This is a genomic window from Ruegeria sp. R14_0 (assembly GCF_017743975.1).
Taxonomy (GTDB): domain Bacteria; phylum Pseudomonadota; class Alphaproteobacteria; order Rhodobacterales; family Rhodobacteraceae; genus Ruegeria.
On the sequence record NZ_JAGHRC010000003.1, the window covers coordinates 56,776 to 169,487 of the forward strand.

The 112,712-nt window shown below is 58.6% G+C and carries 117 protein-coding genes, 2 tRNA genes and 1 riboswitch (2 of these 120 only partly in view); of the genes, 57 read left to right on the forward strand and 62 right to left on the reverse strand.

The window, feature by feature from the left end; translation table 11 throughout:
* From J7416_RS10030 to J7416_RS10055, 6 genes are all read right to left on the reverse strand, one after another.
* Nucleotides 1–578, reverse strand: partial view of a potassium channel family protein gene (locus J7416_RS10030; RefSeq protein WP_209224603.1) — the 5' portion only. It extends 193 nt beyond the left edge of the window; 578 of the gene's 771 nt are visible here — the first part of the coding sequence; its start codon is at nt 576–578; its stop codon lies off the left edge, out of view.
* 113 nt (nt 579–691) lie between these two features.
* Nucleotides 692–1,207 (reverse strand): CarD family transcriptional regulator, encoded by a 516-nt coding sequence (locus J7416_RS10035; RefSeq protein ID WP_170348382.1) that lies wholly within the window; start codon nt 1,205–1,207, stop codon nt 692–694.
* 283 nt (nt 1,208–1,490) lie between these two features.
* Entirely contained in the window at nt 1,491–1,829 is a 339-nt protein-coding gene (gene fdxA, locus J7416_RS10040) for a ferredoxin FdxA (protein WP_170464235.1), read from the reverse strand.
* Between the two features lie 66 nt (nt 1,830–1,895).
* Nucleotides 1,896–2,261, reverse strand: a complete 366-nt coding sequence (locus J7416_RS10045) for an RNA-binding S4 domain-containing protein (RefSeq protein ID WP_209224605.1) — start codon at nt 2,259–2,261, stop codon at nt 1,896–1,898.
* Between the two features lie 6 nt (nt 2,262–2,267).
* Nucleotides 2,268–5,093, reverse strand: a complete 2,826-nt coding sequence (locus tag J7416_RS10050) for a DEAD/DEAH box helicase (protein ID WP_209224607.1) — start codon at nt 5,091–5,093, stop codon at nt 2,268–2,270.
* 22 nt (nt 5,094–5,115) lie between these two features.
* Nucleotides 5,116–5,685 (reverse strand): tetratricopeptide repeat protein, encoded by a 570-nt coding sequence (locus J7416_RS10055; RefSeq protein WP_247744232.1) that lies wholly within the window; start codon nt 5,683–5,685, stop codon nt 5,116–5,118.
* Nucleotides 5,686–5,755: 70 nt separating this feature from the next.
* On the opposite strand from J7416_RS10055, the gene J7416_RS10060 reads away from it, so the two are divergent.
* The 3 genes from J7416_RS10060 to J7416_RS10070 all read left to right on the forward strand — a co-directional run bounded on the left by J7416_RS10060 (nt 5,756) and on the right by J7416_RS10070 (nt 8,914).
* Nucleotides 5,756–6,046, forward strand: a complete 291-nt coding sequence (locus J7416_RS10060) for an SCP2 sterol-binding domain-containing protein (protein WP_170421691.1) — start codon at nt 5,756–5,758, stop codon at nt 6,044–6,046.
* Nucleotides 6,046–7,023: an alpha/beta hydrolase gene (locus J7416_RS10065; protein WP_209224609.1), complete on the forward strand. Its 978-nt coding sequence runs from the start codon at nt 6,046–6,048 to the stop codon at nt 7,021–7,023. Before J7416_RS10060 ends, J7416_RS10065 begins: the two co-directional genes overlap by 1 nt.
* A 70-nt stretch (nt 7,024–7,093) precedes the next feature.
* On the forward strand, nt 7,094–8,914 hold the full coding sequence (locus tag J7416_RS10070) for a M3 family oligoendopeptidase (RefSeq protein ID WP_209224610.1): 1,821 nt from the start codon (nt 7,094–7,096) through the stop codon (nt 8,912–8,914).
* On the opposite strand, the gene J7416_RS10075 is transcribed toward J7416_RS10070, so the two are convergent.
* Genes J7416_RS10075 through J7416_RS10085 form a run of 3 tightly spaced genes read right to left on the reverse strand, consistent with a single transcriptional unit; the run spans nt 8,911 to nt 11,117 of the window.
* Nucleotides 8,911–9,801 (reverse strand): DMT family transporter, encoded by an 891-nt coding sequence (locus tag J7416_RS10075; RefSeq protein WP_209224612.1) that lies wholly within the window; start codon nt 9,799–9,801, stop codon nt 8,911–8,913. The two genes, J7416_RS10070 and J7416_RS10075, sit on opposite strands and share 4 nt — an antisense overlap.
* 13 nt (nt 9,802–9,814) lie before the next feature.
* Nucleotides 9,815–10,084 carry a DksA/TraR family C4-type zinc finger protein gene (locus tag J7416_RS10080; RefSeq protein WP_209224614.1) on the reverse strand — a complete coding sequence of 90 codons (270 nt, stop codon included), beginning with the start codon at nt 10,082–10,084 and terminating at the stop codon, nt 9,815–9,817.
* Between the two features lie 58 nt (nt 10,085–10,142).
* On the reverse strand, nt 10,143–11,117 hold the full coding sequence (locus tag J7416_RS10085) for a Gfo/Idh/MocA family oxidoreductase (RefSeq protein ID WP_209224616.1): 975 nt from the start codon (nt 11,115–11,117) through the stop codon (nt 10,143–10,145).
* Between the two features lie 223 nt (nt 11,118–11,340).
* On the opposite strand from J7416_RS10085, the gene J7416_RS10090 reads away from it, so the two are divergent.
* Entirely contained in the window at nt 11,341–12,411 is a 1,071-nt protein-coding gene (locus tag J7416_RS10090; protein WP_209224617.1) for a fasciclin domain-containing protein, read from the forward strand.
* 41 nt (nt 12,412–12,452) lie between these two features.
* Here J7416_RS10090 and rpoH read toward each other — a convergent pair whose 3' ends face one another.
* On the reverse strand, nt 12,453–13,349 hold the full coding sequence (gene rpoH, locus J7416_RS10095) for an RNA polymerase sigma factor RpoH (RefSeq protein ID WP_209224619.1): 897 nt from the start codon (nt 13,347–13,349) through the stop codon (nt 12,453–12,455).
* 146 nt (nt 13,350–13,495) lie between these two features.
* Nucleotides 13,496–14,530: an RluA family pseudouridine synthase gene (locus tag J7416_RS10100; RefSeq protein ID WP_209224621.1), complete on the reverse strand. Its 1,035-nt coding sequence runs from the start codon at nt 14,528–14,530 to the stop codon at nt 13,496–13,498.
* Between J7416_RS10100 and J7416_RS10105 the strand changes: the two genes are divergently transcribed.
* Complete coding sequence (locus tag J7416_RS10105) at nt 14,529–14,834, forward strand: DUF6476 family protein (RefSeq protein WP_209224623.1); 306 nt, start codon at nt 14,529–14,531, stop codon at nt 14,832–14,834. The two genes, J7416_RS10100 and J7416_RS10105, sit on opposite strands and share 2 nt — an antisense overlap.
* Nucleotides 14,835–14,837: 3 nt before the next feature.
* On the opposite strand, the gene J7416_RS10110 is transcribed toward J7416_RS10105, so the two are convergent.
* From J7416_RS10110 to J7416_RS10135, 6 genes are all read right to left on the reverse strand, one after another.
* Nucleotides 14,838–15,821 carry a hypothetical protein gene (locus J7416_RS10110; protein ID WP_209224624.1) on the reverse strand — a complete coding sequence of 328 codons (984 nt, stop codon included), beginning with the start codon at nt 15,819–15,821 and terminating at the stop codon, nt 14,838–14,840.
* A gap of 31 nt (nt 15,822–15,852) precedes the next feature.
* The gene (locus tag J7416_RS10115) at nt 15,853–16,851 is read right to left on the reverse strand and encodes a glycosyltransferase family 2 protein (RefSeq protein WP_209224626.1); all 999 of its coding nucleotides are present in this window, start codon (nt 16,849–16,851) and stop codon (nt 15,853–15,855) included.
* 107 nt (nt 16,852–16,958) lie between these two features.
* Nucleotides 16,959–18,953, reverse strand: coding sequence for a hypothetical protein (locus J7416_RS10120; protein ID WP_209224628.1), 1,995 nt, complete (start codon nt 18,951–18,953; stop codon nt 16,959–16,961).
* A complete protein-coding gene (locus J7416_RS10125; protein ID WP_209224630.1) occupies nt 18,950–19,894 on the reverse strand; it encodes a hypothetical protein in 945 nt (314 codons plus the stop codon). Before J7416_RS10125 ends, J7416_RS10120 begins: the two co-directional genes overlap by 4 nt.
* Nucleotides 19,895–19,899: 5 nt before the next feature.
* A complete protein-coding gene (locus J7416_RS10130) occupies nt 19,900–20,883 on the reverse strand; it encodes a glycosyltransferase family 2 protein (protein ID WP_209224632.1) in 984 nt (327 codons plus the stop codon).
* 149 nt (nt 20,884–21,032) lie between these two features.
* Nucleotides 21,033–21,119, reverse strand: a tRNA-Leu gene (locus J7416_RS10135).
* 142 nt (nt 21,120–21,261) lie between these two features.
* On the opposite strand from J7416_RS10135, the gene J7416_RS10140 reads away from it, so the two are divergent.
* Nucleotides 21,262–21,921: a DsbA family oxidoreductase gene (locus tag J7416_RS10140; RefSeq protein WP_209224634.1), complete on the forward strand. Its 660-nt coding sequence runs from the start codon at nt 21,262–21,264 to the stop codon at nt 21,919–21,921.
* A 39-nt stretch (nt 21,922–21,960) separates the two neighbouring features.
* Nucleotides 21,961–22,617, forward strand: coding sequence for a lipoyl(octanoyl) transferase LipB (gene lipB / locus J7416_RS10145; protein ID WP_209224636.1), 657 nt, complete (start codon nt 21,961–21,963; stop codon nt 22,615–22,617).
* A 514-nt stretch (nt 22,618–23,131) separates the two neighbouring features.
* Here lipB and J7416_RS10150 read toward each other — a convergent pair.
* Complete coding sequence (locus J7416_RS10150) at nt 23,132–23,551, reverse strand: HIT family protein (protein WP_209224638.1); 420 nt, start codon at nt 23,549–23,551, stop codon at nt 23,132–23,134.
* Nucleotides 23,552–23,841: 290 nt separating this feature from the next.
* On the opposite strand from J7416_RS10150, the gene ctaD reads away from it, so the two are divergent.
* The 3 genes from ctaD (at nt 23,842) to J7416_RS10165 (ending at nt 26,801) form a co-directional block, all read left to right on the forward strand.
* A complete protein-coding gene (gene ctaD / locus J7416_RS10155) occupies nt 23,842–25,500 on the forward strand; it encodes a cytochrome c oxidase subunit I (RefSeq protein WP_209224639.1) in 1,659 nt (552 codons plus the stop codon).
* A gap of 162 nt (nt 25,501–25,662) precedes the next feature.
* Nucleotides 25,663–26,262, forward strand: coding sequence for a 2-hydroxychromene-2-carboxylate isomerase (locus tag J7416_RS10160; RefSeq protein WP_209224641.1), 600 nt, complete (start codon nt 25,663–25,665; stop codon nt 26,260–26,262).
* 44 nt (nt 26,263–26,306) lie between these two features.
* On the forward strand, nt 26,307–26,801 hold the full coding sequence (locus J7416_RS10165; RefSeq protein ID WP_209224643.1) for a DUF2244 domain-containing protein: 495 nt from the start codon (nt 26,307–26,309) through the stop codon (nt 26,799–26,801).
* Nucleotides 26,802–26,821: 20 nt separating this feature from the next.
* On the opposite strand, the gene J7416_RS10170 is transcribed toward J7416_RS10165, so the two are convergent.
* Nucleotides 26,822–27,307 carry a GatB/YqeY domain-containing protein gene (locus tag J7416_RS10170; protein ID WP_209224645.1) on the reverse strand — a complete coding sequence of 162 codons (486 nt, stop codon included), beginning with the start codon at nt 27,305–27,307 and terminating at the stop codon, nt 26,822–26,824.
* A 183-nt stretch (nt 27,308–27,490) separates the two neighbouring features.
* On the opposite strand from J7416_RS10170, the gene carA reads away from it, so the two are divergent.
* Together carA and J7416_RS10180 are read left to right on the forward strand one after the other, a co-directional pair.
* The gene (carA, locus tag J7416_RS10175) at nt 27,491–28,657 is read left to right on the forward strand and encodes a glutamine-hydrolyzing carbamoyl-phosphate synthase small subunit (RefSeq protein ID WP_209224647.1); all 1,167 of its coding nucleotides are present in this window, start codon (nt 27,491–27,493) and stop codon (nt 28,655–28,657) included.
* Between the two features lie 82 nt (nt 28,658–28,739).
* Nucleotides 28,740–30,608 carry a glycosyltransferase gene (locus J7416_RS10180; RefSeq protein ID WP_209224649.1) on the forward strand — a complete coding sequence of 623 codons (1,869 nt, stop codon included), beginning with the start codon at nt 28,740–28,742 and terminating at the stop codon, nt 30,606–30,608.
* 3 nt (nt 30,609–30,611) lie between these two features.
* On the opposite strand, the gene J7416_RS10185 is transcribed toward J7416_RS10180, so the two are convergent.
* On the reverse strand, nt 30,612–31,259 hold the full coding sequence (locus J7416_RS10185) for a GntR family transcriptional regulator (RefSeq protein ID WP_209224651.1): 648 nt from the start codon (nt 31,257–31,259) through the stop codon (nt 30,612–30,614).
* A gap of 100 nt (nt 31,260–31,359) precedes the next feature.
* Here J7416_RS10185 and J7416_RS10190 point away from each other — a divergent pair, with 100 nt between their 5' ends.
* The 3 genes from J7416_RS10190 (at nt 31,360) to J7416_RS10200 (ending at nt 33,611) form a co-directional block, all read left to right on the forward strand.
* Nucleotides 31,360–32,004 (forward strand): pyrimidine 5'-nucleotidase, encoded by a 645-nt coding sequence (locus J7416_RS10190; RefSeq protein WP_209224653.1) that lies wholly within the window; start codon nt 31,360–31,362, stop codon nt 32,002–32,004.
* 85 nt (nt 32,005–32,089) lie between these two features.
* A complete protein-coding gene (locus tag J7416_RS10195; RefSeq protein WP_209224654.1) occupies nt 32,090–32,338 on the forward strand; it encodes a hypothetical protein in 249 nt (82 codons plus the stop codon).
* Between the two features lie 76 nt (nt 32,339–32,414).
* Complete coding sequence (locus J7416_RS10200; protein WP_209224656.1) at nt 32,415–33,611, forward strand: UbiH/UbiF family hydroxylase; 1,197 nt, start codon at nt 32,415–32,417, stop codon at nt 33,609–33,611.
* A 10-nt stretch (nt 33,612–33,621) separates the two neighbouring features.
* Here the strand turns inward: J7416_RS10200 and J7416_RS10205 are convergent, their stop codons facing one another.
* A complete protein-coding gene (locus J7416_RS10205; protein WP_209224658.1) occupies nt 33,622–34,749 on the reverse strand; it encodes an aminotransferase class V-fold PLP-dependent enzyme in 1,128 nt (375 codons plus the stop codon).
* Nucleotides 34,750–35,066: 317 nt separating this feature from the next.
* Here J7416_RS10205 and J7416_RS10210 point away from each other — a divergent pair, with 317 nt between their 5' ends.
* Nucleotides 35,067–35,681 (forward strand): GntR family transcriptional regulator, encoded by a 615-nt coding sequence (locus tag J7416_RS10210; RefSeq protein WP_247744233.1) that lies wholly within the window; start codon nt 35,067–35,069, stop codon nt 35,679–35,681.
* A gap of 6 nt (nt 35,682–35,687) precedes the next feature.
* Here J7416_RS10210 and J7416_RS10215 read toward each other — a convergent pair whose 3' ends face one another.
* The gene (locus J7416_RS10215; protein ID WP_209224662.1) at nt 35,688–36,146 is read right to left on the reverse strand and encodes an Lrp/AsnC family transcriptional regulator; all 459 of its coding nucleotides are present in this window, start codon (nt 36,144–36,146) and stop codon (nt 35,688–35,690) included.
* The gene (locus J7416_RS10220; protein WP_209224664.1) at nt 36,143–36,598 is read right to left on the reverse strand and encodes an Lrp/AsnC family transcriptional regulator; all 456 of its coding nucleotides are present in this window, start codon (nt 36,596–36,598) and stop codon (nt 36,143–36,145) included. Before J7416_RS10220 ends, J7416_RS10215 begins: the two co-directional genes overlap by 4 nt.
* A 132-nt stretch (nt 36,599–36,730) precedes the next feature.
* Here J7416_RS10220 and ilvC point away from each other — a divergent pair, with 132 nt between their 5' ends.
* Together ilvC and J7416_RS10230 are read left to right on the forward strand one after the other, a co-directional pair.
* Nucleotides 36,731–37,753 (forward strand): ketol-acid reductoisomerase, encoded by a 1,023-nt coding sequence (gene ilvC / locus J7416_RS10225; protein ID WP_209224666.1) that lies wholly within the window; start codon nt 36,731–36,733, stop codon nt 37,751–37,753.
* A gap of 72 nt (nt 37,754–37,825) precedes the next feature.
* Nucleotides 37,826–38,728, forward strand: a complete 903-nt coding sequence (locus J7416_RS10230) for a DMT family transporter (RefSeq protein ID WP_209224668.1) — start codon at nt 37,826–37,828, stop codon at nt 38,726–38,728.
* On the opposite strand, the gene glmM is transcribed toward J7416_RS10230, so the two are convergent.
* From glmM to J7416_RS10275, 9 genes are all read right to left on the reverse strand, one after another.
* On the reverse strand, nt 38,725–40,068 hold the full coding sequence (glmM, locus tag J7416_RS10235) for a phosphoglucosamine mutase (RefSeq protein ID WP_209224670.1): 1,344 nt from the start codon (nt 40,066–40,068) through the stop codon (nt 38,725–38,727). The two genes, J7416_RS10230 and glmM, sit on opposite strands and share 4 nt — an antisense overlap.
* Nucleotides 40,069–40,102: 34 nt before the next feature.
* Nucleotides 40,103–41,101, reverse strand: coding sequence for a dihydropteroate synthase (gene folP / locus J7416_RS10240; RefSeq protein WP_209224672.1), 999 nt, complete (start codon nt 41,099–41,101; stop codon nt 40,103–40,105).
* Entirely contained in the window at nt 41,098–42,018 is a 921-nt protein-coding gene (locus tag J7416_RS10245; protein WP_209224674.1) for a dihydroneopterin aldolase, read from the reverse strand. Before J7416_RS10245 ends, folP begins: the two co-directional genes overlap by 4 nt.
* A gap of 102 nt (nt 42,019–42,120) precedes the next feature.
* Nucleotides 42,121–43,491: a multicopper oxidase family protein gene (locus J7416_RS10250; protein ID WP_247744234.1), complete on the reverse strand. Its 1,371-nt coding sequence runs from the start codon at nt 43,489–43,491 to the stop codon at nt 42,121–42,123.
* A gap of 76 nt (nt 43,492–43,567) precedes the next feature.
* A complete protein-coding gene (locus tag J7416_RS10255; protein ID WP_209224676.1) occupies nt 43,568–44,209 on the reverse strand; it encodes a cell wall hydrolase in 642 nt (213 codons plus the stop codon).
* 186 nt (nt 44,210–44,395) lie between these two features.
* Nucleotides 44,396–46,936, reverse strand: a complete 2,541-nt coding sequence (locus J7416_RS10260; protein WP_209224678.1) for a putative PEP-binding protein — start codon at nt 46,934–46,936, stop codon at nt 44,396–44,398.
* A gap of 64 nt (nt 46,937–47,000) precedes the next feature.
* Nucleotides 47,001–49,220 (reverse strand): glycine--tRNA ligase subunit beta, encoded by a 2,220-nt coding sequence (gene glyS, locus J7416_RS10265; RefSeq protein ID WP_209224680.1) that lies wholly within the window; start codon nt 49,218–49,220, stop codon nt 47,001–47,003.
* Nucleotides 49,221–49,229: 9 nt separating this feature from the next.
* Nucleotides 49,230–50,438 (reverse strand): sodium/glutamate symporter, encoded by a 1,209-nt coding sequence (gltS, locus tag J7416_RS10270; RefSeq protein WP_209224682.1) that lies wholly within the window; start codon nt 50,436–50,438, stop codon nt 49,230–49,232.
* A 10-nt stretch (nt 50,439–50,448) separates the two neighbouring features.
* Complete coding sequence (locus J7416_RS10275; protein WP_209224684.1) at nt 50,449–50,973, reverse strand: DUF6446 family protein; 525 nt, start codon at nt 50,971–50,973, stop codon at nt 50,449–50,451.
* A 91-nt stretch (nt 50,974–51,064) separates the two neighbouring features.
* Between J7416_RS10275 and J7416_RS10280 the strand changes: the two genes are divergently transcribed.
* Nucleotides 51,065–51,697: a MarC family protein gene (locus J7416_RS10280; RefSeq protein ID WP_209224686.1), complete on the forward strand. Its 633-nt coding sequence runs from the start codon at nt 51,065–51,067 to the stop codon at nt 51,695–51,697.
* Between the two features lie 8 nt (nt 51,698–51,705).
* Here the strand turns inward: J7416_RS10280 and J7416_RS10285 are convergent, their stop codons facing one another.
* Nucleotides 51,706–52,635, reverse strand: a complete 930-nt coding sequence (locus J7416_RS10285; protein ID WP_209224688.1) for a glycine--tRNA ligase subunit alpha — start codon at nt 52,633–52,635, stop codon at nt 51,706–51,708.
* A 206-nt stretch (nt 52,636–52,841) separates the two neighbouring features.
* Here J7416_RS10285 and J7416_RS10290 point away from each other — a divergent pair, with 206 nt between their 5' ends.
* A complete protein-coding gene (locus tag J7416_RS10290) occupies nt 52,842–54,575 on the forward strand; it encodes a serine protease (RefSeq protein WP_209224689.1) in 1,734 nt (577 codons plus the stop codon).
* A 52-nt stretch (nt 54,576–54,627) separates the two neighbouring features.
* On the opposite strand, the gene J7416_RS10295 is transcribed toward J7416_RS10290, so the two are convergent.
* Both J7416_RS10295 and J7416_RS10300 read right to left on the reverse strand, forming a co-directional pair.
* Nucleotides 54,628–56,202: a thiamine pyrophosphate-binding protein gene (locus J7416_RS10295; RefSeq protein ID WP_209224690.1), complete on the reverse strand. Its 1,575-nt coding sequence runs from the start codon at nt 56,200–56,202 to the stop codon at nt 54,628–54,630.
* Complete coding sequence (locus tag J7416_RS10300; RefSeq protein WP_209224691.1) at nt 56,202–57,650, reverse strand: TrkH family potassium uptake protein; 1,449 nt, start codon at nt 57,648–57,650, stop codon at nt 56,202–56,204. The genes J7416_RS10295 and J7416_RS10300 overlap by 1 nt, the downstream gene beginning before the upstream one ends.
* 46 nt (nt 57,651–57,696) lie before the next feature.
* On the opposite strand from J7416_RS10300, the gene J7416_RS10305 reads away from it, so the two are divergent.
* Entirely contained in the window at nt 57,697–58,425 is a 729-nt protein-coding gene (locus tag J7416_RS10305; protein WP_209224692.1) for a hypothetical protein, read from the forward strand.
* A 336-nt stretch (nt 58,426–58,761) separates the two neighbouring features.
* Here the strand turns inward: J7416_RS10305 and folE2 are convergent, their stop codons facing one another.
* Together folE2 and metZ are read right to left on the reverse strand one after the other, a co-directional pair.
* A complete protein-coding gene (gene folE2, locus J7416_RS10310; protein ID WP_209224693.1) occupies nt 58,762–59,865 on the reverse strand; it encodes a GTP cyclohydrolase FolE2 in 1,104 nt (367 codons plus the stop codon).
* A gap of 459 nt (nt 59,866–60,324) precedes the next feature.
* Nucleotides 60,325–61,515, reverse strand: a complete 1,191-nt coding sequence (metZ, locus tag J7416_RS10315) for an O-succinylhomoserine sulfhydrylase (RefSeq protein WP_209224694.1) — start codon at nt 61,513–61,515, stop codon at nt 60,325–60,327.
* Nucleotides 61,516–61,580: 65 nt separating this feature from the next.
* Nucleotides 61,581–61,658: riboswitch (SAM riboswitch) on the reverse strand.
* Nucleotides 61,659–61,790: 132 nt separating this feature from the next.
* On the opposite strand from metZ, the gene J7416_RS10320 reads away from it, so the two are divergent.
* Nucleotides 61,791–62,726, forward strand: a complete 936-nt coding sequence (locus tag J7416_RS10320) for an alpha/beta hydrolase (protein ID WP_209224695.1) — start codon at nt 61,791–61,793, stop codon at nt 62,724–62,726.
* 23 nt (nt 62,727–62,749) lie between these two features.
* On the forward strand, nt 62,750–63,439 hold the full coding sequence (locus tag J7416_RS10325) for a glutathione S-transferase N-terminal domain-containing protein (RefSeq protein WP_209224696.1): 690 nt from the start codon (nt 62,750–62,752) through the stop codon (nt 63,437–63,439).
* A gap of 15 nt (nt 63,440–63,454) precedes the next feature.
* Here the strand turns inward: J7416_RS10325 and J7416_RS10330 are convergent, their stop codons facing one another.
* Both J7416_RS10330 and J7416_RS10335 read right to left on the reverse strand, forming a co-directional pair.
* Complete coding sequence (locus J7416_RS10330; RefSeq protein WP_209224697.1) at nt 63,455–64,540, reverse strand: Hint domain-containing protein; 1,086 nt, start codon at nt 64,538–64,540, stop codon at nt 63,455–63,457.
* Between the two features lie 123 nt (nt 64,541–64,663).
* Nucleotides 64,664–65,038: an OB-fold nucleic acid binding domain-containing protein gene (locus J7416_RS10335; RefSeq protein WP_209224698.1), complete on the reverse strand. Its 375-nt coding sequence runs from the start codon at nt 65,036–65,038 to the stop codon at nt 64,664–64,666.
* Between the two features lie 127 nt (nt 65,039–65,165).
* On the opposite strand from J7416_RS10335, the gene J7416_RS10340 reads away from it, so the two are divergent.
* Together J7416_RS10340 and J7416_RS10345 are read left to right on the forward strand one after the other, a co-directional pair.
* Complete coding sequence (locus J7416_RS10340) at nt 65,166–65,489, forward strand: 2Fe-2S iron-sulfur cluster-binding protein (protein ID WP_170464288.1); 324 nt, start codon at nt 65,166–65,168, stop codon at nt 65,487–65,489.
* The gene (locus J7416_RS10345) at nt 65,489–66,274 is read left to right on the forward strand and encodes a VCBS repeat-containing protein (RefSeq protein ID WP_209224699.1); all 786 of its coding nucleotides are present in this window, start codon (nt 65,489–65,491) and stop codon (nt 66,272–66,274) included. Before J7416_RS10340 ends, J7416_RS10345 begins: the two co-directional genes overlap by 1 nt.
* An 82-nt stretch (nt 66,275–66,356) precedes the next feature.
* On the opposite strand, the gene purD is transcribed toward J7416_RS10345, so the two are convergent.
* The gene (gene purD / locus J7416_RS10350) at nt 66,357–67,619 is read right to left on the reverse strand and encodes a phosphoribosylamine--glycine ligase (protein ID WP_209224700.1); all 1,263 of its coding nucleotides are present in this window, start codon (nt 67,617–67,619) and stop codon (nt 66,357–66,359) included.
* 74 nt (nt 67,620–67,693) lie between these two features.
* Here purD and xseA point away from each other — a divergent pair, with 74 nt between their 5' ends.
* Nucleotides 67,694–69,187 carry an exodeoxyribonuclease VII large subunit gene (xseA, locus tag J7416_RS10355; protein ID WP_209224701.1) on the forward strand — a complete coding sequence of 498 codons (1,494 nt, stop codon included), beginning with the start codon at nt 67,694–67,696 and terminating at the stop codon, nt 69,185–69,187.
* Nucleotides 69,188–69,199: 12 nt separating this feature from the next.
* Here the strand turns inward: xseA and J7416_RS10360 are convergent, their stop codons facing one another.
* Nucleotides 69,200–69,589: a hypothetical protein gene (locus J7416_RS10360; RefSeq protein ID WP_209225072.1), complete on the reverse strand. Its 390-nt coding sequence runs from the start codon at nt 69,587–69,589 to the stop codon at nt 69,200–69,202.
* Nucleotides 69,590–69,715: 126 nt separating this feature from the next.
* On the opposite strand from J7416_RS10360, the gene J7416_RS10365 reads away from it, so the two are divergent.
* From J7416_RS10365 to J7416_RS10385, 5 genes are all read left to right on the forward strand, one after another.
* Nucleotides 69,716–70,354, forward strand: a complete 639-nt coding sequence (locus tag J7416_RS10365) for a lysoplasmalogenase (RefSeq protein WP_209224702.1) — start codon at nt 69,716–69,718, stop codon at nt 70,352–70,354.
* 59 nt (nt 70,355–70,413) lie between these two features.
* Nucleotides 70,414–71,577 carry a signal recognition particle-docking protein FtsY gene (gene ftsY, locus J7416_RS10370; protein WP_209224703.1) on the forward strand — a complete coding sequence of 388 codons (1,164 nt, stop codon included), beginning with the start codon at nt 70,414–70,416 and terminating at the stop codon, nt 71,575–71,577.
* A gap of 87 nt (nt 71,578–71,664) precedes the next feature.
* The gene (locus tag J7416_RS10375; protein WP_209224704.1) at nt 71,665–72,567 is read left to right on the forward strand and encodes an EamA family transporter; all 903 of its coding nucleotides are present in this window, start codon (nt 71,665–71,667) and stop codon (nt 72,565–72,567) included.
* Between the two features lie 16 nt (nt 72,568–72,583).
* Nucleotides 72,584–73,189, forward strand: a complete 606-nt coding sequence (locus J7416_RS10380; RefSeq protein WP_209224705.1) for an inner membrane-spanning protein YciB — start codon at nt 72,584–72,586, stop codon at nt 73,187–73,189.
* Between the two features lie 159 nt (nt 73,190–73,348).
* A complete protein-coding gene (locus tag J7416_RS10385) occupies nt 73,349–74,017 on the forward strand; it encodes a Crp/Fnr family transcriptional regulator (protein ID WP_209224706.1) in 669 nt (222 codons plus the stop codon).
* 220 nt (nt 74,018–74,237) lie between these two features.
* Here the strand turns inward: J7416_RS10385 and J7416_RS10390 are convergent, their stop codons facing one another.
* From J7416_RS10390 to rpiA, 6 genes are all read right to left on the reverse strand, one after another.
* Entirely contained in the window at nt 74,238–75,677 is a 1,440-nt protein-coding gene (locus J7416_RS10390; protein WP_247744256.1) for a Do family serine endopeptidase, read from the reverse strand.
* Nucleotides 75,678–75,861: 184 nt separating this feature from the next.
* On the reverse strand, nt 75,862–76,056 hold the full coding sequence (locus tag J7416_RS10395; protein WP_170464297.1) for a DUF2065 domain-containing protein: 195 nt from the start codon (nt 76,054–76,056) through the stop codon (nt 75,862–75,864).
* Nucleotides 76,056–76,934 carry a protease modulator HflC gene (gene hflC, locus J7416_RS10400; RefSeq protein WP_209224708.1) on the reverse strand — a complete coding sequence of 293 codons (879 nt, stop codon included), beginning with the start codon at nt 76,932–76,934 and terminating at the stop codon, nt 76,056–76,058. The genes J7416_RS10395 and hflC overlap by 1 nt, the downstream gene beginning before the upstream one ends.
* On the reverse strand, nt 76,934–78,079 hold the full coding sequence (gene hflK / locus J7416_RS10405; protein WP_209224709.1) for an FtsH protease activity modulator HflK: 1,146 nt from the start codon (nt 78,077–78,079) through the stop codon (nt 76,934–76,936). The genes hflC and hflK overlap by 1 nt, the downstream gene beginning before the upstream one ends.
* A gap of 72 nt (nt 78,080–78,151) precedes the next feature.
* Nucleotides 78,152–79,510 carry a glutathione-disulfide reductase gene (gene gor, locus J7416_RS10410; RefSeq protein ID WP_209224710.1) on the reverse strand — a complete coding sequence of 453 codons (1,359 nt, stop codon included), beginning with the start codon at nt 79,508–79,510 and terminating at the stop codon, nt 78,152–78,154.
* A 275-nt stretch (nt 79,511–79,785) separates the two neighbouring features.
* Nucleotides 79,786–80,571, reverse strand: a complete 786-nt coding sequence (rpiA, locus tag J7416_RS10415) for a ribose-5-phosphate isomerase RpiA (RefSeq protein WP_209224711.1) — start codon at nt 80,569–80,571, stop codon at nt 79,786–79,788.
* A 167-nt stretch (nt 80,572–80,738) separates the two neighbouring features.
* Here rpiA and J7416_RS10420 point away from each other — a divergent pair, with 167 nt between their 5' ends.
* From J7416_RS10420 to J7416_RS10435, 4 genes are read left to right on the forward strand one after another with little or no spacing between them, the layout of a single operon-like run.
* A complete protein-coding gene (locus J7416_RS10420; RefSeq protein ID WP_209225073.1) occupies nt 80,739–81,440 on the forward strand; it encodes a glutathione S-transferase family protein in 702 nt (233 codons plus the stop codon).
* Nucleotide 81,441: 1 nt separating this feature from the next.
* Nucleotides 81,442–82,815, forward strand: coding sequence for an L-serine ammonia-lyase (locus J7416_RS10425; RefSeq protein WP_209224712.1), 1,374 nt, complete (start codon nt 81,442–81,444; stop codon nt 82,813–82,815).
* Nucleotides 82,816–82,839: 24 nt separating this feature from the next.
* Complete coding sequence (locus tag J7416_RS10430) at nt 82,840–83,250, forward strand: GFA family protein (protein WP_209224713.1); 411 nt, start codon at nt 82,840–82,842, stop codon at nt 83,248–83,250.
* A 39-nt stretch (nt 83,251–83,289) separates the two neighbouring features.
* Nucleotides 83,290–84,204: a DMT family transporter gene (locus J7416_RS10435; RefSeq protein WP_209224714.1), complete on the forward strand. Its 915-nt coding sequence runs from the start codon at nt 83,290–83,292 to the stop codon at nt 84,202–84,204.
* Here the strand turns inward: J7416_RS10435 and J7416_RS10440 are convergent.
* Nucleotides 84,149–84,856 (reverse strand): thiamine diphosphokinase, encoded by a 708-nt coding sequence (locus J7416_RS10440; RefSeq protein WP_209224715.1) that lies wholly within the window; start codon nt 84,854–84,856, stop codon nt 84,149–84,151. The two genes, J7416_RS10435 and J7416_RS10440, sit on opposite strands and share 56 nt — an antisense overlap.
* Before the next feature lie 122 nt (nt 84,857–84,978).
* Between J7416_RS10440 and J7416_RS10445 the strand changes: the two genes are divergently transcribed.
* Nucleotides 84,979–86,610, forward strand: coding sequence for a hypothetical protein (locus J7416_RS10445; protein ID WP_209224716.1), 1,632 nt, complete (start codon nt 84,979–84,981; stop codon nt 86,608–86,610).
* 183 nt (nt 86,611–86,793) lie between these two features.
* Nucleotides 86,794–87,357 carry a GNAT family N-acetyltransferase gene (locus J7416_RS10450; protein WP_209224717.1) on the forward strand — a complete coding sequence of 188 codons (564 nt, stop codon included), beginning with the start codon at nt 86,794–86,796 and terminating at the stop codon, nt 87,355–87,357.
* Between the two features lie 6 nt (nt 87,358–87,363).
* Here J7416_RS10450 and J7416_RS10455 read toward each other — a convergent pair whose 3' ends face one another.
* From J7416_RS10455 to nthA, 5 genes are all read right to left on the reverse strand, one after another.
* Nucleotides 87,364–87,606: a DUF2842 domain-containing protein gene (locus J7416_RS10455; RefSeq protein WP_170421992.1), complete on the reverse strand. Its 243-nt coding sequence runs from the start codon at nt 87,604–87,606 to the stop codon at nt 87,364–87,366.
* The gene (locus J7416_RS10460; RefSeq protein ID WP_209224718.1) at nt 87,606–88,901 is read right to left on the reverse strand and encodes an adenylosuccinate synthase; all 1,296 of its coding nucleotides are present in this window, start codon (nt 88,899–88,901) and stop codon (nt 87,606–87,608) included. Before J7416_RS10460 ends, J7416_RS10455 begins: the two co-directional genes overlap by 1 nt.
* A 213-nt stretch (nt 88,902–89,114) precedes the next feature.
* A complete protein-coding gene (locus J7416_RS10465) occupies nt 89,115–89,444 on the reverse strand; it encodes a nitrile hydratase accessory protein (RefSeq protein WP_209224719.1) in 330 nt (109 codons plus the stop codon).
* The gene (gene nthB / locus J7416_RS10470) at nt 89,441–90,118 is read right to left on the reverse strand and encodes a nitrile hydratase subunit beta (RefSeq protein WP_209224720.1); all 678 of its coding nucleotides are present in this window, start codon (nt 90,116–90,118) and stop codon (nt 89,441–89,443) included. Before nthB ends, J7416_RS10465 begins: the two co-directional genes overlap by 4 nt.
* A complete protein-coding gene (gene nthA / locus J7416_RS10475) occupies nt 90,115–90,729 on the reverse strand; it encodes a nitrile hydratase subunit alpha (RefSeq protein ID WP_209224721.1) in 615 nt (204 codons plus the stop codon). The genes nthB and nthA overlap by 4 nt, the downstream gene beginning before the upstream one ends.
* A gap of 150 nt (nt 90,730–90,879) precedes the next feature.
* Here nthA and secG point away from each other — a divergent pair, with 150 nt between their 5' ends.
* The 11 genes from secG to J7416_RS10530 all read left to right on the forward strand — a co-directional run bounded on the left by secG (nt 90,880) and on the right by J7416_RS10530 (nt 99,745).
* Nucleotides 90,880–91,245 carry a preprotein translocase subunit SecG gene (gene secG / locus J7416_RS10480; protein ID WP_170464308.1) on the forward strand — a complete coding sequence of 122 codons (366 nt, stop codon included), beginning with the start codon at nt 90,880–90,882 and terminating at the stop codon, nt 91,243–91,245.
* Between the two features lie 158 nt (nt 91,246–91,403).
* On the forward strand, nt 91,404–93,047 hold the full coding sequence (locus tag J7416_RS10485) for a CTP synthase (RefSeq protein WP_209224722.1): 1,644 nt from the start codon (nt 91,404–91,406) through the stop codon (nt 93,045–93,047).
* Between the two features lie 122 nt (nt 93,048–93,169).
* The gene (locus J7416_RS10490; RefSeq protein WP_209224723.1) at nt 93,170–93,652 is read left to right on the forward strand and encodes a bacterioferritin; all 483 of its coding nucleotides are present in this window, start codon (nt 93,170–93,172) and stop codon (nt 93,650–93,652) included.
* A 156-nt stretch (nt 93,653–93,808) separates the two neighbouring features.
* On the forward strand, nt 93,809–94,585 hold the full coding sequence (locus tag J7416_RS10495; protein WP_209224724.1) for an isocitrate lyase/phosphoenolpyruvate mutase family protein: 777 nt from the start codon (nt 93,809–93,811) through the stop codon (nt 94,583–94,585).
* A gap of 92 nt (nt 94,586–94,677) precedes the next feature.
* Complete coding sequence (locus J7416_RS10500) at nt 94,678–95,127, forward strand: TerB family tellurite resistance protein (RefSeq protein WP_209224725.1); 450 nt, start codon at nt 94,678–94,680, stop codon at nt 95,125–95,127.
* 20 nt (nt 95,128–95,147) lie between these two features.
* Nucleotides 95,148–95,585 carry a TerB family tellurite resistance protein gene (locus tag J7416_RS10505; protein ID WP_209224726.1) on the forward strand — a complete coding sequence of 146 codons (438 nt, stop codon included), beginning with the start codon at nt 95,148–95,150 and terminating at the stop codon, nt 95,583–95,585.
* A gap of 5 nt (nt 95,586–95,590) precedes the next feature.
* Nucleotides 95,591–96,334, forward strand: a complete 744-nt coding sequence (locus tag J7416_RS10510; protein ID WP_209225074.1) for a PhnD/SsuA/transferrin family substrate-binding protein — start codon at nt 95,591–95,593, stop codon at nt 96,332–96,334.
* Nucleotides 96,335–96,459: 125 nt separating this feature from the next.
* Entirely contained in the window at nt 96,460–97,236 is a 777-nt protein-coding gene (locus J7416_RS10515; protein WP_170422024.1) for an ATP-binding cassette domain-containing protein, read from the forward strand.
* A 32-nt stretch (nt 97,237–97,268) separates the two neighbouring features.
* Entirely contained in the window at nt 97,269–97,982 is a 714-nt protein-coding gene (locus J7416_RS10520) for a transporter substrate-binding domain-containing protein (protein ID WP_209224727.1), read from the forward strand.
* 72 nt (nt 97,983–98,054) lie between these two features.
* Nucleotides 98,055–98,942 carry an ABC transporter permease subunit gene (locus J7416_RS10525; protein WP_209225075.1) on the forward strand — a complete coding sequence of 296 codons (888 nt, stop codon included), beginning with the start codon at nt 98,055–98,057 and terminating at the stop codon, nt 98,940–98,942.
* Nucleotides 98,939–99,745 (forward strand): ABC transporter permease subunit, encoded by an 807-nt coding sequence (locus tag J7416_RS10530; protein WP_209224728.1) that lies wholly within the window; start codon nt 98,939–98,941, stop codon nt 99,743–99,745. The genes J7416_RS10525 and J7416_RS10530 overlap by 4 nt, the downstream gene beginning before the upstream one ends.
* 101 nt (nt 99,746–99,846) lie before the next feature.
* Here the strand turns inward: J7416_RS10530 and J7416_RS10535 are convergent.
* Together J7416_RS10535 and J7416_RS10540 are read right to left on the reverse strand one after the other, a co-directional pair.
* Nucleotides 99,847–99,923: transfer RNA gene (locus J7416_RS10535), tRNA-His, on the reverse strand.
* Between the two features lie 47 nt (nt 99,924–99,970).
* Nucleotides 99,971–100,453: a GNAT family N-acetyltransferase gene (locus J7416_RS10540; RefSeq protein ID WP_209224729.1), complete on the reverse strand. Its 483-nt coding sequence runs from the start codon at nt 100,451–100,453 to the stop codon at nt 99,971–99,973.
* 77 nt (nt 100,454–100,530) lie between these two features.
* On the opposite strand from J7416_RS10540, the gene J7416_RS10545 reads away from it, so the two are divergent.
* Nucleotides 100,531–100,719 (forward strand): DUF6324 family protein, encoded by a 189-nt coding sequence (locus tag J7416_RS10545; protein ID WP_209224730.1) that lies wholly within the window; start codon nt 100,531–100,533, stop codon nt 100,717–100,719.
* A gap of 3 nt (nt 100,720–100,722) precedes the next feature.
* Here J7416_RS10545 and J7416_RS10550 read toward each other — a convergent pair whose 3' ends face one another.
* Nucleotides 100,723–101,154, reverse strand: a complete 432-nt coding sequence (locus tag J7416_RS10550; protein WP_209224731.1) for an MmcB family DNA repair protein — start codon at nt 101,152–101,154, stop codon at nt 100,723–100,725.
* A gap of 116 nt (nt 101,155–101,270) precedes the next feature.
* On the opposite strand from J7416_RS10550, the gene J7416_RS10555 reads away from it, so the two are divergent.
* From J7416_RS10555 to J7416_RS10565, 3 genes are all read left to right on the forward strand, one after another.
* Nucleotides 101,271–101,591: a metalloregulator ArsR/SmtB family transcription factor gene (locus J7416_RS10555; RefSeq protein ID WP_209224732.1), complete on the forward strand. Its 321-nt coding sequence runs from the start codon at nt 101,271–101,273 to the stop codon at nt 101,589–101,591.
* Nucleotides 101,588–102,013, forward strand: coding sequence for an SRPBCC domain-containing protein (locus J7416_RS10560; RefSeq protein ID WP_209224733.1), 426 nt, complete (start codon nt 101,588–101,590; stop codon nt 102,011–102,013). The genes J7416_RS10555 and J7416_RS10560 overlap by 4 nt, the downstream gene beginning before the upstream one ends.
* A 289-nt stretch (nt 102,014–102,302) precedes the next feature.
* Nucleotides 102,303–102,947, forward strand: a complete 645-nt coding sequence (locus J7416_RS10565) for a hypothetical protein (RefSeq protein WP_209224734.1) — start codon at nt 102,303–102,305, stop codon at nt 102,945–102,947.
* A gap of 15 nt (nt 102,948–102,962) precedes the next feature.
* Here J7416_RS10565 and J7416_RS10570 read toward each other — a convergent pair whose 3' ends face one another.
* On the reverse strand, nt 102,963–103,277 hold the full coding sequence (locus J7416_RS10570; RefSeq protein ID WP_209224735.1) for a hypothetical protein: 315 nt from the start codon (nt 103,275–103,277) through the stop codon (nt 102,963–102,965).
* A 93-nt stretch (nt 103,278–103,370) separates the two neighbouring features.
* On the opposite strand from J7416_RS10570, the gene J7416_RS10575 reads away from it, so the two are divergent.
* Nucleotides 103,371–103,787 (forward strand): autoinducer binding domain-containing protein, encoded by a 417-nt coding sequence (locus tag J7416_RS10575; RefSeq protein ID WP_209224736.1) that lies wholly within the window; start codon nt 103,371–103,373, stop codon nt 103,785–103,787.
* 27 nt (nt 103,788–103,814) lie between these two features.
* Complete coding sequence (locus J7416_RS10580; RefSeq protein ID WP_209224737.1) at nt 103,815–104,150, forward strand: helix-turn-helix transcriptional regulator; 336 nt, start codon at nt 103,815–103,817, stop codon at nt 104,148–104,150.
* A gap of 154 nt (nt 104,151–104,304) precedes the next feature.
* On the opposite strand, the gene nusB is transcribed toward J7416_RS10580, so the two are convergent.
* The 4 genes from nusB to J7416_RS10600 form a co-directional block, all read right to left on the reverse strand.
* Nucleotides 104,305–104,787 (reverse strand): transcription antitermination factor NusB, encoded by a 483-nt coding sequence (gene nusB / locus J7416_RS10585; RefSeq protein WP_209224738.1) that lies wholly within the window; start codon nt 104,785–104,787, stop codon nt 104,305–104,307.
* On the reverse strand, nt 104,784–105,335 hold the full coding sequence (locus J7416_RS10590) for a 6,7-dimethyl-8-ribityllumazine synthase (RefSeq protein WP_209224739.1): 552 nt from the start codon (nt 105,333–105,335) through the stop codon (nt 104,784–104,786). Before J7416_RS10590 ends, nusB begins: the two co-directional genes overlap by 4 nt.
* Nucleotides 105,336–105,337: 2 nt before the next feature.
* A complete protein-coding gene (gene ribB / locus J7416_RS10595; RefSeq protein ID WP_209224740.1) occupies nt 105,338–106,459 on the reverse strand; it encodes a 3,4-dihydroxy-2-butanone-4-phosphate synthase in 1,122 nt (373 codons plus the stop codon).
* Nucleotides 106,460–106,569: 110 nt separating this feature from the next.
* Nucleotides 106,570–107,157 (reverse strand): riboflavin synthase, encoded by a 588-nt coding sequence (locus J7416_RS10600; RefSeq protein WP_209224741.1) that lies wholly within the window; start codon nt 107,155–107,157, stop codon nt 106,570–106,572.
* Between the two features lie 140 nt (nt 107,158–107,297).
* On the opposite strand from J7416_RS10600, the gene J7416_RS10605 reads away from it, so the two are divergent.
* From J7416_RS10605 to J7416_RS10615, 3 genes are all read left to right on the forward strand, one after another.
* The gene (locus J7416_RS10605; protein ID WP_209224742.1) at nt 107,298–108,596 is read left to right on the forward strand and encodes a capsular biosynthesis protein; all 1,299 of its coding nucleotides are present in this window, start codon (nt 107,298–107,300) and stop codon (nt 108,594–108,596) included.
* Between the two features lie 80 nt (nt 108,597–108,676).
* On the forward strand, nt 108,677–109,810 hold the full coding sequence (locus J7416_RS10610; protein ID WP_209224743.1) for a polysaccharide biosynthesis/export family protein: 1,134 nt from the start codon (nt 108,677–108,679) through the stop codon (nt 109,808–109,810).
* Nucleotides 109,810–111,807 carry a capsular polysaccharide biosynthesis protein gene (locus tag J7416_RS10615; protein WP_209224744.1) on the forward strand — a complete coding sequence of 666 codons (1,998 nt, stop codon included), beginning with the start codon at nt 109,810–109,812 and terminating at the stop codon, nt 111,805–111,807. Before J7416_RS10610 ends, J7416_RS10615 begins: the two co-directional genes overlap by 1 nt.
* Here J7416_RS10615 and ribD read toward each other — a convergent pair.
* Nucleotides 111,804–112,712 carry the 3' portion of a bifunctional diaminohydroxyphosphoribosylaminopyrimidine deaminase/5-amino-6-(5-phosphoribosylamino)uracil reductase RibD gene (gene ribD, locus J7416_RS10620; protein WP_209224745.1) on the reverse strand. The gene runs 192 nt beyond the window's last position, so the window shows 909 of its 1,101 coding nt (coding positions 193–1,101); the start codon falls outside the window, past its right edge; its stop codon occupies nt 111,804–111,806. The genes J7416_RS10615 and ribD overlap by 4 nt on opposite strands.

Here is a 112,712-nt window from a genome sequence, read left to right on the forward strand (position 1 = left end):
CCAGGGGTCGCTAGTGTGATATCCCCGAACCCCGTGGTGGTCAGTGTTGCCATGGTAAAATACAGCGCGTCGATATAGGCGTTTGGGCTGTTTTCGGGAATGAAAAACACCAGCACTGCAGTCGACGTGGCGAATATAAAGACCAAAAGGTTGATCGCGGCGATCACTGCATCCTCGTGAGTCCGAAAGAAATGGCTGTCGCGCCGCAAGTCTCTGAGCAAATGATATGAGTGGATCAATCGCAGAGCGCGCAGAATTCGCAGGAAGGCCAGATTCCAAGGCAGGAACAGGTCTAGGATCAACGAAACGATGACGACAATATCAGCCAACGTGTAAATCTGGCGCAAGAGTTTCCAACGGTCCTTCGCAATCCACAGCCGGGCTACAAAATCCAGCACAATGAAAAACCCGATGATCAGGCTAAAGACAGTGAAAGCTGGGCCATGCGCCCCTTTTGCAGTCGAGACAAAGAAGACAATCGTGATCGCGTCAAACAGGATCAATCCGTAACGGAACCAAACCGAAATCGGATCGTGCCCGATATAAAGGTACTTTACCGTTTGCTTTATGTTCGCCATCTACGTGCCTCTTGCTATTGGGAAATTAGCCGCAAACCGGGCAATCACCAAGCCGTGCACGTGAAAAAGCCGCCCCCACACGGGAGCGGCTCAGAAACTGGGCTGCGTTCAGATCACGCTGCGGCAGCGCGCGAGGTCAGAACCTCATCAACTTGCTTGGCGGCCGACACCTCGCCGGCGCCAGATACAGCTGCAACTTCGCGGGTCAAACGTTCCAGCGCGGCTTCGTACAGTTGACGCTCGGAATAGCTTTGCTCGCGCTGATCATCGGTGCGGTGAAGATCGCGGACGACTTCGGCGATCGAGATCAGATCGCCCGAGTTGATCTTTTGTTCATATTCCTGCGCCCGGCGCGACCACATGGCGCGTTTGACCTTGGCCTTGCCCTTCAGCGTTTTCATCGCCTGACTGATAACGTCGGGCGAGCTGAGCGACCGCAGACCGGATTCGGTGACCTTGTTGGTCGGCACACGCAGGGTCATCTTATCTTTTTCAAAGGAAATGACGAACAGCTCGAGCGAGTATCCCGCGACTTCCTGCTCTTCGATCGAGATGATCTGGCCCACACCATGGGCGGGGTAGACAACGTAATCGTTCGGGCGGAACTCAAGCTTTTTCGACTTTGACATACAGGTTCATCCTTGGCTATCGAGTGAGGCACAGACAACAAAACGCCCTACCCCGTGCCAGCATGCGGCCCGGTCAGGCGATACGATTGTCAAAAATTCAGAACTCCAAAGCGTGCATACTTACGGAGTCATCCCCATCTCATTCATCATTCAACTTTTGAGTATATCACAAAATTGCGACGCCCGAAAGGCTAACCCCCGGCCACACTAAAAATCCTGATATTATTCAGGCGCATACAGTGTATGACAGCGACTGAACTACCGGGTTCAATACGCGAATCGCTTAGCCACCTTCACCGGGGGCTTCCGAGAAATACTTCTCCATCTTGCCCTCTTCACCGTCACGTTCCTCGGCCTCGGGCAGTGGGTCCTTCTTGGTCACGATCACAGGCCAAAGCTCAGAGTATTTTCGGTTGAACTCAACCCACGGCTCCATGCCTGGCTCGGTGTCGGGACGAATGGCGTCGGCGGGGCATTCAGGTTCACACACGCCGCAGTCAATGCATTCGTCGGGGTGAATGACCAGCGTGTTCTCACCTTCGTAAAAACAGTCCACCGGGCACACTTCGACGCAGTCGGTAAATTTGCAGCCAATGCAGTTCTCGGTGACGACATAGGTCATTGTTGGATTCCCATTCTCGGTTTGGGCGTTTAGCTAATTCAGTCTGGCCTTCTCTTCAAGGTAGGATCAACCATCCTGAGAGCGAGAAAGATCAAGTGCCCGCCGATCTTTCTTTGTTGGACGACCTTTTCCCTCAAATCCCGGATTCTTGGGAGGCGCGTCCTTCTTTTCCGTCAAATCCGCGAATAGCATTTGCGCTTCGGTCGCCGGGCCGCGCCGTTCCCCCAGTGCTTCGACCCGCACAACACGCACAAGCCGCCCCTGGGGGAAGGTCAAAACGTCACCGGGCCCGACGGCCTGAGCCGGTTTCAGCACCCGGTTTCCATTCAAACGCACATGGCCGCCGCTGACTTGCTTGGCGGCCAGGCTGCGGGTCTTGAAGAACCGCGCCTGCCACAACCACTTGTCAATCCGCAGCTTGGCATCGGGCATCGGCGGTCAGTTGCCGTCTTTCAAACCCATAAGCGCTGCTGCAAACGGGTTATCGGGATCGATCGCCTTTTCCTTGCGGGGCGGGCGCGAAGAGAAGCTCTTGGCCCCTTGCGGTTTACCACCCTTCTTGCCCTGCGGCTTGCCACGACCTTCCTGCGGCTTGCCGCGCGGCTTGCCTTTGGCTTGGCCTTGCTGTTGCTCGCGACGCGGACCACGATTGGCCTGACGCTGACGACCCCAGGTGAACGTGTAGAACACTTCGACCTCGGGCTCATCCGATGCCGCATCTGCCGCAGGAGCCTCGGCTGCCGCCACGGTGCTTTCGGTGGCCTCGGCTGACGCCTCGGCGGGTGCTGCGACCTCCTCCGCAGCGTTTTCTGCTGCCGCGGCTCCTTCCGCAGCCGGTTGCTCGGTCGCGTCGGGTGCTGGGTTTTCGGCCTCAACCGGAGTGGCCTTGACCTTTTCACGCTCACCACGCTCGGCCTTGTAACCAAGGCCCTGCATCAGGTCTGCAAACTGTTCCAGCGTCATGCCAGTGATCGACAGCATATCGGGCTTGGCTTCGAACCCGCCGCGGCTGTCTTCGGCGCGCAGCATGTCGGCCAGACGTTCCAGCATGTCGATGCGGATCGAACGCTCACCGGCATCACGGTAGCCGCACATGGTGTCATAGCCCTGCGGCGCGTCTTTGGCGACGGGCACGGTGACCAGACCCGGAGGCGGTGCTTCAGGGAATTCCTGCAAGCCTTGCGCCAGAGCCCACAGAACCAGGCGCAGACGCGTTGGGGCGGGCTTCAGCAGTATCGGCATGAATATGGTGAACTGGCCGAACCGGATGCCGTGCTTGCGCAGCGCACCACGGGCGTCCTGATCCAGATCCTTGACCTCTTGCGCGACGCCAGCACGGGGCAAGACACCCAGCGCTTCGACCATGCGGAAGGCAAAACCCTTGGCCAGTCCCGACAGCTCTTCGTCGCGGGACAGGTTCAGCAGCGGCTCGAACAGCGCGGCGACCTTACGGTCGATGAAGTGCTGCAAACGGCGTTGCACTTTCTGTTCGACATCAGGGCCAGCGGCCTCATCCACAAAAACTTCGACCATCGGCTTGAGCGGCTCTGCCCCGGCAACCAATTTGCCGACGGCGTATTCGCCCCACATCAAACCACCCTGATCCGTGAAATCAATTTCGGTATCGGGCGCATTGTAGAAGCGGTCTGCACGCAGATGGAATTGCGGTGCGAGTGCTTGCAGGGACGCCGATTTCAGGGCTTTCGCCTCGGTTCCTTGCGCGGCTTTGTCCGGAATGAACCGGAACCCTTCCAAACGACCGACGAATTCGCCTTCGACGGTCACTTCACCCTTGTCATTTACTTCGGCCAAAAGGGCCTCCTTCTGTTTGAGCCGGCGCAGCAACACAGATGTGCGCCGGTCCACAAATCTCTGAGTCAAACGATCGTGAAGAGCGTCTGACAGCCTGTCTTCTACAGTGCGCGTTTCCTCACGCCAATGCGATTCGTCACGGACCCAGCCGTTTCGTTGCGCAACATATGTCCAAGTGCGAATATATGCCAACCTTTTGGACAGTGCATCAATGTCTCCATCGACTTTGTCGATTCGACGAATCTGTCGCGCCATAAAGTCATCTGGGATTGAGCCGCGCTCGTGCAGGTGCCCGTAGATCACCTCGAGCAGGCTTGCGTGTTCGGCGTGGCTGATGCCGCGAAAATCTGGGATTCGGCAAACATCCCACAGCAAACGGACGGATTGACCGTCGCTGGCCCGGGCCATGACCTCGGTCACTTGCGACAGCGATTTCAGCGCATTCAGGTCATCCGCCGGGCGCGCCTTGATCAGGTGTTCGCTGTCAGGGCTGACCTCAAGCGAGGCGATGAGCGCCTCAATCGAGCCAAAGCGCAAGGCAGCATTCCGCCAGTTCAGCTTTTTCATCGGCGTGAACCGGCTGTCCATGATCGCCTGCGCGACGCCGTCATCCAAAGGCGGGGCCTCTCCGGTCACACCGAACGTGCCATCCGACATGCCGCGCCCTGCACGACCGGCGATCTGAGCCAGTTCGTTCGGGGCCAGCGGGCGCATCCGACGACCGTCAAACTTACTCAGCGAGGAAAACGCGACATGGTTCACATCCAGGTTCAGGCCCATGCCGATAGCGTCGGTGGCAACCAGATAATCGACCTCGCCATTCTGATACAGATCCACCTGAGCGTTCCGCGTGCGCGGGCTGAGCGCGCCCATTACGACCGCGGCCCCCCCTTTTTGACGGCGCAACAGTTCAGCGATGGCATAAACGTTGTCGACCGAGAAGCCGACGATGGCGCTGCGGGCTGGCATGCGGCTGATCTTTTTGGACCCCGCATACACCAGCTGTGACATCCGCTCGCGCCGGATGAACTGCACTTCGGGCACAAGGGCCGCGATAGGCCCGCGCATGGTGTCAGAACCCAAGAACAACGTCTCATTGGTTCCACGCGAGCGCAGCAGGCGATCGGTGAACACATGGCCTCGTTCGGGGTCAGCGCATAACTGAATTTCGTCGATAGCCACGAAGTGCGCGCCCATACCTTCGGGCATCGCTTCGACAGTGCAGACCCAATACTGGGCGCGCGGCGGGACGATCCGTTCTTCGCCTGTTACCAGCGCTACAACAGAAGGGCCCCGGATCGCGACGATCTTGTCATAGATCTCGCGCGCCAGCAGACGCAGCGGCAGACCGATCACACCTGTTCGGTGGCCCAGCATCCGCTCGATCGCGTAATGAGTTTTACCTGTGTTTGTCGGGCCAAGTACGGCCACGATTCGGGATGACCCGCTCACCTTTGCCCCCTGCCCCAGTTTTTCAGAGGGCCGAGCCCTCGACCCGAGGCTTCAGTCGATTCACGGCATTGGTTACTTCTTCGTGGTGGGGATGTATAGCCAAAGCGCGTTCATAAGCTTGCAGCGCCTTGTCGGGTTGATCGATGATCTCAAAAATCAGCCCCAATCCGTAGACCGCCTCGTAATTGTTCGGGTTCAGCGTTAGCGCATGCTCTAGATCTGCGGCGGCCATACCAAAGCGATCCATCCCGAAAAAGGCAGAGGCGCGCACGTGCCAGCCTTCGGCAAACTGCGGGGCGTGATCCGTCAGCGCTGTCAGGTGTTCGATTGCAGCCCGCGCGTCGCCATCATCCAATGCCTCGCGCCCGCGCTCTAACAACAAATCAGCCGAGGCCGAGCCCGACTGCGCCCACAGGGCCTTGAGCTGGCGGTCTATGTTGACCGCCTGTTCGGGGGTTGCCTGCGACAATTGCTGCAATAGCTCTGCTTCATCCCGGGAATCCGCTGTCTGAGCAGACAAAGGCAGGGAAAACGTGACTAGAAGCGCTGTTGCCGCGACGATACCTTTGAGATTGGTGCTTGCAATGCTCATAACAGTGTTCAGTGTAGCGCAGCGCCCGTGGATGTCCATTCCCGGCGCACACAACATAGTGAGGAGAATCATGAGCGACACTCTGGAAAAAGCCGCAGCCGCATTGAACGAAAAACTGTCGGGCGGAGATTTTAGCGCGTCGGCAAAATTTGCTATCGCCGATCTGGGCTCGATCGTTCTGGACGCAAGCGGTGCCCGCGTCAGCGACGAAGACGCCGACGTCACCATGAGCGCGGATGCAGACACATTCGAACAAATCCTCAGCGGTGAGTTGAACCCCACCGGTGCGTTCATGTCTGGCAAGCTGACTGTGGACGGCGACATGGGCGTTGCCATGCAACTGGCATCGGCGCTGGCCTGATGGAATTGTCGCCGGCCCCTTTCTTTGCAGACATGGCCGGCGTCCCCGCCGGTGGTGAGGCCCATTGGCTGAACACGGCGGACAACATACGCATTCGGGTCGGCCACTGGCTGCCCGAAGGCGACGCCTGCGGTACGGTGATGATGTTCCCCGGCCGCACGGAATATATCGAAAAATACGGCGATTGCGCCGCCGAGTTCACCGGCCGCGGCTTTGCCTTTCTGGCGGTTGACTGGCGCGGTCAGGGCTTGGCGGACCGGTTGCTGGATGATGTGCGTGTCGGGCACGTGGATCAGTTCACGGATTATCAACATGACGTCCAGGCCACGCTGGATCTGGCGGCGGACCTGAACCTGCCCAAACCCTGGTTCGTGATTGGCCATTCCATGGGCGGCGCGATTGGTTTGCGCGCAACGCTGGAGAAAGACTGTTTCGCAGCTTGCGCGTTTACCGGACCAATGTGGGGTATTTTCTTTACGCCACTTATGAAACCGCTCAGCCGCTTGACCGCCTATTGGGGGCCACGGATTGGATTGGGGGAAAAAACTCCGCCGACAACCTCTCTGGAAAGCTACGTCGCGTCGCAGCCTTTCGAGGGGAACGTGCTGACTCGCGATCCTGCCATGTTCCAGATGATGAAGGACCAACTGGCCGCGCATCCCGAACTGGCCCTTGCCGCACCTTCAACGATTTGGCTGCGTGAAGCACTGGATGAATGCGCATGGCTTATGGAGCAGACCGCCCCCGATACGCCCTGCCTGACCTTCCTTGGTAGCCACGAACAGATCGTGGATCGCAAAGCCATCCGCGCCCGCATGGCGAACTGGCCCAATGGCACTCTGGTTGAAATCCCGGATGGTGAGCATGAAGTGCTGATGGAGGCGCCAGATGTGCGTGGCCCGGTCTTTGACCAGTTGGCCGCGCATTTCAAAGCTGCGCAGCCCGATACTGCGCAGGAACCGGTCCTGTCGTCTTAAGCCAAGCACGGCTTGTGATCCCCGCGCCGCGCGCCTAGATGTTGGCGAAAGCTGTTATTCGAGGTGATCCATGCGCGACCTTCCCTTTCCCGTCCGTGACGCAAATGCCGTCGGCGGTGCCGATAATCTTGGCAATCTGCCCGAGTGGGATCTGACCGATCTCTATACGTCAGCGGACGCACCGGAACTGTCCCGAGATCTGGAGTGGCTGGAACAGGAATGCGCCGCGTTTGCCGCAGACTACGAAGGCAAGCTGGCCGATCTGGATGCGGCGGGCTTGCTGAACTGCGTCCAGCGCAACGAGAAAATCAACGCTATCGCGGGCCGGATCATGTCTTTCGCCGGTCTGCGCTATTACCAGCTGACGACCGATGCCGAGCGCGCCAAGTTCCTGTCGGACATGCAGGAAAAGATCACCATCTTCACCACCCCGCTGGTGTTTTTCACGTTGGAGATCAACCGCATCGACGATGACGCATTGAAAGCGCATTTTGAGGCAAATGCCGATCTGGCCCGATACGAACCCGTGTTCCGCCGCATCCGCGCGATGAAGCCTTACCAGCTGTCTGATGAGCTTGAGAAATTCCTGCACGATCTGGGCGTCGTCGGTGACGCCTGGGAGCGTCTGTTTGATGAGACCATCGCAGGTCTGACCTTCACCGTGGACGGTGAAGAGCTGAATATCGAAGGCACCCTGAACCTGCTGACTGAGCAGGATCGCACCAAACGCGAGGCTGCGTCGCGCGAGCTGGCCAACGTGTTTCAGGACAACATCAAAACCTTTGCCCGCGTCCACAACACGCAGGCCAAGGAAAAGGAAATCATCGACCGCTGGCGCAACATGCCAACCGCTCAGACTGGCCGCCACCTGTCGAACGATGTCGAGCCAGAGGTGGTCGAAGCCCTGCGCGAAGCCGTCGTGGCCGCCTACCCCAAGCTCAGCCATCGCTATTATGAGCTGAAGCGCAAATGGCTGGGTCTGGACGTTATGCAGGTCTGGGACCGCAACGCCCCCTTGCCGATGGAAGACACCCGCATTGTCGGCTGGGATGAGGCCGAAAAAACGGTGATGGACGCCTATAACGCGTTCGACCCGCGCATGGGTGAAATCGCAGCGCCGTTTTTCAACAAAGGCTGGATCGACGCGGCGGTGAAGCCGGGCAAGGCCCCGGGCGCATTCGCGCATCCGACCGTGACCGAGGTGCACCCCTACGTCATGCTCAACTATCTGGGCAAGCCGCGCGATGTGATGACCCTGGCGCATGAGCTGGGCCACGGCGTCCACCAGGTGCTGGCCGCCGATCAGGGTGAGATGCTGTCTTCAACCCCGCTGACGCTGGCCGAGACTGCCTCGGTCTTTGGCGAGATGCTGACCTTCCGCAAAATGCTGGATCAGGCCGAAACGCCAGAACAGCGCAAAGTGCTGCTGGCCGGTAAGGTCGAGGATATGATCAACACGGTCGTCCGCCAGATTGCCTTCTACGACTTCGAATGCAAACTGCACGCCGCCCGCCGCGAAGGCGAGCTGACCCCGGACGACATCAACGCACTGTGGATGAGCGTCCAGGCCGAAAGCCTTGGCCCCGCATTCGAATTCATGGAGGGATACGAGACCTTCTGGGCGTATATCCCGCACTTCGTCCACTCGCCCTTCTACGTTTATGCCTATGCCTTCGGCGACGGTTTGGTGAACGCGCTCTATTCCGTTTACGCAAGTGGGTCCGAGGGTTTCGAGGACAAGTATTTCGAGATGCTGCGCGCCGGTGGGTCAAAGCACCACAAAGAACTGCTGGAACCGTTCGGACTGGACGCAAGCGATCCGAAGTTCTGGGACAAGGGCCTTTCAATGATTTCCGGCTTCATCGACGAACTGGAAGCGATGGAAGACTAATCACTTTTGGCTTTGGTCGTCAGAAACACGGCGGCCACGATAAGCACTCCCCCAAGGGCCGCGATTGGTGTGATTGCGGCCCCTAGGAACAAGGCCGAATTGATGAACGTGAACACCACGGATGCGGCAAACATTAACGTGGCCGTCAGTGTGGAGACCCGCGCCGCAGCCTCGTACCACAGGTAATAGGCCAATGCGGTCGGCAGCACCCCCAGCAAGACCAGGAATACGACGTCATTGGTCGTTGGCACCTGCAACGAAAAGGCGGCCAATGGGAACAGCAGCAGCCCTGAGCACAGGAAAATCCCAAACAGGAAATTCAAGCGCTCTCCGGTCGATTCTGAATTCCGCATCGCCCGGCTGCTCGAGATCAGAAAGACGGCCCAGCTGAGGCCCGCGCCGATTTCCAGAAGGTCACCGAACAGAGGGTCTCCACCACCTTGAAAGTCCTGATAAACCGTTAGGAAAACGCCAAAAATCGCCAAAGCTGTCGCCAGAACATCCGTACGAGTGACAGGCGTGTTCGCAAAGAAATAGAGGAACACCAAAACAAAAAACGGTGCGGTATTTTCAAGCACCATGGCGTTGGCTGCACCGGTGTATTCAAGCCCGATATGGAACAGAATATAGTTTACAACCGTCGACAAAGCGGCCAGCCGAAAGTTCCAATCGCCCAGTCGGATCGACACGGACACCCGCAAGAACCGCAGTATGCAATAGATCGCAAGCGCCGCGATGAACAGGCGGATTACGGCAATCTGCAAGCCGCCAAGATCACTGGTCAGATAGCGAACGATTACGCTGTGCGTGCCCCAGAGGAACGCTGCCAAAAACCCAAGAACCAGCCCATTCTGAAAAAGCGGCTGCTTCTCTTTGGTTTGAGGCACCCTCTCGCCCTGCCTATTTCAGCTGACTGTCTTTGGACCCGCGGCGGTTAAAGCCAGACCGGGCCTTGAAGGTCCCGTCCCGCTCTTGCTGGCAATCGAGGCACAATTTCACACCTGGCAAAGCCATGCGCCGCTTCTCAGGGATCGGCTCTTCGCATTCGGCGCAATGGGTCAGACTTTCCCCAACAGGCCGCTTTTGCGCCTGCATCCGGGCCAGTTCGTCCGAAATGGACGCTTCGATCTGTTCACTTACCGCGCCATCGCGCGCCCAGCCGCCTGCCATCGTCTCCCTCCTGATCGGGTGGCGACCAGAGTATCCGAGCCCAACGCCACGTGGCAAGTCAGAGCGAAACAGCCCCTTCAAACACTTGATCAATCATCGCCTGCGTCCCGCGCGAGAACTCCAGCGGACAGGGATAGTCCGCTCCATCACGGACTGACCTGCTGAATGCTTCGACCTGCAGTTTATAGTGATCGTCGCCGGGAAAACGAGTGACCTGAACTTCAAGGCCCGGTCGGTGGAGTTCGACACGCGCTTCGCCAAACACACGCGCGTTGAAGGGTGCGGTCAGACGAATTACGCCGCCTTCGCCGTGGAACACCATTTCCTGATGCGGGTGCATACGGATCGAAACATAGCTGGAATAAGTGAAATCCGGGAACTGGGCGCGGATTTCGGTGAAGGCATCAACGCCATTTTCCCACCGGATTGCGGATTGCACAGAAACAGGTTCCTGCCCGGTCGCGAACCGTGCGCTGCCGATGACATAGACGCCAATGTCCCGCAGCCCTCCGCCACCGGTTTCGGCCCGGTTGCGGATGTTTTCGGTATCCGCGCGGTTGTCAAAGCTGAAGGCGCCAGTGACATGCACCAGCTTACCGATTGCGCCATCCGCGATCAGCTGACGCACAAACTGCCACTGAGGATGGTGCACGATCATATAGGCCTCAGCCGCGAGCAAGCCGGTCTGATCCCTCTTTTCGATCAGGGTATCGAACTCGGACGCCGTCATAGTCATCGGCTTTTCGCACAGCACATGTTTCCCGGCATCAAGCGCCTTGAGGCTCCATTCGACATGCATGTGATTGGGCAACGGGATGTAGACCGCCTCGATCTTGGGGTCCGCCAGCAGCGCCTCATAGCTGCCGTATAGCGTCAGGTCAGGGCAATACTGCTGGAAAGGCTCCGCCTTGGCGGGATCGGACGTCGCCAGCCCCGCCAGCCGGGCCCCGGCCGCGGCGTGAATGGCCGGTGCCATGTATTGACGTGCGAATTTCGCGGCGCCCAAGACGCCCCATTGTACCGGTTGCTGCATAACCACTCGTTCCCTTGATGTTTGCGGTAACTGTAACAATGAAACAGGACAGAGTCAGGCCTTTCATCGGGCTACAAACTCGCGGACACAATCAATTTCCTGAATTTCTTGATCCGCCTCATTGTCTCCTGCGTAGCAACTATGTCATCGGGCAAGAGGCATTGTTTTACGCCCTCACGCCCGAACAGGATATTGCAACAAACTGGGTGGGAGAGAACCAGACATGCAAGTACCAACAGAGACTATCACCGGCACCGTCTTGTTGAGCGGAGCCATAGGATCGTTCGACACAAAAAACTCAGACTTTGACATTCTGCGCGAAGCAGTCATAGCCGCGAAACTGGATGGCGTACTGGACAAACCAGAGGCTGGTCTGACTGTTTTTGCTCCGACCGACGCAGCCTTTATCGGCCTTGCGCAAGAATTGGGTTACACCGGTTCGGATGAAGAAGGTGCGCTGGGTCACATCGTCAAAGCTTTGACCCTGTTGGGCGGCGGCGACCCTATTCCGCTTTTGACCGAAATCCTGAAATATCACGTGGTTGAAGGCGAGTTTGATCTGGCAGCGGTTGCCGGGTTCGGCAATGGTGCACAAATCGGCACGCTGCAAGGATCATCGGTTGAGCTGAACCTGGATACCACACCACCCAGCTTGGGCGATGCCGATGACGGCATTGTTGACCCGAATATCATTCTTACGGACGTGGGCGCAACGAACGGGATTATCCACGTATTGGACGGTGTTTTGCTGCCGATCTCGGTGACGGATATTCTGAACCAGAAGAACACCGACTTCATCCTCGGCGATGACTCGGACGAGTTCTATTTCACCGGTCGCGGTCAGGACTTTGTGCATGGTGGAGGCGGTCGCGACGTCATCAACACCGGAAAAGGCAACGATGTGGCCCTCGGCGGTGCCGGAGATGACGTGCTTTTTGGTGGGCGTGGCAAAGATACCCTGCGCGGTGACGAAGGCGACGATACGATCTTTGGCGGCAGAGGGTCCGACGTAATTGACGGCGGGGCCGATGATGACATCCTGTTCGGGGGTCGCGGCAAGGATAGTTTTGTCTTCGAGAATGGTGACGGAGACGACCTGATCCTCGATTTCCAGGTCGGCAAGGACAAAATCGACCTATCCGATTACAAGGGAATAGCCGGGTTCGAGGATATCCAGGACGATATCTCGGGCGGCTTCTTCCGAACGACGATTGATCTGGGCGACGGAGACAGCATTGTCTTGGCGGGCGTGTGGCCCGGACAGCTGACCGAAGACAGCTTCATGTTCGCCTAAAGCAGTTCAGCCCGCCATATCGGCGGGCTGACCTTTGAAAGTTAGACGGTGCCCAGCATGCCCTTTTCACGCGCCAGTTCACGCATCTTTTTCTGCAGTTTCTCGAAGGCACGCACCTCGATCTGCCGGATACGTTCGCGGCTGACGTTGTACTGGGTGCTGAGGTCCTCGAGCGTTACAGCCTGATCCATCAGGCGGCGCTGCGTAAGGATGTCCTTTTCCCGATCATTCAGGACGTCCAGAGCAGCCGCCAGAAGCTCGCGCCGGGCGTCCAGCTCGTCGCGGGCTTCGTAATCGCCAGCCTGGTCGGCATCTTCATCCTCAAGCCAGTCCTGCCACTGCATGGTGCCCTCGCCCTCGGACCCGACGGTCGCGTTCAGCGAGGCATCACCACCGGACATCCGGCGGTTCATGCTGATGACTTCTTCCTCGGTCACGCCCAAATCATTCGCGATCTGTTTGACGTTCTCGGGACGCAGGTCGCCTTCTTCCAAAGCACCAATACGAGCCTTGGCCTTGCGCAGGTTAAAGAACAACTTTTTCTGCGCCGAGGTTGTGCCCAGTTTCACCAGAGACCAGGACCGCAGGATATATTCCTGGATCGAGGCGCGGATCCACCACATCGCATAGGTTGCCAACCGGAAGCCTTTTTCCGGATCAAAGCGTTTGACTGCCTGCATCAGGCCCACATTGGCTTCGGAAATCACCTCGGCCTGCGGCAAGCCATAGCCGCGATAGCCCATGGCGATCTTGGCCGCCAGACGCAGGTGCGACGTGACCATTTTATGTGCGGCCTCAGTGTCTTGCTCTTCGACCCAGCGCTTGGCCAGCATGTACTCTTCTTCCGGCTCCAGCAGAGGAAATTTGCGAATTTCCTGCATATAGCGGTTCAGGCCGCCCTCGGGCGTCGGCGCGGGGAGATTTGCGTAATTTGCCATAATTCATGTCCCTCCGACAAATGTTTACATTGTTAACATGGGATATGGGTACAGCTCCCATTCCATTCAAGAGGTACCGTTAACAGTTTGAAATTAACGATTGATAAAGGAAAGCTAAGAACGCGTTACTCACATAGGTTTGTGTATTATGTCAGCGGTGCGCGCAGCTGTTCAATCAGATTTTCCATGTCTGCGGGCAAATCTGCCTCAAATCGCAGGGTTTGACCCGTTACAGGGTGCTCAAACCCCAAAACTGCAGCATGTAGTGCCTGACGTGGAAAGTTGCGGACAGCTTCGGCTGCGGCCGGGCTGAATGCTTTTGCGGCGAGTTTTCGCTTGCCCCCGTAGACCGGATCACCGACCAACCCGTGCCCGGCGTGGGCCATATGCACGCGGATCTGATGTGTGCGACCAGTTTCGAGCCAACATTCAACCAGGGCAATGCCGGCCGGATTGCCAAAGGTTTCGACAAGTCGCGCACGCGTTACGGCATGACGACCGCCGTGAAACAGAACCGCTTGTTTTTGCCGATCGGTCTTGTGCCGCGCCAGCTGCGTGGTCAGGCGCATGATGTTGCCGGGCTCAAAGCTGACGCCCTTTATCCCGCGCAGACGCGGATCATTCGCATCCGGCACGCCATAGCAGATCGCACGGTAGTAGCGCTCGACACTGTGCGCCTCGAACTGAGCGGCCAAACCGTGATGGGCCGCGTCCGATTTGGCGACCACCAGCAAGCCGCTGGTTTCCTTGTCGATACGGTGCACGATGCCTGGGCGCTTCACGCCCCCCACCCCTGAAAGATCGTCACCGCAGTGATGCAACAACGCATTGACCAAAGTGCCGTTGGGCGATCCGGGCGCAGGGTGCACGACCATGCCCGCCGGTTTGTTGATCACGATCAGCTCCGCATCCTCGAAAACGACGTCCAGCGGGATGTCTTCCGGGCCGATATGGCTTTCCTCGGCCTCGGCGACAGTGATCGCGACCGAGGCACCCTCGGTCACCTTCGCTTTGGGGTCGCGGATAACCGCACCACTGATGACGACGGCACCATCTTCGATCAACCGGGTCAGCCGGGTGCGGGACAGGTTTTCATCCGCTGGCACATCCCGCGAAAGCGCCTTATCAAGACGGGGCGGCGGATCGGCCGCGATCTGAAACTCAATCTGACGGGTGCCCATGACTGTCCCTTCCGAACCCCAAGAACCGCAGGAAACACCGCAGCTTCGACTGTTGCGGCGCATGGTCATGCTGCTGACCGCGGTGATGATTGGCGGGGTTCTAGTGACATTCGCGCTGATTGTCATCCGGCTATCGGACCGTACGCCCACCCTGCCCGATCAAGTTGAACTGCCCGACGGTGCAAAAGCGCAGGCGGTGACGATCGGAAACAACTGGTATGCCGTGGTTACCGACGACAACCGCATTCTGATCTTTGACAAAACGACCGGGAAGCAGCGACAGGAAATCACTGTACAGGAATAGCGCCTATTGGCTTAACGCCATCCGAAACACGATCTCGGATGCCTGGCGCAAGGCCTCATATTCCTCGGCAGTATCCCTACGGAAAAGCTTGTCCTCTTCGCTGAGCTGTTTCGGTGCGAACAACTCAGCCCGGTCGGGAAAGAACTCCTGCTGGAATGCCACGTCATGCTTGGCCAGATACTCGTCCAGCCAGGCGCGCTCATCCGGTTCCAGTACATCATTGCGACGCAGCATTGCCGGGTCGTCCACGACCATGCGGCGCAATTGACGGCTTTTTTGCCGCCCAAGCGCACGCGCGACGATTCCAAAGGCCTCACTGGCGGCGCGGGACTGGGACGGGTTTGATGTCGCTTCCGGGGACTGCCCTTCGGCCAAGGGCGTGCCGATCCGGGACAGCACATCATCAACTACATTGCCCCGCACCATGTCCGAGCGTTCATACAAAAGCGGCACAATCGTAACCCCGGGAAAGGCTGTTCGTATCTGCGCCAGTTTTGCGGAAAAGCTCAGCCTTTCGGGCTGTTCGCGGATCTGATCAAGCTGGGCGCGAATAAACTCACTCGCACCGCCCGGCAAACGCCCGTTCTTGGCGCGCTGCTTGTAGTCCGCTTCAAGAAAATCCGAATAGCGGCGGCAGTAAAACGTGATCCGAAGCGCCCTAGACGGGATGTCGGTGAACACTTCGGCCAAACGAGTCAAATCGCAGGAATAGAACATCTCGGATGAGACCAGACAGGTTCGGTCCGAAAACTCATCAAACTCGCTGGTCATCGCCGCGCGAAACGGGTCCATAGGTCCGGCGTTTCGGTTGATGTGAAACGCAACGATATTGTGGCTCAAGGCCGGACGCTGGCTGCCTTCCAACCGGCGTCGGCCCGCCTCCATGTAACGCAGACCGATTTCGTCCAGAAGCGCACCGTTGCTGCGCAGAAACCCCTGCAGGGCAGTCGTGCCGGTTTTTGGCATTCCCATATGCAGCCAAAGCATCTGGTTGCTCCTGTAACTGAGTAGCGCCGCGCTAGGCCCGTTGGCCTGTCGTGAAACCAGCAGTCATCTGTTGCATCAAATCCTGCATTTCGGGCAGTTCGCGCAGTTGTTCGATTTGCTGGCGGTGCAAATCGCACGAGGCGTGGTGCAGACGGGCGACCTCGGAATCGCGCAACATGTCGTAGAAATGCTCTCGCTTACGCTCCAGAACCGCATCGATAGAGGTGTTCGTTTCGGCGTTGTGATTCATCATGTTCCAGTATTCCAAACCAAGACTTTCGCCCAGATGGTGGGCACGGCCACGCATCTTTTTGACCAGATAGCTTTCGCAGGACTTCAGCGCATAGTGGTTAACCTGCACGAACTCGTACCCGACAGAGTCGCGCGCCGAACGCCAGCTTCTGTCGAAATAGCGCTCGGGCATAAGCTGGCCTGATCCGTTGTACCAGTGACAGTCCTCCATGGTGTCGACGGTGGGACGTTTGGGGCGGTGAACACCCAATACATCCCAAATCCCGCGTTGGAACATGGTTTTGAAACCCCAGGCCTGTGGTGGGCGAAACACCTGTTCTGGCGCGGCTTGCCGGAATTGTTCGGACAGGAACCGGTCTTCATACCGAACAACGCCAGCATTTCCGAACAGTCGCCATGTCATGGAAATCGTCTTAGCATCTGGGATGGCATCCGTCAGAGCCCGCATCGTGTGGTCGCCGGTTTTAACGTTGATGTGCTCATCCGCATCAATCACGATGACCCAATCCTGCGGGCGTGCAACGTCCATTTTCATAAAAGTTCTGTAGGCGCGCTTCTGCGGGCTGGTCTTGCGACGCGAGTTGTTATCGACGTGAGTTACAATGCCCAACTCATCCAACCGCTGCAGCAAAGCATCCGTGCCATCTGTGCAGTCGTTGGTCATGACGACCATCTGATCAATGCCTATCGCGCGGTTATGCGCCACCCATTCCAGCACAAACGGGCCTTCATTCTTCATCGGCGTGATACTGATGTATCGGGGATCCTGATCGGCCAAATTAACTGCCCTGACATTTTTTCTTGCCCGACAAAGATCGGGAGCATTCGGAATTTGCGCGTAAATTACGTTGATTTAGTGGAACTACCAAGGGGAAATCCGGGCCATCAACCTCCTGCCCGTTTCAGCTGGTTTGCAAAGCGTTTGTATGGCGGGAAAAGGTCATGTGCCTTCTTTAGGTAACGCCGGGCTTTTCCTTTCTCGCCACGTCGCAGGTGAATCTGACCGGCCATCCCCTGAATCGAGGCTGTCGCATCGTCGATGTCAGCCGCATTCAATATCTGACTCTCGCCTTGCTCGACCGCGCCTACTCTTTCCAAAAGTCGTCCCATTGCAAACATCAGGAAAGGGTTTTCAGGGTCGCAGGCCAGTGCCTCTGCCATTGACGACCGCGCTTTATCGGAGTCTCCGGAAAGCTCGAACAGGTCCGCCAAACGCTTATGATACAATGGGTTATCGGGGCAAGCTGACCGGATGTTTCGGGCTTGGTCAATCGCTGCCGAAACCGACAGATCCCCCAGATGCGTCCGCAACATGGTTTCCAGGCTTTGGCGTCTTGGGTCATCGTCCGAGATGTCTTTGGCCTGAGCCACACCATCCAACAGCGTGTGCATCCTGGCGTGGTCCGCAAACAGGCGTTTCGCCTTTTGATCCAGTGCCAATTCCGACCAGTCGACAAGAACCATGTCAAAATTGCAGGGCACCCGAACAACAACTTTCAGCTGAACCAGGTAGAGGCTGTTGAATGGCGGAAACCGCCGACGCCGGACAAATCTTTGCAACCCCCAATCCACCGGCGGAAACAGACGGAACGGCAGTTGATCACGGTACACCATTCGTGACCCAAGCACGATCACATCCGGCCGCAAAGGCTTTGCCCAAAATGATCGGGCAAAATGCCGACCAGCCGACCAACGCTTTTTTTGCGCCCCCAAGGCTGCGGCCATCACGGCGCACAATACCGCATAGTCTTCGGGCCACAGATTTTCATTCTCAAGCCCGGCTTTTGCCAGTTCTGCGCTTTCTTTCCATTTTGAAAGGTACAGACAATTGATCGCCTGCAGCAGTGGTAGGAAAGCATTGTCCGCATCAGTCGCGAGAATGGGCTTTGCCAAATCATAGGCCTGATCACACCGATCCTGAGCGCCCAGATACTGATTTGCTTTTGCATACAAATGGGCCGCTTCCGACGCGTTTAAGAATGCGGTCGGTCCTTGCGCGACGCGATCAATCACTCGTTCCGTTGCTGTGACGATCTCCGGCTCGGTCAATACGTCCCGGAAAACCAACCTTTGCCTGCCGGAAATGCGTGCGGCAGCCATCGAAAAGGCCGAGATATACGGCGCAATCACCTGATCTGCGCGGGACATCGTATAAAGTTCAAGAAAGTCCCGTTTTGCGCGTGTCATGCCAGAGACGTCGGCAATGTCCGACATCTTCAACAGCTTCGGGAACCGTTTCTGAAACCGCGCGATCAGCTCAGGTTGGTCCGAGAACATGATGGCCGTCTTGTCGGCGTTTTTCTCAAGGTGCGCCTCGTACAGCTCTTCGGGTTCGATCTTGGCAGGCCATGTCGTATGCTTCCACGGCAACCCGTTGAGGATATCGCCACGCCGGATGTGATAGGCCGAAACGCCCTGCCCGGACAGTTTGGCATCCGCGCGTTCCATAATGGCGCGTATTTCGTCCGTGAACCCGACCTGATGGATAAAGTCACGATACCGCGGACGGATGGCTTCGATGTCTTCCCATGGGAAGGCCAGAACCTCGAACCCTTCTTCCACGATAACCGATCTGCCCGCGTTCAAATGGGCGATCAGACGGTCGGGCGAGGTGTCGTTTTGAAAGGACCAGATCGGCAGGGCATTCTGCGTCAGCTTGCCGAACTCCTTCTGGCTCAGAAAATGATCGTCCATCCAGGTTTGGGTAAACAATTCCTGCGGTTGATCCAGCTCGGGCGCGTCAGCGCCCTGCGGAAACCAATTCACTCGGTAAGTCGTCCCAAAATCTTCGGCCAGACGGATACAGGTCAGCATCATCAGCAACCGCGCGCCCATGCGGTCCTTGCGCTGACCAATGAATACGCCCTTTTTGGATGTCATTGGCTGTCCTTCGCGGCCTCGGCTGCGGCTTGGCGCCTTAACCTGCGAAATCTCTGCCGAGCCCGCTGAACCAATGCCGGGTGCCGTTCGCTGCCCATGGCCTCGATCCCGCGCATAAAGAGAGGCAGGCGTCGGCGTGCACGCATCAACCGGTAGAACTCGGTCGCATCCAGCGTACCGTCCATCGCGCCCAGCATCACGGGTTTCAGAATATCAAGCTTACGCAGCATAGGCGCCGCAAAGTGGTTCGAAAACCAGGTCTTGAGCAAAACAACGTTGTCGCCCTGCAGGCGCTGGACCTGTTGCCGGTCCAGATCAAAGAACGGGTCATAGAACACATAAGCCTTCCCCGCAGCCTGTACGGTCTGTGCCGCGTCGCTTGCGGGCAGATCCCAATTCTGAACGCGGCCAAAGCGATAACGCGTCTCCCACGGGACCAGCCGTTCATCCAGCGTTGTCTGCGGGTTGAATGCGATCACATTTGCCCCGGGAACATGGGCAGAAAAGGTCAGTGCACCAAATCCGCCCATCGACGCACCGGCAAAAACCACCTGATCGAACCGGTCAAAGAACCCCTCGGCCACTTTGCCATCGAAATACGACAGAATTTCGGGATCGCGATACCACGCCTTGGTGCGGGCAAAGACCCCCATATGAGACCACCCTTCGTCGCGAAAGAACTTCCACCCCCAGGGCTCGCGCGCAAAGGACAGATCATTCGCGTTTGCGATGTTGTCGAAGCTGACCACTAGCCGCTTGGCGCTGCGCTGGTGGAAGAGGATCGAGTGGCGGTCCAGCTTTTGTAAAAACCCTGTGCCGTCGCCGCCAGGGTAAAGCTCGACGAACCAAGGCGGCGCAGGATCTGTCAAAATCCGCTCATAGCCCGTCTTGCGATCGGGATGTTCTGGCTGCAACTGCTCTTTCGAAAGGTCTTCGGCCATGGCGATCAGATCAGGTTGTCAGCCAACCAGGCGCGAAACTCGACCCATTCGGGGCGCATTTTGATTTCGGACACCTTGTCACGATGCCACGCACAGGCCTGAGTGTGAAGGCCACGCAACTGGGGGTCGGCTTTCAACTCTTCCAACAAGGGTGCCGCTCGGCGAGCTACAGGCAATATCGATTGGTCCGTTTCCTTGTTGGCATTCATGTCCTGCCAATAGGATTGCCCCTGATCCACCCGGATATGGTTCGTCCGCCCGCGGTCTCGTTTGACCAGAAATCCGTCCATGGACCGGACCGAGTAATGGTGGATTCGCCCCAAAGAGTGATCGAAGTTACGCCACGCCCGCCAACCCACTTTGTCTGCTGGGAACAGATTGCCCCCGGCGTCTGACCAAGCAATGTCTGCCGCTTGTTCATCGTCAAACCCTTTTGGACGATGCGGCCCGAAACGGGTGAATTTACCGTTGTTTCGGAACAGTGTCTTCAGGCCATAGGCGCGCCCCGAATGATATGGGAATTCCTGATCCCCCATCAAAAACGCCTCGGTCACCGGTTTGTCTTCAAAACTGATATTGCCGGAGCTGCCGAACAGTTTCCACGCGAAAGAAATCGCATCAACGGGCTGCCCTGCCCGGCCTTCCACCTCGGCGATCAGGTCATGGAAACTGTTATCGCCGCAGCGGATGTTCCAGAATTCGTCCACATCCAGACACAACAGCCAATCAGCCTCTTTCACCTTGGGCTGACGACGCGCGCGGCGCAGCATCTGGTGCTGGGGGTTACCGCCTTCCTTAACCTCGTTACTGACATGAGTGGCCAAGCCAAGCTCTTGCAGTCTGGTGGCGATCTGATCGGTTCCGTCGTCACAATCGTTGGTGAAAATCACAAAGTGATCGACACCAAGTGTTTTATGAAACGCGACCCATTCCAGCATGTAAGGGCCTTCGTTCTTCATTGTTGTGAACACGGTAATGGTCTGAGGCATTAACACTCTTCCGGCTTGGTATTGCCCTACTCATACACATCCCCGCCAGCATGGGCGAGACTGGAAATCGCGGTCTGGGGACTCGGGGCGCGAGTGGTGCAACTCTACACTGTAGAGAAACCGAGAAATGGTGAATATCTGCTTAATTTTGGTGCGGTCGAGAAGACTCGAACTTCCACGGGAGTTACCCCACAGCGACCTCAACGCTGCGCGTCTACCAATTCCGCCACGACCGCACTGCCAATGACTTGGTAAAGGGGCGTATAGACGGTGGCGTTCAGGATGTGAAGAGGCAAAAAACACGTCCGTTTGAATTCCTTTTCTCCGTTTATATCTGTACCACAGACCGAACCCGTCGCCACTTCCCGGAGCCCGATCATGAGCGCGCAAGATCCCCGTCCCGTCATTCAGATCGACATCGTCTCGGACGTTGTCTGCCCGTGGTGCATCGTGGGTTTTCGCCAGCTTGATCAGGCTTTGCGCGAAGAGGGTGTGCTTGCCCAGCTGAGGTGGCATCCGTTCGAGCTGAACCCGGAAATGCCGCCCGAAGGGCAAAACCTGCGCGAGCACATCATGGAGAAGTATGGCTCGACCGCCGAGCAGAGCCAACAGGCCCGCGACCGCCTCATCCAGATCGGGGATGAACTGGGGTTTGTGTTCAACTTTGATGACGACAGCCGCATCGTGAATACCTTTGCCGCCCATCAGTTGCTGGATTGGGCCGACACTCAGGGCCGCCAGCATCCTTTGAAGATGGCCTTGTTCGACGCCTATTTTACGAACCAGCGCGACGTATCGCAGACCGACGTTTTACTGGATGCAGTGCGAACCGCCGGGCTTGACCCAGAGGCCGCCCGTGTCGCTCTGAACTCGGGCGATCATATTGCACCGGTTCGCGAACGGCAGCGTTTTTGGTCGGGGCACGGCATCTCGGGTGTTCCGTCGATGGTGTTTGGTGGCAAGTACCTTGTCACCGGGGCGCAAGGGGCTGAGACATATGCCGAGGCAATCCGGCGTTGCCTGGCCGAGGCCGCGTAACCTCTTTTCTTCGCCCTGCCCTGACGGTAAGGAACCGCTATGGAATGGAAGATCACTGACGGGCTAACCGACTATACCGACGCCGTTGCCTTTATGGAGGCACGCGTGGCCGCGATTGCGGCTGGTGAAGCCGAGGAATGCGTCTGGCTGCTGGAGCACCCTCCGCTTTATACCGCCGGAACATCTGCACGGATCGAAGACCTGACCGACCCCGATCGATTTCCGGTCTACGAGGCCAAGCGCGGGGGCGAGTACACCTATCACGGACCCGGTCAACGCGTTGCCTATGTGATGCTGGATCTCAACAAGCGCGGCAAGGACGTGCGCAAGTTTGTCAAACAGCTTGAGGAGTGGGTGATCGCGGCCCTGGCCGAGTTCAACGTGCATGGCGAAATCCGCGAAGGTCGCGTGGGCGTGTGGGTCAAACGCAACGACAAGCCACTGACCGCGTCCGGCCAAACAGCCGAAGACAAAGTGGCCGCCATCGGCCTGCGCCTGCGCAAATGGGTGAGTTTTCACGGCATCTCGATCAACGTGGAACCGGACCTCGAACACTTTTCGGGCATCGTCCCCTGCGGCATCACCGAACATGGGGTCACCTCGCTGGTCGACCTGGGTTTGCCGGTGACTCTGGCTGATGTGGACACCGCCTTACAAAAGACATTTTCGGAAGTGTTCGACCCGGTGAGCGCCTGAAACCCACCGGACGAATCGCTCAACTACCACCGAAGCGTTAACAATCCCGACACGACGCAGCATTCTGTTTCCAGAGCGCACCAAAATTTCCCAACGACTACGGCAGAACTGGGCAAAATTAAGGAAAAACTCACTCAAATAGATACACGGCGCTTGTTTGCGGTTAGTATGAATTCACCGTTCTTAGAGTGAGTGGTGTGTTAACCGGTGATCTTGGGAAAACCCATGTAATCGGAAAAAGTTTTTGTTAACGAGTCTGCCGTTCCGACCCCAAATCGGAGCGGCAATTCGTATCCAACTCTGCCCCCAGCCCAAATTGCGTGCGAAACCGAACGACTCGGCTAAGACGCTGCCCGGCCATTTCTGCGTCAGCATAGCTTGTACGGGTCACTGCCGGTCAGCTTACACATCGGGATGTTGGTCACCCGCATTCAATCGTGTCACTGCCTTGGTTCCCGCGCTCCGTCGGCTATTCGTAACCAGAGGCCTGACCCCTGTCTCTGACATCAATTTATCAGCCCATCGCGGCTTTGATCTTTTCAGCGTGTTCGGCGATCAGATCAAAGTCCCCCATCGTGCCCGGTGCTCGGACTGCGACACCGTCGTGGCGCGGCAGGACGTGGAAATGCAGGTGGAAAACCTCTTGCCCACCTGCCGCCTCGTTGAACTGCTGGATCGTGACCCCATCCGCGTCGAATGCAGCGACAACGGCCTTGGCCATTTTCTGAACCGTCGCCATGACCGCCGCCAGTTGTTCGGGCGACGCGTCCAGAATATTGCGGCAGGGTGTTTTCGGGATTACCAAAAGATGCCCATCAGCGCGTGGCATGATGTCCATGAACGCCAGCGTATCGTCATCTTCGAACACGCGCGTCGAGGGGATTTCGGCGCGCAGAATCTTGGCAAAGATGTTTTCGGGATCATAGGCGGTCATATCAGTTCTCCGATTGGAATGTTGCCGACAGTTCTGCGGTGCTGCCGGGCGCGGGTCAAGCAAGGAAGGCATGCTGTTGCCTACCCTCTTGAAATCCGACCCATCGTACCCAGATGAATGCCGGATTTGATCGGTTTTTCGCGCGTCACCCTCCTGCCCGCGACAATTATTCTTGATCCAGATCAAACTCGATCATTGCAGGCGTCTCTTTCGCATTCTAAAACCAGCAGGAATCCCGCGCGCTGGAGAGGTCCGGCTGCGCGGTGCAGTTGCAACAGGAGGCACCTATAATGGCAGACGCAGCCATTCATGGTCACGACCATGAAGACCAGCGCAGTTTTTTCCAGCGCTGGTTCATGTCGACCAACCACAAGGATATCGGGATTCTCTACCTGATCTTCTCGGCTCTCGCCGGTCTGATCTCGGTTTTGATGACTGTTTATATGCGGCTTGAACTGATGCACCCCGGTGTTCAGTACATGTGCCTTGAAGGCTTCATGGCCGATCCTTGTACCCCCAACGGACATCTTTGGAACGTTATGATCACCTATCACGGTGTTCTAATGATGTTCTTCGTGGTCATCCCCGCCCTGTTCGGCGGATTTGGCAACTATTTCATGCCGTTGCAGATCGGCGCGCCGGATATGGCGTTCCCGCGCATGAACAACCTGTCCTTCTGGCTGTACGTCGCTGGTACGTCGCTGGGCGTGGCTTCGCTGTTATCTCCGGGCGGTAACGACCAACTTGGTTCAGGTGTGGGTTGGGTTCTGTACCCACCGCTGTCGACGACCGAGGGCGGCATGTCCATGGACCTTGCGATTTTCGCCGTGCACGTATCGGGCGCCTCCTCGATCCTCGGCGCGATCAACATGATCACCACCTTCCTGAACATGCGTGCCCCGGGCATGACCCTGTTCAAGGTGCCGCTGTTCAGCTGGTCGATCTTCGTCACTTCGTGGCTGATTCTGCTGTCCCTGCCGGTTCTGGCGGGCGCGATCACCATGCTGCTGATGGACCGCAACTTTGGCTTCACCTTCTTTGACCCGGCCGGTGGCGGCGACCCGATCCTGTATCAGCACATCCTGTGGTTCTTCGGCCACCCGGAAGTGTACATCGTGATCCTGCCCGGCTTTGGTATCATCAGCCACGTCATCGCGACCTTCTCGCGCAAGCCTGTCTTCGGCTACCTGCCGATGGTCTGGGCGATCATCGCGATTGGTGTGTTGGGCTTTGTCGTATGGGCGCACCATATGTACACAGTTGGCATGTCACTGCGTCAGCAGGCGTACTTCATGCTGGCCACGATGGTCATTGCGGTTCCGACCGGCGTTAAGGTCTTTTCGTGGATCGCGACCATGTGGGGCGGTTCGATCGAGTTCAAGACACCGATGCTGTTCGCCTTCGGCTTCCTGTTCCTGTTCACCGTTGGCGGTGTGACCGGCGTTGTGCTGTCGCAGGCCGGTGTGGACCGCGCTTATCACGACACCTACTACGTCGTTGCGCACTTCCACTACGTGATGAGCTTGGGTGCAGTCTTTGCGATCTTTGCAGGGGTGTACTTCTACTTCTCGAAGATGACGGGTCGTCAGTACTCGGAGTTCTGGGGCAAGGTGCACTTCTGGATGTTCTTCATCGGTGCTAACCTGACCTTCTTCCCGCAGCACTTCCTGGGCCGTCAGGGCATGCCGCGCCGCTATATCGACTATCCTGAAGCGTTCGCTCAGTGGAACTTCGTGTCGTCGATTGGTGCGTTCATCTCGTTCGCCTCGTTCATGCTGTTCTTCGGCATCGTCATCTACGCCCTGTTGCGTGGTGCGAAAGAAACGCGTCCGAACCCGTGGAACGAATACGCGGACACGCTGGAATGGACCCTGCCCACCCCGCCGCCCGAGCACACGTTCGAGCAGCTGCCCAAGCAGGAAGACTGGGACAAGGGCCACGCGCACTGATCCCGTCGTAAACGAATTTCAAAGCCCCGCCATGTGCGGGGCTTTTTTGTAGGCATCAGCAACTTTTCGATTGTCCCAAATCAACCTTCAGGCAGGCGCATTCGAAAACCTGACCGTTTTAGGGTATCATGCATCTGGAAACTCTGAGATCGGAGTGAACAGATGCCTGAGATTGATTTTTGGTATTCCATCGGCAGCACTTACAGCTTCCTGACCATTATGCGCCTGGATGACTGGTGTGATGAGCATGACGCGACCGTGAATTGGCGGCCGTTTAACGTACGCACCGTGATGTCCGAGCAAAAGAACATCCCCTTCGCGGGTAAGCCGGTCAAATCCGCCTATATGTGGCGCGATATCGAGCGCCGTGCGGCCAAATACCACCTGCATGCCAAACTGCCCGCACCCTACCCGATCTCGGATCTTGCGCTCGCCAATCAGGTGGCCGTGTTGGGCATGACGGATGGCTGGGGCAAGTCGTTTACCCAAAACCTCTATCGCATCTGGTTCGAAGAAGGTATCGAAGCCGGCAACGAGAGCGCCGTCTCTGAGGCTTTGCACCGATGCCAGCAAGACCCGCGCCTGACACTTGCCCGCGCGCGTAGTCCGGACACGATCGCCTTGCTTGAGGCTGAAACCGAACAAGCAACGCGGCTGGGCGTATTCGGTGCGCCCAGCCTGGTTGTGCGCGGCGAGGTCTTCTGGGGTGACGACCGTTTGGACGACGCGCTATCCTGGGCCAGGGTTGGCCACGTTACCTGATTTTTCCTGTTAGACACCTGCACCTGTTGCGCTAATTTCGCCCCATGCCTTATCGATGGAATCACACCTCAAGTTCCGAGCAGGAGTTGCGCCTTTGGCCCCATAACTCACTGCCCCCACGCTGGGCCATGCGTGTGGTGTTTGCGGTGTTTCTGTTCGGCCTGATTCCACTGATGGCAGTGTTGGGCTCGGTTTTGCTGTGGGGGCTGCTGCCCTTCATGCTACTGACCGTTCTGGGGCTCTGGCTGGCGATCCAGTCGAACTACAAGGCACGTAGTGTATTCGAAGTGCTGACCCTGACCGGCACACAGGCCCACCTTATTCAGCACCACCCAAGACACGGGCAGCAGGAATGGTCTTGCAATCGCCATTGGGCGCGACCTGAAATGCATGAGCACGGTGGTCCCGTCCCTCACTACGTGACCCTGAACGGAGGTGGTCGGGAGGTCGAGATCGGAGCATTCCTATCCGAAGAAGAGCGGATTGCACTTTACGATGAGCTCACAAAAAAACTGCGCGAACCCGTCGCGCAGTTTTAAGCATTAGTCAGTGAAATAGATCAGCAGCCGCCGTTTGTAGCAGCGCAAAGCTGATCTTTGACCATCGGTCCAACTTTTCCGAAGTCCATCCGACCGGTGTAACGGGTTTTCAACTCACCCATTACCTTGCCCATATCGCGGATCGATCCGGCGCCGGTGGCCGTGATCGCGATCTGAATGGCCTTGGACACCTCGTCCTCGTCCAGTTGCTTGGGCAGGAATTCCTCAATGACCTCGACCTCGCGCAGTTCGCGCTCGGCCAGATCAAGACGCCCACCCTCTTCATAGGCACGGGCACTCTCTTTGCGCTGCTTGGTCATTTTTCCAAGGATTTCAAGCACCTCGGCATCGCCGCAGCCCTTGGCCTCTTCGTTGTCCGACGCGCGCGAGGCGATGTCACGGTCCTTGATTGCAGCATTGATCAGACGCAGCGTCGACAAACGCTCGGCATCTTTGTCTTTCATTGCTTGCTTAAGGGCTGTGTTCACCCTTGATCGCATATCCATATGTTCTGTCCATCCCCATGGCAAAGGAACCCCGACCATATCGAAACAAAAAGCGCGATACAACAGGGGCCGCATATGCCTAACCCATTGATTTATAACGATAGCCCAAAAATTGAACACACTTGACCCAGCGCGATAACCCCCTTAGGTATGCGCCGATTTACCCTGCAGGAGAGTCGCGCCATGGCCCAGAACGCCCCGTCCAAGCCCACCGCATGTCTGGCATTGGCCGACGGTACATTGTTCTACGGGATCGGCTTCGGCGCGACCGGTCAGACCGTGGCCGAACTGTGCTTCAACACCGCGATGACCGGCTATCAGGAAATCATGACGGACCCCTCGTACGCGGGCCAGATCGTGACCTTCACCTTCCCTCATATCGGCAATGTCGGCGTGAACCCCGAGGATGACGAGACGAGCGACCCGGTGGCCGCGGGGATGGTCGTCAAATGGGACCCGACCGAGCCATCAAACTGGCGCTCGGCCGAAGAGTTGAAGACATGGCTTGAGCGTCGCGGGCGAATCGCCATTGGCGGCGTCGACACCCGCCGCCTGACCCGCGCCATCCGTCAACAAGGCGCGCCGCACGTGGCCCTGGCCCATGACCCCGAAGGCAATTTCGATATCGAGGCGCTGGTTGCGGCCGCCCGTGGTTTTGCCGGTCTGGAAGGCATGGATCTGGCCAAGGATGTCACCTGCGCCCAAAGTTATCGCTGGGACGAGATGCGTTGGGCCTGGCCGGAAGGTTACAAGCGTCAGGAAGCTCCGGTGCACAAGGTTGTCGCCGTCGATTTCGGTGCAAAGCGCAACATCCTGCGTTGCCTCGCTTCGGCAGGCTGCGATGTTACGGTCCTGCCCGCAACGGCCACCGCTGCCGAAGTGTTGGCTCACAACCCCGATGGCGTGTTCCTGTCCAATGGCCCCGGCGACCCGGCTGCCACAGGCGAATACGCCGTTCCGATGATCAAAGAGGTTCTGGACACCACCGACCTGCCCGTCTTTGGTATTTGCTTGGGACACCAAATGCTGGCGTTGGCCCTTGGTGGACAGACTGTCAAAATGAACCACGGCCACCACGGCGCGAACCACCCGGTCAAGGATCTTGAGACAGGCAAGGTTGAGATCACATCGATGAACCATGGCTTCGCGGTCGACGCTCAATCGTTGCCCGAGGGCGTGATGGAAACGCATCGCTCCTTGTTTGACGGCTCGAACTGCGGCATCCGCATGACGGATCGTCCAGTGTACTCGGTTCAATACCACCCCGAAGCCTCGCCCGGCCCGCAGGACAGCTTCTATCTGTTTGAACGCTTCGCAGATGCCATGGCAGTTAAGAAAGCACAGGCTTAATCGCTGCATCGTTCAGTGTTAACCTACTGTTAACCCTAATTGAGCAACCCTGACGCCCGGGTTTCCGCGTCAGGGTTTCTTTATGGTTGAACATAACCTGCAGCATTTCGTGCGCGCCGCGCCGATTTCTGTCCGCGCGCGAAAACCCCTTGGGACTTGTCTGGTCGACAAGGGGTACATAACCCCGGAACAGCTTGAAAAGGCCCTGCGTCTTCAGACCAGACAACAAGCACCGTTAGGCGAAATCCTTGTGGGCGAAGGGTGGATTGATCGCACCCAGGTGATCGACACACTGGCAGAGCAGACCAGCCTTCAACGCGCCGATTTGAATAGCATTCCGCCAGAACGCGCCCTGAGTAATCTCAAACCAGTTGAGTTCTGGCTGAAACACAATGTCATCCCATGGCAGCGCATTGGCCCCATTTTGCTGATCGCAACCGCTCAACCGGACCGTTTCGAAGCAGTCCGCTCAGCCCTGTCCGAGACCGAATTTACCGTTACGCCGGTGCTGGCCGATCCTAGCCAGATTGATCAAGCTATTGCGCAGGCGTTTTCGGGAACACTGGCCAAGACGGCAGAGACACGGGTCGACCCGGATCAAAGTTGCCGATCCTGGACCCCTAAGGCACGCGTGGGGCCTGTCGTCGCCCTTTTGGGTCTGGTGAGTTTTTTCGCCGCTTTTCCGACCGCCGGGCTGACTATTCTTCTATTTGCAGCGGTTTTGTCCCTTCTCTTGTTCATGGCTTTACGCGTGGTCGGTCTGGTCTCATACCTGACACGCGGAGATCCGGCCCCTCCTGCCTCTGCGCCTGTTCCACTGCGCCTGCCCCGTGTTTCGATACTGGTGCCCCTGTATAAAGAACGAGAGATCGCCGGGGCGCTGATAAAGCGTTTGCAACGCCTGAGCTATCCGAAGGCCCTACTGGATGTCATTTTGGTGCTGGAAGAGGCGGACGCGGTCACACGCGCGACGTTGGAACAGGTGGCGTTACCCAGTTGGATGCGAACTGTCTCGGTGCCCGAGTTGAACGGGCTGACAACAAAACCTCGGGCGATGAACTACGCGCTGGATTTTTGCCGAGGTGACATTCTGGGCGTCTGGGATGCCGAAGACGCGCCACAACCTGATCAGATCGAACGCGTGGTCCAACATTTTGCACGGGTCGGTGAAGACGTTGTATGCCTTCAAGGTGTGCTCGACTACTACAACCCACGCACCAGCTGGCGGGCGCGTTGTTTCACCATTGAATACAACAGCTGGTTTCGGGTCGTCCTGCAGGGCATAGCGCGTATGGGCCTGGTCGTCCCATTGGGCGGCACAACGTTTTTCTTTCGCAGGGACAAGTTGCTGGAACTAGGTGGCTGGGATGCCCACAACGTCACCGAGGACGCGGATCTGGGCGTGCGCCTCAGCCGCGCTGGGTATCGGACCGAGATGGTTGATACCACGACCTATGAAGAGGCGAACTTTCGTGCCTGGCCATGGGTCAAACAACGTTCACGCTGGCTCAAAGGATTCATGGTGACCTATTTGGTGCACATGCGCGCACCTTTGCGCCTGTTACGGGACCTCGGGCCAAAGCGATTTCTGGGTGTTCAGGCTTTTTTTCTTGGCACAATCGGACAGTTCCTTTTGGCCCCGGTCCTATGGCTGTTCTGGCTGGCGACGCTGGACTTGCCCGGCCCGTTCGATCCGGTCTTACCCAACTGGGCTTTCTATGCGCTGATCGGTCTTTTTCTGGCGGCCGAGATCACCAATCTGGCCGTCGGGATGCTTGCCGTGTCAGCGCGCGAAAGACGGTTTCTGTTGCCGTTGGTGCCCACCATGCCATTGTATTTTCCACTGGGAGTGTTGGCGGCCTACAAAGCCCTCTGGGAACTGGCAAGCAACCCTTTCTACTGGGACAAGACACAGCATGGTCAGGCCTGCGAAGAGACGCATATCCAGTGACGCTCAATTCTCGCGCAGCACAGCGTCCTGTTTCAGACGGGTCATGAACGCGACAGAGATATGATCCTTCAGCGCTCGTTCAGCGGCTGCTTCGTCCCGCGCGGCGATCGCCTCGACGATGCCTTTGTGTTCGCTCTGTGCGATCTCACCTCGGCCCTGCACCGCAAGCGAGGTTGTGGCCATCAACGCCATCGTACGGTGCACAAGGTCCAGTTGCTGGACCAAATAGCGGTTGTGCGAGGCAAGATGAATCTGCTCGTGAAAGCGCCGGTTGGCTCGTGACAGCGCCGTTGGGTCATCCACCAGTGCATCGTCTGCGGCGACCATATCCTGCAGAACCTTGATCTCTTCTTCGGTGGCGTGTTTTGCCGCCAGCTTGGCCGCCAGACCCTCAAGCTCGCGCCGAACCACGTACAGCTCGGCCATCTGGTTGTGATCCAGCGAGGCCACGATCAGGGACCGACCATCCCGTTCCAGCAGGGATTGCGTCTCCAACCGCTGAAGGGCTTCGCGGATCGGTGTACGCGAGACGCCAAAGCGCTCGGCCAGCTCGCTTTCGACCAACCGATCGCCGGGCTTGTAAACGCCTACGTCAATTGCTTCCAGAATAAGGCTGTAGGCGTCTTTGTTGGGCTGTCGGGACTGCGGCATGGGGTGATTGTTCTCCTCGTTCGGATATGTCTATCCGTCTCTGTGCCCCGCAATCAAGTGCAGCATTGAAAACCGGTGCTCAGCGCCCTAAACCCTGATCATGGTCAAACCTTCCTTTTCGCACGTCACCCAGTGGGTGTTCGACCTCGACAACACACTGTACCCGCCGCATATGCAGCTGTTCGATCAGATCGAAGTTCTGATGACAGATTACGTGGTGCAGGCCATCGGCGTCGAACGGGCCGAGGCAGATCGTCTGCGGTCACATTATTGGCGCGAGTACGGCACCACGCTGGCCGGTTTGATGGCCGAGCACGACCTGGACCCTGACCCTTATCTGCACGCTGTGCATCAGGTGGATATGACCCACCTTGACCCCGACGCCGAACTGGCCGACCACATCCGGTCCCTGCCCGGCCGCAGGATCGTCTACACCAACGGCAGCGCGCCTTACGCGGAAAGGGTGCTGGAGGCGCGCGGTCTCAGCGGATTGTTCGATGCGATCTACGGCGTGGAACATGCGGGCTATCGCCCAAAACCTGAACAGGCCGCATTCGAAACGATCTTTGCGCAGGATGGAATCGACACTGCCCAAGCCGCCATGTTCGAAGATGATCCGCGCAATCTGGCCGCCCCTCATGCGATGGGAATGCGCACTGTTCATGTGGCGCCCGAGCCGCATGAGGCCGATCACATCCACCATCATACCGACGATTTGACCGCGTTTCTGGCCCGCCTGCGATAGGCTGTCACACTGCGACGATCTGCACATTCTGCAGCTGCAGCATCGACCCTATATGCGCCTTGCGACGAACAGAATCGGAGACCCCATGAGCGCGATCGAGATGCCCGGACGCCTGCCTATCTGGCAGCGCCTTTTGTTTGCAATCCCCTTGTTTGGCTGGATGGCCAGGGATGTCGCGCATGGCAAACCCGAAGAGTGGGGCTATACCGCAGTAGCGATTTTCAGCATGTGGGGCTGTTCGGCCCTTCTGTTCGGACTGCCGGGTCTGTACATCCCTGCGGTGATGATGGTGCCGGTGATGTTCCTGATCCTCCTCCTGATTTCACGGGGCTGACGCACGGGACAGGATGTCACTTGGCACCCACGGTGGAACCGCACTAGGTTCTGTCCAACACGCGGAGGCCAAGGTCATGAAAGACAGCTGTGACATCCTGATTTCCGGCGGAGGAATCGCCGGGCTGACCGCTGCGGCGGCCTTTGGAACGGCCGGATTCGACGTCGTCTGCGTCGACCCGACCCCACCGATCACCGAGCGTGACGTTGACGGGTCCGACCTGCGGACCACGGCATTCTTGCAACCTGCACACGGCCTTTTGGAGCAGTGCGGGTTGTGGCAACGGCTGGACGAACACGCGGCCCCGCTGCAGATCATGCGCATTGTAGACGCAGGCGGCGATGTGCCCGAACCTCGCGTCGTGCGCGATTTCAATGCAGCGGATATCTCGGACCAACCCTTTGGTTGGAACCTGCCCAACTGGCTGCTGCGGCGCGAGATGGTGGCAAGACTGGCCGAGTTACCCAACGTAGATTTTCGGCCCGGAACCGGAACCACCAGCCTGTTCACCCGCACCGCCGAAGCCCGCGTTGGGCTGAGCGACGGCAGCCGCATTCGGTGCAAGCTGGTGGTTGCTGCGGATGGTCGAAACTCGCCCATGCGTGAAGCAGCTGGGATCAATGTTCATACGACCCGATACGGACAAAAGGCGCTGGCCTTTGCGGTTACGCATCCGATCCCGCACGACAATGTTTCAACCGAGATTCACCGCTCGGGCGGGCCATTCACCCTTGTGCCCTTGCCCGACTGGCAAGGGCAGCCGTCCTCAGCGATCGTCTGGATGGAGCGCGGGCCGCGTGCGGTTGAGCTGCTGAACACCGAACCCGAAGCCTTCGAAGACTTGATGACCGAACGCTCCTGCGGGTTGTTCGGGCCGCTGAAGCTGGCTTCGCGCCGGACCATCTGGCCGATTATCAGCCAGTCGGCAGAACGCCTGTCCGGCGAACGGATCGCCCTGATGGCCGAGGCCGCGCATGTCGTGCCTCCCATCGGCGCGCAAGGCCTGAACATGTCGCTGGGAGATCTGCGCAGCCTGCTGGACTTGGCGCAAGCCCGCCCCGAAGGTTTGGGTGACGCGCAGATGCTTGATGCCTATCACAAGGCCCGCCATACCGAGATCGAGATGCGCGTCAAAGGCATCGACTTGCTGAACCGCGCCTCGATGATCGAGGCGCGGCCTTTGCGGGATGTAAGGGCAATGGGGCTGAACGCCCTCTATTCCCTGCCACCAGTGCGCAAGACACTGATGCAGATGGGCCTCGGCGTACGCTGAGGCTTTGCACTTAAATGACCTGATCCAACACGCGTTTTAGCCGCGCGATCGTTCCATCTACGTCATACAGCTTATCCAGACCGAACAGGCCCAGCCGGAATGTGCTGAACCCTTCGGGCTCATCACACTGCAACGGCACGCCTGCGGCGATCTGCATGCCCAGGGCCGCAAACTTTTTGCCGTTCTGGATTTCGGGGTCTGCTGTGTAACTGACCACCACCCCCGGTGCGCCGAATCCGTCAGCGGCGACCGAGACGATGCCCTTGTCTTTCAACATGGCCCGCACGCCATCCCCCAACGCCCATTGCGCATCGCGCAGCTTTTCGAACCCATAGTCGCGCGTTTCGATCATCGTGTCCCGGAACGCTTTCAACGCATCGGTGGGCATGGTCGCGTGATACGCATGCCCACCATTTTCATATGCCTGCATGATCTGACGCCATTTCTTCAGGTCGACGGCAAAGCTGTCTGACTCCGTTTCCTGCAGACGAGCCTCAGCCCGATCGGACAGCATGACCAGACCGGCACATGGCGACGCGCTCCAACCTTTTTGCGGGGCCGAGATCAGGACATCCACACCGGTCGCCTTCATATCGACCCAGGCGCAACCGGATGCGATGCAGTCCAGCACCATCAACGCCCCGACCTCATGCGCCGCCGCAGCCATGGCGGTCACGTAGTCGTCGGGCAGAATGACACCGGCCGAGGTTTCCACATGCGGGGCAAACACAGCATCCGGGCGCTGTTCCCGAATTGTGGCCACAACCTCTTCGATCGGGGCTGGTGCAAAGGGCGACGGGCTGGAATTACCGGTTTGCCGGGCCTTGAGAACCGTGGCGGACGCCGTGAGGCCGCCGGTTTCGATGATTTGGCTCCACCGATAGGAAAACCATCCGTTCCGCACGACCATAACATTGGCATTGCGCGCGAATTGCCGGGCGACAGCTTCCATCCCATAGGTGCCGCCACCCGGAATGACGGCCACGCCCTCGGCATTATAAACGTCCTTAAGCAACTCTGAGATGTCGCGCATCACTTGCTGAAACTGCGTCGACATATGGTTCAGAGACCGATCCGTAAAAACGACCGAGAACTCTTCGAGCCCTGAGGGATCAACTGTATCCAAAAGCGCAGGCATTCTGTGTCCTTTCAAATTTTCACAAAGGGCTAACCGACCGGGATCATTGTGTCGAGGTTCGTACTCAACTTCAAAAATTGACCTGAGGGAACCCTGAAAAATTGTATTCCGGGCGCAACTTAATGCTCGTAATTGACAACAAATGACGCCAATTAGTGTCAGCGCCCTTTACACTCTGACGTGTTTCTGACCAGATGAGTTCACTTTGCGGAAGAAAGGTATTTCAGCACGTGAATGCGCATAAGCGGATCAGCTTTCAAGTTGTAAGAGACGAAGTCAAACGCCGAATCGAAAGTCGAATTTGGCCGCAAGGGTCTTTGCTGCCGACGGAAACGCAGCTCGCGGAAGAGTTCAATTGCGCCCGTGCAACGGTGAACCGGGCCCTGCGCGAGTTGGCAGAACAAGGCTTTGTCGAGCGAAAGCGAAAGAGCGGGACCCGGGTTAAGAAAGAACCCAGCAAACACGCGAAGCTGGAGTTTTCTCTGGCACGTCAAACCGTTGAGAAGCAAAACGCAACCTACCGATATGCGCTTGTCGAGCGCAACGTGGTCGCAAGCCCCGGTTGGCTAGCCTCGCAGATCGGAGTGGAGCCCGACATTCGTGTCCTGCATGTGATCTGTATGCACTATGCCAACAACCGGCCCTTCCAGTTGGAAGAACGCTGGATCAACATTGAAGCCGTACCCGAGGTCGAACATGCCGATCTCAGCAACCACGGACCGCATGAGTGGCTGCTGAACGCTGCCCCGTTTACCGAAGCCGAAGTCGCCTTTTGCGCGATCTCTGCTGATGGGCGCCTGGCGGAGTTCATGGGAACGACTGCGGGCACCTCGATGATTCAGCTGGAACGCACCACCTGGAAAGACGGAAAGCCAATGACCTTTGCGCGGATGACGCACCATCCCGGCTATTGCATCCGCACGCGGTACTAAAGCGGGCTAACCGATCGGGCCAGGCAGTCGTTCTTCACTCAGCAGAACGTTGGCCTCGACATCCCCTGCGCCGGGCAGAGTCATGATCCGTCGGCGCAAGACGCGTTCAAAGTCGGACAGATCGCGGGCCACAACCCGCAAGCGATAGTCGTACAGTCCCAAAACGTGCTCAACCGTCTGAACTTCGGGAATAGCACTGACGGCGCGCTCAAAATCTTCCAGACTGACTTGCCCTTTTCGCGCCAGCTTCACGCCCAAAAACACGGTAACACCGAACCCCAAAGCATCGGCATTCAGGCGCAGCCGTCGACCCTTGATGATGCCCGAGGTTTCCAACCGTCGGATACGTCGCCATGTCGCCGGTTGCGACAAACCCAGTTTACGCCCCAGCGCTCCGGCGCTTTGCGACGAATCCTGTACCAAGGCACACAGAATTTTGCGGTCCAGATCATCCAAGTCTGTCATACCGGCAAGACCTCTTCGCTTTTGACCCGTGCGATATGCATCAGCGCCTCGATATCCGCGATATGCGGCAAGGTCAGAATACGGTCACGATACAGCTGCTGGTAGTGGGACATATCCCGCGCCAGCACCGACAAGCGCACGTCCACGCGGCCCAGAAACGTCTGCAATTCGATCACTTCGGGCACTTGGCGCGCGGCGGCGGTGAATTCGTCAAAGGCGCGCGACTGTGTCTTGTCCAGCGTCACCCGCAACGAAACTTCGACCGCATAGCCCAAAGCGGCCCAGTCGATCACGGCCTCTTGCCCCAGGATGATTCCTGCGGCCTGCATCTTTTCGACCCGGCGCCAACAAACGCCCTGGCTGATCCGGCACCGCTCGGCCAGTTCAGCCGCCGACAGGCTAGGATCAGCCTGAAAATGGCGCAGGATTCGGCGATCGATATCATCAAGCATGATTTTTCCGTATTTGGCTCACATGGCGAATTATTCTTCACCTTTTCCGCAAATACTCAAGCCCAACCCTATCGCCAATGCCACGCCGGGCGGGTAGAACCCTCGGCAATCTAACCAAAAAGGACCGGCGACATGCGCGTTTATTACGATCGCGATTGCGACATCAACCTGATCAAAGACAAGAAAGTGGCGATCCTGGGATACGGTAGCCAGGGTCATGCCCACGCACTGAACCTGCGCGACTCGGGCGCGAAGAACCTGGTTGTCGCTCTGCGCGAAGGTTCTGCATCGGCCAAGAAAGCCGAAGCCGAGGGTCTGCAAGTCATGGAGATCTCCGAAGCGGCGGCCTGGTGCGACGTCATCATGTTCACCATGCCCGACGAACTGCAGGCAGAAACCTACAAGAAATACGTGCATGACAACATCAAGCCGGGCTCGGCCATTGCCTTCGCCCACGGCCTGAACGTCCACTTCGGCCTGATCGAGCCGAAAGAAGGCATCGACGTCATCATGATGGCCCCCAAAGGCCCAGGCCACACCGTGCGTGGCGAATACGTCAAAGGCGGCGGCGTGCCCTGCCTGGTCGCCGTTGACAGCGATGCAACCGGCAAAGCGCTGGAAATCGGTCTGTCCTACTGCTCGGCCATCGGTGGCGGCCGCTCGGGCATCATCGAAACCAACTTCCGCGAAGAATGCGAAACCGACCTGTTCGGCGAACAAGCCGTTCTGTGCGGCGGCATCGTTGAACTGATCCGTTGCGGTTTCGAAACTCTGGTCGAGGCCGGCTATGCACCCGAAATGGCCTATTTCGAGTGTCTGCACGAAACCAAACTGATCGTCGACCTGATTTATGAAGGCGGTATCGCGAACATGGATTACTCGATCTCGAACACAGCCGAGTATGGCCAGTATGTCACCGGCCCGCGGATCCTGCCCTATGAGCAGACCAAGAAGGCGATGAAAGAGACGCTGTCAGACATCCAGACCGGTAAGTTCGTACGCGACTTCATGCTGGAAAATGCTGTTGGCCAGCCGACCATCAAAGCGGCCCGTCGCCACAACGACGAGCATCAGATCGAACAGGTTGGTAAGAAACTGCGCGACATGATGCCGTGGATTTCCGCCGGCAAGCTGGTCGATCAGGAAAAGAACTGATCCCACCAAGCGAATGCGAAAGGGCGGCCCCGAGGCCGCCCTTTTTTGTCCATACCCAAAGCCGAGACGCAGATGGTCCAACAACCCACATCCCGCGACTGGAGCGGGGTTATCGCCCTGGGACTGATCTGGGGTGGCACCTTCATGGTCGTCGCCATGGCGCTGGAAGGTTATGGGCCGATCACCGTTGCCACTGCGCGCACAACCCTGGGCGCGGTAATGTTGCTGGGGCTGATGGCGGTCACGAACCGGAAAATGCCGACCGGGTCTGCCGCGCTTTGGACCTCGGTGATCGTGATCGGAATTTTGTCGTCAGCGCTGCCCTTCGTACTGCTAAGCTGGGGTCAGCAATACGTACCCTCTGCCTTTGCAGGACTTTCCATGGCCGCAATCCCGCTAATGGTTTTGCCGCTGGCGCATTTCTTTTCGGATGAGCCGTTGAACCTGCGGCGTTTTGTGGGCGTATCTCTTGGGTTCTGCGGCGCATTGGTTTTGATAGGCCCCGGTCTTGCGAACCTTGGTCAAGGGGCCGAGCCGCTGGCGCAGCTGGCCTGTATCGGAGCTGCCTTGTGTTATTCCTTTGCCTCGATTTTCACGCGTCAATGTCCGCCCATTGATCCGGTGGTGCTGGCGGCCCTTACCCTCGTCGTCGGCGCGGTGATCCTGGTGCCGATCATGCTGGCCACCGAAGGGTTACCGACTTGGCAAGGCACGCGTCCCAGCATCGCCATCATCGTGCTTGGACTGGTGCCCACCGCGTTGGCGACACTGCTGCGCGTGTCTGTCATCCGCAGCGCAGGATCGGTCTTCATGACCCTCGTCAACTATCAGGTGCCGGTCTGGTCGATGGTGTTCGGGGCATGGGTTCTGTCCGAATCTCTGCCCCTTCGGTTTTATGCAGCACTAGCCCTGATCCTGACGGGACTTGCCATCAGCCAGTGGTTCAGCCTGCAAAAAATGCTGCTGGGACGTTAACCCGCGACGGCTTCAACCTCGGCAACGATCCCATCGACGACCTGAGTCAGCAGCGCATCATCCTCACATTCCGCCATTACACGGATTAGAGGTTCCGTTCCCGATTTGCGGATCAACAGGCGCCCCTGCCCGTTCAGCCGCGATTCCGCATCCGCAATCGCAGCCTGTACGCTGGCCATTTCAAGCGGGGTCTGCCCTTCTCCATAACGCACGTTCTTCAACAATTGCGGCACGGTTTCAAACTGCACAGACAGGTCCGAAGCTTTGCGGCCTGAAAGAACCATCTCCGCTAGGAAATGGAGGCCCGCCATCAGACCGTCTCCGGTGGTCGCATAATCGCTCATGACGATATGGCCGGATTGTTCACCGCCCAGGTTAAACCCACCATCGCGCATTCGCTCGACAACGTATCGATCACCTACGCCGGTGCGTTCCAGATGCAGGCCCCGGCTTTCCAGATGTCGTTCCAGACCAAGGTTGGACATCACCGTCGCGACCAGAGCACCGCCCTTCAGACGCTCTGCCTTGGCCCAGCTGGTCGCCAGCAAGGCCATCAACTGATCACCATCTGCAATCTGCCCATGCTCATCGACGATGACGACCCGATCGGCGTCCCCGTCCAGACAGATCCCGACATCCGCGCCATGGGCGACAACGGTTTCCGCAGCCAGTTGCGGCTGGGTCGATCCGCAATTGAGGTTAATGTTTTTACCATTCGGTGCGATCCCGACCGGGATCACGTCGGCGCCCAGCTCCCACAGGACCTCGGGCGCGGTGCGGTGCGCGGCGCCATTGGCGCAATCGACAACCACTTTCAACCCGTCGAGACGCAGATCGCGCGGCAGCGAGGACTTCACCCGCTCACCATACCGAAAACGCGCATCGTCAACCCGGCGGGCGCGACCGATATTCTTTGCCTGTGCCGGGCTTACACCCTCGTCAATCAAGCGCTCGATCTCGATCTCGGCCTGATCGGACAGTTTATAGCCATCGGGGCCAAAGAACTTGATACCATTATCTTCGGCCGGGTTGTGGCTGGCAGAAATCATTATCCCCACATCGGCACGCATTGAACGGGTCATCAACCCAACCGCAGGCGTTGGCACGGGCCCCAGCAACAGCACATTCATGCCGGTCGAGGTCAGCCCGGCTGTCAGTGCGTTCTCCAGCATGTAACCGGACAGACGTGTGTCCTTGCCGATCACCACGCGGTGCACATCAGATTGATCGCGACGGAAGTAACGTCCAGCCGCAGCACCGATGCGCAGCGCCATCTCGGCCGTGATCGGATGGGTGTTCGCTGTGCCCCGCACCCCGTCGGTCCCGAACAGCTTGCGCATGGTAATACTCCGTCATTTCTTGCTTGCGATGGGATTAACGGACGGCAGCCCAAAGACGCAAGGCCTGAGCGGTCTCGGCCACGTCGTGCACCCGCAGAATTTGCACGCCTTGTGACAATCCAGCCAGCCCCACCGCGATTGATCCTGGGGCGCGGGCGTCTTTGCGCGGCTCTTTGCCAATCTGGCCGATGATACCTTTACGAGACACGCCCAGCAGAATCGGACAGCCCAGTCCATGGAACAGGCTGAGACCCTGAAGCAGGGCCAGATTGTGCGCTTCGGTCTTGCCGAAACCGATGCCCGGATCGACGATGATCTGGTCTCGCTTGAGCCCGAGCTTTTCCAGATAGGCCACCTGACCGCCTAAGAAATCGTAGACGTCGAGCAGAACGTCGTCATAGCTCGGGTTGTCCTGCATCGTTGCCGGATCACCCTGCATGTGCATCACGCAGACCGGCGCACCGACTTCGGCGCAAAAAGGTGCCAGTTGCGGATCAAAAGTAAAGCCCGAGACATCGTTGATCAGCCCCGCTCCGGCGTCCCACGCCGCCTTTGCGACGGCGGATTTGCGCGTATCGATAGAGATCAGCGTGTTCGTGCGGGCGCGGATCGCCTCGATCAAGGGCCGCGTGCGCGCGATTTCCTCGGCTTCGGATACAAAAGAGGCTCCGGGTCGGGTCGATTCGCCGCCAATATCCAGAATGGTTGCGTCCTCAGACGCCATCAACTCGGCCGCTGCCTGTGCTGCTTGAACCGAGTTGTGTACCCCACCGTCCGAAAAACTGTCCGGTGTCGCGTTTAGAATCCCCATGATATGCGGGCGGTCCATCGCAAGGCCCGAGATGTCGGCGCGCGGACGCGTCAGGCGATCCATCGCTTCGTCGGGCACATTCTCGGCTGCAATGACGCAGGCCTCTTGTTCGCGACTTAACTGTTCGACATGCGTGAACCACAAGGACTGCCCTGCAAGCGGAACCGCACCCGCTGGACGGTTCGGCCCATGCTGAACGAGGGGACGAAAATAGGTGGTCACAGTTGCGCCTGATCCACCGGGATCGCACGAAGCGGCGTTTTAGGGGCGTCTGGCAGCGCGCCACCGATCACCATCATCTCGCTCGCTTCGAAGGTTGCGGCAAACCACGCCGCCAAGGCGACGGCATCGGAGGGTGCCGCAGAAGGTCCGTCGACCGCATCCAGAACGATTTTCGACGGGGCCCAGACGCAGATCTGACCGTTCTTCATGGCCCAGTCCAACTCGGTTCGCGTTGAAACGACCACACAGCGGTGATCTCTGGCGGCCAGCACCCAGGCGTTTTGTTCAATCGCGAGCAGGTCAATCCGGCGTTGCGTCATAGCGTGACCGGTCTGCGAGACAGGCATTTCAGCCGCGCCCACACACAGGATCAGAGGACGTTGGCGGTTTTCCAGCTGGTCGATCCATCCGGTTAGATTGGACGACGTGATCGCTTCGTTGGATAGAAATACCAGCCGTGGATGTGGACGTTCTTCCTCGACCATGTCGTGTTGAACAGCGTCCTTGCCACGTACAATCTCGACCCCCAGCGCGCCCGGGCCACGATCCAGTTTTTCTATTCTCACAAAGGCCCTTACAGCCTGAGGCTCAAGCAAAATGCGCTCAGCCACCCGATCTGCCAGAGTTTCCAGCAGGTTCAGGCGTTCTGCGGCCAGTTCATAGGCAATCGCCTCGGTCACTCGGTCGTAGGACAGGATCCGATCCACATCGTCGTCGATTGGATCCGTCAGCGGGCGCACTTCCACCACGATGTTAAAGCAAATCCGCTGGGTGGTGCCCCGTTCGGCCTGAAACGCGCCGATCTCAACCTCGACAATGTGGTCACGCAGGGAAATACGGTCTAGTGGCCCCCGCGTCGCAGTCGCCTCGGACCGCTCGGAGGGGTGCGCAAAAGCAAGACGGATTTCAGAGCTCATACAGACAAACCTTTTCGGGCAGTGTTCGCGTTTGGGGCAAGCTAAACGATGCCGGGGCGTATAACACCGCGACATGCGTCTTTCCAGCCACAGAAAACGGCGTCAGCTGACGCGAAACCAGCTCATCATACCTGATGCGGCGTGCCCCAGCATGTGGCAATGCAGCAGCCAGTCGCCCGGATTGTCCGCCACAAGCGCGATTTGTCGGGCCTGGCCCCGTTCGACCAACACCGTATCGCGCCAAGGGCCAAGGGTGCCATCCTGCAGCACAACCCGGAAATGATGCCCGTGCAGGTGCATCGCATGCGGAAAGGCTGTTTCGTTCACAAACTCGATCCGATGCGTCTGACCCAGGCGCGCATCCAGAAATGGTTCTTTGGGGCGTTCGGCATATCCGTTTAGCGCCCAGAACCTGCCAAGCTGCGCCAGCTCGCGCCCAGAAAGCTCGGTATCGCCAATCTTCGCCGCATCAAGCCACCGCATCGCACCGCCTTGCATAACCATCCGGTGCAACGGTGCGTCATCGTACTGAACTTCGGGCATGCTATTGGGTGGCAACGGATCAATCTCCTGCCGGGGTGTCGCTGCTGCTCCCTCAGAAACCGGGAACCGCGCTAGACCGAACCCACCGTCCCTTTCGACGCTCACAAGGCTTGCGATCCCTTGCGCCTTAGCGGTCACGTCAACGATCAGATCAACCCTCTGCGCCGGAGCAAGCGGGAATGTTCCCTCAACGGGCAAAGGCTGCGCCAGCGGCATACCGTCCAGCGCGACGATCCAGCCAGTCAGTCCATCCAAACTCAGGTCATAGATCCGTGCGTTGGAAGCATTGATCAGCCGAAGCCGCAGACGCTCTGCGGTCCCGACAGGATAGTCCGGGTCAAACCGACCATTGACGGTCACAAGGTTACCAAGCCTTCCTGCATGGCTCAGGTCGTGACCATTGTCGAAATCGTTGACGATATGCGCAGTGTCGGGGTCAAGCCGCCAGTCATCCAGCATCAACGTCAGATCGCGATCGACATCGGGTGGGCTGGCCTCCTCAACAATCAACGGGCCGTACAATCCGCGTGCGACCTGCTCCATCGAGCGATTGTGCGAATGGTACCAGTACGTTCCGGCATCTGGCGCCACGAAATCGTAGTTAAAACTGGCGCCCGCCTCGACCGCATCCTGGGTCAGCCCCGGCACGCCATCCATGGCATTGGCAATCCGAATACCATGCCAATGCACGGCCGTCGGCTGAGGCAGCTTGTTCACCAGCTTTCGTTGTACGCGTTCGCCCTGCCGAACACGAATATCCAGTCCGGGGACATTGCCGCCATAGGTCCAAACTGGGGTTGTCGGATAGCCTTCGGGCGCGATCTGCTGCACGGCTTCTTGGGCAACCAGATCAGTACTTGCTGCACGCACCCCCATCGGCGCAAGCAACACAGCAGTCGACGTTTGCAGAAACTGTCTGCGGGAAAACATTATGGCGGACCTCCTGGTCCGCTACATAGGACAGAAAACGACCCGCGCCATCAAGGTTCCAGCGCGGGTGCGTCAATCAGTTGCTCGCGGTCCGATAGTTGTGGCGATAGAAAATGTGAACGCCAATCCGGGCCGTTTCTTTGTAGACGCGCGACCACGACGGGCGTACCGCCTTGGTGTGATAATGCGTCGCCCCTTCGGTCAGACCAACGCCAATCCCGTCGATTGCCGCGCGGGCAACCTTGGACACACGCTCATAGGCCTTTTTCTCGCGGATCACTTCCTTTTGGCCGTCACAGGTGTAAGTGAACTGGCACTGGTACTTTTTGCCTGTCCCCTGCTTGATCACCCCACAAAGCGAGTTCGGAAAGCGGCTGCTTTCGACCCGGTTCAGAATGACTTCGGCCACGGCAAACTGTCCGCGAACGCTTTCGCCGCGCGCTTCAAAGTAAAGCGCTTCGGCCAGGCACTTGAAATGCTCGTCCCCTTTTGCGGTTGGCAGTTTGTCCAACCACGCCTTGGAATAAGACACCTTTTCAAGGACCGGCGACTTGCGCGGCTTGAAAAGACCCAGATAGTCACGGAACTTTTGCCCGGGCAATTCGCTTCGGGTGACAAGTTCGCGTTTGGCAGATTCGGTGGCTTCCCTCTCAGCGACGGAAACACTCGGCAGCACGGTTGCCGCCAATGTGGCAACAGCCAGTATGTATCGTAGCATCAGATAACCTCGCACAGGCACATTCAGCGCCAGACCCTCCCCCGGCGGGCGCGACGAGGCTCATACCGAATTCAAACGGCGACGTCCAGTTCTGACGAAAAAGCAAGTGGAAAATCGCCGTTTCGTCAACAATATCTGACGACGGCGCTTTCTGTTATCTACTAATTCTTGAGTGGCCCCCTTCTGTCAACCCCCAAGTCTGGACGAAATCGCCAGTTGAGCGGCAGCCAGCCGAGCGACCGGAACACGGAAGGGGGAACAGGACACGTAATCGAACCCCAAATCGCGGCAAATGGCGATTGATTCGGGGTTACCACCATGCTCACCACAGACCGACAGGGTCACATCCGGTTGCGCCAGGCGCCCCCGTTCAGCCCCGAGTTTTAGCAACTCGCCAACGCCATCGGGGTCCAACACGTGGAATGGGTCTTCGACAAAGACCCCCTGTCGCACATAGGCCGACATGAACCGGCCTGCGTCGTCACGGGACAGGCCGTAGGTCATCTGCGTCAGGTCATTGGTGCCGAAGCTCAGAAACGCGGTCTGCGGGGCGATCTCATCGGCACGCAGGCAGGCACGCGGGGTTTCGACCATAACGCCAAGGCGGTATTCGAATTCTTGCCCCTGCTCTGCCGCAACAGACGCAGCCACCGAGTCGATGCGGGCCTTGACCAGCTCGACCTCGCGCTTGGCCGAGACCAGAGGGATCATCACCTCAGGCACAACCGGCGCGCCGTCCTTGCTGGCCTCAAGCGTAGCTTCGAAAATTGCGCGGGCCTGCATGTCATAGATCTCAGGAACCGTCACACCCAAACGCACACCACGCAGGCCCAGCATCGGGTTGTACTCGGTCATCGCGGCGACGCGCCGTTCGACATCGGACACCGGCAAATCCAGCGCCTCAGCCAGTTCACGCTGGCCGCTGCGGGTTGTTGGCAGGAACTCGTGAAGTGGTGGATCGAACAGACGGATGCAAACGGGTTGCCCTTCCATGATCCGGAACAGCTGAACGAAGTCGTCACGTTGCATCGGCAGCAGTCGTTCCAACACCGCCGCACGTCCCGAGGATGTCTGCGCAAAGATCATCTCGCGCATCACGATCAGGCGGCCTGGATCGAAGAACATGTGCTCGGTTCGGCACAGCCCGATGCCCTGCGCCATGAAGTTTCGCGCGGTTTGCGCATCAGCAGGTGTGTCAGCGTTTGCCCGGATCGCGATATCACGTTCTTGGTCGGCCCAACCCATCAGGGTTTGAAAACAGTCGTCCAGCGCAGCTTCCAGCATCGTTGGCTGCCCGGCCAGCACCTGTCCCGATGTGCCATCAATTGTCAGCGTATCACCCGTTTTGAACACACGCCCGTCCGGAGCCGTAAGCTGCTTTTTCTTGGTCTGAAACCGCATCTCGGATGCGCCGACAATACAAGGCAGGCCCAATCCGCGACCAATCACGGCGGCGTGGCTGGTCATTCCGCCCTTTTCGGTCAGAACCGCCACCGCGGCATGCATGCCCCGCACATCTTCGGGCGAAGTTTCGCGACGCACCAGAATGCAAGGTTCCCCACGAGCGGCGCTTGCCTGCGCCTCGGCCGATGTAAAAACGATTTTTCCTGTCGCAGCGCCGGGGCTGGCGGCGATACCGGTGGTCAGCGTGTCCCTGCGTGCGTCCGGGTGAACCTGCCGGTGCAGCAATTCGTTCAGCGAATGTGGATCGACCCGCATCACAGCCTCTTGTGGAGGGATAATGCCGTCCTCGGCCAGCCGCACGGCAATTCGCATAGCGGCCCGCGCACTGCGCTGCACACGCACACCGTCCAGAATGTGAACATGGCCATTCTCGATCACGAATTCGACCTGCATTTCTTCGCGCAGCTTGACCCGCATCAGTGCTGCGTGGGCCTTGAGCGCGGCAAAAGCTTCGGGCGCAACATCTTCTAACGAAGGCCCGCGTGAATCTTTTTCCAGATAGAGCGCGGCGACGCCCTCGCCCAACGCATCTCGGCCTTGGCTTTGGCTCAGATACCGACCGGTGATTTGGGGCAGACCGGTCGCCGGATCAATCAGTTGCAAAACACCCGATCCACATTCGCCCTGCCCGACGCCTGGGATCATTTCTTGTATGACAAGACCAAGCCCCGCATCCGCCGGAGCCCCTTTAGCCTGACGCAACAACCGCGCCGAGGTGCCATCCCACGCCCGGGCCATCGACCGCAGAACGGCAACCAATTGCTCGCCCCGGTCTTGAGGGAATGCCTCGTCGGTTTCGTCCTCATAGGCGCGCAGAGATTCCTGCAGACCTTCGCGCCCATCCGCTTCGATTTCGTCAAAAACATCCGGGTCCAAACGGGCCACATGGACGGCGTAGCTTTGCACAAACCGCAGATACAAAGCGGCGGCGGCCTCGGATCCCATGGAATCCGAAAGATCCACATAGCGCGAGTCATTCATACCGATGTTCAGAATGGCCCCGGGCCCGCCCCAGTCCGGGTCCTCAGAGCTGGGCCGCACGCACAACAAAGCGGCCGGGTCGAATTGTTCCAGTATGGCACTGAAATCGGGCACCTGCCCGTTGGCAATCTGCTGCACGGCGTCAAACGACAACGCGACCGTGCGTGGCACTGGCAGGTCCAGCCGCACCAGACGTTGCAGGCATTTCGCCCGGCCACCATGGGTGTTGGCGGCAACAGGGGCTTCGGACGTGATCAGCGTGGTATTCGGGTTATTCTGCACTGCGGCACCTTTTGGTTTGCACGCAGCATAAGCCCCTGCACCAATGGCGCAAGGGCGTTCTGGATCAGCCTTCGATGCGGCTCAGATCAGCAACACTGGAGCAGACCTGACGGATCTGGCTGAGCAGGTTCAGACGGTTACGGCGCAGGATGTCATTGTCGGTGTTGACCTGAACATCCTCAAAGAACGCGTCCACCGGACCGCGCAGATCAGCCATGGCCGACATGGCAGCGGGGAAATCCTCGGCCTTCAGCGCGGGATCGATCTTGGCTTGCGCGTCCTCGAGCGCTGAGAACAACGCCTTTTCGCTGTCGGTTTCCGCGAACTTGATATCCGCACCGTAGGAGTATTCGACCCCATCCTTTTCCTCGGCCTGCGTGAGGATGTTGTTGGCGCGCTTGAAGCCCTGAACGAGGTTCTCACCGTCCTCAGTCGCGATCACCGCGTTCAGCGCACGAGCGCGTTTGACCAGCAGGTTGAGGTCGTCATTGCCGTCCATCGCAATACAGGCGTCGATGATGTCATGGCGGATGCCCTCATCGCGGAGGAAGACCTTGAGGCGGTCGTGGAAGAAGGACAGCAGATCATCGGACGCGTCCGGAACCTTGTTTTCCAATTTCAAAAAGTCAGCGGTCGGGCCATCACCCAGCTTTTCTTTTACTGTCTGAAAGGCCGCACCGAACACACCGTGATCGGCGATCTCTTCCAACAAATCCTCAACGCTTGATTTCGGTAATGCGTCATTGATCGCACTTTCTGCACGCACAAGCTGGCTGTCAAAGAACCGATCCAGAGACAGTCGCAAGTCGTTCTCAAGGATCAAACGCGTAACGCCTAACGCCGCGCGGCGCAGGGCAAACGGGTCTTTCGACCCGGTCGGCTTCTCATCTATCGCCCAGAACCCAGTCAGGGTGTCCAGCTTGTCGGCCAACGCTACGGTCACCGACAAAGGCGCAGTCGGCACGTCATCCGAGGGACCAAGCGGCGAGTAATGCTCTTGCGCAACGGCCGCCGCAGCAGCGTCTTCGTCTGCGGCCTCAACGTAGTAGCGGCCCATAAGCCCCTGAAGTTCGGGGAATTCATAGACCATTTCGGAACTCAGGTCGGCCTTGGCCAGACGCGCGGCCTTCTCGGCCTGATCGGCATCTGCGCCAGTTACCGAGGCCAGCTCACGTGCCAACGCTGCGATGCGGTCGATGCGCTCGGCCTGCGTGCCCAGCTTGTTGTGGAAGGTCACATTCTCCAACGCGCGAGTCCACTGGGCGATGTCCGATTTGGCAACGCGCAGGTCATTCTCCCAGAAGAACTTCGCATCCGCCAGACGCGCCGACAGCACCTTCTGGTTCCCCGCCAGAATGGTCGCGCCGTTGTCGGTTGTTTCACGGTTGGCCACGGTGATGAACCGTTCGATCCGACCCGTCTTGGGGTTCTTCACGGAAAAGAACTTCTGGTGCTCTTTCATCGAGGTCTGCAACACCTCGGGCGGCAGTGCCAGGAATTCGTCGTCGATCTGCCCCATCAGCGCGACGGGCCATTCGACCAGACCCGCAACCTCGGCCAGCAAGCCCTTGTCGTCGACCACTTCGAGCCCGGCCGCAAAGGCAAGGTTCTGGGCATCGTTCCAGATGTGCTCGGCGCGTTCCTCGGGCGACAACACCACATAGGCGCGTTTCAACTGGGCGGCATAGTCTTCGAACGACGACACGGCAAAGCGGCCCGGCGCCATGAAGCGATGGCCTTCGGTGGTGTCGCCGGTCTTGATGCCGTCAACCTCCATGGGCACGACCTGCGCGCCAGTCTCATCGGTCAGGATGCACAGGATCGAATGCATCGGGCGCACCCAACGCAGCCCGCCACTGCCCCAGCGCATGGATTTCGGCCAGGGGAAATTGCGGATCGTCGCCTCAAGCACCTCGGCGATAATCTCGGCGGCCGGACGACCTGCTTTCTCGATAGTGGCGAAGTAAACCGCGCCTTTCGGCGTGTCGCGCTCTTCCAATTGATCGCGGGTCAGGCCCGCACCGCGCAGGAACCCTTCGATCGCCTTGTCGGGCGCGCCCACTTTTGGACCTTTGCGTTCCTCGCGGGTCGTCGGGCTTTCAGCCAGCAACCCTTCGACGGCCAGCGTCAGGCGGCGCGGCGTCGTCAGCGCAGCGGCAGAGGCGTAGGTCAGCCCGGCCTCGACCAAACCATCGGTGACCCGCTTTTTCAGGTCTTCGCCAGCACGGGTTTGCATGCGCGCGGGGATTTCCTCGGAAAACAATTCGATCAGCAGGTCGGGCATATTCGGTCCTTAGAAATTGACGATCGTCTGAATGACGATGGCATTAGCGATATCCACAAAGAATGCGGATACAAGGGGCAACACGATAAAGGCAATAGGCGATGGGCCATATCGCTTGGTGACGGCTGTCATATTTGCAATTGCGGTGGGTGTCGCCCCCAGAGCGAACCCTCCGAAACCAGCAGCAAGAACAGCCGCACGATAGTTCGAGCCCATCAGGGGGAACAACACCCAGATCACAAAGGCCACCGTGAACAGGGTTTGAGCCGACATGATGACCGCAATCGCCATGCCAAGCTCGGCTATGGTCCACAGCTGAAGGCTCATCAGCGACATGGCCAGAAACGCACCCAGTGCAAATTCTGAGATCAGCGCAAGCGACGGCGTGCGAGCCACCGGGGGTGCGGACGGAGCCACCAGAGAACGGATATTGGAGATCACGATCCCCATGATCAGACAGGGCACAAACAGCGGCAGTTTCAGACCTGCCGCTGTGATCGCCTCGCCCAAAGCGTAGCCAAATATGATTGCAAGGTTCAAATAAAGCAGGACACGCATGACCGTCATGTGGTCAATCGCTGTCATGGCGGATTCTTCTTCGGGCAGTCCCACCGTGTGCTCTTCGTTGGGGCGGTTCGGTGTGAGGCCACGAGATTCGACAAGCAACCGTGCTATGGGGCCGCCGACCAACGCAGCCAGCACCAACCCCAGGGTTGCAACAGCGACGCCCAATTCGGTTGCGCCGTCCAACCCCGTCGCATTTGCGACCTCGGGCGCCCAGGCGATAGCGGTGCCATGCCCGCCAATCAGGGCAGCCGAGCCGAACAACACGCCGGCCTGCGCCGGATAGCCGAACATTGACGCTCCTGCGGCACCTATGACGTTCTGCGCGATTATTGTAGCCAGCGTCAAAACCAGAAGGATCAACAACGGTTTACCGCCAGCTATCAAATCCGAAAACCTGGCATTCAATCCGATCCCCGCAAAGAACAGCACCAGCAATGCGTCCCGAGTTTCCAGTTCGAACGACAGTTCGATATCAAACGCAAGGTACAGGAACAAAACCACGAGCGAGGCCAAAAGCCCCCCTGTAACCGGTTCCGGAATGTTGAACTGCCGTAAGAGCGGGACGGTGGCATTTACTCGCGCACCAAACAGATAGACTGCAAATCCCAGAGTAGCCGTAATGAAATCCGGGATGAGCAGGCTCTCTGTCATGGCGGGTTACTCAGTTTTGGGGTCGCGGCGGGCATTCTTCGCCCACCACCGTACCGTCATAGGCCTTTTCACCGCAATTGTTCAGCACGTGCCAGACATAGCCTTTGCCACCCTCTGTGACCGCCACAATCCGGTCCACACCGTAGTGGACGTTCTTCACCCCCATAAAAGCGCGGGCCTGACCGGATTTCAAAGCGTCAGCAAGGGCAACGGCATCATAGCAGTCGAACCAGCCTGGGGCGGTCAAAGGCTCAACCTGATCCACCGCTACGTGGGTCTGCGCGATCTCTTCAGGTGCCAGATCCGTTTCGAAACAGGCACGATAGCGGATGGGCGAGCTATCGGCGTCAATTGCCTGAAACGCGGTATACGCGATGGGCGTCGGCTGTTGCGCGTCTTTGGTTGTCAACACGACATCCTGCCCTGGCGTAGGCTCAACATCATAGTAGAAGCCATAAATCTGCAAATAATACATGACCGCACCGGCCACGACGGCCGAGACCAGCAGTATGATCGCAAGCAACTTTCCTGTCATCGCAATTCCCTTCTGCTTACGATGCCTCTTTCACGAACGGTAAAAATAGGACAAGTTCCAATTGTTTACAGGCCGAAATGAGACGTTTCAGATGGACAGCACCCTTGCCGTGGGATTCTTTGGCGCGCTTTTTGCGATTATGAATCCGATCACCAACCTGCCGGTTTTTTTGAGCGTTACGGACGGTCTGCCCCCAGCGGAACAGCGCAAGGTTGCAACCAAGACCGCGCTGTACTGTCTGATCCTCGGCGCAGCTTTTGCGGCGGTCGGCAACCAAACCCTTGGCCTGTTTGGCATCAGCGTCGATGATCTGCGCGTTGCGGGCGGGTTGGTCGTTCTGATGATCGGCCTGAACATGCTGAACGGCAAACCGAGCAGTTCGCACCATGGCACTGAAGGAGAGCGAGAGTCCTACCCCGAACCCGACACCGTCGCGTTCTATCCGCTGGCCTTCCCGATTTTGGTTGGCCCCGGTACGATCACGACGCTGATCCTGTATGCCAGCCATATCAAAAGCGCGCTCGATGCCACTGTTTATGCAGGGGTTTTCCTGGCCGTTCTGCTTTTGCTTTTTGTCACGTTCTGGAATGCGTCCGCGATTGCCAAACGCCTGTCTGACAATGCCCGCGTGATCATGAGCCGGTTCATGGGCATGATCCTGTCGGCCATCGCGATCGGAATGATCGCGGCGGGCCTCAAGGTTTTGCTTCCCGGATTGGCCTGACCTGGCCATCAGGCCTCGAACCCGGCAGCCTCGGTCATAAGAAACGCATCCGCGCATTGCTTGGCCAGTGCCCGCACACGCCCGATATAGGCTTGGCGTTCAGTTACCGAGATAACACCGCGCGCGTCCAACAGGTTGAACACATGGCTGGCCTTGATGCACTGATCATAGGCCGGGTGCGCCATGATAATGCGTTTGCCGGTCTTTGGATCGTCATGCTCTTGCGCCAGAATGGCCGCGCACTCGGCCTCGGCCTCTTCGAAATGGCGCAGCAGCACTTCGGTGTTGGCCACGTCAAAGTTCCAGCGGGCGTATTCCTCTTCCGTCTGTTTGAAGACATCGCCATAGGTGAGCGGGCTGGGCGACTGAGGGTCGTTGAACGGCATGTCCATCACATGGTCGATGCCCAGCACATACATCGCCAGACGCTCCAGCCCATAGGTCAGCTCGCCCGAGACCGGCGCGCAGTCGTGGCCGCCAACCTGTTGGAAATAGGTGAACTGGCTGACTTCCATGCCGTCGCACCAGACTTCCCAGCCCAGCCCCCAGGCGCCCAGCGTTGGGCTTTCCCAGTCGTCCTCGACAAACCGGATGTCATGCAGGTCCATGTCGATGCCGATGGCCTCCAGCGACCCCAGATACAGCTCTTGCAGATCAGGCGGGCTGGGTTTGATCAGCACCTGATACTGATAATAGTGCTGCAGCCGGTTGGGGTTTTCACCATAGCGCCCGTCGGTAGGGCGGCGCGAGGGTTGTACATAAGCCGCGGCCCAAGCCTTCGACCCCAGCGCGCGCAGAGTGGTCGCCGGGTGGAACGTCCCCGCCCCAACCTCCATGTCATAGGGCTGCAGAATGGCGCAGCCTTTCGACGCCCAATAGGTCTGAAGCCGCAGGATAATCTCCTGAAATGAACGTGGTGCGCTGGACTGTTCGGTCATGACATTCCCTTTGGACGCCACTGCGCCCGGTTCCGTTGGGTTTCGTCCTTCCTATGCAAGGGGCCAACGGGCGTCAACGGGCGCTTGAGCCTTATGCTGTCACTGCGCAGCCACACTGGAAATTCCCCGTATTCCGGGCATGGCTTTCGACACATGAATTCGCATACTGTCCGGCAAAGATAAAACACTGCGGACACGGGCAGACAATGACTCGCATATTTACGGCAATTTTGTTTCTTTTTCTCATCGGCGCGCGCGCTGTTTTCGCACAGCAGGACGCAGGCGTCTGGGTGCAGGTCGAGGCACAACCATCGCTGCGCGAGGCGCAAGAGCGCGCGCAGGACTATGCCAACAACCTGCCAGACGTGAACGGGTTTCGCCTGAACTCTGGCTGGTACGCCATTGTTATTGGGCCATATTTGCGCGGCGACGCCGAGCAGGTCTTGCGCGTCTACCGGGCCGAGGGGCAAATTCCTGCCGACAGCTACATCACGTTCACCAGCGCGCTGGGGCAGCAGTTCTGGCCGGTTGGTGCGAACATTCTGGACCGCGGCGTGGTCACGCCGCCGGTTGAGCCTCAGCCCGAGCAGCCGGTTGTCGGACTGACGCCGCAAGCCTCGGACGAGACGCGGTCTCAGGCCCTGCAAAGCGAACGCCTTTTGAGTACGCAAGAGCGTATGGATCTGCAGACCGCCCTGCAGGCCGCCGGTTTCTATAATTCCACAATCGACGGCGCTTTTGGCCAGGGTACACGCCGGTCGATGGGCGACTGGCAGCGGTTCAACGGTTTTGAAGCGACCGGTGTTCTGACGACTGCGCAACGAAAGGCGTTGATGGACGATTTCAACGCCCCACTGCTGAGCGTTGGAATGGAGCCGTACTCGGACCCGCAAGCGGGTATCAACATGGACCTGCCGCTGGGTGTCATGAACTTTGACCGGTACGAAGCCCCATTTGTTCACTTCAACAGCACAACCGATCTGGATGCCAAGGCTCTGTTGATCAGCCAGAAGGGTGATCAGGCCACGCTGCGCGCCCTGTACGAAGTTCTGCAATCGTTGGAAATCGTTCCACTCGATGGTCCCCGTCAATTGCGCGGAGATCGCTTTGCGCTGGAAGGGCGTGGAAATGGGATTGTGACCCATGGCGAGGCGCGACTGGACGATGGTCAGATCAAAGGCTTTATGCTGGTCTGGCCCGAAGGTGACGACGCTCGTCGCGCTCGCGTGTTGGCCGCGATGCAGACAAGCTTTACCGCGACCGGTGCGGTTCTGGATGCAGCTGCCGGTGCGAATGCCGACCAGCGGATCGACCTGGTTTCGGGGCTGCAGGTCCGCACGCCTCGCCTGACCCGCTCGGGTTTCTTTGCCGATGCCAGCGGTACGGTGCTGACCGTGGCCGAGGCTGCTGACAGCTGCACACGCATCACTCTGGACGGCGATCAAGAACTGCAAGTGGCCGCATCCGATGCTGATCTGGGTGTCGCGGTTCTGCGCCCCAGCCAAAATCTGGTACCGGTGAGCGTAGCCGAGTTCAGCGCAAACACCCCGCGCCTTCAATCTGAGGTCGCGGTTTCCGGGTTTTCCTATCAGGGCGCTTTGGGCGCCCCGACGTTGACATATGGTCAGATCGCAGACCTGCGCGGCCTGAACGGAGAGGACGGCGTAAAACGGCTGGCACTGGCGGCACAGCCGGGTGACGCGGGCGGGCCGATCTTTGACGATAATGGTCAGGTCGTGGGGATGCTGCTGCCGACCCCGACCGAAGGACGCACCCTGCCCGCCTCTGTCAGCCTTGCAGCGACCGCAAACAGTCTGAACGAGGTTCTGGCCAAGGCGGGTATCTCGGGGCAGTCGGGCACGCCGACAGCGCAAATCTCACCCAACGAATTGAACCGCCGCGCGACCGGGATGACCGTACTGGTCCACTGCTGGGACTAAGCACACCAAACTGATGAAAACGCCGCCCTCATCGGGCGGCGTTTTTCTTTGCCTAGAGGATGTCTGGCGTGACCCGGATCAGCGTCGGGACCGGCGCCGAGAACGCCGCCCGAACGGCTTCTTGCATCTCAGACAAAGTCGATGGCGCTGCCGACAAAGCGCCGAACGCCTCAGCCAACTTGCAGAAATCCGGGTTGCGTGCGACGACCGCGTTCGGCGCGATCTGACCGCGCACCATGCTGTCCTCGATCTCTTTCAGTTTACCGTTATCCCAAAGGATGATCGGCAGCGGCAGGCCCAATTCAACGGCCGCACCAAGTTCTTGCATCGTGTAATGAAACCCGTAATCCCCGGCGATCACAGCCGTTGGCTTACCCCGCCGCGCCACGGCCCCGCCAATCCCGGCGGGCAAGGCATAGCCCAGCGTTCCGAACCCCGTCGGGTGGTGCCAGTGATAGGGATAGGCCATATCCCAGACCTCTTTCGCGACATAGGCGAACTGGGTCATGTCGGAATAGATCATCGTGTCACCAGGCATAGCCTCGCGCAGAGCGTCTATCACCGGAACAATACCGGGACGTTCCGCATCCACCTCGGCGCGCCAACGGTTGCGCGCATCTGCGACTTCGTCCGCCGACCATCCCGTTGCCGGTTGGATCTGCTCGGCCGCCGCCCACAAGGCATGAGCGAAGCTTTCGCCATCGGCCTGCAACTTGACAGCCGCCCGGTGGTGATCCGACAGAACTTTCGGATCCAGATCGACACGCACGAGATTAGCGGAATGACCAAGCGTATCACGCCACAGGTCCACCTCGCCCAATTCCGCGCCAACAACGACCACAAGGTCCGCCGACGCGATCACGTCGGCACTGCCCGGTCGCGGCAACATAGCACCGAAATCCAGCGCATAGCCCAGCCCGGCCATGCCGCGCCCTGCATAGGTGGTGAAGCAAGCCGCTCCCAATTGGGTCAGGATCTGCCGCCACAGGTTGGACCGCGCGCCCCCACCCAGAATGAACAAAGGCCGTTTCGCGATGTTCAGCATGGACATTACTGGCGCCACATCCGGCGGCAGCACTTTTGTGCGCAAGCCCGGCTGGTTTGGAAACGGCGCAGTGTCTGCATCAGCCTCAAGCTGGGCAATGGGCACCTGAATATGCTTGGGACGCGGGCGGCTAAGCTCGAATTCCTCAAATGCGCGTTCCACAAGACCGTAAGCCGCTTGTGCCGTGTTCGCTTGATGCGACCAGTCGGTCACAGTTTCTGCCGCGGCCCGCTGGTCCTTCATCTGGTGCAGTTGGCCGTGCACGCCCTGTGTTTCATCAAGGCATGAGGACATCACCAACATCGGAACAGAATCCGTATAAGCCTGACCCATCGGCGTCATGATGTTGCACAGGCCGGGCCCGGTGATGACATAGGCAACGCCCGGTTTGCCGGTCGCGCGGGCATAACCGTCCGCCATGAAACCGGCGCCCTGTTCATGCCGGGCCAACACATGCGTGATGCCGGCCTCTTCGATCCCGCGGTACATTTCCTGATTGTGCACGCCGGGAATGCCAAAGATCACATCCACTCCGCGATCCCGGAGCATGTGCGAGATCTGGGCACCAAGGGGTCTTTTCATCAGTTTCTCCAGAATTGGACGGTGAACAGGGCGTAAACGGCCAGCAGCTCAAGCCTGCCAACCAGCATGCCAATCGACAGCAGCCATTTCGCGGTATCGCTGAGCCCGGCAAAGTTTCCGGCCGGTCCGATCTGATCGCCCAGACCCGGCCCCACATTGGCCAGCGCGGTTGCAGCCCCGGAAACAGCCGTGATGAAGTCCAACCCCGTCAACGCCAATGCCCAGGCCAGCACGCCCAACGAGACCACGAAGAACATGAAAAAGCTCATGACAGACGTCAGAACATCCGGGCCAATCGAGCGCCCATCATATTGCGGCGTAAAGACCCCGTGGGGCGAGCGGATCCGGCGGATCTGAGTTTTGATCGACGCAAACAGCAGTTGGTACCGGAAAATCTTGATCGAACAGGCCGTCGAACCCGCACAGCCTCCGATCAGCCCGATCAGAAAGAACATCATGACCGGGAAACTGCCCCAGCCCATGTAGTCGACGCTGGCATAGCCGGTGCCCGAAATGATCGAGGTGATGTTGAACAGAGATTCCCGAACCGCCTGTTCCCAATGGTGCGGGAAAACCGACGTCAGGAACACCGCCATGATGACCACCAGCACAGCTATCGTGCCCAGAAATGCCTGGATCTGGCTGTCCTTCCAGATCGATCTGGTGTTGCCGTTTGCGAATTGCACGTAACGCACAAAAGGCAAGGCTGCCAGGATCATGAAAACCGACGCCGCATACTCTGCCGGACCGGAAAATGTGCCAAACGAAGCGTCGTAGTTCGAAAACCCGCCGGTCGAGATAGTTGTGAGCGCGTGCACGACAGCATCAAAAAAGCCCATCCCCAGGGCGGCATAGACCAGCGCGCAGACAACCGTCAGGAAGACGTAGATCAGGGAAATCTGGCCCGCGATCTCTTGCGCGCGAGGAAGGATTTTCCCCATGGTTTCAAAACCTTCCGAGCGGAAGATTTGCATACCCCCAACTCGCAGCTCGGGCAGAAACACCATGGCGACAACGATGATGCCAATGCCGCCCAACCATTGCAGCAGGCCGCGCCAAAGCAACAGGCCCTGCGGCAGATCATCAAGCCCCGAGATCACGGTGGAACCGGTCGTTGTCAGGCCCGACATCGCCTCAAAATACGCATCGACAAATCGCAGCTCGGTCTCACCGAACAGAAACGGAATTGCGCCGAAAAACGGCAGGGCCACCCAGACACCGGTTGTCAGCAAAAAGGTCTGACGGATCGTCAGACCTTCGCCCACCCCGTTCGAGCAGCTCATCGCCAGAATGACACCGGTCAGGATCGTGATAATGCCGCTTTCGAGGAAAACGTGCCATTCTCCCCGGCCTTCGATGAAGTCCGCAGCCATTGGCAGCATCATGGTCGCCCCAAGAATGGCGACCAACAGGCCAATCACATATCCAACCGGGCGCATATCCGTCATGAGGCGCAGCGTTGGCGCGCCTGCATGACCGTGTCAAGCCGGTGTCGTGCTTTACCCTTCGGTTTTGGCTCCGGACGCAGGCATTGCCGGCGGCTTGGACGGCGCACGGGTCCGACGCGCCGGTGCGGGTTGTGCCGCAGGTTCCGCCGCTGCGGTTTTGGCCGGAGCGGGTTTGGCCGGAGCGGGTTTCGACGCAACAGGTTTGGGCGCCGCCGTCTTAGCCGCAACCGGCTTGGGCGCGGCACGTTTTGCAGGAGCCTTGGCCGGCGCCTTCGGAGCCTCGGCCTGTGTCGCGACCTGTGGTTTCGCCGCTGTCGCAGCAGACTTGGGCGCCGCAGTTGTTGCAGCCGCTTGTTTAGGTTTGGCGACTGCTGTCGGTTTTGGTGTCGGCGCTTTTCTGGCGACGGGTTTCGGTTTTGCAACCGCTGCAGGCTTGGCTGCGGGTTGTTTCTTGGCCACGGCGGGTTGTGCGGCGGGTTTCTTTGCCACCTCTGCCGTTTTGGTGGTCACCGGCGCGGTTTTGGGCGCTGTGGGTTTGGGTGATTCGACCTTGGGCTTTGCCGCTGTTTTCCGCCGGGCGGCAGGCTTGGGCTTGGCGACGACTGCTGGTTTTGTCTTTGCGACCGGCTTGGCATTGGGGGCCGGTTTTGCCGATGGTGCAACCTGGGCCGGAGCAGATGCAGACGCGTGCAGTGCGCTGACGGATACGAACGGCAACTCCATCGCTGAACGGGTCAAAATCTGCATAATTTTCATTTGGTTGCTAACCGCATAGCCGGCCATTCGAATGGCCGCAGCCTGAAATTCCAGCGGTTGGGAAATCGGATTCATTCGTTAGTTCTCCTCTGAAAGCGATGCAGCCTGCAAAAGAGTGAAGGGTCCTGCCCGTCCCGAAATCTCGGGCGGCTCAAGCAGTCACGCAGTCCTGAGCGTTGCACGTCTCAGCTTCCTTTAAGAGTGACAGACACACGAACAGAAGCACGCCTGCCACGGCTGCATTCCATGGCAGTGTAACGCGAACAACAGTGCTAGCGCAGCATTTTCTGCTGCGCTGCGGCGGAAAACCGCCTTTTGTCTAATTCTGAGACTTTTCTGCCCGCGATCTGAGCGATCAGCCGACGTGGAACAGCGTGGTGAACAGTCGAGGATCGATGCTAGAGGACACAAAGGTCGGTCCTTCGGTCAGAACCGACACAGCATCGTGGCTGTGAAGGCTTTCCTGATGGCTTGCGATGACACGGAAGTCGCCTACGTGATGATCGGCCAAAAGCTCAGCGCAGAACGACCGGGCCGCATCTTCGACGAAGATCGGGTTGGCGGCATTCAGTTCTGCAAACGCCTGCTCGTCTTCACGCTTGACCATAACCTGCGTCTCGGTGGGCACCGCGCGGCGGCAAATGGCGATCAGATCCTCGAACCACAGGCAATCGGCGTCGCAATCGACCACGACCGAAATTCGCGCAACCGAGCGCTGCGAATGCGGTGTCGCCAGTTGCCCACGGGTCGCGCGCGCATGCTCGCTCAGCTCAAGTGAACAGGGGCACGTCGACGAATAGACATAGTCCAGATGCATGATCTTCTGGCGCACACCGTTCTGTTCCACCAGTTCCAGCGCGATGTCATAGTATTGATACCCTTCCAGACCAGAGCGCAGGCTCTGGACCTTGTCCGGGTAGGCAAAGCGCATCTGAATCCGCGCATCAAAGCTGTCGAGATCGGACATGTAGTCGTCCAGCGCGGCCTCCATCACCTCAAAACTAAAGGTGCGTTCGGCATGCCTGTAAAAAGACCGCATGATCCGGGACATGTTAATGCCCTTCTTCTCGGCTTCGAGGCTGACCGTTCCGGTGACCGATGTTTCCAGCATCACGTCTTCACCGTGCTTGCGGTGGAAGCGGATCGGCAGGCGGAAATTCGAAATACCGACGTGCTGAATCTGTTGCTTGGCCCCCCGGATCAGGCTGGACGGACCATTTTGCAGATCCGGCAGCGAGGCCTTGTAAGCCTCATCAACTTTGAAATCCTCGGGGAATGTACGTGACAGAGACGGATAATTCACCGGCACCATTCCAGGGATCAGACGCGCAACCGCCGGGTCAAGCTGGCTGATCTCTGCCTCGGTCGCGGATGACGCCCATCGCCGCAGGACGTTCAGCGCTGCCTCTGCTTCATCACGGTCAGGACTGTTGTCAAGGTCACGGGGATATACGTTCATACGCAAGGGTTCCTTTTGTCGACGCAGAGATATAGCAGGTTCGCGTTATTTTCCAGTCCTCCCGGATACGCACAAGATACCGGATCGGATTGAAAAATTCTGCGTGAAACCGTCATTTTTCAGCGGAACGCGGCCTTGGTTGGGCGCGGGTGCCTGCAGTCGCAAACACAATAGCATCCGCAGCTGCGGGTTCACGGGATGCGAGTGAATTTCCCCAAAGCTTATCAGTGAAGACAATACCTTGCTTGGGATGGGCGGCCCGGTGGCCTCCGTGAACGTCGTGTTCCATCACGAGGGACCAGCCCTCAATTGGCGTTTCGACCGCTCGGGATTCACGACAACACCCTAGTTTCACATTGCGAACAGCCCGGCGTCTCTTTCATCTGCGATGAGAGCATAGGTTCGACATCCGGGCTCAAAATCAGCGCCCCGCAGGCCCGAGCCGCGGGGCGCTTTTGACTACTTCTGAGATATCTCGAGCGCGTTCTCGATATCTTTCAGCAGATCGCCTGCATCTTCCAGCCCGACAGAGAAACGGATCAGGCCGGGCGTGATGCCCAACTCGTCTTTCTGGTCGTCGCTCAGACGCTGGTGCGTTGTCGTGGCCGGATGGGTCGCGATCGACTTGGCATCCCCCAGATTGTTCGAGATCACCGGGATCGTCAGCGCGTTCAGGAACGCAAACGCCCCTTCCTTGCCGCCCTTGATGTCCAGCGACAGGACTGTACCACCCTTGCCGCCCAGCTGGGATTGCACCAGTGCATTCTGCGTATGGGTTTTCAGGCCCGGATAAAGCGTGCGTTCTAGCGCCGGATGACCCTCAAGCGCCTCGGCAATGGTCTGCGCCGTCTCGGCCTGCGCATTGACGCGCAGCGACATCGTCTCCAGCCCCTTCAACATCACCCAAGCATTGAACGGACTTAGCGCACCGCCGGTGTGCTTCAGGTAAGGTTCAACCGTGCCGCGGATGAAATCCTTGGTGCCGATGATCACTCCGCCCAAGGCACGTCCCTGCCCGTCGATATGCTTGGTGGCCGAGTACACAACCACGTCCGCTCCCTGCTCGATCGCGCGCGAAAAGACAGGGGTCGAAAACACATTGTCTACGATTACCAACGCGCCGACCGCGTGGGCCAGTTTAGCCACAGCAGAGATGTCGATGACCTCAAGCGTGGGGTTCGACATGGATTCGAAGAACACAGCCTTGGTGTCGGGACGGATCGCCGCCTGCCAAGCATCCAGATCGGTTCCATCGACAAAAGTCACCTCGACACCAAAGCGCGTCAGGATGTTTTCAAGGATGTAAAGGCACGAGCCGAACAACGCCTTGGCGGACACCACATGGTCGCCCGCTTTCAGCATCGAGGTCAGCGCCGCATTCACCGCGGCCATGCCAGAGGCGGTTGCAAACGCGTCCTCGCCCCCTTCCAGCGCTGCGATGCGCTGCTCAAACATCGATACGGTCGGGTTGCCATAGCGGGCATAGATGAACTCGTCCGGGCCAGTCTCAATGAACCGCGCCTCAGCCTGCTCGGCATTTTCGTAGACAAAGCCCTGGGTCAGAAAAATCGCTTCGCTGACCTCATTGTATTGGCTGCGACGGGTGCCGCCATGGACGGCTTGGGTGCGTTTGTTCCAGCTCTCGCTCATCTCATTCCTCTCGACCCTTGCCTGGCAAGGGCATCAAAAAAACCCCAGACGCGGTCAAGCGAAAGGGGCCTTTCATCCTGACCTTTTAGCGGTTGTGTTTAGCGTGGCCCGCAATCCGGTAACAAATCGCCACGTGGTGTTGTGGCGTTTACGCCGCACTTGCGAACTCGTCAACCCTGACAAGGGCAACGTCACGGATCTGTAACCGTCCTTTCACCAAAGCGTCATAGCGTTATGCGAAATCGACACCACAACATCTTGTGTGAGGCACCGCTATGCCAGTCGTCAGGATCAATGCCAAAGGTGACACAGTCGCCCTGCACCGCAGCCCGCGATCGCCCCGCAGTATTCTGCGACAAACCCGCGACACCCAAGGGCCGGTCATTATCATGACCCACGGTTACAAATACCGCCCCGAAGCCGACAAGGCCTGCCCGCACCGGCATATCCTGGCCCTGCACCCGACACCGATGCCTTGGCACTGCCCCAGCTGGCCGCAACAGCTGGGCTTTGGATCCGGCTTCGAGGATGAAGGTCTGGGCATTGCCTTTGGCTGGGATGCCCAAGGGCCCTTGTGGGCCGCGCGCCGCCGCGCGGTAGAAGCCGGCCGTGCGCTTGCGGATCTGATCCGGTATCTGCGCCGCCTCAATCCAACGCGACCGATCCACTTCATCGGCCATTCAATGGGCACGGAACTGGCGCTGGAAGCGCTGCACCACATTCCGCCGGGATCGTTGAACCGCATTATCTCGATGACTGGTGCCGCCTACCAAAGCCGTACGCTTAGCGCGCTTGAAACACCTGCTGGTCGTCAGGCCGAGCTTATCAACGTGACCAGCCGCGAGAACGACCTGTTCGATTTCATGTATGAATGGCTGATCCAACCGCCCACACCAGGGGATCGCAGCATCGGTCTCGGCCTTATGGCACCGAACGCAGTGACCCTGCAGCTTGATTGCAATGACACGCTGGATCACCTGTCTCGCGTGGTGTTTCCAATCGGCGATCCGCAGCGCCGCATTTGCCACTGGTCCAGCTATACACGGCCGGGTGTTCTGCGTGTCTATGACGCCCTGCTGCGCCAGCATGACCGGCTGAGCCTGCCAATCCTGCGCAGCGGGGTCCCGGATCAGTCCGCCCGCCGTTGGTCACGGCTTTTTGCGCTGCCCCGCCCCAACGACCTCTTGCCGTTTGCGCAGAATGCCTCATGATCTCTTCAACCTGAGGAGACACCATGATCGACTTGTATTTCTGGCCCACGCCGAACGGCTGGAAGGCATCCATCGCGCTGGAAGAGATGGAACTGCCTTACACAACTCACCTGATCAATATCGGCAAAGGCGATCAGTTCGACCCCGAGTTCCTGAAGATCGCCCCCAACAACCGCATGCCCGCCATCGTTGACCCTGACGGCCCCGACGGCAAACCGATCTCGGTGTTTGAAAGCGGTGCGATCCTGATGTACCTCGCGCGAAAAACCGGCCGTTTCTACGGCGAAACCGAGCGTGACCGGATCGCTGTCGAGGAATGGCTGATGTGGCAGATGGGCGGCGTTGGCCCGATGGCGGGTCAGGCACACCATTTCCTCAAATACGCCCCGAACCTCGAACCACCGCAGGACCTACCCTATGCCAAGGATCGCTACCGGACCGAGGTCGGGCGTCTGTACGGCGTTCTGGATCGGAGACTGGCCGAGAACGAATACGTCGCCGGCGATTTCTACTCGATCGCAGATATGTCGATCTGGGGCTGGGCCAGTCTGTGGGAAGGTCAGCAACAAGTTTTAGATGACAAACCGCATTTCACTCGGTGGCTTGAAACAGTCAGCGCCCGTCCCGGCGTTCAGGCAGGTCGAGCGCTACACGCAGAGTTGCGCGGCGATCATCGGGACAAGCAGGCGCAGGGGATATTGTTTAGGCGGTGAAACGAATTAATCCACCTACTGCATATAGTTCGAAATCAGAATCTCTGCTTCGTATTTTCTGAGAACCTTTGCAGCCGTTGGTCCGTACCCCAACGACAAGCTTTCAAAAACGCCTGGGAAGATTTCAGCGAGTTCCTTGTGCGCTTCATGCGCCATGCCTTTCAATGCGATATCCCCTGGAAACAGACTTTCCGCAAACGCGCCGTTTGACACCACAATCTCATGTTTGTCGAAAATAAAGTGGTAGTAAACGACACTGCAAGAATCCGAGGCAACCTCAATCCCAGGCAGGTCTAACAGGAACTTCGCAGGTACCAGAACGTCTGCATCCTCAAAAAGCAATTCCAGCCCGGCGGCAGAAACAAGTATCCGGTGGTTTGGCGACACATAAAGGTCGGATGTTGGTAATCCTTGGCCCAATGCCCCTTTGGCAATTCTAACTGGCTTCAGATGACTTTTGTCAGCACGTGAGACATCGACCAGCCTTGATCCGATCCATTTGATCGACTTGGCCTGCCCCTCAGCGGTCATTACCAGATCGCCAACCTCAAGCGTTTCAACAGCCTTTTCACCGGACGGCGTCCCGATCAATGTGCCCTTAGCGAAACAAGGGACGTCGACGATTGCATCCGGATCAGTCGTGTCGGGCGCATTGCCCGGTGTCACATTTGACGTGCTAGAGTCGTAAGCAACCCCCGGCACCAACGGTTCAGAGGTGATATAACCTGCAAGAACGCCGTCCACTTCAACCCTGTATACGGTGATTGTACCGCCATCGGGGTCTGAAAGCGCATAGGACTCTTCAAGATAGATGTTCCCATTTTCGGTAAGGCCGGAAATGGGATTGCCATCCAGATCAGTAACAAGACCTTGTTGCGTCAGGTCATCCCCAACTTCGTCGTTGAAACGGTCGCCATTGAAATCTGTACCATTGTCAGGGGCACCGTTGATAAGCGGTGGTGGCCCGGGTTGGTCTTCAACATTGAATACGCGCCGGTCTGTGCTGGGGTCGTAGGTTGGTGACAGCGTGACTGTACCAAAACCAAAAAACGTCACCGATATGACGTCAGGCGAGTAACCTATATAAGAATAGTTTGCCATGTGAATCCTCGGACCGATTTCGGTGCTCAATGCTCATCAATCTTAACGCCTTATGTCCATCAGTTTCTGTAGTGACCCCTTTAAATTCGAATATTCGACATTTTGCGCGTCTTTTTTGCCAACTTACACGGCCTCCCCCCGCACCAGCACATCCAGCATGCCCGAGATATCCTCGATCTCTTCCGCGATGACATGGGTCACCGAATGCGCCCGTTGCATCCGGCCCGTGACCCGCAGCAGCCGCCCTGAAATCACCGCGCGGCGGAATTGTTCGTAGATCTTACGCCAGACCACCACGTTCACGATGCCGGTCTCATCCTCAAGCGTGATAAAGATCACGCCCTTGGCCGTCCCTGGCCTCTGCCGCAGGATCACCAGCCCCGCAACCGCCACCCTGTGCCCCTCAAGCGGTTCGTTCAACCGATTTGCAGGCAGACAGGCGGGCGGGCGCGGCCAGTCTCGGTTTGAGGCCACAGTGCGAGCAGGCAACACAATCATGAGAACAAAAATAGAACATACGTAAGGAAAGTCCAGAGGCGGCGCGACGAGTCGCAAATGATACTGGAAAGACTTAAATGCCTTCACTAAGGAAGAATTCGACAAGCGAAAGAGGAAGACGCACGCAATGGCAAAGATCACCTATGTCGAGCACGGCGGTACCGAACATACAGTCGACGTCGCCAACGGCCTGACCGTCATGGAAGGAGCCCGTGACAACAACATCCCAGGCATCGAGGCCGACTGCGGCGGCGCATGTGCCTGTTCGACCTGCCATGTCTATATCCACCCCGACTGGGTCGAAAAAATCCCGGCCAAGGACGACATGGAAGAGGACATGCTGGACTTTGCCTTTGAGCCCGATCCGGCCCGCTCGCGCCTGACCTGCCAGATCAAGGTCACAGACGAGCTGGACGGTCTGGTCGTTCAAATGCCGGAAAAACAGATCTGATGCCAATCAAAGCGCCGCGCCTGCCCGCCCGCCTCTGGCGCTGTTGGGCACGCGGCGCGGCCTTGAAGTTGTGCACTTGGCTGGCCGGAGTGGCTCCGGCAACTGCCGACACTGCCGTAAGTGCCCGGTTCACCGAACCAACCGCTCGGTACGCTCATGGCGTCTTGGGCGACGACATCGAATATGGTGCGCTGGAAATCAAAACGTCCAACGCCGCAACTGGAACATTATCGGACCAGCCAAGGAACAAGTATTCAACAATAACGATCAAACTGCCACCTGATCGGGTCTTCGAAGACCTCGAACCGCGTCTTGTCGATGTCGACCTAGATGGCACAGACGAAGTCATCGTCGTCGAATCCAGCGTTCACGAAGGCGCACAATTGGCAATCTACGACTCCCGTGGTGAAAAAATCGCCGCCACGCCCCACATTGGCACCCGCTTCCGCTGGCTCGCGCCGATTGGCGCCGCAGATATGGACAGTGACGGCAGTGTCGAGATTGCCTATATCGACCGCCCGCATCTGGCCAAAACCCTGCGCATTTGGCGTTTTGCAGACGGCACACTGACCGAAATCGCGTCTTTGCCCAATCTCACCAATCACCGTATTGGAGAGGATTTTATCTCTGGCGGTCTGCGCAACTGCAACGGCACACCGGAACTGATCCTTGCCAACGCCACTTGGACCCGCATCATCAGCGTCTCTTATCAGAATGGCTGGACCAAAACCGATCTCGCTTCCTTCACAGGCCCCAAAAGCCTAAAGCGCGCACTGAACTGCTGATCCGCCTCTTCATCTGGCCAAAAATATCCTGGGGGTGAGGCCGCAAGGCCGAGGGGGCAAAGCCCCCTTCCCTTTCATTCGCTCAAAGTGCCCGCCAGCCGATATCACGACGATAAAAGCCCTCGGGCCAATCCACGCCCTCAACCATCGCATAAGCCCGATCCCGTGCGTCCTGCAAAGTCTCGCCACGCGCAGTCACGTTCAACACGCGCCCTCCTGCGGCTTGTACTTGCCCTTCAACGGCTTTGGTTCCGGCGTGAAAAACCATGTTGCTGCTGTCTTCAGGCAGCCCATCCAAACCCTTGATTGCGGTCCCTTTTTCGTAAGATCCCGGATAGCCCTGCGCCGCCATCACAACGGTCATCGCGTGATCATCGGCCCAGTTCACCTGCGTTTCGCTCAACCGACCCTCTGCAGCGGCGTGCAGAAGGTCCAGTACCTGTGCCCCAAGCCGCATCATCAGAACCTGGCACTCTGGGTCCCCAAAACGGACGTTGTATTCCACCAACCTTGGCTGATCATCCTTGATCATCAAGCCTGCGTACAACACGCCCTGAAACGGCATCCCACGGCGCTTCATCTCGGCCATGGTCGGACGCACGATCTCTTCCATTGCGCGGGCTTCGATCTCGGCGCCCAAGACCGGTGCCGGGGAATACGCGCCCATGCCGCCGGTGTTCAGACCCGTATCGCCTTCTCCGACGCGCTTGTGATCCTGAGCGGTGCCGATGGACAGGATGTCCTCACCATCGCACAGCACGAACAAAGACGCCTCTTCGCCTTCCATAAACTCTTCGATGACAACCTCAGCACCCGCGCCACCGAACGCGCCACCGAACATGTCGTCGATGGCGTCCAGCGCGGTCTGCTCATCCATTGCGACGATCACGCCCTTGCCGGCGGCCAGACCATCGGCTTTGACCACAATCGGTGCGCCCTGAGCACGGATGTAGTCCTTAGCGGGCTCTGCGTCGGTGAACCGGGCATAAGCCGCGGTCGGCGCTTTAGACGCATCACAGATTTCCTTGGTGAAGCTTTTCGAGGCTTCCAACTGCGCCGCAGCCGCGGACGGGCCGAAGACCAGCACACCTGCTTCGCGAAGACGGTCCGCAACCCCAGCGGCCAGCGGCGCTTCGGGACCAACGATCACGAAATCAATCGCGTTTTCCTCGGCAAAGCTGACGACTGCGCCGCCGTTCTCGATATCCAGTGCCGCGCAGTCCGCGATCTGGGCGATCCCAGCATTTCCCGGCGCTACGATCAGGCGGTCACATTTGGGGTTTTGCATCACCGCCCAGGCGAGGCTGTGTTCGCGCCCGCCGCTGCCGAGAATAAGGATGTTCATGAAGGTCTCCGATCTGCTTGGCCTCGCCTTCCGGGCGTTCTAAGCTGGGCAGGCATTTGACACAAGGCGCTGAAATGTCCGACCTGCTAGATGACCCGATCCCGGGCCAAAACACCCCTGAATACACCGTTTCGGACATCTCGGGCGAGGTGAAACGCACGCTTGAAGGCACGTTCGGGCGAATCCGTGTGCGCGGCGAGGTTGGCCGGGTGTTCAAAGCTCGCTCCGGCCACCTGTACTACGACATCAAGGATGATCGGAACGTGCTGGCCTGCACCACGTGGAAGGGCCAGATCTCGGGCCTGTCCGTGGTGCCGGAAGAAGGGCTTGAGGTCGTTGTCACCGGCCGCCTGACGGCCTTTTGTGCGCAGTCCAAATACAACCTGAACGTCGATGAGGTCGCCGTTGCCGGCCAAGGCGCGCTGATGGCGTTGTTGGAGAAGCGCAAGAAGCAGCTTGAGGCTGAAGGTCTGTTTGCACCCGAGCGCAAAAAGCCACTTCCCTACCTTCCGCAGATCATAGGCGTTGTGACCTCGCCTTCTGGCGCGGTGATCCGTGACATCCTGCACCGACTGCGGGACCGATTCCCTCGAAAGGTTCTGATCTGGCCCGTCGCCGTCCAAGGTGCAAACTGCGCACCGGAAGTCGCGCGCGCGATTGAAGGGTTCAACAAACTGACCCCGGGCGGCGCGTTGCCCCGCCCCGATCTGATCATAGTCGCGCGCGGTGGCGGCTCGATCGAAGACCTCTGGGGGTTCAACGAGGAAGTCGTAGCGCGTGCCACCGCTGCGTCGGACATCCCGCTGATTTCTGCCGTGGGGCACGAAACCGATACAACCCTGATCGACTTTGTCTCGGACCGCCGTGCACCAACGCCAACCGCTGCCGCCGAACTGGCGGTGCCAGTTCGGATGGAACTGCTGGCCTGGACCGGTGAGCAAGGCGCGCGTCTGTCCCGTGCCGCAACCGACGCGGTCCAACGACGTTCGCAGCGTCTCCGCGACCTCTCCCGCGCGCTGCCGCGCCCCGACAGCTTGTTGAACACCCCCCGGCAACGGCTTGATTTGATTGCAGATCGACTTGCACCCGCGCTCAATCGCGGCGTGCAGAACCGGCGTCTCCAAGTGGTGGAATTGTCGGCCCATCTGCGCCCGTCCACTTTGCGCAATCTTGTCTCGTCCAGAAACGAAGCCCTGCGCAACCTGTCCTCTCGCCTTTCCCTGCGACCGATCCAGCGCGAGATCGAGCAACAGCGGCAGAATATCAACAGGTTGACCGACCGACTGAACACGGCTCAGACCACACGTTTGGATCGGATGCGGCAACAGCTGGACGCAGCCGACCGCCTGCGGGAAACGCTTAGCTACAAAGCAACGCTGCATCGCGGATACGCCGTGGTGCGGGCAGATGGTCAGGTTCTGACCACCAGGGAACAGGCCTCAAAACACAGCGCGTTCGAGATCGAGTTCGCGGACGGCCTGATCAAGACAGGCCAATCCTCGCCCGCACGACCCGCCGCCAAGAAACCGGCCAAGCCCGATGCGCCCGATCAAGGATCGTTGTTCTAAGCAGTCGCGGGTTCAGACACCAACCTCGGGGCCAAGGCAGACCATTTCTTCATTGATATCCTCGGCCTCGTACAACTCAGTCGTGTCCGCGTCGCCCTCGAACTGCGCGATAAGGCCCCGGTCGGACTGGGTGAAAACCCAACACTGAGGATCAAGCCGGTCTTCGTAGATGAAACAGATTTGTTCACCCTGCTCATACCAGAGACCCTCTTTGCAATTGCCATCCAGGAACGACCAGATGACGCGCCGGTTCGGCAAATACCGCTCGACTCCGTAGACCTCTCCCTGAAAGCCATAGAACAGCGTTTTGCCCTGGGTGTAGCTGTCGAATTCGGACCCGGACAACGCAGGTTGTGCGACCGCCGTTTTCGCGGACAATGTCAAAAGAATCGCAAGTCGCATCAGCATGGCATCATTCTGTCAGATGCGCCTGAGCCGCGCCACCATCGCGGGGATGCCTTAACGTCACCGGTTGAGTTATTCCTGCGATCCCTGTGAAGTTGTTGCGAAAAACATCGGAGAACCTGGATGACAACCGTCTTTTTCTGGATCGCTGCCGTAAGTGCCATGGTCTATTTGCCACTGTCACCCCGACCCACCAGCGCTGTGAGATCTACGTTCAAAACAGCCTCCGTCGCGCTACTGGCATTGGTCGCGTTGCTAAGCGGAGCGCCGATACTCCTCACCCTGGCTCTGGCCCTGTGCGCCCTGGGTGATGCCTTGCTCTCGCGCGAGACGGAATCGACCTTTATGGCCGGGATCGGAGCATTCGCAGCGGGCCATCTGGCCTATATCGCCTTGTTCCTGACCCATCCGGCCAGTGATGCCACCTTGATCCTCAACAAACCCGGCTATTTCTGGTCGCTGATCATACTTGGCATCGTGGCCGCAACCCTGCTTGCCCCGCGCGCCGGTGATCTCAAAGGGCCAGTGCTGGCCTATATCCCCATCATTCTTGGTATGGGCGTCACGGTCCTCGCCCTGCCCGAGACTGGCGCGTTGCGATGGGCCCTACCTGCCGCCTTGGCCTTCATCGCCTCAGACTTGATCCTGGCCACGGAAAAGTTCCTACTGCCCAAAGATCATCCCGCATTGCGCTTTACCCCCTACATGATCTGGATCCTCTACTGGGGTGCCCAAGCGGGGCTGCTGATTGCGTTCCTCTGACCCTTTGCAACTGCCGCAAATCCGCATTAGGTGAGGGGAACACCTGCGGAGACCAAAAAATGGCGTTTTTCTCAAAGCTCAAGGACAAGCTGTTCAAATCCTCGTCCCGCCTCGAAAAGGGGCTCGACGCCATTGTCGAAGACGGGGGTGAGGAGACAACCTCTCCTGACCCCATTATCCCCGAACCGGAGCCGCAGCCCGAACCTGTCCCCGAAGTTCCGCAGCCCGCGCCGGAAACACCGGCCCCGGAACCTGCGCCGCAACCGGTAGAAACACCCGAACCCATGCCGGTTGATCCAACTCCCGCCCCGCCCCCGCCCGAAGCGGCGCCGTCCAAGGGCATGCTGGGGCGCCTGTTCGGCGGTAGCGAGGCCAAAGCAGTCGTACGCCGCACCTTGGACGACGATATGCTTGAACAGCTGGAAGAGTTGCTGATCGCCTCAGATATGGGCGTCGATACTGCTCTGCGCGTCACCTCGAACATGGCCGAAGGACGGCTGGGCCGAAAGCTCTCGACCCAAGAGATCAAGCAATTGCTGGCCCAGGAAGTTACCCGCGTCATGGACCCTGTCGCCAAGCCGTTGCCAATCTACCCCAAACGCCCACAGGTCGTTCTGGTCGTCGGAGTGAATGGGTCCGGCAAGACAACGACCATCGGCAAACTGGCCAGCCAGTTCAAAGCTGCTGGCAAAAAGGTCGTGATCGCCGCTGGTGACACGTTCCGTGCTGCCGCCGTGGAACAGCTGCAGGTCTGGGGCGACCGCGCCGGCGTACCCGTACTGACCGCACCCGAAGGATCCGACCCGGCCTCGTTGGCCTTTGACGCCCTGACACGCGCGCAGCAAGACGGTGCGGACCTGCTGATGATCGACACCGCCGGCCGCCTGCAAAACCGGGCCGACCTGATGGAGGAACTGGCCAAAATCGTTCGTGTCATCCGCAAGGTCGATGACACCGCCCCGCACAACACGCTGCTGGTGCTTGATGCAACGACCGGCCAGAACGCGCTGAGCCAGGTTGAGACCTTCCGCAATCTGGCCGACGTCTCGGGCCTTGTGATGACCAAGCTGGACGGCACCGCCAAGGGCGGCGTCCTGGTTGCGCTTGCCGACAAGTTTGGCCTCCCCATCCACGCCATCGGTGTTGGCGAACAAATTGACGACCTCGCCCCTTTCGATCCTGAAGAGTTCGCCGCCGCCCTCACCGGCCTGGACCAAGGCTGATCCGCACCTTCATCTGGCCCCAAATATCCTCCGGGGGTCTGGGGGTGGAAAACCCCCAGCTTTTCAACCCAGCAAGAAGACTGACACTTGAGCGACTGGCTGATCTCTCTCGAAGGCACCGAAGCCGGACACCGGCTGGCCCTTGGGCTGGCCCTTTCGGCCGCTTTCCTGCACGCGGTCTTCGGCGCGCTGCAAAAAGGCCGCCATGATCCATGGCTGTCGCGTGGGGCGATCGACGCCAGCTATTGCCTGATGGCCGCCCCTTTCGCCTTTTTCGTCGTCCCCTGGCCCGAGCCCTATATGTGGCCGATCTTTGCCGTCGTCTGGCTGATCCACATCGCCTACAAAACCCTGCAGGCCATGGCCTATACCAAGGGCTCCTACACGGTCGTGTACCCCGTCGTGCGCGGCACCGGCCCGCTGTTCACAGTTATCGGAGCCTACCTGCTGTTCGGTGAAACCTTTACCGGCATGCAATGGTTCGGCGTCCTCGTCCTGTTGGCTGGCATCTTCGGGCTGGCGGCGTACAATTTCCGCTTTCTGGAAACCAATCGGGATACGCTGGGCATTGCTTTGGTGTTGGCTGTCTCCACCGGCCTCTTTGTTGCGCTCTATACCACCTATGACGCCTATGGCATCCGCGCCACAGCCGACCCGTTCACCTTTCTGGCGTGGTTCTTCATGATTGATGGCGCGGCCATGCCCTTCTACGCCTTCCTCAGATGGCGCGCGATGGTCAACCGCCCCGCAATCGGCCCCCTCATGGTGCGGGGCTTGGTCGGAGGCATCATCGCTCCTATGTCTTTCGGAGCCATCATGCTGGCCACGCGTCTGGACAAGGTCGGCGAAGCGGCGGTCTTGCGCGAGACATCAACGGTGTTTGCGGCCCTGATCGGTTGGCTGGTACTGAAAGAAACCGTCGGACCCCGGCGGATCGCGCTAATGGCATTGATTGCATTGGGCGCGGTAATAGTTGAAATGGGCGGGTAAGCAGCAGGTCGGAATCATGGCAGAGAAAAAAGATATCAACCCCTTTCTCAAACAGGCGCTGGAGCTTGGCCCACCACTGGCCTTCTTCTTCATCTACTTGCGCCTGCGCGATGACACCTTCCTGTTTGGCGGAGTCGAGTATTCCGGCTTTATCGTTGCAACCATCATCTTCGTACCGCTGATGCTGGCCGCAATGGGCATCCTTTGGTACCTGACCGGCAAACTGAGCCGAATGCAGATCTTTACCGCATTTATGGTCATTTTCTTCGGCGGCCTGACCGCCTGGTTCAACGACGAACGCTTTTTCAAGATGAAAACCACACTGGTCTACGGCTTTTTCTCGGTCATTCTCGGAATCGGCCTGCTGCAGGGCAAATCCTATCTCGCCTATGTCCTTGAAGAGATGCTGCCCATGCGACACGAAGGCTGGATGATCCTGACCCGGCGCCTGTGCGGTTGTTTTGCGGTTCTGGCGATTGCCAATGAATTCGTATGGCGCACAATGTCGACCGACTTGTGGGTCAAAATCGAAACCTTCGCCTTCCCGATCGCACTGATGGCATTTCTGATGATTCAGTTCAGCATGCTGCAACGCTATATGGACGACCCGGACCAAAACTAGGCGAGCCGCGCCACACGCACTCATCTCATACGATTGCTATGAATTTAGTCGCAATATGGTGCCCGGATCAGACAAGTTGATAAAAAACTTGGCATAATCGTCCGGCTATGGAACATTGAGTCACCACTCAACACCTGACGCCGGAGCACCACGACTCTCATGACGGCTCTACCCAACAGCGGATTTCTGTCCGAGGCATCGGATCGTCTTAGGGCGATGCTGTCTGCCCTGGCGACCGAGATTTCACTGGAACAAGGTCAGGTTCTGTTCGAACAAGGGGATGAAGGCGACGCGCTATATGCGATCTCCGAGGGCACGCTTGAGGTTTCGTTCTTGGCGATGAGCGGACGCAAACTGTCGTTGACCCTGATGAAACCGGGCGAAGTGTTCGGCGAGATCGCATTGTTCGACAGTGGACCGCGCACAGCCACGATTGCGGCTGCCGAGCCATCGCGGGTTCTGCGCGTAAGACGCAGCGATGTGATGGACCAGATCAGCCAGCACCCAGACCTCGCCGTCGACATAATCCGGCTGGCAGGTTTGCGCATGCGTTGGATGGGCTCGCAACTGAACGAGCAGGTTTTCTTGCCTATGCCGATTCGGTTGGCGCGAAAACTGTTGCACCTTTCCGCCCTTCAGGATGACCCTGCGACGCGCATTACTCTGTCCCAAAGCGAATTAGCCGAGTTTGTCGGCGCAACGCGCGAAGCCGTATCAAAGACAATCTCCACATGGAAACGCGACAAAGTTGTCGAAGCGTCCCGCGGTGGATTGATGATTCAGGACTTTAGCGCCTTGAAAGAGTTGGCCGAGTCCGACCTGATCTGAGGTTGTGACCTCCTTCACATACGTGCCGCGCTGAAAAAGCTATGGTCATAACTGTTACCGTAGGAGGCCAGAGAATCATCCCCGATATCTGTCCACTGGCCTCTCCCTGTACCAGAGCCATGCGCCTCCCCGGCGTGTGGCTCACCTGCTTTTTGGGGGTAGAAAACCGAAAAGGCCGGAGCATATGCCCCGGCCTGTTCAGTTGATTTGCTATGGTGCGTTACTCGCCCAGGCTCAACGCCACAAACCGGGGATCACCGCCGCGGCGCACAAGCAGCAGCAAGGATTTGCGTCCCGCCTCGCGGGCCTCTTCCATGCGCGCCTCAAGGTCGGCAATTGACGTAACCTTCTGCTGACCCGCCTCGGTGATCAGATCACCGGCGCGAAGACCCTTGGCGAACGCTTCCGACGCCTCGTCCACTTCGGTCACGACCAGACCCTCGGCGTCCTCTTCCAGGCCAAGATCGGTGCGCAGAGTGTCAGTCAGGGGTGAGATCGACAGACCCAGAATATCGGCATTCTCTTCCGTAGGGGCTTCCGACGTTTCCTCGTCCCCTTCATCGGCGCGCTCGGCATCCTCACGGCGTCCCAGCGTTACCAGTACGGTCTGCGTGCCACCGTCGCGATGCACAACGACACGGACGGATTTGCCAACGGTGGTTTCCCCCACCTGACGCACCAGACCGCGGGTATCTTCGACATCGACCCCATCAAAGCTAAGGATCACATCGCCGGCCAGTAGACCAGCATCCTTGGCCGGTCCGTCCGGGACATCGCTGATCAATGCGCCACCGGGTTTGTCCAGTCCCATCGCCTCTGCCATGTCCTCGGTCACGTCCTGAATGCGCACACCCAGCCAGCCGCGGCGGGTTTCACCGAACTCACGCAGTTGGTCGACCACTTTGACCACAACGTTCGACGCCATCGAGAAACCGATCCCGATCGAGCCACCGTTGGGGGACAGGATCGCGGTGTTCACACCAATCACCTCACCATCCATGTTGAACAGCGGACCACCCGAGTTGCCTCGGTTGATCGCCGCGTCGGTCTGGATGTAGTCATCGTAAGACCCGCTCAGTGCGCGGTTGCGGGCCGATACGATCCCGGCCGAAACCGAGAAGCCCTGCCCCAGCGGGTTGCCCATCGCAATCACCCAGTCGCCAACCCGCGCAACGTCACTGTCGCCGAACGTGACATATTGCAGCGGGCCCGAGGCCTCGACCTTGAGCAGGGCGATGTCTGTCTTGTCATCGGTACCGATCACCTTTGCAGGCAGCTCTTTCACGGGCTGCCCATCGCCGGGGAAGAATTCGATCAGAATTTCATCAGCTTCAGCGATGACGTGATTGTTGGTGACGATATAACCGTCCTCGGAGATCACGAACCCCGAGCCCAAGGCGTTGCTGCGGCGCGGGCGGTTGCCGTCGTCGCCGTTATTGCGATCCTGAAACTCGCGAAAGAAGTCTTCGAACGGTGAACCTTCGGGGACAATGCCCTGCGGACCGGTCTGACCTTCGATCAGGGTTGAAGTGGTGATGTTAACCACCGCCGGGCTGATCTGTTCGGCCAGAGGCGCCAGGCTTTCGCCCCGCGCATGCGCCGTTACGGTTTGCGCAAGAACAAGCATCATCCCCGCAAACACCAGCCACATCAGCCGCATGAAACCAACCCCCTCGTCCTGCCGGACCGAAATACTGCGTGCTTGTGCCTGCACTTGGGAACTCCTTGTCAAAAAGCCTTTTAAACCGCCCTTGGGCAGCCCTTCTTAGCAACCAATGTAGTCAGTTTGGCCAAGCCCGCAACTCGGGATCGCGGGGAATTCACCAGCAATTGAGGCCATGCCATCAAAACCCGACTTGATATGCACCCCAAAGCAGCACCAGACCGCTGACCACGCACAGCAATCCCGCCAACCGCCGCGCCTGTTCGGGAATGGATCGCAGCGCCTCGAGCATACGTTCGATAAGCGAAGGGGCCAGCGCATAGGCCAGCCCCTCGACAATCAGTACCAGCCCGAAGGCCAGAAGGATCATACCCATTACTGGGTCGCTTGCCCGGTGGGCGACTTCAGATAGTTGAAGAACTCGGAATCCGGGCTCAACACCATCGAGCTGTTCCCGCCCCGCAACGCGTTTTCATACGCGCTGAGCGAGCGGTAGAATTCAAAGAACTCAGGGTCCGCACCATAGGCTTCGGCAAAGATCGCGTTGCGCTCGGCGTCAGCCTCACCGCGGATGATCTCGGCCTCGCGGTTGGCGTCTGAAACCAGCTCGACCACAGTACGGTCGGCTTGCGCGCGTACACGCTGCGCTGCTTCGTTACCACGGGCGCGCTCGTCGGTTGCCTCGCGTTCCCGTTCTGCTTTCATCCGGTCGAAGGTTGCTTCGAGGTTGGCCTGTGGCAGATCGGTTGCCTTCAGACGCACGTCGATCACGTTTACGCCCAGCGCTTGCGCTTCGGCAATCGCGCTGTTCCGGATACGCAGCATCAGAGCCGCACGGTCCGAGCTGAGGATATCGCGGGACGAAACCGAACCCAGAACTTCGCGGGTTTCGGCACGCAGGATGCGGTCCAGACGATCTTCGGCAACCGGGATACCACCGACACCAACGGCCTGACGGAAGCGGTTCAGATCAGAAATCCGGTAGCGTGCGAAGGCGTCGACAACCAAACGACGGTCATCCAGCGGCGTCACTTCCAGCGGCTGCACGTCGATCGACAGGATACGGTCGTCGTATCGCACCACTTCTTGAATAAGTGGAATTTTGAACGCCAGACCGGGTTCTTCTTTCACGGCCACAACGCGGCCAAACTGTAGAACCAACGCGCGTTCACGTTCATCCACGATAAAGATCGAGGAAAGGCCTGCGGCTGCGAGGATGAACAGCACGATTAAGATAATGGGTGACTTACGCATCAGTTGCTCTCCTCAGACGGGTTCCGGCGCAGTTCGTTCAGCGGCAGGTAGGGAACAACCCCCTGCCCCTGACCGGTCGAGTTTTCGTCCAGGATAATTTTGTCAACGTCTCCAAGTACCTGCTCCATCCGTTCCAGATACAGACGTTTACGGGTCACGTCCGGTGCTTTGGAGTATTCTTCCAGAACCGCGCTAAAGCGGCTGGCCTCACCCTGCGCGCCGTTGATCTGCTGGGCACGATAGGCTTCCGCCTCTTCAAGGACCTGAGCCGCTTCACCACGCGCTTCGGCGAGCACACGGTTGGCATATGCGTCGGCCACGTTTTGCAAACGGTCACGTTCCTGCGCCGCGGCCTGAACGTCGCGGAAAGCGGCAATCACGTCCTGCGGTGGGTCCGCCTTGTCAAAGTTGACGCGGACAATGTTGATCCCTGAATCATAACTGTCCATCGTCGCCTGAATCAGTTCTTGCAGGCGGTCCGCGATGATCCCCCGGTCCCGGTTCAGGATCGGCGCCAGTTCGCTTTGTGCGATAATCTCTCGCATCGCCGATTCAGAGACTGCTCGGATCGTTTGACGCGGGTCGCGCAGGTTGAACAGGTATTTGGCCGGATCGTTGATGTTCCAAACGACTTGATAGTCGATGTCGACAACGTTTTCATCGCCGGTCAGCATCAACCCGTCATCACTGCCGCGCGCGCCTCCCATATCCTCATTTTGTTCTCGGGTCACCGGGATGACCTCGGCGGTCACAAACGGCCACGGCGCAAAGTTCAGACCTGGGTTCCCAACAGAGGAGAACTCACCCAGAAACAGCTCAACCGACTGCTCTTCGGGCTTTACTGTGTAAAAACTGGCCGCGCCCCACAAAACTGCAGCTACGACAACACCGATCAGAACGGTGCCCTTGGTGAACAGAGGGCCACCGCCACCCTGACCGCCGCCGCTGCCACCACGACCTGAACCGCCACGACCGCCCATCAGGACGCGCAGCTGTTCCTGGCCTTTCTTCATCAGCTCATCGATCTCGGGGATCTGCGGGCCATCGCCTTCGGGCGGGCGTTGCCCGTTGCCGTTATTGCCTCTGTTTCCTCCGCCACCGGATGAGCCTCCGCCCCCCCAGGGGCCACCGCTGTTGCCCGCCATATGTATCTATTCCCTTGTGTTGGACCGTGTGATCACGGGTTCCCTTGTAACTTGTGTGCGCCTGCTTGCAAATCAAGCAGTGCGAACAGGTTGCCGCATTGTCACCAGTTCTTCGGCCATAACCGGGTGAACGGCAACCGTGCGGTCAAAATCTTCCTTGGTCGCGCCCATCTTTACGGCAATGCCAGCCAGCTGGATCATCTCGCCTGCACCCGGCGCGACAATGTGGCAGCCCAGTACTTTACGGGTCGCCTGGCTGACGATCAGCTTCATCAGAACGCGCTGCGTTCCTCCGGCAAAGGCTTTTTGCATGGGCTTGAACGAGGTTGCATAGACCTCGATGGGCTCTTGCGCCGCGCCTTCCTCTTCGCTCAGGCCGACCGTTCCGAATTCCGGCTGCGTAAAGATCGCCGTTGGGATCAGCTCATGATCCACGGGCGTCGGGTTACCCTTGAACACAGTTTCGACAAAAGCCATGCCTTCACGGATCGCGACCGGTGTCAGGTTCACGCGGTCGGTCACATCACCGATGGCGTAGATCGAGGGCACGCCGGTCTGGCTGTATTCATCCACGACAATCTCACCTTTGCGACCACGTTCCACGCCCAGCGCCTCGAGGCCCAGATTGTCCGCATTGGGCACCCGACCGGTTGCAAACATGACCACGTCGAATTGATCTTCAGTGCCATCGGTGGCTTTGACGCGGATCTTGTCGCCTTCTTTGGTCATCTCAAGCACGTTGGTGCCCAGACGCACATCGATGCCGTTCTGGCGCATCTCTTCGCAGATCAGACCGCGCGCTTCCTCGTCGAAACCACGGAGAATCTGCGCTCCACGGTAGAACTGAGTGGTCTTCACTCCCATGCCGTTCATGATCCCGGCGAATTCACTGGCGATGTAGCCACCACCGACGATCAGAATGCTTTCCGGCAGTTGGTCCAGGTGGAATATCTCGTTCGAAGTGATCGCAAGTTCGGACCCCGGGAATTGCGGTATGACCGGACGACCACCTGTCGCGACGAGAATATGCTTGGCCGTCTTGCGCGTTCCATCGGCCAGCTCAACCGTGTGCGGATCAACGATTGTTGCGCGCTGATCAAAGCTTTCGACGCCGTTGTTCTTCAGAATATTGCGGTAGATGCCTTCCAGCCTGTCCAGCTCGGTCACCAGTTTGTCGTGGAACGTGGTCCAACTCAGCGCGCCGGCCTGAATGTCCCAGCCGTAAGCCTGCGCATCACCGACCATGCCCGAGAACTCACTGGCAAAGACCATCAGCTTTTTGGGAACACACCCCCGAATGACGCAGGTGCCGCCATAGCGATCCTCTTCCGCCAGCGCCACTTTTGCGCCGTTCTCGCCAGCTGCCACACGCGCGGCACGGACCCCGCCCGAGCCTCCGCCGATGACAAAAAGATCGTAGTCAAAGCTCATTTGTCCTGCCTTTTCCAAACTTCCGCAACCGCCATACCGGCGTCGCTAGGGGTGTACCCGATCTCGCGCTGCTGTCCAGAGTGATCACATAGTCCTGGTCATTCTGGATCTTGCGAATTTGCACCGGGAATTGCTGCAACGCTGAATTCAATCGCCGAGATATGGTGGGTTCCAGCAAATTCAACGGCAGCCGGGCGGTCTTTGACCTACCTTATCGGTTTGGAAACAAAGCAGACGAAAATCGCCGGTGGTTCTAAATTCGGCGTCAGCGCCGCTCAATCCGCCAAGTCCGAAAACAGGTTTTCGCCGCCCTCAACCAGTTGGTCCAGTTCGAGTGTTCCATCATTGATATCGCGCAGCTCGACCCGGCCATCTCCGTGGCCGATCACAACTTTGTCACAGATGTCGATGAACAACCCATTCTCGACCACGCCCGGTACCTGATTCAATACCAGCGCCAGTTGCCGTGCATTCCCGATGCGCTGCAGATGCAGGTCCAGAATATGGTTCCCTACATCCGTCACGAAAGGTGCCTCGCCGTTCATGCGCAGCGCGGCAGAGTTGCCCAGCACGTCCATCGTATCCAGCGCCTCTTGGATCAGCGTCCGCGTGGTTTGCCAGCCAAATGGGATCACTTCGACCGGCAGAGGGAAAGCGCCCAGCGTTTCCACCTCTTTTCCGGCGTCGGCTATGACGATCATCTGGTCACTGGCTGTTGCAACGATCTTTTCCTGCAGATGCGCACCGCCGCCGCCTTTGATCAGGTTCAGCTCTCCGTCGAACTCATCCGCCCCGTCGATCGTCAGGTCCAGCCACCCGGCCTGATCCAGCGACACAACCTCAATCCCCAGTTCCCGGGCCAGCTGTGCAGTACGGGTCGAGGTCGGCACTCCCTTAATCCGCAACCCTTCCTGCTTAACCCGCTCACCCAATCGTCGAACCATCCACGCGGCGGTCGACCCGGTGCCAAGACCCACGCGCATCCCGTTTTCGACCATATCCGCAGCCCGGCACGCAGCGGCGAATTTCGCCTTGTCGATAGGCGACATATCTCCGGTCATTGCAGCATTCCCCCTTGGTATTACGGAATTTATACGGAATGTCCGGACAGACTGCGAGCGTCAATTCACCAACCGCGACGTCGAGCCTGTCGCAAAACTACGCGTTTCCTATTGGAAACGTCGCAATCGAAGCTTACGATTCTGCTGCTGGTGTTTACATACAGCGCATGAACGCGCCCTATACACTTCACTATGCCCCCGACAATGCCTCGCTGGTGATCAGACTGGCGTTGGAAGAGATGGGCTTGCCGTACGAAACGCGCCTGGTGGACCGCCGCCAGAACGAGCAGGACGGCAAAGCGTATCGGGCCCTGAACCCCAACGGTTTGATACCTGTTCTGGAAACGCCGAATGGGCCGATCTTTGAGACCGCGGCGATCCTTTTGTGGCTGGCCGACAAGCACGGACAGCTTGCGCCGCCCCCTGACAGCCCGGACCGGGCCGCGTTTTTGAAATGGCTGTTTTTTGCGTCCAACACCCTACACGCAGACATGCGCATTCTTTTCTATGCCGAAAAGTACATCGACGCAGCGCAGGCTGACACGTTGCGGCAAGGCATCCGCCCGCGCCTGCGTCAGCATCTTAGGAATCTGGATGATCTGGCGGCGACTGCGCCCGACTGGCTGAGCGACGATCACCCCTCGGTTCTGAGTTATTATCTGGCCTGTCAGATACGGTGGGTGGCCCTATATCCTGCCCGGGCCGATCGCACTTGGTTTAAACTCGCGGACACGCCCCATCTGCAATCAATCCTGATGCGCCTCGACGACCGTCCCGCAACCCAGGCTGCTATGACAGCCGAGGGTTTGGGGGCCACCCCCTTCACCAGCCCGACTTACGCTAACCCCCCAGAAGGCTCTGCTACCTGATATGTTTCTGTCTGTCTTCAATATGTTCAAAGTGGGCATCGGCCCGTCTTCGTCACACACAATGGGGCCGATGGTGGCCGCTGCGCGGTTCCTGGACCTGATGCGTGCCTCGCCGTTCGAGTTTGCAGGCCTGCGTGCTTCTCTGCACGGCTCGTTGGCGTTTACCGGTGTGGGTCATGCGACCGACCGCGCCACGATCCTGGGACTGGCTGGTTTCGTGCCGGACACCTATGACAACGACAAGGCCGAGGCTGCGCTGGCCGCCATTGCTGAAACGCATTCGGTCTCGCCCGAGGGTCTGCCAACGCTGCACTTCGACCCCAAGGCAGACATGATCTTTGACTACGATCACAACCTGCCCGGCCACGCAAACGGGATGATCCTGATGGCCACCGACGCACAAGGCGACGTGATTCTGCGGCAGGTTTACTATTCCGTCGGCGGCGGCTTTGTGTTGACAGAAGAAGAACTGGCTGAGGGCAAAGCCACAAACGACGGACCGTCCGTGCCCTTCCCGTTCCATTCGGCCGCCGAGATGCTGGAGATGTCAAAGGCCAGCGGAAAAAGCATCGCTCAGATGAAGCGCGAGAACGAGATCGCGCGTGGTTGCGCCGACAGTTTCGCCAAAGGCACCGCCCGCCTCTGGGAGGTCATGAACAACTGCATCGAACGCGGACTGAAAACGGACGGAATACTGCCGGGAGGTCTGAACGTTCGCCGCCGTGCCAAGGGTATCCACGACGCATTGCTGGCCGAGCGGGGCATGAACCTGAACGCGCCGCACACTATCAATGACTGGATGAGCGTGTACGCCATGGCCGTGAATGAGGAAAACGCAGCGGGCGGTCAGGTTGTCACCGCGCCCACCAACGGGGCGGCAGGCACGCTGCCAGCAGTCCTTCGCTACTACCTCGACCACGTGCCGGGCGCATCGGAAAGCCACATTGAAGACTTTCTTCTGACCGCTGCGGCCATCGGCGGGTTGGTCAAGTACAACGCCTCGATCTCGGGTGCCGAAGCGGGATGCCAGGCCGAGGTCGGAAGCGCCTCTGCCATGGCGGCAGCTGGGCTGTGCGCGGTGATGGGCGGCACGCCCGAGCAGGTGGAAAACGCGGCCGAGATCGCGCTTGAGCACCATCTGGGCATGACCTGTGATCCGGTCAAAGGCCTGGTGCAGGTCCCCTGCATCGAACGTAACGGGCTGGCGGCGATCAAAGCGGTCTCGGCAGCGTCGCTTGCGCTGCGCGGTGACGGGCAGCATTTCGTGCCTCTTGACGCCGTCATCGAGACCATGCGCCAGACCGGCCACGATATGCACGAGAAGTACAAAGAAACGTCTCTGGGCGGATTGGCGGTAAACGTGCCAAACTGCTGATGAGTAGTTAGAAGGAGGACAGCGATGCAAGGACACTGCCTGTGCGGAACCATCCGGTACGAGGTTGATCCTCCGGTCCTGTCCTGCGTGACCTGTCACTGCGACAGTTGCCGCCGACAATGCGCCGCGCCGATGACGGCCTATTTCGGCGTGCGCGACGGGCAATGGCGCTGGACCGGTGAGGCGCCCAAGATCTTCAACTCGTCCCCCGGTGTCGAACGCAGCTTTTGCCCGCATTGCGGCACACCCATCTCGTTCCGGTCGCAATCCATGTCAGATGTGCTGCACTTGTATGTCGCCACGCTGATCGACCCCAACCAGTTACAGCCCACCCTGCACGTCGCGCACGAAGAGAGACTGGACTGGCTGAAACTGGGCGATGACCTGCCCGTTTGCATTGGGCCGGACTACACCAAGGTGCAGCCTCTTCCTTAGATGCTTTCAAACGGGGCTCAAAAGTCCTAGCGTCGCCCTATGACTCAGGATCGCCCTGTCTTTGGCATCATCTTGATGCTTGGTTTCTGTGTGCTTGCTCCGCTGGGCGACTCTATCGCCAAGCTGTTGGGCGAGACGATGCCGGTGGGCGTTCTGGTTTTCATCCGTTTTGCCGTTCAGGCGCTGCTGCTGATCCCGCTGGTGGCGCTGACCGGTCGGCCATGGCGTATGCGGGGGCGCATCCTGCGGCTGACCTTCATACGAACCGTCCTCCATATCCTTGGCATTGCTGCAATGTTCAGCGCACTGCAATTCCTGCCGCTGGCGGACGCAGTGGCAATCGCCTTTGTGATGCCCTTCATCATGCTGTTGCTTGGCAGGTACGTACTGGGCGAAGAAGTCGGATTTCGCCGCCTGATTGCCTGCCTTGTTGGGTTCATCGGCACCCTTCTGGTCATCCAGCCAAGCTTTGTTCAGGTCGGCGCGGCAGCCTTGTTGCCGCTGGTCGTGGCCGTGGTCTTTTCCCTGTTCATGCTGGTGACCCGGCAAATCGCCAAGGAAACCGACCCGATCGCGTTGCAGGCGGTGTCCGGTGTGATGGCCACGGTTCTGCTGTTGCCTGTTCTGGCGCTGGGAACGCTCGGGGACGTCTGGGCGATGTCATTCATCATACCACCAAGCGAAAGCCACCTGTTGCTGATCGGGATCGGCGTTCTGGGGACCGTCGCGCATCTGTTCATGACGTGGTCCCTGCGCTATGCGCCGTCCGCCACACTTGCACCAATGCAATATCTTGAGATCCCCGTGGCCACGCTGTTTGGATGGCTGATCTTTCACGATCTGCCAAACGGCTTGGCCGCGGCGGGCATCGCCATCACCGTCGCAGCAGGCCTTTATGTCATTTTACGCGAGCGGGCCAGCGCCCGGTCTGCTCCGACAGAAACGCCTGCATGACAGAATCCAAGGCGTATCGCGGCACCATTACCAGCAGGCCCGGCCCATCCACCGCAAGTTCAAGCTCGGAAAGCGCACGGTTGGATGTGCCCACCTGCCCCCCCGGTTCAAGCACAAGGTCATCGATAGGCCATTCCAACCCCTTGCTGCTGCCCGTTACCCGCTGAAAGGGAAACAATGACACCACATCGCCAGCTGTAAGTTTGAACGAAATCCGGGGTGGCGTGTGAAAAACGACTTCGGTCTCTCCGATCAGAATACAGGGGCGATCCTGTCGCTGAACCAAGGCGTTAAGGACCGCAAGTTGATGGTCCAGCCGTCCCCCCAGAAACCCGGCACCCAGAATCAAAGGCGCGTCGATGCTGCGCAGGGCTTTGTCAAAATCCGTGCTGTTTTGTTCCCGTATGGGATACAAACGATCCGCAGGGATCATGTCTTTGTACCGACTGTGCAACGAATCAAAATCACCGATCACCGCGTCCGGGATGTGACCCGATTCCACCAAGGGCGCAGCGCCCCCGTCGGCCGCGACGACCGTTTTGGCGCGAATCAGCATCAGATTCAGGTCATCAGGGCCGATTTCACCCCCTCCGACCAGTGCAATTGGCTCAAATGACCGTACAATTGGGTGATTTTTTCTAAGATTGATCATTTTTCCCGGATTTGGACACATTGAGACCACAAAATGATAGGTTCATGCAGAGAGTTCCGAGCCAATAGGCGTGCCTGCACAAGTCTGGTTGGCTCTCGTAGTTTGTAGAGGACGTGTGTCTGATGGTACAGAACAACAAGGTATTGACCGTTTCCTATGGAACTTTTTCCTGCACTTTGGAAGGGTTTGACGATTCATTCGAAACGATGAAGGCAATCGCAGAATACTTCCGCGATCTTGCTGCCGATGATCGGTACTTCGGTTCTGAACCACCACAACCCGATGCAGAAATGCTGGCACGGATCGCCCAACGCGACGCATCCAGACACGTCGAAGCCAGCCAGAACGAATCCGGGCTGCTGTTGCGCGCAACCCAGCAGGCCGAAGCACCGGCATCTGCAGCCGTAGCCGCGCCGACACAGGCCGCAGCGGAACCTGCGCAATCGCCGTTGAACACCACACCCCCAGCCCAAAGCTCTGAAGCGTTTTTTGCTGATGCCGAGCCGGTCGATGAGACCCCCGCGCCGGCGGCAGACAGCATCGCGGCCAAGCTGCAGCGCATTCGTGCTGTAGTATCTCATTCCGAAGAGAACTCGGTCGTGTATGCCGAAGACGAAGACACCAGCCTTGTGAACCAGTCGGCCGGACCAATGGATGCGGTTGCAGCCGCGTTCGAAGCAGGTTCGCTGAATGAAACGGATCTGGCCCAGACGTCTGAGGCCGAAACCACCGAAGAACCGGCGCCTGCCGAAGTCGACGCCGACGAGGTCGAGGAAACCACTGCAGAATTCACCGCGGATAGCACGGAAGAATACACCGTTGCTGAAACGGAAGCAGAGGAAATTGTTGAAGAGGCCCAGCCCCTTTCGCTGGATCAAGAGTACGAAGACGAGGAAGAAGCACCTGCACCGTCGGCCCTGTTCACCGACCTTGAGGACGCTGCCGACGCAGATGAACCGGTCAACATCATGGGCGAAGCGGCCGAGGAAGATCAGGCCGATGACGCCAAAGAAGGCTATCTGACAGCAGAAGACGAAGCGAACGTGCTCAGCGAGATCTCGAAAGTCGAAGCTATCATGTCGGGTGATACGCCGGACGAGACAGCGCTGGATCAGGACCTGTCACGTCTGATGGACAAGGCCGATAGCCAGATGGACGATCCCGCAACCAGCACGCAGCGCGAGACCTATTCGCACCTGCGTACTGCCGTCGCGGCAACCGAAGCGGAACGCGCGGGTCAGACCAAGGACGACGCGTCCGAAGAAAGCGGCTATCGCGGTGATCTGACTTCGGTCGTAAGCCCACGCCGTCCCGAGATTCAGGTCACCAGCATGCGCCCTCAGTCGGACACGTCGGCACCGCTCAAGCTGGTCGCGGAGCAGCGCATCGACACGCCGGATCAGGACGCCGGACCGGTTACCCCTCGCCGCGTGACCGCGCAATCTGAGGACGAGGCCAACGAAGAAGGTGGCTTTGCTCTCTTTGCACAAGAGCAAGGCGCGCAGTCGCTGCCAGACCTGCTGGAAGCAGCCGCAGCCTATCTGTCGTTCATCGAAGGTCAGGAGCAGTTCTCGCGCCCGCAACTGATGAACAAGATCCGCTCTCTCAAGCAGGATGAGTTCAACCGCGAAGAAAGCCTGCGGTCGTTCGGTCAGTTGCTGCGCGACGGCAAAATCGAAAAGGCAGGTGGCGGACGTTTCGCGGCATCGAACCAGATCGGGTTCCGCCCCGATGACGAGCGCGCCGCCGGGTAACCGCACACATCACTCTAAGTTAAAGGGGCCGAAGGCAGACTTCGGCCCCTTTTTTGTGCGCGGTGCACGAATAACAGACACGGCATGGAATCAGTTCATTCCACAGCTATGCTGCAGCGCAGAAAAATGCTAAATTCAAAAGGGGAACCTTTGCCCCTTTCTTGTTCAAACAGAGGCTGCGCCATGTATGAACTACCGATCCGACGTCTGCGAATTTACGACAAAGCCAAGGTTGTCAGCCATTTCAACAACCTGGACACTGACACTCTCAGATCGCGGTTCGGTGCCCCGGTCAGCCCAGAGTTCATCGAGCGTTATTTGGCCGAGTTGTTTGACACCGCCGCCTTGGTCTTTGGTGCCTTTCCGGATTCACAACTGCGCGGAATGGCAGAGCTGCACGTCGTCCCGGAAAGCCAGAACTATGTGGCAGAAGCTGCCTTTACCGTCGAACCCGCATGGCAGGATTTGGGCGTTGGGGACGCTCTGTTATCCCGGATCATCACTGCTGCCCGCAATCGCGGAATTCGCGAGGTGCACATGCTGTGTCTTGCGACGAACCAAAAAATGCGCCGTCTGGCGATGAAACATAAAGCGGATTTGAACCTGATCACCGGACAGGTCGAGGCCACCTTGGCCGCCCCCTGGCCAACCCCGTTCAGTCTGGCAGAGGAGATATCTGGAGAGTATCACGCGATCGCTCGCGCAATACTCAGTTGGCCCCAAGATCGGGAACGGGACGCCGGATAAACGGGGTCAGTCCTGCGACTGGTCCGGGTCGGCCTGCCCTACGCCCTTGAAGACGAACTTGAAGGGCAGGGCCCAGACGATACCCAGGCCGATATAGACCAACAGCTCAAGCCAGATTGGCGGCCGGTCCAGCCAGTTTACAACCGTCACGACGGCCACGATGTAAAGCGGCAGCCCTACTAGCAACAGAACCAGTGACCAGCGACGGCGCGCCTTATAGCTCAGGCCCTTTTTCTGCTCTTCCGCCATCAGTCAGCAAACGGGTCGGTCACCAGAATGGTGTCATCCCGCTCCGGGCTGGTGGACAGAAGGGCGACAGGGCATTCGATCAACTCTTCCACCCGGCGCACATATTTGATCGCATTGGCAGGCAGATCCGCCCAGCTGCGCGCACCCTCGGTGGATTCGCTCCAACCCGGCATCTCTTCGTATATCGGCGTGCAGCGGGCCTGCTGATCCGCAGCTGTGGGCAGATAGTCCAGACGTTCACCGTCCAGCTCATAGCCTACGCAAATCTTCAGCGTCTCGAACCCGTCCAAAACGTCCAGCTTGGTCAGGGAAATACCGTTCACACCGCTGGTCGCACAAGTCTGGCGTACAAGACAGGCGTCGAACCAACCACAACGACGCTTGCGGCCCGTGGTCGTGCCAAACTCATGCCCGCGCTCACCAAGACGCTGCCCGTCGTCATCGTCCAGTTCCGTCGGGAACGGGCCCTCGCCAACGCGGGTTGTATAGGCTTTCACAATGCCAAGAACAAAATCGATGGAACCAGGTCCGATGCCAACACCTGTGGATGCTTGGCCAGCGATTACGTTGGATGAGGTCACAAACGGATAGGTCCCGAAATCGATATCCAAAAGCGCGCCCTGAGCACCTTCGAACAAGATGCGCTTACCGGCCTTGCGCTTTTCGTTCAAAACTTTCCAAACGGGCGCGGCAAACGGCAGGATTTCTGCAGCGATTTCTTTCAGCTGAGCAATCAGCGTGTCCCGGTCGACCGGCTCAATCCCCAGGCCCTTGCGCAACGGATCATGGTGCTGCAAAGCCCGATCGACCCGAGCCTCCAGCGTCGCTTCGTCCGCTAGATCAGCGACCCGGACAGAACGGCGGCCTACCTTGTCTTCATAGGCGGGGCCGATTCCACGGCCGGTGGTTCCGATTTTTGTACCTTTGCTTGCGGCTTCCTCACGCGCGCGATCCAGTTCACCATGAATTGGCAGGATCAAAGGCGTGTTTTCCGCAATCATCAGCGTCTCAGGTGAGATTTCGACGCCCTGGCCACGGATCGTTGCGATCTCCTTGATCAGGTGCCAAGGGTCCAGCACAACTCCATTGCCGATTACGCTCAACTTGCCGCCACGCACCACGCCAGATGGCAGTGCATGCAGCTTGTAAACCTCGCCATCGATGACCAGTGTATGGCCGGCGTTATGTCCGCCCTGAAAACGCGCAATCACGTCTGCCCGCTCGCTGAGCCAGTCGACGATCTTGCCTTTTCCTTCGTCACCCCACTGGGCTCCGACAACAACCACATTGGCCATATCCGGTCCTTTTGCGCTGAGTTATCAAACTCGGCTCATATAGCGGTGCTCAAGCGGTAGGGAAACCGGTAATTCGACGCATGCAATAATCGTGCTTCGCACGATGCCTCCGGCGGGGATATTTTTGGCCAGATGAAGTTGCGGATCCCTGCTTCATCTGGCTGAAAATATCCCGGGGGAGTCGCCCGGCACGGGCGGCGGGGGCAGCGCCCCCTACCCCTTGGCCAGCCGCACCGGCTGTCCGTGGGGTGTGGTCAGATAGGCGTCTTCCCACTGGTCGCGCAATTTGCTGACATCATCAGAAGCTGCGGATCCCTGTTCCACCAAAAGCGCCTCGAGCGTTTCGAGCCATGCGCCAAAATAGTCATCTCCGCCATTCAATTCACGGTGCAGCCCGTTGCGTTTCAGAGTGGCGGAGAAGCGCGCGGCCCAATCCGTCCAGTCAATTCGCCCGGCCTCATTCAACGCGACCGTCACAGCAAAAATCTGTGCATGCCAGGGTTGGGCGAAAACCGGTTCGGGTGCTGTATCGGAGATGCTCATAGGGGTTCCAGATAGCTTTGCCAGAGATCCAGAACGACTTCATCCCGCGGGTGTTCGGGGGTCGCCCACAGCTCGGATGCCGGGAAGGCCACGGCGTACAGCGGTTCCGGTGCCTCGCCCAACTTATGCGCGCTGGAATCCGGCAGTACATGTGTTCCATGCACCATGAGAATACGCCCTTTTGCCCCGGCGGCATACATAGGCAAGCGAGTATGCCCACCGTCGACAAGGCGGTTGGCGACCTGACGGGCGGTCACGACCTCTTGCCCCGGCTTGAATTTAACCGGCACATTTGAGGGGCGATCCGCGGGGCCGCCGCTGGCTAGCACTTTTGCAACGGCCTCAGCTTTCAGCGCGCGGCTCGCCAGCGGGTGTTGGTCGCCGCTGGTCTCACCTCGCAGATCCGCATCCGTCAGCACGCCAGTTTCGACCAAAAGGTCCGCAAGTGCTGAAATCCACTTTTCGTAGTATGAAAACCGGCTGTAGTCCTTGGGCGACAGCCTTTCGCGCGCATGTCTGGATACGTCGATATTCCATTGGCCAAGGGATCCTGCAGCCAGTGTCACGGCAAGCGCCCGTGCGTGCCAGTCTTCAGCAAAGACCGGGGCGTCATCGGGTTCGGGGTGCACGGGTCCATCGCCAAAGCGCCCTCCCATGTCGTGCACTCTGGTCATGACGGCACCTTTGGCAATCCGGTTCCGATCATGCTGTCGCGCGTGACAAGCGCCGCCAGTTCGTCTTCGGTCAAGCCATCCGAACCAACCGGGCGCATCGGAAGCACGAGGTATCGGACTTCGGCCGTCGAATCCCAAACCCGAACCGACGATGTTTCGGGCAATGTCACACCAAATTCGGCCAGCACCTTGCGGGGCTCTCGCACTGCCCGCGCACGGTAGGCATCAGATTTGTACCAACCCGGAGGAATGCCCAGCAACGGCCACGGGTAGCAACTGCACAAGGTGCACACGACCATGTTGTGCTGTTCGGGCGTGTTTTCGACAACAACCATGTGTTCGCCCTGGCGCCCGAAATAACCCAGATCGGCAACAACCGACGTGGCGTCTTGCAGCAAAGCCGCCTTGAAATCGGGATCACTCCAGGCTTTGGAGACAACGCGTGCGCCGTTCTGCGGGCCGATCTTATTCTGATAGGTGTCGATGATTTCATCCAATGCCGCCGGATCGATTAGCCCTTTGCGGATCAGAATCGTTTCCAGCGCCTTGACGCGCAGTGCAGGTTCGGGCGGCAACAGGGCGTGCGGGTGGTCGTGATCGTCATGTGGCATGGCCGCAGCCTGCGCGAGGCAGCGCCTTGCTGTCCAGTCCCTTTGCCGTGATCTGAAACATCACGGTTGTTGATGCCAACTCCTCCCTTGCCCCCGATGGCAAACTTGCATAAGTACCACGCGATACACGCCACGCTGTACAGGAACACCATGGAAAACGTCGTTCTCATCATCCACCTCCTCCTGGCCTTGGGCCTGATTGCCGTTGTTCTGATGCAGCGGTCCGAAGGCGGTGGCCTTGGCATGGGTGGCGGTGGTGGCGGTGCAATGACCGGACGTGCGGCAGCGACCGCATTGGGGAAAGTGACATGGATCCTTGCTGCGTGCTTTATCGTGACCTCGATCACGTTGACCATTCTGGCCGCTCAGAAATCTTCGGGCAGCTCGGTGATTGACCGTTTGGGCGTTCCGGCCCCGGCTCCGACCGAGGAAAGCACACCGGCGGTTCCATCGGCGGATGATCTGCTGCCTCCGGCGCAGGGCGACAACGCGCCGCTGATCCCGCAGGCCAACTGATCCACAAAACCTAGAAACCTGACAGAGGACTGCAACAGCATCTTGCGGTTCTCTTGCGCTATTGGCGCGAATCCTTTATACGTGAAGTCCCGTGATGCAGCGGTTTTTCGGAACCGTCGGGCAGCTGATTTTGACGTCTCACGGGAGCAGCCGAAAACATGGCGCGTTTTATTTTCATCACTGGTGGTGTAGTTTCGTCCTTGGGCAAAGGACTGGCTTCGGCGGCGTTGGGTTCGCTGTTGCAGGCGCGGGGGTATTCGGTGCGCCTGCGCAAGTTGGACCCCTATCTGAACGTTGATCCGGGCACGATGTCGCCGTTTGAGCATGGCGAAGTTTTCGTGACCGATGACGGGGCCGAGACCGATCTGGACCTTGGCCACTATGAACGTTTCACCGGGGTGGCGGCGCGCAAGACCGACTCGGTCAGCTCGGGCCGGATTTATTCCAATGTGCTCGAGAAAGAACGTCGCGGCGACTACCTTGGCAAGACCATTCAGGTGATCCCGCACGTCACCAACGAGATCAAGGATTTCATCGCCATTGGCGAGGATGAGGTCGATTTCATGCTGTGTGAGATCGGCGGAACCGTGGGTGACATCGAAGGCCTGCCCTTCTTTGAAGCCATCCGTCAGTTCAGCCAGGACAAGCCGCGTGGTCAGTGTATCTTTATGCACCTGACGCTGCTGCCCTACATCAAGGCATCCGGCGAGTTGAAAACCAAGCCGACCCAGCACTCGGTAAAAGAGCTGCGTTCCATCGGTCTGGCTCCCGACATTCTGGTCTGCCGGTCAGAAGGTCCGATCCCCGCGAAAGAGCGTGAAAAGCTGGCCCTGTTCTGTAACGTGCGCCCGGACAGCGTGATTGCGGCTCAGGACCTTTCCACTATCTACGACGCGCCGTTGGCCTATCATCGCGAAGGTCTGGATCAGGCGGTTCTGGACGCGTTCCAGATCAGCCCCGCCCCCAAGCCCGATCTGGCCAAGTGGGAAGACGTCAGCGATCGGATCCACAACGCCGAAGGCGAAGTGAAAGTTGCCATCGTCGGCAAATACACCCAATTGGAAGACGCATATAAGTCTATTGCCGAGGCCCTGACCCACGGCGGCATGGCCAACCGGGTCAAGGTCAAGGTCGAATGGGTCGATGCCGAGATTTTCGACAAAGAAGACGCAGCCCCGCATCTGGAAGGCTTCCATGCCATCCTTGTCCCCGGCGGATTTGGCGAACGCGGGACTGAAGGCAAGATCAAAGCCGCACAATACGCGCGGGAGCACAAAGTGCCCTATCTGGGCATCTGCCTTGGTATGCAAATGGCCGTCATCGAAGCAGCTCGAAATGCGGCTGGAATCAAAGAGGCCGGGTCCGAAGAGTTCGACCACGAAGCCGGCAAAAAGCGGTTCGAGCCTGTTGTGTATCACTTGAAAGAATGGGTGCAGGGCAACCACAAGGTCGAACGCAAAGTCGGAGACGACAAGGGCGGCACCATGCGCCTTGGTGCCTATGACGCGGTGCTGACAGAAGGCTCGAAAGTGGCCGAGGTTTATGGCGGGACCAATATCGAAGAACGTCACCGCCACCGCTATGAGGTGGACATCAAATACCGCGAGCAGCTGGAAAAAGCCGGTCTCAATTTCTCGGGCATGTCCCCAGATGGCCGCTTGCCGGAAATCGTCGAATGGTCGGATCATCCGTGGTTTATCGGTGTTCAGTACCACCCGGAACTGAAATCCAAACCGTTTGATCCCCATCCCCTTTTCCGCGACTTTGTACGCGCGGCGAAAGATACCTCGCGCCTCGTCTGAAGTTCTCTGTGTCGGACTGTCACCCCGCATTGTGTTGCGGGGTGTAACCTCCTAACTATTTGAACAGGCAGGCCACCTGCCGTGCAGATTGAATGCAGTTCAGAGATTCAGGAGTTTTTCCGATGAGCAACGCGACAACGATCACGAACCTTCAACAAGCGCTTCATATGGAAATGACGGCGGCACACCAGTACCAGTTGCACGCGCATGTGCTGAACGACTGGGGCCTGGATATTCTGGCCGAAAAGATGCGCGGCGAGATGCAGGAAGAGCTGGGGCATTCGGATGCCTTTATCGAACGCATCCTGTTTCTAAGCGGCACACCCGAGCTTGAGCTTCAGAAAAGCCCAAAGGCTGCAGATAGTCTGAAAGAGATGTTTTCCGCTGACCTGAAAGACGAGATGGAGGCGATCGATTTCTACACCAAGGCCGCAGCGCAAGCGGCCGAGGTTGGGGATGTCGGATCCCGCACGTTGTTCGAGCGCATCCTGCTTGAGGAAGAAGGTCACAAGGCCTGGTTGGAGACCGAGCTGTCTCTGCTCAAGCGTCTGGGTGAATCGGCGTTCAGCGCGCGGTATGTATCTGGCACGGCCAACGAAGGTTGAGCGTTAAGATATACGGCAACGTCGCGAAATTCGGGCCAGCATCTGCTGGCCCTTTTCTGTCCGTCACCTCAAAGTGACGCCTTAAGGTCAAAAAACGCTACGCGGGCTTGCCGTGTCGTGGTTACTGTTGGGCAAATCACGACAGGAGTGTCCCAAATGACCGATCAGATTCAGCGTGCGGAAACCTTTGCCAGCCTTCACAAGAAAGGCGATCCGGTCATCCTCTACAATATCTGGGACGCGGGCAGCGCCGGAGCTGTGCGGGATGCGGGGGCTAAGGCATTGGCAACCGGCAGCGCACCCGTTGCGATGGCACAGGGCTTTGCCGATGGACAGAACATCCCCATGGACGTGGCGCTGGACAATGCCCGCAGGATCGTTGCTGCTGTGGATCTGCCTGTTTCGCTGGACTTCGAAGGGGGCTATGCCGACAGCCCCGTGGGAATAATTTCCAATGTTCAATCCGCGCTGCAGACCGGCGTGGTTGGCTTTAACTTCGAAGATCAGATTGTTGGCAGCAAAGACCTATACGATACCGAGACCCAGGCCGCACGCGTTGCCGCCCTGCGCGAAGGGTGCGATGTGGCGGGTATCCCTGCATTCATCAATGCGCGTACGGACATTTTTCTGAAGGCCGCCCCCGAAACACATGATACGGCGATGCTGGATGATGCCATGGCCCGCGCCGAGGCCTATGCAGATGCAGGGGCCAGCGGTTTCTTTGCGCCAGGGCTCAAAGATGAGGGCATGATCGCAAGGCTGTGCGATTCAACCGACTTGCCCGTGAATATCATTGCCCTGCCCGGCACACCGGACACCGCCACCCTTGCGTCATTGGGCGTGGCCCGGATCAGCTATGGGCCGGTTCCCTATCGCCATATGTTGGCGTGGCTGCAAGAACAGGCCAAACAAGCGCTGCAACAGGGCCAGTGATCTGCGCGGTTAACCGCAAGGATTCGGCCATTCAAGGCTATGACGGGTAGTCAGCGCTTGGCGGGCTACAAAATATGGAATAACCTCGAGCCATGTTGAAAAAATTCCTTCAGGCTTTCCGCCCGCCCCAACACGACCAATTGCCCGACCCGGATGCCGAATTGGCATTGGGCGCCCTGATGGTGCGCGTCGCGCAGGCGGATCGGGACTACAAGCTTGAAGAAATCAGCTTGATCGACCGCATTCTTGCGCGTCTTTATCAACACAACGCGATCGAAGCTGCGAAGGTTCGTGCCACCTGCGAAAAACTGCACGCCGCCGCGCCCGAGACCGACACGTTCGGCAAGCTGATCCGCGAGACCACCGACCTGCAGGAACGTCTGGCCGCGCTGGATGCGCTGTGGGAGGTCGTTTTGGCGGATGGTAACTCGGACGAGGGCGAGATGAAGATCGTCGAGGAGGCCCGCATCGCAATGGGGCTGAGCTTTAACGACAGTCAGCAAGCGCGTCAGCGGGTACAATCGCGCTTGGAACAAACCTAGTCCGCTTCTATATCTAACTCATGTTCAGCGATTTTCTGTCCCGGCTCACGCAGCCTCAGCCCGATCCGCTTGCCGATGATGACGCCCGCTTGGCCCTGACGGCCCTTCTGGTGCGCATCGCCCGGTCCGACAATGACTATGCCGATAGCGAAATGGCGCGAATCGACCGGATATCGGCACAACGCTATGGCCTGTCCCCATTCGAAGCTGCGGGACTGCGCGCCCGTGCAGAGGACCTCGAGGCCGAGGCCCCCGATACCGTTCGCTTTACCCGCGCGATCAAAGAGGCCGTCCCCTATGATGATCGTCTCGCGGTGGTACAAGCGATGTGGTCTGTTGCCCTCGCCGACGGACACCGCACGGGCGAGGAGGACTCACTGCTGCGTCTGGTGGTCAGCCTGCTGGGCGTCAGCGACGTAGATTCGGCCTTGGCCCGTCAGAAAGCGGCCAAGTCGTGACCGCCATGCTGGGCATGTACGACATGCCCGCCCTGCAATCTGCCAATGACCGATTCTGGTCCTTGATTCGGGCTCATCTGGGCTTTGGCCCCACGCATCTGACACGAGGTGCGGATTTCTGGGACGTTTGGAACAGCCCCGATCTTGTCTTTTCGCAAACCTGCGGCATGCCCTATCGCACCCGTCTGCACGGCAAAGTTCAGCTTGTGGGCACACCGGATTACGGCTTGGCCGGGTGCCCGCCGGGACATTACCGATCCATTGTTGTGGCCAGAAAGGAAGATGCCCGCGATCTGGATCAGCTTGCCGAGGGCACCTTTGCTTATAACGAGCGGTTGTCTCAATCCGGTTGGGCTGCCCCAATGGTTCATCTGTTACGCCACAGCCGCCTGCCAAAGGATGTGCTGGAAACCGGTAGCCATGCGGATTCGGCAGCCGTCGTCGCCGGCGAACGGGCGAACTATGCCGCGTTGGATGCGCTGACCTGGGAACTGCTGAAAGACCATTCACAGCTTGGCGAAACGCTGCGGGAGGTCGCAGCGACCGAACCAACCCCCGCCCTGCCCTACATCACCGCCAAGGGTCAGGACGCGGCAGAAATCGCCACCGCGGTCCGGGCTGCCATCAAAGATCTGACTTCCGCAGACAAAGGCCTGCTGCGTGTGCGTGACCTGATCGAAATTCCAGCCGAACGCTACCTTGCGGTTCCCGATCCTGCACCCGATGCAGCCAGTTTGCTTGATCCCTAGCCAAAATGATCAGAACGTCTGGTCAATTTGACAGTTAATAGCCTGTTCTCTGTCATTTGCGCATTGCATTGCGCTGATTTTTAAGCCCTAGTACCGCACCAACACCAATAGCAGCTGGACCACCCGTGACAGATTCCACTCCGGTCATCGAGATCAAGAACCTACACAAGAGCTTTGGCAATCTTGAGGTGCTCAAGGGTGTGGATATCACCGCCAGACGCGGCGATGTCGTATCGCTGATCGGCTCTTCGGGCTCGGGTAAATCGACGCTTTTGCGATGCTGCAACCTGCTGGAAGACAGCCAACAGGGCGAAATCCTGTTCAAGGGTGAACCAGTCCGCTGGACCGGCAACGCGCACAACCGCCGTCCGGCTGATCCCAAGCAGGTTCTGCGCATCCGCACAAATCTGTCGATGGTGTTTCAGCAGTTCAACCTGTGGGCTCACATGACCATTCTGCAGAATGTAATGGAGGCCCCCGTAACCGTCATGGGCCGCGACAAGGCCGAGGTTGAGGACAGCGCCCGCAGGTATCTGGAAAAGGTCGGCATCGGCGACAAATGCGATGTCTACCCGGCGCAACTGTCTGGTGGTCAGCAGCAGCGCGCCGCAATCGCGCGCGGCTTGTGCATGGAGCCCGAGGCGCTTTTGTTCGACGAACCCACCTCGGCGCTGGACCCCGAGCTGGAACAAGAAGTTATCAAGGTGATCAAGGATCTGGCTGCCGAAGGCCGCACCATGATCATCGTGACGCATGACATGAAAATGGCCGCCGACATTTCAAGCCATGTGGTGTTCCTGCACCAGGGCCTGATCGAAGAGGAAGGCCTGCCAGAAGACATCTTCACGACCCCTGAATCCGCGCGACTTCAGGGCTTCCTATCCGCCACCAAGGCGGCATAAAATCAGAACAGAATTAACTAGGGGAGAATCCAATGAAAAAACTAGTTCTGACCACAGCTGCACTGGCGCTAAGCGCTGGTATGGCGATGGCCGACACGGTCCGTATGGGCACCGAGGGCGCCTACCCTCCGTGGAACTTCATCAATGACGCCGGCGAGATCGACGGCTTCGAGCGTGAGCTGGGCGATGAGCTGTGCAAACGCGCCGACCTGGAATGCGAGTGGGTCAAGAATGACTGGGATTCGATCATTCCGAACCTGGTCTCGGGCAACTATGACGTTATCATCGCGGGCATGTCGATCACTGACGAGCGCGACGAGGTGATCGACTTCACCCAAAACTACACGCCGCCGGATCCGTCCGCTTACGTTGCCGTTTCGGACGATGTTGACGTCGCCAACGGCGTTGTCGCTGCGCAGACCGGCACCATTCAGGCCGCATATATCGCTGAATCCGGTGCAACTCTGGTCGAATTCGCAAGCCCCGAGGAAACCATCGCGGCTGTTCGCAATGGCGAAGCTGACGCTGTTCTGGCCGACAAGTCGTTCCTGGCTCCAATTGCAAATGAAGACGCAGACCTGCGCTTTGTTGCCGAAGACGTGCCGCTGGGTGGTGGTGTCGGCATCGGTGTCCGCGAGTCGGATGGCGAGCTGAAAGAAAAGTTCAACACGGCTATCCAGTCCATGAAGGACGACGGCAGCCTGAACGAACTGATCACCAAGTGGGAAGTGTCCTCGACCTTCTGATCTGAACCAGGTTGCGCGCCCCCAATACAGGGGCGCGCCGCCGCTGAGCCTTAGCACCTCAAGAGGCCCGCCATTTTCTCGTTCTGCACTGATCCCGATACGCTGGGAACGTTTCGTTGGTTTTCCTGCTATCTCACCAACGGCGTCCACTGGTCGTTTTACCTTTCGTTCCTGAAGGTCTTGCTGTTGCTGGCCGTCACGGCGCCCGTCGCGCTGGGGTTCGGGTTCGTGGGTGCGATGGCCGCCCGTTCGCATATCCCGCCGGTCAGTTGGCTGGGCAAAGGGTATATCGCCATTGTGCGCGGCGTGCCGGATATTGCGTTCTTCATGTTCTTCGTCATCGCCCTTGATCAGGCTTTTGAATGGACACGCCACAAGATTTTGTGCCCCGACTGGACGGACCCGATCCGTCAGGGCAACGACTTTATCGTCTGCCAATCGGCGAAACTGCCGCTGAGCACATCACCAGAATGGGTGCATGAAACCTATGGGTTTTTCCTGGCGGTGATCACCTTCTCGATCGTGTTCGGAGCCTTCGCGGCCAATGTCCTGTTTGGCGGAATGCGCGCAGTACCGCATGCACAGCTGGAAACGGCTGCTGCCTATGGCTTGTCTCCGCGCCAGACCTTCTGGCGCATCCTGGTGCCGCAGATGTGGGTTTATGCCTTGCCCGGCTTGTCGAACCTGTGGATGGTGCTGATCAAGGCAACACCGCTGTTGTTCCTGCTGGGCATCGAAGACATCGTCTATTGGGCCCGGGAGCTGGGCGGCACCAAGACTTCGAAATTCACGCAATACCCTCATGGCGACTGGCGCATGTGGTACTTCCTGGCGCTTCTGATCTTCTACCTCGGCATGACCCGCGCTTCGGAAATCGGACTTGAAAAATTGATGCGCCGCTTGTCTCACGGTCAGGCCACATCAGGCGGAGAGCTTCTGCGCAAGGAGACCACCGCATGAGCTGCATCGAAACCATCCAGGACTATGGACTGCGCTCCCTTGGCCTTGGAGAGCGCCTGCTGCCGCGCAACGATTTCACTCTGTGTGAGCAGTTCACCCTGATCGGCTCGGGCATGATCTGGAACATCTATTTTGGCATCATGGCGCTGGCGACCGGGTTCTTTCTGGCCACCGCCGTGGCCCTGGGTAAAGCATCCACCAACACATGGCTGCGCAAGCCGTCCGAGTGGTTTATCTTTATCTTCCGCGGCTCGCCGCTGTTCATCCAATTCTTCTTTGCTTACTTCTTTTTCCTGTCGCTGAAGAAGTCCTATCCCATGTTCGACGCGCTGACATCGGCGTGGCTGGGGGCGCTGATCGTTTTGTTCCTAAACACTGCGGCCTATTCGGGCGAGATATTCTATGGCGCGCTACGCTCGATCCCCAAGGGTGATATCGAAGCCGCCGATGCCTATGGCATGTCCGGTTGGTCGCGGTTCCGCCGGATCATCTGGCCCACGATGCTGCGCCTTGCGTGGCCTGCCTACACGAACGAGGCAATCTTTTTGTTCCACGCCACCACGCTGGTGTTCTTTTCGGCCTTCCCGGCCTGGCAGCAACGCGGTGACGCGCTGTACTATGCCAGCTATTTCGCGGACAAAACGTTCAACCCGTTCATACCTTACCCGATTCTCGCCTTCTACTTCATCCTGCTGACGCTGGTGATCGTGGGTGCATTCGGGCTGATCAACAAACGGCTGAACCGGCACCTGCCGGCGGCCAGAAAAGCCAAGATGCGGTTCCGACTGAACCTGGCGCGTTAAAACCGGCGCTTACGTCTTTCTTAAACCGGGTCTCTGTGCCCGGTTTTTTTGCAATAATCCCACAGATTTACGTGTCAAATACGCTGACGATTTGAGAGAGATGGTACCGCCTCCCTGGCTTGAACAGGGGACCTCTGGATCCACAATCCAGCGCTCTAACCAACTGAGCTAAGGCGGCACTCGTGAGGGGCGATTTACCGAACGCGCCGGGGGAATGCAAGAGGATTAAAGACGAATTTTCCAGCTTTGTTCAACAAGATCGACCCCGAACGAGTGAACGTTTTTGCTGCCCGTCAATTGCCAGCCAGACGCCTTGTACAGCCCACAAGCCGCCCGGTGGCTTTCATGGGTCCACAACGCCATTTCGCGGTATCCTGCGCCACGTGCAAATGCCATACAGGTCTGCAACAACCGCTTGCCCAACCCCTGCCCCCGTGCCTCTGGCAACAGCAGAAACAGCCTCAGTTTTGCGGTGTCATCGTCCAGCGCAACGCAGAAGATACTGCCCAGCCGCGCACCCGCCTGTTCGGCGATCCATCCGCGTTCGCGCTGCGGGTCATGCGAAGCAACGAAATCGCCAAGGATACGCTCCACCAAGGGCGCAAAGGTGTCATCAAACCCCTCGTCCCTTTGATACAGGCGGCCATGCTGTTCTACCAGCCACGGCGCGTCGTTTGCGTGAAAGCGTCTGATCTGAACCTCATCCATACCTTATCTGACCGCAAAGGCGGCTTGATTCTCAACCCTTTGCGCGCTAGCACGAACGCTCAGTCCCGGAGGCGAACATGGGCATCAACACCGAACGTGACATTCAGGCAAACCTGCAGATCGGTCCGACCGATCATGGAATGGTGCGCCTGTTCATCGAGGCCGACAACATCGAGATTCCGATGGATTTCGACCCCGAAGAAGCCGAAGAGATTGCGGACGAAATCCGCGCTGCCGCACAAGCCGCCCGGGCCGTCAAAAGCTGAGCCCTACAGTCTGGGATCGCGCAACGCTTGCAGCCTGCGAGCGGTGTCTGTTGCGAATTTCTGGATCATCTTCTTCCGCCGCGCCGGAGCAAGCTTATCCTCGGGTGCCATACGGACAATTTCCGCGTCATATGCATCGGCTATGATAAGGCCGGTTTCCGTCGGCAGCAGCTCGGTCGGGAACTCGGTATCAACCGCCCAGAAAAAACGGTCGCACCACTCCAAATAGCCCTGCCACTTGGAGTCCGACAAGTAATCGGCCCTGCTGGATTTACACTCGATCACCCATAGCTCGCCTTTAGGCCCCAGGCCCATCACGTCGACACGCAGGCCGCGTGTCGGGACAAATTCCTCAACAGATACAAAGCCATGCGTCAACAAGTGGCGCGAGACCCCACGGGCCAGTCTCTGTCCGGGCTGTAGATCCAGTGTCATTTGGAAAATGTGAACAATTCGTGAACAAAAATCAAGCATTACGGCACCACTTGACATGATACCATTTGGTACTGCATTAATTATGATACGAAATGGTATCGCTATTGGTGGAACACATGCCGACGCAAACTCAAAATGCATTCCGTGCACTTGCTGACCCCACCCGCCGGGAGATTGTGCAGCTTCTCGCGTCTCAGGACATGACAATCGCTCAGTTGACGGATCGGTTCGATATGACCCGCGCCGCAGTCAAAAAGCACCTGACCGTTCTGTCCGATGGCGGCCTTATCACAGTCGAAGCCAAGGGGCGCGAGCGCATCAACCGTCTGGAGCCGAAGGGGATGGCCCCCATTCTCGATTGGTTCCGCTATTTTGACCAGTTCTGGGACGAACGCCTGAGCAATCTGAAAGAAGCTATTGAAAGGAAAAAGAAATGACCAATTCTATTCTGCAAAAAGCGATCTTTCTGCGGGCCGAGCCTGAAACGGTATGGGCCTTTCTGACAGAACCAGATCGACTGGCCGAGTGGTTTCACAAGCCCGAACACCCGCTGACCGCCGGTCAAAAGCTTAAGATGTTCGGAACCACCAGTGGCGACCTGTTGATCTGGGGAGAAGTTCGCGCAGCCCGCCGACCTGAATACCTGGAATATACCTTTACTATCAAACCCCTGGGCGACACTGTTAGCGTCGTGAAGTGGACGCTGGACGCTGTCCCCGGTGGCACAAGATTGGGATTGGTGCATGAGGGCTTGCCGCAAAACGCAGAAGCCTTTGGCTTGATCCTGTCACTGGACAGCGGCTGGGATGAGCATTTTGACAAGATGCGCAAAGCCCTACACGAACCAGTTGACGCCTGACCCCTTGCGCAAACCCGCCGCACACCCTACCTAGGCCCGTGGCGGGTTCTGCCCTTCTTGTGATTGGTAGCATTCTGGTGGCCTTAAGCAATTCCGAGGGGGCTGGCTCTGTTCAGGTCCTGGCCTGATTACCTGGCGCCCACCTGTACATACAGGTCCTCGGGAATCACACCGCACGGTTGACTGGTGGTCCCGCCACACCCCCTTTGGATTTGTGCGCCCTAAATGCCAGCCCGGTCGCGGTTGGGACAAAAGACGTTGGGGTTTTTTGTCTCAGTTCGTCAGTTCCTTGACCTACAAGTTTGACGTTGTGATGGGCGGGGATGTGGATGAATTGATCGTTCTGGACCCTCTGGTTGGTGACAACCCGGTCAAGCATATCCAACAGCGAACGAGCGAAGAGGTGATTACCCCTTTCGCTATAGAAGTCGTACACCGCGTTGACCTAGAACCCGCGCTAGACGCTAGTCGCCCTGTTTTGGAACAACGCATTCACGGACGGGCCAATGCCGTATATTGCAAACCTTGCATCATCCGAAAACCCATTCGGTGGAGTCTTGGTCAACACTATTCAGACTATCCCCATCTAAATTTATCCTCGGAACTTTTTCTGTTTCACTTGCGGTTCTTTGATCGCGACACCCTCTTAGCGCGTCAAAAGCTACGCTATCAGCACGTCACCAACGCGGACTCAGAAATATTCGGGGGCGTGGCAGGTGCCGGCTGGATGCAATCTGCCGAACAGGTCGACGCAGAACTTCAAGGCTTCGCAGACTTTGGCCCTCCAGAACGCACCGATTTTTCGTTTGGTCGCCCGCGGATGCAAATGAAACGGAGATGGCGTTTAGAAAAGAAACGCCAAATCTGGAGACACGCGAAATTCAGCGGTCAGACCACATTTGTCATCCCCGAGCGGTTCAAACCCGTGTTTTAAGTTACGAAACTGCAGTCAGAGCGCCCGGCTTTTCTTTTCGATTTCCTGCTGAACCAACGCCGCCCGGAAACCATGCGCGATCGGGGTTCCGCCGCGCGGGCCGTCGGGCTTTTCAGCCATGCTCATGATTGCATAGGCGAACTGAACACCTGCAAAGACAATCCCGTTCATAAACCAGATCATGGCAAGGGCGATCAGTCCGATTTCGGATCCCAGGATCAGGCCGCGCAGGTTGCCCACATTGAAACCCAATAGCACGCCGACGAACACGGCCGAGATCACAAAACCCCAGGCAACTTGCGTGATGTAGAGACGGATCAGTTTGGGCATGACAAAGCTCCTTGTCTGATACATTCATGATAGCGCATGGTCTTTCAGAGTAAACCGCAGCGCTCGGGGTGCGACATTAATTCTGGAGTTTTAATGAATGCCCTTAGCCTGTTCACACTTGATCTTCTCGAACAACTCTCGCGACTTCACGATGATCAAGAACGATGGGAGTTCACGTTAGACCGGCTTACCGAGATCGGGTTCAATGCCCTGAAATTGGTTTGCTTTACACCTGAAACCGGTGCGATCCACTGGGTGCGAAGCTCGATGTCAAAAGGGTGGCTGAACCGTTACGACACCGAAGGTTACGCCGAAGCGGACCCAATGCTCGCGCAGGTTCAGAACGGCAAGGAAAGCCTTTGCGTGCAGGCCGCAAGCCTGAACGTAGCGGATGGTCATTCGGACAAGGCGCTGGCTTTGAACCATGATCTTGAGAAGGCGGGCTACATTCATCTCTACTCGTTGGTGGTGCCCTGCCCCGATAACGAAGCCAAACTGGTCGTGTTGTAATCGGACAATCCGGACGCCCAGACCCAGATGACGGACCGCCAACGCGAAATGCGCATTCTGGCCACCGTGCTGGCGACCAATCTGGGAGCGGATATTCCCAGCAACCATGGGCGTGTCTACGACATCGCCAGCATCGCCCCTGCCGCACCGGATCTGACTCTGCGTGAATTGCAGGTTATGAACTTGCTGGCCCTTGGGCACCGAAACGACAAGACTGCCGACCTGCTGAACCTGTCGGAAATCACCGTGCGCACACATCTGAAAAACGCACGTGACAAATTGCGCGCGCCGACCCGCGAGGCAGCGCTTGTCCGTGCGATGCAACTTGGGCTGATTACTCCGCCGGGCTATCGAAATCGATAGCTGGCACCTGCTTGTCATTCCGATAAACTACTGGTGTCTTGGGATAAAACTGTGAGTGGTGGAGGCCGAAGGCGCAATTTTGGTGTATATTGTTAACGTTCAGGCGCAGCTGATTTTGTGGCTGCGTCTTATTCATTTCGCCGGGTTGATTTGATCAGAACGCCTCGGGCTGCGCCTCACGCGCCATGTGATCCAGAACGGCGTTGACGAATTTCGGCTCTTTGCCTTCCGGGAAGAACGCGCGCGCCACGTCGACAAATTCGTTGATCACGACCTTGGGCGGCGTGTCGCTTTGCGTCAGTTCAGCTCCGGCTGCGCGGAACGTAGCGCGCAGCGTCGGATCAATCCGTGCGATGGGCCATTTGGCCACCAGCGCGCGGTCGGTCATCTGGTCGATGGGGGCCTGATAGTTCACCGCATCCTCGACCATCTTGCGGAACAGGCGGATATCACCGTCCAGCATTTCCTCGCCCTCATAGACAGCGCCGAAACGGTGATCCAGAAACTCATTCACAACCTGTTCGGTCGTCTGGCCCGACTGCTCCATCTGGAACAGGGCCTGCACGGCATAAAGCCGGGCGGCGGATTTCATCAGGCGTTTCTGGTTGGCCGGTTTCGGCGCGTCGGTCTGGGTCATGCTGTCGTGGGTCCGTTGTTGTCGCCCGCCACTAGGATGGACTCGGACGGTGGCTTGAAACCAACGCCCTTTTTGGAAGAGCCCCACTTACGGCTGAGCGCGATCAGATGCAAGGCCGCAGCGGCTGCTCCGCCACCTTTATTCATCTTTTCGGGATTTGCGCGGACTTCAGCCTGATCGTCATTCTCGACGGTCAAAATGCCATTACCGATGCACAGCCCCTGCAGACCCATCAACTGGATGGCACGGCTGGAATCGTTGCACACCGTCTCGTAATGGGTGGTTTCACCGCGGATAACGCAACCCAGCGCGACATAGCCGTCAAAGTTGCACTGGCGATCCGCCATCGCGATGGCCGTGGGAACCTCGAGCGCGCCCGGGACTTCGACGACCTCGCAGGTTCCGCCTGCGCCCTCGATCGCGGCTTTGGCCCCCGCCACAAGATTATCCGCAATCGCGCGATAGAACGGGGCCACCACGATCAGCAGTTTAACCGGCTTGTCGAAGGTCGGGGTCGGCAGCACGCCGTGTTTGTCTTGTTCAGCCACGATTAGTTATCCTCGAGTATCGAACGGGTACCGACGATGGACAGACCATATGCGTCCAGCCCCAGGTATTTCGTTTCCGGTGTATTGGTCAGCAAGACCAGTTCCTGAATGCCCATCTTGGACAAGATCTGCGCACCCAGACCAGTCTGCTTGATGGTCCGGGGACCTTCGTCCTCGGCCGCATACAGCGCATTGCGTGGTTCGCGGAACAAGCAGACGACCCCGCGCCCTTCCGCAGCGATCTTTTTCATGGCCCACGGCAATTCCATCGGTGATTTCGGGCCAAGGCCCAGAATGTCAGGGGCTTCGTGCAAAGCATGGGTACGGGTCAGGACCGGCTCAGGCGTGGTGATATCCCCCTTCACCAGGACAACGTGCTCGATGCCGTGGGTCTGATCGGTGAACAGGCGCATTTCCCAAACGCCACCATATTCAGAAGTCACGGTCTGGCGCGAGGTCTCGACGACCAGATTGTCATTTCGCGACCGGTAGGCGATCAAATCGCTGATCGTTCCGATCTTCATGTCGTGCTCTTTGGCAAACTCGACCAGATCAGGCAGGCGCGCCATGGTTCCGTCAGGCTTCATGATCTCGCAGATCACACCCGCCGGATTCAGCCCAGCCAAACGGGAAATATCAACGGCTGCCTCGGTATGGCCGGCGCGTACCAGCACCCCGCCCCGTTTTGCACGTAGTGGGAAGATATGACCCGGCGTCGCTATTTGGGCCATGGTGTTCTGTTCGTTGATCGCAGTGGCCACGGTCAGCGCACGGTCTTCGGCAGATATCCCGGTCGACACACCTTCGCGTGCCTCGATCGACACGGTGAATGCGGTTTCATGACGTGATGAATTGTTGACGGCCATCATCGGCAGGCCAAGCGCTTCGACACGCTCTGCGGTCATCGGCAAGCAGATCAGGCCGCGCCCGTGGGTGGCCATAAAGTTGATCGCCGCCGCGTCCGCGAATTCGGCGGCAATGACCAGATCGCCTTCGTTCTCACGGTCTTCGTGGTCGACCAGAATATACATCCGGCCCTGGCGCGCCTCTTCGATGATATCTTCAATCGGGCTGATCGCATCGCGCAGCTGGGCCTCGACCGGGCCGGGTGTTTCAAAGCTCATAGAGCAGCCTTTCGAAAGAGCATGTTTGAACGGCTGATAGACCACCAAGCGCTCAAAAGCCAGAGCACTTGGTGGTGCGAATTGCCAAAACGCGGCGTCGAAACTTGCGGTCAGGCCATCTCGTTCAGGCGCGCGACATAACGGGCCAGAGTATCAATCTCGAGGTTCACCCGATCACCGACCGAGACATCGCCCCAGGTCGTCACCTCTTTGGTGTGCGGAATGAAGTTGATGCCGAAATCGCGGCCGTCGACATCGTTGACGGTCAAAGACGTCCCGTTCAACGCAACCGATCCCTTGGGGGCGATGAACCGCGCCAGGTCTTCGGGCGCCTTCAGTGTCACGCGGGTGCTGTCGCCTTCATCCTTAACCGCAACCACATCGGCCACGCCATCGACATGGCCCGACACAATATGGCCCCCCAACTCATCCCCGACCTTCAGGGCGCGCTCAAGATTGACGCGTTTGCCGACCGCCCATTTGTCCAGATTGGTTTTCGAAACCGTCTCGGCGCTGATTTGTACGTCATACCAGTCATCGCCAAGGTCGATCACGGTCAGGCAGACCCCGTCGCTGGCAATGGATGCGCCAATGTCAATATTCGCAGTGTCATAGTCCGTTTTGATCCGGGCTCGCAAATCGCCCTGCTGGTCCAACTCGGTGACCGTGCCGATATCGGTGATGATCCCTGTGAACATTGCCTTTACCCTTTGCCTTTAACCTGTGCCTAGTTTTCCACATCGAGGTAAGCCTATGCAGCCCTGCGAGCAAGCCCTGCCTTGCCGGGATTGGCATAAAAGGGCATAAATTCCGAACCAAACAAAAAAGAGCAGCACGGATGCCATCACTCACCGCGGGCTCGCATCGCCGCTTGTTCCTGTTTCTGCAAGGACCTCACGGCCCGTTCTTTAGCGCCTTGGCCCGCGCATTGCGCGCGGCCGGGGCCGACGTTCTGCGTGTGGGTTTTAATGCGGGCGATCAAGCCTTTTGGTTCGAACGGCGCAGCTATGTCCCGTTTTTGGAGGACCCAGAGACATGGCCCGACATGCTGCAAGACTTGATCCGGTCGCGCGGCATCACGGATATCGTGCTTTATGGAGATACCCGCCCCAATCACGCCCGCGCCATCGAGGTGGCGCAAGCGATGGGCGTGACAGTTCACGTGTTTGAGGAAGGTTACCTGCGTCCCTGGTGGGTGACCTATGAACGTGCCGGGGCGAACGGAAACTCGCGCCTGATGGAACTGGATGTCGCGCAGATGCAATGCGCGCTGGACCAATCCGATGCTCAGACCCCACCCCCTCCGTCGCATTGGGGCGATATGAGGCAGCACATATTTTACGGTGCGCTTTACCACTGGTTCGTCCTGTTTCTGAACCAGCGCTATCCGAACTTCAAACCGCATCGGGAACTGCCTGTTTCCAAAGAGTTTCGGCTGTATTTCAAACGCCTAGCGCTGATGCCGTTTCACAGAATTCGGCGGGCTTGGGCCACAGCCCGCGTACGCCATAGCGGCGCACCCTATCACCTGGCCCTATTGCAATTGGGGCATGACAGCTCGGTCCAAGCGCATTCGGATTACACCTGTATGTCTGACTTTCTTGAGCACGTGATCTCAGGTTTTGCAAAGGGCGCTCCGCGCCACCACCGGTTGGTTCTGAAAGAGCATCCGTTGGAAAACCACCGGGAACCTTTGCGCGACAAGGCCCGCGAAATCGCTCACGCACATCAGGTGGCGGATCGGGTGCACTATGTGCCCGGTGGCAAACTTGCGCGACTGCTCGACGATGCGAACTCGGCCGTGACCATCAACTCAACCGCCGGACAACAGGTTCTGTGGCGCGGCATTCCGTTGCGCAGCTTCGGCAGATCCGTCTACGACAAACCGGAGTTTGTGTCCCAACAGTCCATTGCCGAGTTCTTTTCGGACCCGGATATGCCCGATCACGAGGCGTATAGGCTGTATCGGCAATTCCTTCTGAAAACCAGCCAGTTACCCGGCGGCTTTTATTCCCTGCGCGGCCGAAGACAACTGCTGCGCCGCGCAGCAGATTTGATGCTGCAGAACCACGACCCCTATCAGTCGGTATTGTCCGGCAACGCGGCACCGCCGCCACAGTTGAAACTCGTCGACTGACACGGGTGGCTTGGTGCTGGATGTTGCGCATCGAACAGGCTAACTTGTCGCAAACAAAAGACGACCGAGGATTTACGGCAGTGCAGTGCATTCCATTTCGTTGGGTACGAGGGGCTTCCCTTGTGGCCTTGATCGGCCTTCTGGGGGCATGTCAGCTTCCCAAATCAGGTCCCAACAAAAACGAGATTCTGGCAGGAGCCGTGGAAAACGGTGGCAATGCATTTGTCGTCGAAGTTGATGATCGGGTGGCGCGGGCTACATCCGCGGTCCCGCAATTCGGTTTTTCATCCGCTTTCACCAGCGCGCCCAGCCTGACCGCAGATGTCGTACGTCCCGGTGACGTTCTGGGCCTCACGGTCTGGGAAAACGTCGATGACGGCCTGTTGTCGAGCGATGTCGGGGCTGCGACAACACTCGAGCAAGTGCAGGTGGACAATGACGGGTTCATATTTGTTCCCTATGCGGGTCGTGTTCGTGCGGCGGGCAATACGCCCGAACAATTGCGGCAACTGATCACACAAAAGTTGCAGGATCAGACACCTGACCCACAGGTTGAAGTTCGTCGCACGGCCGGAGATGGCGCAACTGTTTCTCTGACGGGCAACATTGGTGCCCCCGGCCTTTATCCGATTGAACTTCCGACCCGTACCCTTTCAGGCATGCTTTCAGAAGCAGGCGGGGTGTCCGTTGGCGCGGACATCGCGCTTGTGACGCTGATCCGGGGCGATCAAAGGGGAACCGTCTGGTACGAAGATCTGTTCCGAAATTCCAAGCTGGATGTTGCGCTGCGCGGCGGTGACCGCATTCTGGTTGAAGCTGACAGCCGGTCCTACATCGCCCTTGGCGCGACCAGCGGGCAATCTCGGGTCGCCTTCGACACCCAGGACCTTTCTGCGCTTGAAGCTTTGGCGCAGGTTGGCGGTCTGTTGTCGTTGTCGTCGGATCCAACCGGGATTTTTGTTTTACGTGATGAACGTCAGGACATTGCGCGCAAAGTCATGAACCGCCCGAGCCTTCAAGGCGATCAGCGTATGATTTACTTGTTGAACCTGACCGCGCCAAACGGGCTGTTTTTGGCAAGGGACTTCGTGATCCGCGACGGTGACACGATATATGTGACCGAAGCCCCCTATGCGCAGTGGACCAAGTCTATCTCTCTGATCTCAGGTGGCCTTACACCGCTGGCCAACGTTGCCACGCTGACGGGCAACTGATGTCTTTTGAAACGACAGCCGGGTCAGAACGCACCCGGCTGCTTGTTTACAATGGTGGTTTCCTGACATCTCGCCGCATTCGGCGCATATTGTCCCTGTCCGGTTATGACATCAGCCTGGGGCGCCCCAAAGACGGGGACGTCGTGGGGGTGTGGGGCAACAGCCCAACGGCGCACCGCGGCCTTGGCATGGCCGAACGGCACAATGCGCCGGTTCTTCGGGTCGAGGACGCCTTTCTGCGTTCCCTGCATCCCGGACGCAGCGGAGAAGCCCCCTTGGGCTTGTTACTGGACCGGTCCGGTCTGCATTTCGACCCCGAGCAACCCTCTGATCTGGAAACGCTGCTGGCCACACATCCGCTGGACGACACCGCCCTTCTGAACCGTGCGCGCGGCGGAATCGAGAGGATGCGCGAGTTGCATCTCAGCAAGTATTCGGCCTTCGATCTGACGGAACCACCGCCCGATCCCGGTTATGTGCTGGTAGTGGATCAGGCGCGCGACGATGCAGCCGTCACAGCCAGCAAGGGCGATGCAGCACGGTTCCGCGAAATGCTTGTCATGGCGCAAGAGGAAAACCCCGGCGCCCGCGTTCTGATCAAGACGCATCCTGATACGATTGCCGAGCATCGCTCGGGCTATTTCTCTGAGGCGGACCAGTCCGACCGCGTGTCCATCCTTGGCACAGCTTTCAGTCCATGGGCGCTGCTGGAAGGCGCGGTTGGCGTTTATACCCTGTCGTCTCAGATGGGGTTCGAGGCGATCCTGGCCGGGCACAAACCCCGGGTCTTTGGCCGGCCTTTCTACGCTGGATGGGGGCTGACGCAGGACGAAGACCCCCTGCCCCGTCGCCAGCGCAGCCTGACACGGGCGCAATTGTTTGCCGCTGCGATGGTCTTGTACCCCACATGGTACGATCCATACCGCGACCAGCTTTGCGAATTGGAAACCGTTCTGGACGCGCTCGAAGCGCAGACACGCGTCTGGCGGCAGGATCACAAGGGTTGGACCGCGTCTGGTATGCGCTTGTGGAAGCGCAAGCACCTGCAACAGATGTTCGGACGCGAGAAAAAGATCCGATTTACCGAGGACCAGCCGGCGCGGTCTGACCGCCCGCATATGGTGTGGGCCAGCAAGGTCCGCGGTACCGAAAACGCGGTCCGGATCGAGGATGGTTTCCTGCGGTCGCGTGGGCTAGGAGCCAGCCTGATACCACCGCTTTCGCTGACAACAGATGACCGGGGCATCTACTACGACCCAACGCATCCCAGCCAGTTGGAAGATATGATCGCTGCCCGAGAAACCCTGAGGCCCGATCAGGAATTGCGCGCTGAAAGACTGATTTCGCAAATCGTGGCCTCTCGGATCACCAAATACAACACGGGCGGCGACGCACCTGATTTGCCGGAAGGGCATCGCATCCTTGTTCCCGGACAGGTCGAAGACGACGCCTCGATCCTGTTGGGCACCAGCACTGTCCGTACCAATGCAGATCTGCTGCGCGCCGCTCGCGAGGCAAACCCGAACGCCGTCCTGATCTATAAACCTCACCCGGATGTTGAGGCCCGATTGCGCGATGGTGAATTGGACGCCACAGACCTGGCAGATGTCATCGCCACCAGTTGCGATCCAGCTGCCCTGCTGCCAGAGGTTCAGGAGGTCTGGACCATGACCTCATTGCTGGGGTTCGAAGCGTTGATGCGCGGGGTTCGCGTGACCACGCTAGGCGCACCTTTCTATGCCGGTTGGGGGCTGACGAACGATTTGGGCAACGTTCCGGCGCGTCGCGGCGCTCGGCCCAGCCTGTTGGGCTTGGTTCACGCCGCCCTGATCGATTACCCCCGATACATGGACCCAACCACTGGTGAGCCCTGCCCGGTCGAGGTTGCGGTCGATCGTCTTGCACAAAACAACGCTCCTGCAGGCGGCCCGATGGTACGCTTATTGTCAAAATTGCAGGGCGCATTCGCGACCCATGCGCATGTCTGGCGACGTTAGCGCAGGGCTCGCGCCCAACGATGCATCACGTCCGGCCCAATCACCTGCGTCTCGATCAGCTCAAACCGGGGCGCTGCGTCCAGTTTATCCAGCCCGAGCGTACCAATAGCCGACAACCCATCGGCCCCGATAGCCAGACCAGCGGTGAAGCCGATCAACTCGTCCACAAGATCTGCGGCCAGTAACGAGGCCGCCAAAGCAGCTCCGCCTTCGCAGAATACGCGGGTCAGACCGGCCTGCCCCAACTGATGCAGCAGATCTGCGGCGTCGATCTGGTGATCGTCCAGCGCGCAGGGCAACAGCCTTGCCCCGACCCCTTCCCATGCGCGGGCGCGTTCGGCATCCGGCGAAGGGCCGTGACACAACCAAACGGGTACGTCTTTGGCCGTGCGCGCCAACTGTCCCATCAATGGAATGTCCATATGGCGAGAGACCACAATCCGAACCGGCTGCGCCTCGACCCCAATATCCCGCACGGTCAGCGAGGGATCATCGGCACGTGCAGTACCCGCTCCAACCATCACCGCATCGTGTCGCGCCCTCATCGCGTGTACGGCACGACGCGCCTTTGGCCCAGTAATCCATTGGCTGTGGCCCGTGGCCGTGGCGATCCGGCCGTCGAAGCTGCTGGCGAGTTTTAGGGTGACAAAGGGACGACTTTGTTCGGTTTTCAGAAAGAAACCGGCCAAATCGCGCGCGGCCTCTTCGGCCAGCACGCCCGTCGTTACGTCGATCCCGGCCTCGCGCAACATGGCAAACCCTTGCCCGGCTACGCGAGGATCGCTGTCCTCTATCGCACAGACGACCCGAGCGACACCTGCGGCAATCAAAGCCTCGGCACACGGGGGTGTCTTTCCATAGTGAGAACAAGGTTCAAGCGAGACATATGCCGTCGCTCCGCGCGC

Coding starts and splice junctions, on each gene's coding strand:
- gltS (WP_209224682.1), bottom strand. CDS start 50,438: ATGACAGAGAGCCTGCTCATCCCGGATTTCATTACGGCTACTCTGGGA.
- J7416_RS10060 (WP_170421691.1), top strand. CDS start 5,756: ATGAGCGACACTCTGGAAAAAGCCGCAGCCGCATTGAACGAAAAACTG.
- J7416_RS10520 (WP_209224727.1), top strand. CDS start 97,269: ATGAAAAAACTAGTTCTGACCACAGCTGCACTGGCGCTAAGCGCTGGT.
- J7416_RS10420 (WP_209225073.1), top strand. CDS start 80,739: ATGAACGCGCCCTATACACTTCACTATGCCCCCGACAATGCCTCGCTG.
- J7416_RS10180 (WP_209224649.1), top strand. CDS start 28,740: ATGGTTGAACATAACCTGCAGCATTTCGTGCGCGCCGCGCCGATTTCT.
- J7416_RS10245 (WP_209224674.1), bottom strand. CDS start 42,018: ATGAGCTCTGAAATCCGTCTTGCTTTTGCGCACCCCTCCGAGCGGTCC.
- gor (WP_209224710.1), bottom strand. CDS start 79,510: ATGAGCTTTGACTACGATCTTTTTGTCATCGGCGGAGGCTCGGGCGGG.
- J7416_RS10110 (WP_209224624.1), bottom strand. CDS start 15,821: ATGCTTTGGCTGCATATGGGAATGCCAAAAACCGGCACGACTGCCCTG.
- J7416_RS10335 (WP_209224698.1), bottom strand. CDS start 65,038: ATGATTGTGTTGCCTGCTCGCACTGTGGCCTCAAACCGAGACTGGCCG.
- J7416_RS10330 (WP_209224697.1), bottom strand. CDS start 64,540: ATGGCAAACTATTCTTATATAGGTTACTCGCCTGACGTCATATCGGTG.
- J7416_RS10280 (WP_209224686.1), top strand. CDS start 51,065: ATGGACAGCACCCTTGCCGTGGGATTCTTTGGCGCGCTTTTTGCGATT.
- J7416_RS10380 (WP_209224705.1), top strand. CDS start 72,584: ATGGCAGAGAAAAAAGATATCAACCCCTTTCTCAAACAGGCGCTGGAG.
- fdxA (WP_170464235.1), bottom strand. CDS start 1,829: ATGACCTATGTCGTCACCGAGAACTGCATTGGCTGCAAATTTACCGAC.
- ribB (WP_209224740.1), bottom strand. CDS start 106,459: ATGAGCTTTGAAACACCCGGCCCGGTCGAGGCCCAGCTGCGCGATGCG.
- J7416_RS10165 (WP_209224643.1), top strand. CDS start 26,307: ATGCCTTATCGATGGAATCACACCTCAAGTTCCGAGCAGGAGTTGCGC.
- J7416_RS10100 (WP_209224621.1), bottom strand. CDS start 14,530: ATGGGCACCCGTCAGATTGAGTTTCAGATCGCGGCCGATCCGCCGCCC.
- J7416_RS10550 (WP_209224731.1), bottom strand. CDS start 101,154: ATGACACTGGATCTACAGCCCGGACAGAGACTGGCCCGTGGGGTCTCG.
- J7416_RS10320 (WP_209224695.1), top strand. CDS start 61,791: ATGCCAGTCGTCAGGATCAATGCCAAAGGTGACACAGTCGCCCTGCAC.
- J7416_RS10575 (WP_209224736.1), top strand. CDS start 103,371: ATGAATGCCCTTAGCCTGTTCACACTTGATCTTCTCGAACAACTCTCG.
- J7416_RS10090 (WP_209224617.1), top strand. CDS start 11,341: ATGCAAGTACCAACAGAGACTATCACCGGCACCGTCTTGTTGAGCGGA.
- glmM (WP_209224670.1), bottom strand. CDS start 40,068: ATGCGCAAGCTGTTCGGGACCGACGGGGTGCGGGGCACAGCGAACACC.
- J7416_RS10105 (WP_209224623.1), top strand. CDS start 14,529: ATGACTGTCCCTTCCGAACCCCAAGAACCGCAGGAAACACCGCAGCTT.
- hflK (WP_209224709.1), bottom strand. CDS start 78,079: ATGGCGGGCAACAGCGGTGGCCCCTGGGGGGGCGGAGGCTCATCCGGT.
- J7416_RS10140 (WP_209224634.1), top strand. CDS start 21,262: ATGAGCGCGCAAGATCCCCGTCCCGTCATTCAGATCGACATCGTCTCG.
- J7416_RS10490 (WP_209224723.1), top strand. CDS start 93,170: ATGAGCAACGCGACAACGATCACGAACCTTCAACAAGCGCTTCATATG.
- hflC (WP_209224708.1), bottom strand. CDS start 76,934: ATGCGTAAGTCACCCATTATCTTAATCGTGCTGTTCATCCTCGCAGCC.
- rpoH (WP_209224619.1), bottom strand. CDS start 13,349: ATGGCAAATTACGCAAATCTCCCCGCGCCGACGCCCGAGGGCGGCCTG.
- J7416_RS10300 (WP_209224691.1), bottom strand. CDS start 57,650: ATGACGGATATGCGCCCGGTTGGATATGTGATTGGCCTGTTGGTCGCC.
- J7416_RS10465 (WP_209224719.1), bottom strand. CDS start 89,444: ATGAGCATCTCCGATACAGCACCCGAACCGGTTTTCGCCCAACCCTGG.
- ctaD (WP_209224639.1), top strand. CDS start 23,842: ATGGCAGACGCAGCCATTCATGGTCACGACCATGAAGACCAGCGCAGT.
- J7416_RS10220 (WP_209224664.1), bottom strand. CDS start 36,598: ATGCTTGATGATATCGATCGCCGAATCCTGCGCCATTTTCAGGCTGAT.
- J7416_RS10130 (WP_209224632.1), bottom strand. CDS start 20,883: ATGCCTCAGACCATTACCGTGTTCACAACAATGAAGAACGAAGGCCCT.
- rpiA (WP_209224711.1), bottom strand. CDS start 80,571: ATGACCGGAGATATGTCGCCTATCGACAAGGCGAAATTCGCCGCTGCG.
- lipB (WP_209224636.1), top strand. CDS start 21,961: ATGGAATGGAAGATCACTGACGGGCTAACCGACTATACCGACGCCGTT.
- J7416_RS10230 (WP_209224668.1), top strand. CDS start 37,826: ATGGTCCAACAACCCACATCCCGCGACTGGAGCGGGGTTATCGCCCTG.
- nthA (WP_209224721.1), bottom strand. CDS start 90,729: ATGCCACATGACGATCACGACCACCCGCACGCCCTGTTGCCGCCCGAA.
- J7416_RS10160 (WP_209224641.1), top strand. CDS start 25,663: ATGCCTGAGATTGATTTTTGGTATTCCATCGGCAGCACTTACAGCTTC.
- J7416_RS10560 (WP_209224733.1), top strand. CDS start 101,588: ATGACCAATTCTATTCTGCAAAAAGCGATCTTTCTGCGGGCCGAGCCT.
- J7416_RS10170 (WP_209224645.1), bottom strand. CDS start 27,307: ATGGATATGCGATCAAGGGTGAACACAGCCCTTAAGCAAGCAATGAAA.
- J7416_RS10275 (WP_209224684.1), bottom strand. CDS start 50,973: ATGACAGGAAAGTTGCTTGCGATCATACTGCTGGTCTCGGCCGTCGTG.
- J7416_RS10345 (WP_209224699.1), top strand. CDS start 65,489: ATGCCAATCAAAGCGCCGCGCCTGCCCGCCCGCCTCTGGCGCTGTTGG.
- J7416_RS10425 (WP_209224712.1), top strand. CDS start 81,442: ATGTTTCTGTCTGTCTTCAATATGTTCAAAGTGGGCATCGGCCCGTCT.
- J7416_RS10395 (WP_170464297.1), bottom strand. CDS start 76,056: ATGGGTATGATCCTTCTGGCCTTCGGGCTGGTACTGATTGTCGAGGGG.
- J7416_RS10580 (WP_209224737.1), top strand. CDS start 103,815: ATGACGGACCGCCAACGCGAAATGCGCATTCTGGCCACCGTGCTGGCG.
- ftsY (WP_209224703.1), top strand. CDS start 70,414: ATGGCGTTTTTCTCAAAGCTCAAGGACAAGCTGTTCAAATCCTCGTCC.
- J7416_RS10055 (WP_247744232.1), bottom strand. CDS start 5,685: ATGAGCATTGCAAGCACCAATCTCAAAGGTATCGTCGCGGCAACAGCG.
- J7416_RS10150 (WP_209224638.1), bottom strand. CDS start 23,551: ATGACCGCCTATGATCCCGAAAACATCTTTGCCAAGATTCTGCGCGCC.
- J7416_RS10195 (WP_209224654.1), top strand. CDS start 32,090: ATGAGCGCGATCGAGATGCCCGGACGCCTGCCTATCTGGCAGCGCCTT.
- J7416_RS10085 (WP_209224616.1), bottom strand. CDS start 11,117: ATGCAGCAACCGGTACAATGGGGCGTCTTGGGCGCCGCGAAATTCGCA.
- J7416_RS10290 (WP_209224689.1), top strand. CDS start 52,842: ATGACTCGCATATTTACGGCAATTTTGTTTCTTTTTCTCATCGGCGCG.
- J7416_RS10495 (WP_209224724.1), top strand. CDS start 93,809: ATGACCGATCAGATTCAGCGTGCGGAAACCTTTGCCAGCCTTCACAAG.
- purD (WP_209224700.1), bottom strand. CDS start 67,619: ATGAACATCCTTATTCTCGGCAGCGGCGGGCGCGAACACAGCCTCGCC.
- J7416_RS10570 (WP_209224735.1), bottom strand. CDS start 103,277: ATGCCCAAACTGATCCGTCTCTACATCACGCAAGTTGCCTGGGGTTTT.
- nthB (WP_209224720.1), bottom strand. CDS start 90,118: ATGACCAGAGTGCACGACATGGGAGGGCGCTTTGGCGATGGACCCGTG.
- carA (WP_209224647.1), top strand. CDS start 27,491: ATGGCCCAGAACGCCCCGTCCAAGCCCACCGCATGTCTGGCATTGGCC.
- J7416_RS10450 (WP_209224717.1), top strand. CDS start 86,794: ATGTATGAACTACCGATCCGACGTCTGCGAATTTACGACAAAGCCAAG.
- J7416_RS10295 (WP_209224690.1), bottom strand. CDS start 56,202: ATGAAAAGACCCCTTGGTGCCCAGATCTCGCACATGCTCCGGGATCGC.
- J7416_RS10445 (WP_209224716.1), top strand. CDS start 84,979: ATGGTACAGAACAACAAGGTATTGACCGTTTCCTATGGAACTTTTTCC.
- J7416_RS10045 (WP_209224605.1), bottom strand. CDS start 2,261: ATGCCCGATGCCAAGCTGCGGATTGACAAGTGGTTGTGGCAGGCGCGG.
- J7416_RS10615 (WP_209224744.1), top strand. CDS start 109,810: ATGTCTTTTGAAACGACAGCCGGGTCAGAACGCACCCGGCTGCTTGTT.
- J7416_RS10460 (WP_209224718.1), bottom strand. CDS start 88,901: ATGGCCAATGTGGTTGTTGTCGGAGCCCAGTGGGGTGACGAAGGAAAA.
- J7416_RS10530 (WP_209224728.1), top strand. CDS start 98,939: ATGAGCTGCATCGAAACCATCCAGGACTATGGACTGCGCTCCCTTGGC.
- J7416_RS10505 (WP_209224726.1), top strand. CDS start 95,148: ATGTTCAGCGATTTTCTGTCCCGGCTCACGCAGCCTCAGCCCGATCCG.
- J7416_RS10510 (WP_209225074.1), top strand. CDS start 95,591: ATGCTGGGCATGTACGACATGCCCGCCCTGCAATCTGCCAATGACCGA.
- J7416_RS10250 (WP_247744234.1), bottom strand. CDS start 43,491: ATGTTTTCCCGCAGACAGTTTCTGCAAACGTCGACTGCTGTGTTGCTT.
- nusB (WP_209224738.1), bottom strand. CDS start 104,787: ATGACCCAGACCGACGCGCCGAAACCGGCCAACCAGAAACGCCTGATG.
- J7416_RS10205 (WP_209224658.1), bottom strand. CDS start 34,749: ATGCCTGCGCTTTTGGATACAGTTGATCCCTCAGGGCTCGAAGAGTTC.
- J7416_RS10035 (WP_170348382.1), bottom strand. CDS start 1,207: ATGTCAAAGTCGAAAAAGCTTGAGTTCCGCCCGAACGATTACGTTGTC.
- glyS (WP_209224680.1), bottom strand. CDS start 49,220: ATGCCCGACCTGCTGATCGAATTGTTTTCCGAGGAAATCCCCGCGCGC.
- folE2 (WP_209224693.1), bottom strand. CDS start 59,865: ATGAACGTATATCCCCGTGACCTTGACAACAGTCCTGACCGTGATGAA.
- J7416_RS10385 (WP_209224706.1), top strand. CDS start 73,349: ATGACGGCTCTACCCAACAGCGGATTTCTGTCCGAGGCATCGGATCGT.
- ilvC (WP_209224666.1), top strand. CDS start 36,731: ATGCGCGTTTATTACGATCGCGATTGCGACATCAACCTGATCAAAGAC.
- J7416_RS10065 (WP_209224609.1), top strand. CDS start 6,046: ATGGAATTGTCGCCGGCCCCTTTCTTTGCAGACATGGCCGGCGTCCCC.
- J7416_RS10500 (WP_209224725.1), top strand. CDS start 94,678: ATGTTGAAAAAATTCCTTCAGGCTTTCCGCCCGCCCCAACACGACCAA.
- J7416_RS10080 (WP_209224614.1), bottom strand. CDS start 10,084: ATGGCAGGCGGCTGGGCGCGCGATGGCGCGGTAAGTGAACAGATCGAA.
- J7416_RS10600 (WP_209224741.1), bottom strand. CDS start 107,157: ATGTTCACAGGGATCATCACCGATATCGGCACGGTCACCGAGTTGGAC.
- J7416_RS10185 (WP_209224651.1), bottom strand. CDS start 31,259: ATGCCGCAGTCCCGACAGCCCAACAAAGACGCCTACAGCCTTATTCTG.
- J7416_RS10215 (WP_209224662.1), bottom strand. CDS start 36,146: ATGACAGACTTGGATGATCTGGACCGCAAAATTCTGTGTGCCTTGGTA.
- J7416_RS10190 (WP_209224653.1), top strand. CDS start 31,360: ATGGTCAAACCTTCCTTTTCGCACGTCACCCAGTGGGTGTTCGACCTC.
- secG (WP_170464308.1), top strand. CDS start 90,880: ATGGAAAACGTCGTTCTCATCATCCACCTCCTCCTGGCCTTGGGCCTG.
- J7416_RS10455 (WP_170421992.1), bottom strand. CDS start 87,606: ATGGCGGAAGAGCAGAAAAAGGGCCTGAGCTATAAGGCGCGCCGTCGC.
- J7416_RS10440 (WP_209224715.1), bottom strand. CDS start 84,856: ATGATCAATCTTAGAAAAAATCACCCAATTGTACGGTCATTTGAGCCA.
- J7416_RS10325 (WP_209224696.1), top strand. CDS start 62,750: ATGATCGACTTGTATTTCTGGCCCACGCCGAACGGCTGGAAGGCATCC.
- J7416_RS10200 (WP_209224656.1), top strand. CDS start 32,415: ATGAAAGACAGCTGTGACATCCTGATTTCCGGCGGAGGAATCGCCGGG.
- J7416_RS10120 (WP_209224628.1), bottom strand. CDS start 18,953: ATGACATCCAAAAAGGGCGTATTCATTGGTCAGCGCAAGGACCGCATG.
- J7416_RS10430 (WP_209224713.1), top strand. CDS start 82,840: ATGCAAGGACACTGCCTGTGCGGAACCATCCGGTACGAGGTTGATCCT.
- metZ (WP_209224694.1), bottom strand. CDS start 61,515: ATGAGCGAGAGCTGGAACAAACGCACCCAAGCCGTCCATGGCGGCACC.
- J7416_RS10555 (WP_209224732.1), top strand. CDS start 101,271: ATGCCGACGCAAACTCAAAATGCATTCCGTGCACTTGCTGACCCCACC.
- J7416_RS10545 (WP_209224730.1), top strand. CDS start 100,531: ATGGGCATCAACACCGAACGTGACATTCAGGCAAACCTGCAGATCGGT.
- J7416_RS10255 (WP_209224676.1), bottom strand. CDS start 44,209: ATGCTACGATACATACTGGCTGTTGCCACATTGGCGGCAACCGTGCTG.
- J7416_RS10340 (WP_170464288.1), top strand. CDS start 65,166: ATGGCAAAGATCACCTATGTCGAGCACGGCGGTACCGAACATACAGTC.
- J7416_RS10365 (WP_209224702.1), top strand. CDS start 69,716: ATGACAACCGTCTTTTTCTGGATCGCTGCCGTAAGTGCCATGGTCTAT.
- xseA (WP_209224701.1), top strand. CDS start 67,694: ATGTCCGACCTGCTAGATGACCCGATCCCGGGCCAAAACACCCCTGAA.
- J7416_RS10285 (WP_209224688.1), bottom strand. CDS start 52,635: ATGACCGAACAGTCCAGCGCACCACGTTCATTTCAGGAGATTATCCTG.
- J7416_RS10485 (WP_209224722.1), top strand. CDS start 91,404: ATGGCGCGTTTTATTTTCATCACTGGTGGTGTAGTTTCGTCCTTGGGC.
- J7416_RS10390 (WP_247744256.1), bottom strand. CDS start 75,677: ATGCGGCTGATGTGGCTGGTGTTTGCGGGGATGATGCTTGTTCTTGCG.
- J7416_RS10435 (WP_209224714.1), top strand. CDS start 83,290: ATGACTCAGGATCGCCCTGTCTTTGGCATCATCTTGATGCTTGGTTTC.
- J7416_RS10360 (WP_209225072.1), bottom strand. CDS start 69,589: ATGCGACTTGCGATTCTTTTGACATTGTCCGCGAAAACGGCGGTCGCA.
- J7416_RS10125 (WP_209224630.1), bottom strand. CDS start 19,894: ATGGCCGAAGACCTTTCGAAAGAGCAGTTGCAGCCAGAACATCCCGAT.
- J7416_RS10605 (WP_209224742.1), top strand. CDS start 107,298: ATGCCATCACTCACCGCGGGCTCGCATCGCCGCTTGTTCCTGTTTCTG.
- J7416_RS10540 (WP_209224729.1), bottom strand. CDS start 100,453: ATGGATGAGGTTCAGATCAGACGCTTTCACGCAAACGACGCGCCGTGG.
- J7416_RS10070 (WP_209224610.1), top strand. CDS start 7,094: ATGCGCGACCTTCCCTTTCCCGTCCGTGACGCAAATGCCGTCGGCGGT.